Below are 95196 nucleotides of genomic sequence, written 5' to 3'. Positions count from 1 at the left end.
GCTAGTGAATGACACCGATGAAGTTATCCACATAATTCACAATCTGATCCACAAGACCCGCGCAGCAGCGGATACACCGCCGGAAACGAGTTCGCGAACAGCGGATCAGGCGCCCGGAAAGCTCTTTCCGTGTTCCCGGTCGGAAGGCCACGGCCACTCCGCTGCTCGCGCGGAGGTTTCCAAGAAGCTCCCCGGCCTTGCGCGGGGAACAAGCGATGCGAATGACCGATCCGAGACTCCCCTCCTGATCCATCCCGGAGCGGCCATTCGTCGCCGACCTCGGAACCTGCGAACGAACAAGTTCCGATATCTACTTGGACGCAGCGAAGACGCAATCGGTTCCATCAAAAGGGGGAACGCCGCAAAAATACAGAGTTACGAAGGATACAGTCGGTAGCCTGGAGCTATGACTGCAAGTAGGGGGTTACTCGACGGAATGGACACCGCAGGCATCAATACCGCGCTGTCGGAGGCCACATGCCTTGGCCTCGTCGTGGACGAAGCAGCTCATCAGCTGCGACTCGATCTCGAAGTGCTGACCATTCCCGAGCACGGGACAGCAGCCGAGGACTACCGCGTGCAGGTGACATTCACCGGCGTGAGCCGGATCGCCGCGTCATTACGATCCCAACACTGGGACGATGTCGAGCCCCAGGTCATGCCGCTGCGACTGGATCGCTTGGACGAGGCCGTGCGCAGCTTCGGCGGCGCTCGGCTACACGGCTGGGAATTCATCGATCTCGACGACAGCGGCTGGGCATTGTGGGGCGAACTGCTCAGCTTCGACGTCGAGATCGCCGATCACGAATCCGCGCACATTCTGGAGTTCTCCCAAGAGGAGGGCATCAATCCACGCGAACTGGACGTCCGAGTCTGGTTCGACAGCATCACCGTCCATGACCCGCAGGGCAAGCAGATCCCACTGACGGATTTCATCGCAGGCGGCACCCGCTGGTGGCAGGCACACGATGCGGGTGACCCGCAAGCGACCCGCCCAGGTATCGCTCCACCGCTGTAACGGCCGGTGCGCCGGAAACACTGCGACGACTGCGTATCCGATGGATCGCGTGACCGTGCCCGAAGTGGGTATCCGGCACGACGAGCGATTCGGCTCGGCCGGGCCGGACTTGCTCCACGGTGATCATGCCGGACTCGGGGCGGCCGGGACGCCCCGCTAGTTCGCCGTACCACGACATGATGTGATGCTTGTGATGCTATGGGTGCGTTTCCAGTAGTGCTGATGTCTGTGGTGTGGCAGCGCGATCCACCCGCTGTGCGCGGTTCGACCGGAATGCGTAGGCATCGGCCCGAGTTGGAATCGACTGGGTGTACGAATGATGGTTGGCTGTGCTCGGCACAATGAGCACAACCAGCCCGACATAGGAAGGGACATCGTGGCTGAGTACACGCTGCCAGATCTGGATTACGACTACAGCGCCCTGGAGCCCCATATCTCCGGGCAGATCAACGAGATTCATCATTCCAAGCACCACGCCGCGTACGTCGCCGGAGTGAACACGGCACTGGAGAAGCTCGCCGCGGCTCGCGAAGCCGGTGACCACGCGGCGATCTTCCTGAACGAGAAGAACCTGGCGTTCCACCTCGGCGGCCATGTCAATCACTCCATCTGGTGGAAGAACCTCTCCCCCAACGGCGGTGACAAGCCTGTCGGTGAACTGGCCGCGGCGATCGACGACCAGTTCGGCTCGTTCGACAAGTTCCGCGCCCAGTTCACCGCGGCGGCCAACGGCCTGCAAGGCTCCGGCTGGGCGGTGCTCGGCTACGACACTCTCGGCCAGAAACTGCTGACCTTCCAGCTCTACGATCAGCAGGCCAATGTCCCGCTCGGCATCATCCCGCTGCTGCAGGTCGATATGTGGGAGCATGCCTTCTACCTGCAGTACAAGAATGTCAAGGCGGACTACGTCACCGCGTTCTGGAACGTGGTCAACTGGGCCGATGTGCAGGATCGGTTCGCCAGGGCGGTTTCCCAGGGCAAGGGTCTCATCTTCGGCTGAGTCGGCTCGAAGACCCCGATCGGGTCCACGAACTCGCGTCGCATGATGGGAGTTCGCGGACCCGATCCGCGTCCGGTCTGCCACCCACCGTCCGATTAGCACTCTTTGGTACTTGTGTGCCAGGTGATTCTTGGTTCATATTCGGGAATCCACAGATCAAGAGGACGGGCAAAGCCGCCCCCGGTTCCATGACGGGAGGCAGAAATGCGCACGAACGAACCCATCGGCATCACGCCGTTCCACGCTCGCGGGTCACTACGAGGCTTTCTCATCTCCGGCCGCTGGCCGGACACCACCAAGGAATGGGCTCAAGTGCTCGTACTCGCGGTCCGCGTGGCCACCCTACCCGGCTTGCTGTCGACCTCGACAGTTTTCGGCGTACGCGAGGACCTACCCGATGATCCCGCGCCGGGCACGGTCGGCTTGGTACTGGCCGAAGGTCCGGTACTCGGCGATGAAGCCCTGGAGCCGGGGCGGTTCGCCGCACATGTACCTCCGGCTCTGCTGATGCTGCACCCCCCATCCGAAACCCGTCCGTCGCTGCCCGAGTGCGCGGGTGCTGCCTCCGGCTGCGTCTTACTGCCCGGGGTGCCACATCTAGGGCTGGAGCACCGCGCCGCCTGGGCCGAGGCGGAATCCGATGGCACAGTCACCTCGCTGGTGAGCCGGGTAGGCCTCGACCCGATCAGCGATCCCGACACCGCGATTCTGGCGATGCTGCTGGCCGCGTGAACGGGCACGCCTCCCGGGCTCGGACCGGTGCCCGCCGGGTTGGCGCCGACAGCCACAGCGCACTCGGTGTGCGCCTGGCGCAGATCCCGGCTCACCAGCCACTGCGTGCGTTTCTTAAATTTTCTTTGTGAAACACACACATTTTATATAGACGGTCCTCTAGTGTGTGCTTCCTATCACATTTGGGAAGCACATAGGAGTGACGCTATGCCCAGCACTACCGCCGCTCGCCGAGTCGGCACCGGGCTCACCAGCCTCGCCGCGACAGCAGCCGTCATTGTTCTCGCAGCGCCATCAGCACAAGCCACCGTCAAAAGCGTGACGATCTCCGGCAGCGACCACGTCGTCGGCACCAGCTACACCCTGGAAGCCACCGTCGGCGGCATATCGTTCGGCCTGCCCGTCACCTGGACCGCCAACGGCGTCAAAATCGGTGGCCCCAAGGTGCCCTGGCCGCCGGGCAAATCCACTCAGGAGTGGACCCCGGAGTCCCCCGGACAGCACATCATCACGGCTACGCAGGGCAGCAGCACCGAGTCGATCGTCGTCGACGTCACCAAGCCTGGCGGCAGCAGCGGAAGCGCGAATACCGGGAGCGCCGACGGAATCCTCGGCAATCTACTCGGCTGACCCTCCGAGAACCAGATCCCCTCCAACCGAAAGAAACCGTAGTCATGTCTGTGAAAAATGTGAAACACGATCGATCCACAAAAGTGCGCACTCGAGCCCTTCGCGCGGGCACCGGGCTCACCAGCTTCGCCGCCATAGCAGCCACCGTCGTGCTCGCAGCACCCTCGGCGCAGGCCAGTGTCTCGTCGGTATCGGTATCCGGGGTTCTCCACACCGTCGGCACCACCTACACCATCACTGCCAAGATCGGCGGCGTCTCCGGTCTCCTGCCCGTTGCCTTCAGCGACAACGGCAACAAGTTGGAAACCTCACCTGTACTTCCGAACCCGCTGACCGGAACAGCGAAGATCGAATGGACCCCGAGCAGCGCCGGTCAGCACGTCATCACCGCCACGCAGGGCTTCAGCACCAAATCGGTGGCCATCGATGTCCGTGAGAAATCACCCATCACCGGCAGCGCGAGCGGTGGCAGCTCGAATCTCGGCAGCGGCAGCGCCAGCGGCTCCGGGGAGTTCCTCGGCGGAGTGATAGCGGGCAGCAGCTGACCGCTGCCTGGCAGGTGCGCAGCGCGGCGGCTCGAATACCGCGTAGGCGTTCGGATTCCGGTGTTCGCTCAGGGCACCGGAATCGGCTCTATCAGCACCGCTGTGCTGCGAATCACCGACCCGGCACGTACTGCGCCACCCGGGTCGTGCCTGCGCTCGATGGCCTGATCACCACGCGGCTCGGATCGATCTCGCTCCGGTCGGCGATCCGGGCATCACGATTCCGGACGGCTGCCTGCCCGGGTGAGCACGAAACCTGTTCACCAGGTGCTGGACTCGTCCGCCCGCAGGCGCCCGCGGGCATGGTCGATCCACGTGGTGAACCCGGCAGCGAAATCGGCGGCGACAACGGGGCGGATGTCGATGTGTTCACTGGTCCGGTGTCGCAGATAACGGCCGTCGCCGGTCACGTCGACCCATTGCATGGAATACCACGGGGCAGGGCGCTCGAGAATGTGACCGACAAGCAAGCGGGCATTGCCCCCGCCATCGATGGGGCGGCGTGTCAACGCCTCGTACTGTTCACGCGGACTGCGCCGCGAGTAATGCTCCGGAGCACTCCGGGAGTTCAGATCACGCACCGCGAAGGTCGCCGCGGGCTGAGCACCCGCTGGGCAGGCAGGCAGCAGCCGAGCCAGACGTCGCGGTAGCTGCTCGGCCGGAAACAGCCTGCCGTGGACGGGGCCGTCGATATCGTCGACCGTGGACTGGGCCAGCGCCATGCCGTAGTCGGTGGTGCAGGCGCCGACCACACGGTACTCGCGTATGGCGCCACGATCGGTGGCCGTTGACCCGCCTCGGATTTCGATGCGGAGCTGCCCTTCAGTGAGCGTGTGGAAGGCCAACCGGATCAATTCCCGCTGCTCCTCGTCCAATGCGGCGAGCACCCGCGCCCGGTGCGCGTCGTAAGCGTCCCTGGTCTGGTATTTGCTCAGAAAACGCAGTGGACGGGGAAAACGATCTATTCCTTCGCTGTACCAGAGCGCGGCGAAAGCATCCGGTTCCCATACCCATTCAGTCATCGGTGGATGATGCTCCTCATTCGTTATGACTGCGGCGGATCGGCTGCAGGCGCGTCGGCGCCGATGATCCCGCCGGATACGGTTCGCGGTGTCTCGCCGAGCAACTCCTCGGTGTTCTCAGCGGTGATCAAGTAGTCCGGGATCTTGTGCGTATCGTCATCTTTGTCTTGGCCCCGGCCTGCGCCGGGAGCGCCCATCATGCCGGGCATACCGGCCCGGCCTGCCCCGGCGGCAGCCGAGCCCGCACCGGTAGCGGCAGGGGCGGTAGCGCCGGGTCGACCAGGGAAGCCGCTTCCCGGCCTCGGCGTCAGGGTTGACGCACCCGGTCCACCGAAGCCACTGCCACTACCCGCACCACTGCCACCGCCGAAACCACCTCCGCTGCCAGAAGCACCTCCACTACCGAAACCACCAGGCGATCCGACCGATGGCCGGTCCTGGGTGGCGGCAGCAGCGGGGGTCATGGCAGCAGCCGGGGTGGTTGACGGATCGGTGGGTGTCGAACTGCTCGCGGTGGTCTGCGGCGGAGCGTCCGGATCGCTCGAAGCACCGCGCTCCGGCGCAGGGCCTCCGGCGGTGGTCTGCTCATCGGGGGCCGCGACGGCAGGGGATTCGCTCGGTGTGCCCGCACCGCTGGTACCGCTGTCCGAACCGCCGGGGAAACCACCGCCGCCGAGGCCCCCAGTTCCGGTGCCGCCACCGCTGCGGCCGGTGTCGTCGGGGAAAGGGCCGTGTAGTGGGTCGGTGGGACTCACCGGAGCGGGGAGCACGGGAATCTCCTTGTCCGCAGCGGCGAACGGGGTGACATAGTGACTTTCCATCACCTGGCGGGCTTCTTCTTCCGCGTCGTCACGCTCGTCATCTTTCAAACCGAACCAGGTATCCAGCGAGGTCCAACTGAATCCCTTGACAACACCGGGCAGTTTGTCATTGGTCGTGGTAATCGCCTGCACCGTTTCGTACACCCGGTTGGACAGCGTCTCCAATTCGGAGGTCAATTCGATGGCACGCTGCGTGTAGCTGCCGATCGCCTCGCGCGAGGCCTCAGCAGCCGGACCGTCCCAGGCCGCGGCACTGGAGCGGCGAATGCGGGCGGCGAAATCTTCCACACCGTGCCGCCACTTCTGCGCGATCTGCCCGTATTGGTTGGCCGCTTCCAGCGCATTGTCGATGGGCCGCAGCGGGTTGAAGGCGGAATTGATCTGCGGATGCCGGAAGCCGTGCGGGGATTCCGGCTGTTGGATCTGCGGGTTCTCGAAGTCCATGGTTCACCTGCTGTGACTCGTGTCCGGTGCGGATCGCTACACCAGATCCTGCGGGGAGCTCGGTCCACCAGGGGTGCCAGGGGCGGGTGGCTCGGTCATGAGTTCGCCATAGCGAGCAGCGAATTCGGCGTCGGTGGCCTGGTAACGCTGCGCGATCAGGCGATGCAACTGCTGGAGGTCGTCGACAATGCGGTAATGCTGCTCGAGCACCGCGTGCACGCTGTTATCGGACCCAAGGGCCTTCTCCCTGAATCGGCGCACCAAGGTCTGCGCCGAGGTCAGCTCGGCGGTGTTCTCCCCCAAGCCCCATACCTCACGATTAGCGATATCCGTGGCTATCCCTTGAAGTTCTTGGATCAAAGTCTTGAACGACTCGCAGTCGCGTTCGATAGCGACGAACTCCTCGGCGTCCACCCGCACCGCCCCCGGTCCGGTCCCCCCGAAACGCACCGACAGCCGACCCTCCTGCGCCTCGGTGAGCAGATCCCGCAATGGCTTCTCATCGCTCATGCTGTATCCCTTCCAGTCTGAGCGAACCCCTGCGTGGCCATGCCACGCTGCCGTCTCCAGACCCGACTACTCATGCCGTATCCCCTCGCCCGAGTGCGAAGGACTCTCGCTCCGGTCATGCGTCATGTGGAATCAATGGGACCACCTTCTCCGCCAACCTCTGCGCCAGCACACACGTATCCATATGCCCGGTCTCCCGACGAGAGTCGGGATTGTCCAGGGAGAACTCCAGACTCCCGCCACGCATCTCGACATTCAACGTGCACGTCGAGCGGGGGTTGCTGCGGGTGGCGACATTGGTGGCAATCGCCTGCCGCCCGTCAATGACGTACTCATCCCGGATGGTGAGCTTGGGGTTCGCCCGCACCCGCTCAACCGTGAGATTGGTCGTCGTGATCCCGGCCGCATAGCTATCCGGTACGACCCACCGGCAGCCTCGCCACTTGATACCGCCACCGCCGTTGTAATCGGCGCTGTTAGGCAAACTGGCCACTCGCAGCCGTTCGGAATCCAGCACCGATTTCGGGATATCCGTACACGGATCGAACCCCGAGGGCGCCTGCTCCGCGAGCGCGGTCCCGCTCTCCACAGCATCCACCGACCCGGCATCACCCTCACTCGAGGTCCCGCATCCGGCTGCCAGTACCAACGCACTCGACACCGGTATCAGCGCTCGACTGCCCCGCACCGCACCCCTCCTCGACACTCGCTGTACGACCGCCGGGACCGCACGAAGCCCCCGCCCTTCAAAGGACCACCATAACGACTCGACCCCAACCGGACAATCGGGTCAGCCCAGCCCCCTGACAGCCGATGGGGGTTGCCGACTGTGCGATGAGGCCTTCCCACCTACCGGATATGGTTAGCCGAAACCCCTCCTGTGGATCACCAAAATTATTGTGCGCATTGCTATTTCGATTATCGACAAGTTGGCAGTGGCGGCTCGATGGAGTACAGTTGCCAGCAGCGAAGGGGAGTAGCCCCCAATCGCGTGGTCGACATACTGATCCAGCGCCTCATCCGGCCATGGGTCCGGCTGCGTGAACCGGCGTTCCGTCGGTGGGCGAGACCTTCGGCCTGGACAACCATTTCGTTGTCGGCCGGAGGCTACCCGTAGCTCCGACCGGCAGGCCGGAGACCCGGGAGCAGCCACCTGTGATCACCACCCTAGCGCTGAGTATCGGCATCGTCTTTCTCGCCGAGCTGGGCGATAAATCCCAGCTCATGGCACTGACATTCGCACTGCGTTACCGCTGGTGGGTGGTATTGGGCGGGATCGCGACCGCGACGGCCGCGGTACACATCATCTCGGTCGCCGTCGGACATTTTCTCGGCACGGCACTGCCTACCCACGCGATCGCAATCGTCGCCGCGATCACCTTCCTCGCCGTCGGCCTGTGGACCTTGCGGGAACATTTCGGCCCTACGGAGGAGCAACCGCGCCCGAAGACGCCGAGAACCGCGAGTGCGCCCTTCTTCGTTGTGCTGTCCGCGTTCCTGCTCGCCGAGCTCGGCGACCGGACTATGTTCGCGACCGCCGCACTCGCCACCGACTACCACTGGGCCGTGGTATGGCTCGGCTCGACCATCGGCATGGTCGCCGCCGACGCACTCGCCATCGCGGCGGGCATCCTGCTCGGCAAACATCTACCCGAGCACGCCATCGGTATCGGCTCGGCACTGCTTTTCCTCTATTTCGGCACGGCGACTCTGCTCGGTACCCTCACCCAAGCACTGACCGGACCGGTCGTCGCGGTGGTGGCCATCGCGGCACCGGCGACAGCCCTCTGCGCACTACTGATGCACCGGGCTTCCGAGCGCAAGCACCCCGCCTCCAGCGCGGGGCAGACTGCTACCGCGGCGCCGGTGCCGACCGGAGCAGGTCGGCCACCGGCGCAGATAGGTCGTTGATCCCCGCGACGAAGTGCGGCGACAACTCGATCGACGCATACCAGGCCCCTTCCGCGCAGACCCAAGCACCGAGCACCGGTTAGGGTGCCATTGACGAGAAGCCAATTGGCTGTCATCAACGAGAGGACCACCGTGGAGATTTCGGGTTCCGCCGCCATAGTCACCGGAGCGGCATCGGGCCTAGGCGCCGCCACCGCCAAACGTTTCGCCGAACTGGGCGCCACCGTCTTCGGGCTCGACGTACCGCAGTCGATCGAGCGGGCAGGCGACAGCGTTCCCGCAGGCATCACCCTCATTCCGGCCGATGTCACCAATGGTGACGAGGTCGGCGCGGCCATCGCGCAGATTTCCGAGTCCGGCACCCCGCTGCGGATCGTGGTCAACTGCGCAGGCGTCGGCTGGGCCGGCCGCATCCTGTCCAAGAACGGGCCGCACGATCTGGAACTGTTCCGCAAGGTCATCACGGTGAACCTGCTCGGCACTTTCAATGTCATGCGGCTGGCCGCCGACGCGATCGCCAAGACCGAAGCCCTTGACGAGTACGGCCAGCGCGGCGTCATCATCAACACCGCGTCGGTCGCCGCGTTCGAGGGCCAGGTCGGCCAGATCGCCTACTCGGCGTCCAAGGGTGGCGTGCACGGCATGACCGTTCCGGCCGCCCGCGACCTGGCTCAGTTCGGTATCAGGGTGAACACGATCGCCCCCGGCATCATCGATACCCCGATGCTCGCAGGTGTCACCGAGGAGTACCGCAAGGGACTCGAGGCCGGGGTTCCTTTCCCCTCTCGCTTGGGTCGCCCGGACGAGTACGCGCAACTGTCGCAGTACATCGTCGAACATGATTACCTCAATGGCGAGACCATCCGGATGGACGGTGCGCTGCGCATGGCCCCGCGGTAGTTCGGGCCGAGAAATCACGACTGTGTGGCTCCTTCCGCGGAAAGAGCCACACAGTCAGCGCTCACCTGAGCGGCTTGTGTCCGATACCGAGATACGCCGTGGTGGACAGCGGAGAGTGCGGCCGATATCTCTCGGTGAGGAACTCCCGCATCAGCGTGGCGCGTTCGGCCCATACCTCCGGACCCACGCTTTGCCGCATGAGCTCTAACGGCGCGCTGCTGCGCACCATGGTCTCCCAGAGCTCTTCCGGTTCCGCGAAACTGAGCGCGATCGAATGCCGCTGGATCGAAATGGCTTCGAAACCAGCGCCACGCATCTCGGATTCGAAAAGCTCCGGATTCTCCAGACTCAGGAAATTGGCCTGCGGCTCCTGGACACTCGGATCGGCCGCGGCCAAGGCATCGAACATCATCCGCATCAACGGCGAGTCCGCGACCGGTGCCCAGCTCGATACCACCGCGGTACCACCGGGCCGCAAGACCCGGAACAACTCCGCGAATCCTTTGGCCCGCTCCGGGAAGAACATCAGTCCGAACATCGAGAACCCGGCGTCGAACCGATCGGATTCGAACGGCAAGTTCTGTCCGTCCCCCACCTGTGCCCGGATATTGCTCAGCCCGGCGGCGACAGCGTCTTTCGCCAGTCGCGCGATCATCGGCTCGGAAAAATCGATGGCTTCGACCAGCGCGACATGCTCGGCGGCAAGCAAACTGAGGGTGCCTGGCCCCGCCGCGACATCCACGATCTGCGCCGTGGGCGCCAAGGAGACGAACTCGAGCGCACGAGCCGCGAACGGCTGCATGATCGCCGCCGCGAACTCGGCATAACCGTCGGCGACGAGATCCCACGGCTCGGCGACGGCAAGCGGATTTCTGGACATGTTCTAGCGATCCTTTCCGGCATCCATCGCACCGCGCCATACCGGGACACGTTTCCCAGCCCCATGAACAGCTACGCCTAGCAGCCACTGTAACCGTAGAACGACCGAAACCACGTCCGGCATACGCACCAACGACCGGAGGACATTCCCGAGAAGTCCTCCGGTCGCGGCAACTCACAACGTGCGCGTGAGCCGATCGGTGAGGATGTGGGCGAAATGCGCCGGATCCTTCAATTCGCCGCCCTCGGCGAGCACCGCGGTGCCGTAGAGCAGCTCAGCGGTTTCCGACAGCTCGGTCGCGGTACCGGCATCGGCCTCCTGCTTCTTCTCGGCGTAAGCGTCGCGCAGACCGGTGACCAGCGGATGGGTCGGATTGAGTTCCAGAATCCGCTTGCTCTCCGGCAACACCTGCCCCGAAGCCCGATACATCCGCTCCAGCATCGGCGTGAAGTCGAAGACATCGCCGACCAGACAGGCAGGGGAGGTGGTGAGCCGGTTGGTCAGGCGCACCTCCTTGACACTGCTCTCCAGTGCCTTGCCCAACCAGGCCAGTACCTCGGCGAAGTCCTTGTCCTGCTGCTCGCGCAGCGCCTCGGAGGCTTTCTTCTCCTCCTCGGTCTCCAGATCGACCTCGCCCTTGGCGATGGACTGGAACGGCTTGCCCTCGAATTCGGGCACCGACCCGACCCACATCTCATCGACCGGATCGGTCAGGATCAGCACTTCGCGTCCCTTGGCCTTGAACGCCTCCAGATGCGGGGAGCTCTCTACCTGCTGCCGGGACTCGCCGGTCATGTAGTAGATCTTGTCCTGCTCTTCCGGCATACGCTCCAGATACTGCGCGAGCGTGGTCGGTTCGGTCTCGGAATTCGTCGAGGCGAACGAGCAGACCTGCAGGATGGTGTCGCGGTTGTCGAAGTCCGAGAGCAGACCCTCCTTGAGGACCCGGCCGAATTCCTGCCAGAAGGTCTGGTACGCGGTCGAATCCGTCTTCTCTTCCGACTCCGCCTGCTCGGTCTCCGCCTGCGCGGTCAAGTGGGCGGCCTGCATATCCTTGACCGTAGACAGCACCTTCTTCACCAGGCGCTTGCGGATCAGCTGGATCTGCCGGTCCTGCTGCAGGATCTCCCTGGAGACATTGAGCGACAGGTCCTGCGCGTCCACCACGCCCTTGACGAAACGCAGATACTCCGGCATCAGCTCTTCGCAGTTGTCCATGATGAACACCCGCTTGACGTAGAGCTGCACACCGCGCTTGTGCTCACGGGCGAACAGATCGAACGGCGCGTGCGTGGGAATGAACAGCAGCGCCTGGTATTCGAACGTGCCCTCGGCCTTCAGCGGAATGATCTCCAGCGGATCGTCCCACCCATGGCTGACGTGCTTGTAGAACTCCTTGTACTCCTCATCGGAGACCTCGCTCTTCGGGCGGGTCCACAAGGCTTTCATGGAGTTGAGGGTCTGCTCCTCGAGGACTTCGGTCTCTTTCGCGTCCTCACCCTCACCCTCGGTGACCGTCCGCTCGACCTGCATACGGATCGGCCACGCGATGAAATCGGAGTACTTCTTGACGATCTCCCGCAGCTTCCACTCCAGGGTGTAGTCGAAGAGGTGATCTTCCTCGTCGACCGACTTGAGCTGGAGCGCGACCGAGGTGCCCTGCGGCGCCTCGTCGAGTTCTTCGATCGTGTAGGTGGAGCTGCCCGCGGCCGATTCCCATCTGGTACCGGTGGTCTCCCCCGCGCGGCGGGTGGTCAAGGTGACCTTATCGGCGACCATGAAGGTGGAGTAGAAACCGATGCCGAACTGACCGATCAGTTCGGCGGTGTCGATATCGCCCGCCGCGGCACTTTTGGCCTCGTTCAGCTTCTTGCGTAACTCGGCGGTACCGGATTTGGCGAGGGTGCCGATCAGTTCGACCACCTCGGCGCGCGACATACCGATGCCGTTGTCCCGGACGGTCAGGACCCGGTTGTCCTTGTCCACCTCCAGCTCGATGTGCAGATCGGAGGTGTCGACATGCAGATCCTTGTCCCGGAAGGACTCCAGCCGCAGTTTGTCCAGCGCGTCGGAGGAATTCGAGATCAGCTCACGGAGGAAGGTGTCCTTATTGGAGTAGACCGAATGGATCATCAGGTCGAGCAGCTGATGCGTCTCGGCCTGGAACTCGAGTTGTTCGACGTGCTCTGTCACGTCGCGATACTACGACGACAGAAATCGGTAAGACCAGGAACCTCTGCATCAGCGCGGGTCGTCATCCATTCGCGCAACACTTGGGTGGCCCTGACATCGTCCTCGTTGTACTCCAGTAACCGGGTGCGCTGCGTCATATCGGGAGCGTCCGCATAGCCGACCGCACGCCGATACCAGCTCATCGAGGCCTCACCGCTCGCCTCGGGGTCGCGCCAGGCGAATCCGGCGACCGGGGCGATCTTCTTCAGTCCTTTGCCGTTCGGGCAGATGAACTGATCGGAGACGGCCTGGAAGATGTCCACCCATTGCGGCCCGTCCACAAACGCGCGCACCTGCTCCACCGTCGGTACTCCTGGCCTGCCCGCGAACCGGCGTGCGGACTCGTACAGCCATTTGTCCTCGGCGGTGCGCGAATAGCAATAGGCGGCGAACGTCTTCCCCGCCGCGGCCGCCTCGGCGCGTACCGCCATCAGCCATGTCCAGAATTCACCGAAGGAACGCCCTTCGTCCTCGGTGGGGAGCGGATCCCAGGTCACGAAGGGACGGTACACACCCTGCAACAACGTCCCCCACAGATAGGCACCGTGTTCCTGGAAACTTTCCAGGTCGACATCCACTTCCACATCGGCCCGGCGCACTTGTACCTGCTCCACCCGGCGTACCAGCGGCGCACCGGCCAGCCATGCGCGCGCGGTGACCACGGCCTCGTCGAACGGGCCGTGCTGCCAGTCCTCCGGGTCGGGACCGGTCCAGGCCGCGAGCTCATCGATCGTCTCGATACCGTGCCCGCGCAGCACCTCGGCACGCGAGCCGGGCGCCACCACGCTGACATCGCGGTGTTCGACCAGCCAGCTCTCGCAACCCGCTACGTCGCTCCGGCGTGACCACCACGGACATTGCCTGCACTCGGGCACCTTGGACGGCACGGTCGGCAGCTCACCACGCACCACGGCGATCCGATCGGCATAGCGCTGGTCGTAGTCGGCCAGCAGCAGAGCCAGATCGTGCACAAGGATGCAGTCGAAGTCGTAGCCGATCACCCCCCCGGCCAGACTGGGACTGGCCAGACCATGACGCTGCAGCATCCGGTACAGATGCGCCAGACGCTGCTGGTCACGGGGCTGCTGGCGCAGTTTACGGCGCAGATCCGGTTGCGGATCCCAGCGATACGGGTCCGAAGTGGTCGGGTGGAAGTCGGCGGGCTCCGGCCTGCGCGGATCGGTCACTTTGTGGTTCACCACAATGACCGGGATATAGCCACCGCGATCGGTATCACGCAGCAGGATCTCCGCACCGCCACGCCTGCCGGTATCCGGTTCCTGTGGCAGCAGACCACCCCAGATATGGCGCGCACCCGCCTCGCACGCGCGCATCGTCGCCTCGGCCCGCGCGGTGGCGCGAAGCCCGGGATCGATCACCACCCAGGCATCCGGCGCGGCCGAGACCAGCGCGTCACGCACTCTGGCACGGTGCGCGGCCGCGGCATCCCTGCGCTGACGTATCCCCGCGTCCTCGGAAATACCCGCCAATGCTTCGGGATGCGCCGCCTCCAGACGCAGGCGATGGCGGCAGCCGATCAGCGCCCTGGCATCGATGAAAGCGGTCGGCACATCGACGGGCCGATCGATGGCCGCCCCGTTACGCTTGCGACCTTCCCGGTCACCGATGTCCGAATCCACGCTATGCAGTATGGGCCCTTACCCTGACAATCCCACCAATCGAGGACCACAAGACGGTGGCAGACCGCACTACCCGCCCCGCGGCCCGCAGCGACCCGATAGGGTATCGGCAAACCGTGTGACATGGGCAGACGGGCCTACTGGGCATCGCACTGCCACAAAACCAGCCTGACGGAGGGCCTTCGATGGGGTTGTTCACGAAGCGCAAGCGGCGACCGAACCGCAGGGCCGCGGCGAAAGCTCTCAAACACAAGGCCACGATCGAGGCCAAGCTCGCCGCGAAGAACGACCGCAAAGCCCGCCGCGCTGAGGCACGCACCCAGCGCAAGGTCGCCAAAGCACAGATCGCGACGCTCCAAGCGGAAGAGAAAGCCGCGCTGAAGGTCGCGGCCAAAGCCGAACGCGATCGGTTGAGCCCGAGTCAGGTCAAGAAATATCTCGGTGTGGTCCGCGTACTGATCCCGGTACTGGCCCCACTCGCCTACCGAGGTGCGACATTCCTGCGTGGCAGGCTCGACACTCATCGCGCCCAGCAGCTCGGCGTCAGCATCGACCAACTCGGCGATTTCACAGGGCACAGCGCCAAGCTCCAGGTCAGGATCGCGAATGCGGAAGCGGCATTGGCGAAGGTCGGCACGCAGGACGGCAGCACGCAGGGTGGAAAAGGAGAAGCGCAGAAGTTCGTCGCGGTGACCGAAGAACGCCTCGGCAGCCTGGCCGTCGCCCTTCGTACTGCTGATCAGATACCCGCCAACCGCCGTCGTGCCGTGCACACATCGATCTCCCATGAGCTGTCCGGGATCGAGGCCGATATCCTGGCTCGGCTCGGCGTGCGCTGACAACTACAGTTCGGTTCGGACAGAAGGCTTCAGCATGCACAGCTCGTTTTCCCTCGCCCTCGGCACGACGGTCGCCGATCCGGGATCACCCCTGCTCACTCGCGATACCACCGGGGTGCCCGGCCAAGGGGCGGCAGCGGTCGAACACTACGGCCGGATAGTCGCCGAGCGGGATCGCGGCAACGCGCCGGTCCCGCGAGCATCGCGGACCCGGCTGCTCACGCACCCGGCGCGACGGCACGAGGGATCGGCACACCGTGCCCGAACGAGCACCCTTCTGATCCGCCGCCTGCTCACCACCATCGCGGCGGGCCTGCTCTTGCTCGGAGCGGGTATCGCCACGGCGGGGGTCGCCTCCGCGCATTCCGCCGCCGTCGGCAGCGTCCCTGAGGACAACGCGACGCTGGAGACCGGCCCGGCGCGGGTCAGCATCACGTTCAACGAAGAACTGCAGCCCAATTTCCCCGCACTCACCGTGGTCGGCCCGGACAAAAACCTGTGGTCCAAGGGTGAACCGGTTGTCGAGGGCAAAACCGTCAGTGTCACCGTCGGTGAGCTGGGCCCGGTCGGCGAGTACACCATCGCCTACCGGGTGACCTCGGCCGATGGCCACCCGGTCAGCGGCAAACTGCACTTCACGCTCAACACCCCTGGTAACGGCACGCCAGGTCCCAGGCTGGACGCTAAGGGCGACGAGAGTTCGAACAGCTCGGATGGGGTTGCGCTGTGGGTGTTCGTCGGCGGAGCGATCGTGCTCTTCGGCGGTGGACTCGCGTTCGCGTTGTTCGGCGGCAGGAGCCGCAACCCCAAGCGGTGAATCCCGCGAGAAGCTGTCGCCGGCCCCAGGTACGACGAGCTACCCCTCGGGCATCGCCTGCGGCATTGCTGTCGGCTGCCGCGGCCGGGTTGGTCGGCGTAGCACTCGCCGGAGTTCTGGCCCTGCCCGGGCCACTGCCCACAGAAGCCGCGATCCGGGTACTCGCCGACGGCGCCGGGTCGACCACACTCGGATTGGCCGCGCTATCACGGGTGGTACCGCGATTACCCACGCCATGGCGCCTGCTCGCGGCGGTCGCCGGATTCTGGGCGGTCGCCGAGTTCGGCACGCTGATCTTCGAAGCGGCCCACGTGGTCGGTGTTCCGGTGACTGGACTCAGCGCGGGCGAGTTCGGTACCTATCTCGTCCATATCAGCGGTGGCCAGGTCGGAATCGCGATTTTGATCGGGGTGACAACGGTGGCCGGTGGTTCGGCGCTGGCCTTCCGGCGACCCGAATCCGCCTCGACCGACCTGGTACTGGTCTTCGCCGCGGTCGCACTGGCCTTGCGCCCGATCACCGGACATATGTCCCAACAGCTGTTCGGATCCGTACTCGCGGCGGTGCACGCACTGGCGGCGGCAGTCTGGTTCGGGTTACTGATCGCGCTGACTCTGGTGGTGCGGACCCGCGGTGAGTGGGCGGTCGCACTGCCACGGTATTCGGCAGTCGCATTGCCTTCGGTGGCCACGGTCGCGGTGACCGGACTACTGAACGGGCTGATCCGCCTCGACGGGATCGGTGCGCTCACCACCACCGGCTACGGCAGAATCCTGCTCGCCAAGATCGCGGTACTGCTCGGGTTACTCTGGCTCGGCTGGTGGTGGCGACGTACCTGGGTGCCGCGGGCGGCCGACCACAGAATGGATGCCGAAAGGTCACTGCGCCGTGCGGTTGTCGAGGTCGCGGTGATGGCGGTGGCTTTCGGGCTCGCCGCGACCCTGGCCGTCACCGCATGAGACGATGTGGCGCTGTCCCGGTTACTGTTCCGATATGACCGAAGTGAAAATCGTCGAGGATTGTGCCGCCTCGGCGGAGTCAGCATTCCTCTACGTGAACGACTACCAGAATCTGCCGAACTTCCTCCACGGCGTGCAGTCCTTCACCCCGGTGAGCGAACAGACCGAAGGCGTCGGCGCCACCTTCGATGGAAATATGAAGCTGGGCCCGGCTGCGCTGAAGTCCCGGCTCGAAGTGGTCCGGTGGGAGCAGAACTACGCCATCGGGGTGAGATCGATCAAGGGTTTCGAAATCGAATCCACTTTCCTTTTCCATGCCAAAGACGACACCTTGTGCACCATCGACGCGATCGTGGACTATCGGGTGCCAGGCGGCCTGGCGGGACGGGCCCTCGGCAGAACCATCGAGCCGTTCGTGAAGATCGCGGTGCAGCACACCACCCATAATCTGGTCACCCAGATCGCCGCTTTCCACGCCGCTCGCTCCTAGCGGAGATTTATCGCACAGGCATAGCCTGGAGGTATGAGAACCCCCACGATAAGGCAGCGGATCGCCTACGATCTGGGCCGCGAGCTCCCCGAGGAGCTGCACGAGTGGGTCATCCACGACCTCGTCGGACACGGGGCCATGGAGCGATATCTCGTTCGGTTTCTCGTTCCGGCTATCCCGTTCTTCGCCTTGGTGTTGTTGTTCCCTGGACCAATGCCACTGAAGATCGGTTTGGTCGTATTGATGGTCATTCCATTGATCATCTTCACGGTCTCGCTCAACTATGTCTGGCGCCGCTTCCGGCTGGTCCAGCACGGCTTGAATCCGGGACTGATCGACCACGGCAAGATCTCCGAACACGATAGAGACCTGTACGAACTGCGCTACGGGCATCGATAGCGGAGCCGATGACCCGGTCTCCACGCGTACTGTGCGGACGCACACGCGTGGAGAACATCGTGTCAGGCACTGTGCTGTTTCCTCAGGACCGGCCTGCCGGAGGGGGCCGAGGACGCGCTCGGCGATGAGCACGGCACAATGACCACAGTGACCGAATCGCAGAATGTAATCGCCACCGCCGACCTGGCCGATGAGATCGGCCCGGAGATCCGTAGCTGCGATACGCAGTTCCTTCAGTTCGGCCTGCGGGAAACGTTCTCCGGACGCATCACCACCATCCGCTGCTTCCAGGACAATCTGCTGGTGAAGCAGACGCTCGGTGAACAGGGCGACGGCAAGGTGCTTGTGGTCGATGGCGGTGCGAGTGTGCACACCGCGCTGGTCGGCGACATCATCGCCGGGCGCGGTGTCGAGAACGGCTGGGCAGGTGTCATCGTCAACGGCGCGGTCCGCGACTCGGCCATCCTGCGCACCCTCGATATCGGCATCAAGGCACTCGGCACCAACCCGCGCAAAAGCACACAGACCGGCAGCGGCGATCGTGATGTACCGGTCGAATTCGGCGGTATCACCTTCGTTCCCGGCGATATGCTCTACAGCGATCCAGACGGTATCGTCGTGCGCGCCGAAGACTGAACCGGTTCGGGAGCGCCTCGTTCACCCACACCGAAGTGCGCTACCGATGCCGACGCGCCCCGGTCGCTCGCGCATGATGCGCGCTCAGCCGGAAACCCTGACCTTGTGACCGGCGAGAACGACCACGTCACCGGGATGCAACTGCCGTCCCCGACGGAGTTCGACCTCGTCGTTCACCCGAACCAAGCCCGCGGCGATCACTGTCTTTGCTTCCGAACCGGATTCGATCAGGTTGGCCAGCTTCAGGAATTGCCCGAGCCGAATGACATCGTCATCGATCAACACATCGACTGGTTCTGACATGGGGTAATACTTACTACCTCAGCCGAACCCCCCCGAACACCGCCCTCAGATCTCAGCAATTCTACAGCTATTTCCGATGATCGCCGAGGACCGAGAACACCTGCGAACCCCGCTGGTCCACAGGACCCTCCCGCTGGCCACACCGCATCTGGTACAGGCATGGCAGAAGCGGCGCGGCCCGGTGAACACGCCGTGTTGTGGCGTGGCATGTTCGAGACAGCTGCGTACACACTGGTTTCGTGACGTCCGCGCAAGCCGAGCAGTACCTCGATACCGAACTCCCTGAGGGGAAGCCGATTCCGCCGGTACCGCACCGGGGGCATGGGCGACTGTCGGACGTACCGCATATCGCGGGATCGGCACTCGGTGTGTTCGCGGTGCTGTGCTTCCTGTGGAGCCTTTCACCAGGGCTACGTTTCGTAACCCAGATGCCACGCCACTACATCGACGACTATTACTTCGACGCACCGGATACCAATCTGATGTGGGCGCTGATCGTCGGCCTGCTGGCGGGCGCGATCGCAGGCCGCAAGCGAATCGCCTGGTCGCTGCTGCTCGTCTACCTCATGAGTTACACGGTGGCCAATGCAGTGGCCTTCGCAGGCCGAGGCGATATCCACGCGTTGGTGGCCATGGTGCTGCACCTCATGATGATCGGGGTACTCATCGCGGCATGGCCCGAGTTCTACACCAAGGTGCGCCGCGGTGCGGGCTGGAAGGCGCTCGGCCTCCTGCTCGGTGGCCTCACTTGCGGCACGCTCCTCGGCTGGGGGCTGGTGGAATTGTTCCCGGGCAGCCTGCCACCGGGAATACAGCGCCCCGGCTGGGCGGTCTACCGGGTGACCGCGGCGGTACTGGCGGACAATGAACATTTCGACGGGCAACCACCCGCGTTCGTCAACCTCCTGCTCGGCCTGTTCGGTGCGGTCGCCCTGCTGGCCGCGGTCATCGTTCTGCTGCGCTCACAGCATGCGGCGAACGCGATGACCGGAACCGACGAATCCGCGATCCGTGGACTGTTGGAGCACTCGGACGTAGCGGATTCACTCGGTTACTTCGCCACCCGTCGAGACAAAGCGGTGGTGTTCGCCCCGAGCGGCAAGGCCGCGGTGACCTATCGGGTCGAACTGGGCGTCTGTCTGGCCAGTGGCGATCCGATCGGCATCCGTGAAGCTTGGCCGCAAGCGATCGATACCTGGTTACGTCTGGCTGATCGATTCGGCTGGACCCCAGCAGTCATGGGTGCGAGCGAACTCGGTGCGACAGCGTATCGGCGCGCAGGCCTTTCCGCACTGCGCCTCGGTGACGAGGCGATCCTGGATACCAGGAACTTCTCGTTGACAGGGCCGGAACGGAAACCGGTGCGCCAGGCCGCGAATCGACTCCGCAAACTCGGTATCGGCGTCCGCATTCGCAGGCACCGGGATATTCCCGCCGGAGAGTTCGCCCAGATCGTCGCCCGTGCGGAAGCCTGGCGTGATACCGAGACCGAACGTGGATTCTCCATGGCGCTCGGCAGATTGGGCGATCCACTGGACGGCGACTGTTTGCTGGTCGAAGCAATCGACCAGCACGAGCAGGTGCTCGGCATGCTTTCGCTGGTTCCGTGGGGTCGCACCGGTGTCTCCCTGGAATTGATGCGACGTGATCCGCGGGGCCCGAACGGGGTGATGGAGCTACTGATCTCACAACTGGCACTGCGCTCCGAACAACACGGCATCACCAAGATGTCATTGAACTTCGCCGTCTTCCGCTCGGTATTCGAAGAGGGCGGCCGGATCGGGGCAGGCCCCGTACTACGGCTGTGGCGCGCTGTCCTGCTGTTCTTCTCCCGCTGGTGGCAGCTGGAGGCACTGTACCGCTCGAACGTCAAATATCAGCCGTACTGGGTACCCCGGTTCTTCCTTTTCGAAGAACGCAGGCAGCTGCCGCGAGTAGCGGTCGCCAGCGCGATGGCCGAAGGGTTCCTCCCTCGGTTCGGCGAGCGACCCGATACAGCGGCACACACCGGTGTGCGCACGTCGGTACCCAGGTCGGTGACCGGACTGCATACCGACGGCAGCCCGCCGGATAGCGTCGAATTCGGCGGTATACAACAACATCCGCGCAGGCCGGAACAGGTTCGGGTGCGCATGAACAAGCTTGCGCGCCTGACCGCTTCCGGTATCGATGCCTACCCGGTGGCCTATCCGCCGACGCACACCATCACCGAGGCACGGCATTCCCCACCCGGGACCACGGTGCGGATCTGCGGCAGGCTGTTACGTATCCGCGACTACGGCGGCGTGATCTTCGCGGTGATCCGGGACTGGACCGACGATATCCAGCTGATCATCGATCGCGAACGAGTCGGCTACCGGCGCAGTGCCGAATTCGGCGAGTTCTTCGACCTCGGCGACCTGATCGAGGTGAGCGGCCGGATAGGACACAGCAGACGTCATGAGTTGTCACTGCTCGCAGCGGATTGGCAGATCCTGGGCAAATGCCTGCATCCACTGCCGGACAAGTGGAAAGGGCTGTCCGATCCCGAAGCCAGGGTGCGGCAGCGCTATATCGACATGGCGGTCACCATCGATATCCGTGAGGTATTGGTCAAGCGCAGCGCCGTGGTGCGTTCACTACGGGACTCACTACAGGACTGGGGATACCTGGAGGTGGAGACCCCGATCCTGCAACAGGTACACGGTGGCGCCAACGCGACACCGTTCACTACCCACATCAATGCCTACGACCTCGACCTGTACCTGCGCATCGCACCAGAGCTGTATCTGAAACGGCTATGCGTCGGCGGCATGGAGAAAGTGTTCGAGATCGGACGCGTCTTCCGCAACGAAGGCGCCGACTTCAGCCATAACCCCGAGTTCACCATCCTCGAGGCGTACGCGGCGCATAGCGACTACGAGCGCATGATGCACACCTGCCGCCTGCTGATCCAGCACGCGGCGGTCGCGGCCAATGGCGCGATGGTGGTACTGCGCCCCCGCGGGGACGGCACGTTCGAGGAAGTGGATATCTCCGGCGAATGGCGGGTCCAGACGGTACACGGCGCGGTGTCCGAAGCGATCGGCACCGTGATCTCCCCTGCGACCACGGCCGAAGAACTGCGCGAGCTGTGCGATAAGGCCGACGTGCTCTATCAGCACAGCTGGGACGCCGGGCAGCTGGTACTGGAGCTATACGAGCACTTGGTCGAGACCAACACCACCGAGCCGACGTTCTACATCGACTTCCCCACCTCGGTATCCCCGCTGACGAGACAGCATCAGAGTATCCCCGGGGTCGCCGAACGCTGGGATCTGGTCGCGTGGGGCGTCGAACTCGGCACTGCCTACAGTGAGCTCACCGATCCGGTCGAACAACGACGCAGGCTCACCGAGCAATCATTGCTCGCGGCCAACGGCGATCCGGAAGCGATGGAGCTCGACGAGGACTTCCTCCAGGCGCTAGAGCACGCGATGCCGCCCACCGGCGGGCTCGGGATCGGTGTGGATCGGGTCGTCATGATGATCACCGGACGCGGCATTCGTGAGACGCTGCCGTTCCCGTTGGTGAAACCGCGCTGACCGACCTATCGCCGGTGAAAGGCTCTCCCTTCCGGCGAATCGGATGTCAATGACCGGATATGTGACTGGGTAGCACGCAGACGGTATCCAAACCGAGGACGCGATTCAGTCGGCCGAAGGCAAGCCAGGAGCCGATGCTCATGCTGAGTTCGACCACTTCGGCCTGACTGTAGTCGGCGAGCATCCGTGTCCAGAACTCATCGTCGAGGCCGTGGTGGTCGGTGGCATAACGCTCCGCGTATTCGGCGGCCAGCCTGGTGCGGTCGTCGAAGGCGTCGGTAGTGCGCCAATTGGTGACGGCATCGGCGAATTCGGGCTCGACCTTCTTCCCGTCACGCTCGGTGCGCCAGTCCTGGCAGAACAGGCAGGCGTTGATCTGGGCGATGCGCAGCCGAGCCGCCTCGAATTCGCGCAGACCCAATGTGCTGTGCGAGTAGACCGACAACGAGAAGTTGGCGGCGGCGGCGCCGATGCCTGGGACCATTTCGCCCCAGACGTAGCCGATCGGGTCTTTCCCCTCGGGGATATCGATGATCATCCTTGTTTCCTTCCGGGTTTGCCGACTGTAGGACGCAAGGGGTGTCCAGCGCCGTAGAGTCCGGTTTCCGCGACTATCAGCCGAATGATCGGCTCAGAGCTGATCGATATCGGTGAGGTCGACGTCTATATCGAACGGTACGGTCAGCTCGAGACGATCGTGGTAGATCCCGGTAAGTGCGTAGACTTTCGTCGCCGGATCCAACTCGTAGACGTAGACCACCGGGCGACCGTCCACGTTCTCGACCCGCCAGAAATGTGCGATCCCCGCGCGGGCATACAGCTGCGGTTTACGCTCCCGGTCCCGAGTACGCGATTCGGCGGACACCACCTCGACCGCCAATACGACATCGTCGGCCTGGTACGAGGTCAGTTCAGGACCGCCATCGCGTTCGGCGTGGATCACGACGAGATCCGGTTCCGGACGCTGGTCTCGCCCGAGGGTCACGGTCATTTCCCGCCGCACCCGCAGAGGCGATGGGGCAAGCCTACGCAGAGCTGATTCGAACAACGTAACGACCAGCATGTGGAACTGCGCTTGCGGGCCGACGAAGACAAGACTCCCGTCGATCAACTCGGTATGTGGAGGAAGGTCGGGCAGGCGATCGAGATCCTCGGCGACGAACCCGCCCGGCGGTGGTCGCAACCACTGCGGAAACGGCTCGACAGTCATGCTCGAAGTATGTCACCCACAACGGGCTCCACACCGGATCCGAATGAAACCGGTTACCGGAGATCAGGCAGAGTTAGGTGGGTGCAGTTGATCCTCGTTCGTCACGCTCAACCGATCCGGGAACTGAATCCAGCCGGGCCCGCCGATCCACAACTGGCCCCCATAGGAGTAGAGCAAGCCAGGCGGGTGGCGGCCGCACTCGATCATCACCGGATCGCCCGCGTGGTGAGTAGCCCGCAGCGCAGAGCGCGGGAAACAGCGGCGCCGACCGCCGTACAGCTTGGACTCGACGTCGAGATCGTCGACGACCTCGCCGAATACGATCGCGATCTGCCCGCCTATATCCCGATCGAGGACGCCGAGATGGAGTTACGGGATATCCACGGATTACGAGATCTCCCTGGATTACCGGATATTACAGAATTCCGGGATATCGCCGAGCGGATCAAATCCGGGCAGCTCCCGGTACAGATCGATGCGGAAGCCTTCATAAACAGGGTACGCAGCGCCGTGACCGGTATCGTCGCGGCCGCCGACCCTGCCGAAACCGTTATCGCGTTCGCACACGGTGGGGTGATCAACGTGCTGTTACAAGAGGTTCTCGGGCTGGAACGACCGTTGACCTTTCCCATCGATTACTGCTCTATCACCCGCATCCTGTTCTCCCGTACCGGTCGCCGCACGACTGCCACCGTGAACGAGAACGGACATGTGTGGGATCTGCTACCGCGCAATATCGCAGCGCGAACCTGACCACTCACAGTCGACTACCAGGGTGGTCGCAGCCACATCTCAGCGCCGGGAATTTGAATAGCACCAGTAAGCCTCACAGATCGGTTGCTTGTGCTCCGAGAAAGGAATTCCATGTCGCTCTCCACAATGACTGTGCCACTGCGGCGTCTCACCCGGATCGCCGTGGCGGGCACGCTGATCGCCATCCCCCTGACAGCTTTCGCCTCGACCGCCTCAGCCGAAACCCCATCCGCCGCGATCAACTCGATTCAGCCGGTATCCGCCCCCGGTCATGACCGCCCTGCCCTCCGACCGGAACCCGGCCCCCGCGGACCCGAACACGGTCCCCGCGTACCGGGGATGCCGCCACTGCTGCCACCGACCGGTTCGAGCTGACCCAGCCCTGCCGCACAAGAACCCGGAGGGCCACCGCCTGTAGGTGGATGGCCCTCCGGATTCGGCGATCACTCAGGCCATTCCCGCGATCCAGCTGTGCATCCAGGAGATAGCGGTGTGGCCACCGCCCACCGAATAGCTGCCGTAGACCGTATGCGCCTGTGACTTATAGAAGTTCTCGATGTCCTCGGCTCGCTGCTGGTTGGCCGAATCCGTCAGCTGGGCCTGTAGCGTCGGGATACCACCGTGCTCCATCAAGTCCCTGATGATACTTCCCGCCTCGAGCTGATAGCGCCATAGATTGGCGGGATTCGCATCCGATACCTGGGCGAGGAATCCGGCGAAACGCATGATGAAATCGTCGGTCTCGGTCGCGCAGTACAGGTCGTCGACCGCGCAGATGGTGCGCGTGCGATCACTGAGCCACCCGAAGCCGCCGACCCTTGGGCCACCCGCACCCGCACCAGGTGCGATCGGGCCGACCTGGATATCGGTAGGTGAACGCCGGGGATCGGAAATCAAGCCGACACCGGCGACACGATCGGGCGGTACCACGCCGAGACCGGTGCCGATCTCAGCGGCGAGATCTCCGGCAGCATCCGCGCCCTGGCTGTATCCGACGAGTGCGATCTTGGTCGCCCCGCACCGCCGCGCCATGTTCGCGATCAGGCCACGGGCGCTGTCGACGGCCTCTTTCTTCGATCGACCATAGACCTCGCCCTCCCACGGGAAAGCAGTCGCGGCATAGGTTACGTAATCGACCTGCGCGGAAGACGGTAGTCCTCGGGTGACACCCGACAGCATCCCCGGTTGCGGCGTCTTGTCATGCCCGGTCTCCCAGGTGCCCGGGATCGCCACCACATACAGGCTGGGGCATCCGGGGGCCGCGTGCGCCGCGCCACTACCGAGAACCGAACCGGAGGTCGCCACACCGGACATCACTGCCGCGGCCGCGCCGACAGCCGCGGCGACCTTCTTCCACTGCATCCTGCTCCACCCTTGCCCGTCGAACTTCCCACCGAATGCCGCGTCAATGCTGGACGGACCGGATGTCGCTCCGGTGCACGCCGGGTGAACGCTTATCGCCCAGTCGATAAGCCGACTCCCCACATATCCAAGATCAACAACACGCTGGGAAATCAGCATAGGACCACAATCGATACGACGCCATTCGAACTCACACTGTGTCGGATTCCGGCAATGGCCTATCCCGGTAATGCCCAACGACCGGCGCCTGCGGACGAGTTCGTCCGCAGGCGCCGGTCGTTGGGCTGAGTTAGAGAATCAGCGCTGGGCCACCGTGGTCGGGGTGACCGGAGCCGGAAGCGCGGTCTCACCCTCCAGATACTGGTCCACACCCGCGGCGGCGGCACGCCCCTCGGCAATCGCCCAGACGATGAGTGACTGCCCGCGGCCCATATCGCCCGCGACGAAGACACCGGGAACATTGGTCGCCCAGTTCTTATCGCGCTGCACGTTACCGCGCTGGTCGTAGCCGACACCGAGATCGGTGAGCAGACCCGGCTTCTCGGGACCGACAAAGCCCATGGCGAGCAACACGAGGTCGGCTTCCAGGGTGAAGTCGGTGCCTTCGACCTTCTCGAAACGGCCGTTGACCATCGTGACCTCATGGGCCTCCAGGCCGGTCACCTTGCCGTCCTCGCCGATGAAGCGCTCGGTGTTCACCGAGAACACCCGCTCGCCGCCCTCCTCATGCGCCGAGGAGACCCGGTACATCAACGGATAGGTCGGCCACGGAGTCGAGGTAGCCCGCTCCTCCGGCGGACGAGGCATGATCTCGAACTGGTGCACGCCGGCAGCGCCCTGCCGGTGCGAGGTGCCGAGGCAGTCGGCACCGGTATCGCCACCACCGATGATGACGACCTTCTTATCCTTCGCATGGAGGGGCGGCAGGCCGTCGGCGTCGGTGACATCATCACCGAGCTGCACCCGGTTGGCCCAGGGCAGGAACTCCATCGCCTGATGGATGCCGTCCAGATCACGACCGGGAATCGGCAGGTCACGCGCCTGCGTGGCGCCACCGGCGAGCACGATCGCATCGAACTGCTCACGCAACTGCTCGGCGGTGATATCGACACCCACATTCACGCCGGTCTTGAAGATGGTGCCCTCGGCCTCCATCTGCGCGAGCCTGCGGTCGATGAAGCGCTTCTCCATCTTGAATTCCGGGATGCCGTAGCGCAGCAGACCACCGATCCGGTCGGCCCGCTCGAACACGGTCACGGTGTGCCCGGCCCGGGTCAGCTGCTGTGCTGCGGCCAGACCGGCCGGACCGGAACCCACAACGGCGATCTTCTTACCGGTGATACGAGTCGGGTAGACCGGGGTCACCCAGCCCTCATCGAAGGCGTTCTCGATGAGCTCGACCTCGACCTGCTTGATCGTGACCGGATCCTGGTTGATACCGAGCACACAGGACGCCTCGCACGGTGCTGGACACAGCCGCCCGGTGAACTCGGGGAAGTTGTTGGTCGCGTGCAACCGGTCGATACCTTCGCGCCAGCGGTCCTTGTAGACCAGGTCGTTCCACTCGGGAATCAGATTTCCCAGCGGACAACCGTTGTGACAGAAAGGAATACCGCAGTCCATGCACCGGCTGGCCTGAGTCCGGAGGGTCTGGTGGGAGAAGTTCTCCTCGTAGACCTCTTTCCAGTCCATCAGACGCAGCGGTACCGGCCGCCGCTTGGGCAGTTCCCGTGCGGTGTGCTTCAGAAAACCCTGGGGGTCAGCCACGAGCGGCCTCCGTATTCTCGCCTCTCGAGATTCGACTCGGCTGCTGAACGCGTCGTGCGCCAGTCACCGCTTCTGTATTCTCGCCTCTCAACATCGGACTCGACTTCTGGACGCGTCGTACCTCAGCCACGGGCGGCCTCCATAATCGCCGCGTCCACGTCCTTGCCGCTCTTCTCAGCTTCTGAGATGGCGAGCAGCACCTTCTTGTATTCCCGTGGCATGACCTTGACGAAATGGTTCACCTGCTGCGACCAATCGCTCAGAATGCGATCGGCGATCGGGGAGCCCGTCTCGTCACGATGCTGGGTGATGATGTCGTGCAGCCAGGTGAAATCGTCACCGGAGAGCGGCTCGAGCGCATCCGCCTGCTCGGGATTGAGCTTCGAGGCGAAGGCGCCGCTCGGATCGAAGACGAATGCCATACCGCCGGACATGCCCGCACCGAAATTACGGCCGGTCTCCCCGAGGATGACCACACGACCGCCGGTCATGTACTCGCAGGCGTGGTCACCCACGCCCTCCACCACCGCGGTGGCACCGGAGTTGCGTACAGCGAACCGCTCACCGACCACACCGCTGAGGAACACCTGCCCGCTGGTGGCGCCGAACAGGATCACGTTGCCCGCGATGATGTTGCGCTCCGCGACGAATTCGGTGGGCGCGTTCAACGATGGACTCACGACCAGACGCCCGCCGGAAAGGCCCTTGCCGACATAGTCGTTCGCATCGCCCTGCACACGCAGTGTGATACCCGCTGGCACGAAGGCGCCGAAGCTGTTGCCCGCCGATCCGGTGAAGGTGATGTCGATGGTGTCGTCGGGCAAGCCCGCGCCGCCATAGAGCTTGGTTACCTCGTGGCCGAGCATGGTGCCGACGGTGCGGTTCACATTTGTGATCTTGGTTTCGAACTTCACCGCTCGGCCCCGCTCCAGCGCATCGCGACTCTGCGCGATCAGCTGCTGATCCAGTGCCTTGTCCAAGCCATGGTCCTGCACCTTGGTGCAGCGGCGGTCCTGGTACATGAACGCCGTCTCGACATCGTCGAGGATCGGCGACAGATCCAGCTTGGCAGCCTTCCAGTGCTGCTTGGCACGCGAGGTATCCAGCAAATCGACCCGGCCGACAGCCTCGTCCAGCGTGCGGAATCCCAGCTGCGCCAACAGCTCCCTGACCTCTTCGGCGATGTACAGGAAGAAGTTCTCCACGAATTCCGGACTGCCGGTGAAACGTTCCCGCAGTACCGGATTCTGCGTCGCGATACCGACCGGGCAGGTGTCGAGGTGGCAGACGCGCATCATGACACAGCCAGAGACCACCAGGGGCGCGGTGGCGAAGCCGTACTCCTCGGCGCCGAGCAGCGCGGCGATCATCACGTCCCGGCCGGTCTTCATCTGACCGTCGACCTGCACCACGATGCGATCGCGCAATCCGTTGAGCAGCAAGGTCTGCTGGGTCTCGGCCAAGCCGAGCTCCCAGGGACCGCCCGCGTGCTTGAGCGAGGTCAGCGGCGAGGCGCCGGTGCCACCATCGTGACCGGAGATCAGCACGACATCGGCGTGTGCCTTGGAGACACCCGCCGCGACGGTGCCGACACCAGGCTCGGCGACAAGTTTCACGTGAATCCGCGCCTGCGGGTTCGCGTTCTTCAGATCGTGGATCAGCTGCGCCAGATCCTCGATCGAGTAGATGTCGTGGTGTGGCGGCGGCGAAATCAGGCCGACACCCGGCGTGGAGTGCCGTACCTCGGCGACCCACGGATACACCTTGTGCGCCGGAAGCTGGCCGCCCTCACCGGGCTTGGCGCCCTGGGCCATCTTGATCTGGATATCGGTGCAGTTGGTCAGATAGTGCGCGGTCACACCGAACCGCCCCGACGCCACCTGCTTGATGGCGCTGCGCCGCCAGTCTCCGTTCTCCTCCGGTTCGAAACGCGCCGGAGATTCGCCGCCCTCACCGGAGTTCGACCGGCCACCGAGGCGGTTCATCGCGATGGCCAGCGTCTCGTGCGCTTCGGCCGAGATGGAGCCGTAGCTCATCGCCCCGGTCGAGAAACGTTTCACGATCTCCGTGGCCGGCTCGACCTCTTCGATCGGGATCGGGGTGCGCGCCTTGTCCTTGAACTTGAACAGACCGCGCAGCGAGGCGAGCCGTTCGGACTGGTCGTCGACCAGCTTGGTGTACTCCTTGAAGACCGAGTACTGCCCGGAGCGGGTGGCGTGCTGCAGTTTGAAGACGGTGTCCGGATTGAACAGGTGGTACTCGCCCTCGCGCCGCCACTGGTACTCACCGCCGACCTCGAGCTCACGATGCGCGCGCTCGTTGCGGTTCTCCAAGAAGGCGATGTGGTGGCGGGCGGCGACCTCGTCGGCGATCTCGTCCAGACCGATGCCGTCCAGATGTGAGCGCAGACCGGTGAAGTATTCGTCCACCAAGTCCTGCGACAGGCCGATCACCTGGAAGAGCTGGGCGCCGTTATAGGAAGCCAGGGTGGAGATGCCCATCTTGGACATCACCTTCAGCACGCCCTTGCCCGCGGCCTTGTTGTAGTTCGCGACCGCCTTGCGGTAATCGGCGGCCGGATCACCGGTGCTGCCCGGTATCTCGAGCGCGCCACGGTCGAGCATGTCCTCGATGGACTCGAAGGCCATATACGGGTTGATCGCGGCGGCGCCGAAGCCGACCAGAGTGGCCATGTGATGCACCTCGCGGGCGTCACCGGCCTCGACGACGAGGCCGACCATGGTGCGGGTGCGTTCGCGGACCAAGTGGTGGTGCACCGAGGAGGTCAGCAGCAGCGAAGGGATCGGCGCCAGTTTCTCGTTGGACTCCCGGTCGGACAACACGATGATCCGCGCTCCGCCGTCGATGGCGGCCGATACCTGGGTGTTGATCGCCACCAGCGCCTTGCGCAGGCCCTTGCCGCCCTCATGCACCGGGTACAGGCCGCGCACCACTACCGAGCGCAGCTCGGGATGCGAACCGTCGTCGTTGATGTGCACGAGCTTGGCCAGCTCGTCGTTGTCCAGGATCGGCTGTTCCAGCGCGATCTGCTTGCAGGACTCCGGTCCCGGATGCAGCAGATCGGCCTCCGGACCGATATTGCGTTTGAGGCTGGTGACCACTTCTTCCCGGATCGCATCCAGCGGCGGGTTGGTGACCTGCGCGAACAGCTGCGAGAAGTAGTCGAACAGCAGGCGTGAGCGGGCGGACAACACCGCGATGGGGGTGTCGGTGCCCATCGAGCCGAGCGCTTCGCCACCGGTCTTGGCCATCGGCGAGATCAGCAGCTCGAGCTCCTCGGTGGTGTATCCGAAGATCTGCTGACGGATCAGCACGCGGTCATGCGACATGTGCACATGCGGGCGATCGGGTAGATCGGCGAGACGGGAGACGCCGTCATCCAGCCACTGCTGGTACGGATGTTCGGCGGCGAGCTGGGATTTGATCTCCTCATCGCCGACGATGCGGCCCTGGGCGGTGTCGACCAGGAACATCCGGCCCGGCTGCAGGCGGGTCTTCTGGACCACCGTGGACGGGTCGATATCGAGCACGCCGACCTCGGAGGCCATCACGACCAAGCCGTCCTCGGTCACCCAGATGCGGCTGGGGCGCAGACCGTTCCGGTCGAGCACGGCGCCGACGACAGTGCCATCGGTGAAGCACACCGACGCCGGGCCGTCCCACGGCTCCATCAGCATCGAGTGGTACTCGTAGAAGGCCCGCGCCTGCGGGTCCATGTTCTCGTTGCGCTCCCACGCTTCGGGAATCATCATCAGCACGGCGTGCGGCAAACTGCGACCGCCCAGGTGCAACAGCTCGAGTACCTCGTCGAACCGGGCGGTATCGCTCGCCCCTGGGGTGCAGACGGGGAAAATCTTCTCCAGCCGGTTCTTGCCCGCGGAGTCGATACCGAAGATGTCACTGCGCAGCAGCGCCTCACGGGCGCGCATCCAGTTCTCGTTACCGGTGACGGTGTTGATCTCACCGTTGTGCGCCACCCGGCGGAACGGATGCGCCAGCGGCCACGAGGGGAAGGTGTTGGTGGAGAAGCGGGAATGCACGATGCCAAGTGCGCTCTCCACCCTGGAATCCTGCAGGTCCAGGTAGAACGCACGCAGCTGCGGCGTGGTGAACATGCCCTTGTAGACGAAGGTCTGTCCGGACAAACTCGGGAAGTAGACCGATTCCCTGCCGACCGCGCCCCTGCCCGCACCGGCCGAGCCGAGTTCGTGCTCGACCCGCTTGCGCACTACGTAGGCGCGACGCTCCAGATCCATGCCCGACAACGGCTCGGCGGCGTCCTTGGGCGAGGCGATGAAGATCTGCCGGAAACTCGGCATGGCGTCCCGCGACAGCGCACCGAGCGACGAGTCGTCGATCGGCACCTCGCGCCAGCCGAGGACCTCCAAGCCCTCTTCTTTGACGATCTTCTCCACGCCGTAGGCAGCGCGCGCGGCTTCCCGGCGAGCCTGCGGCAGGAAGGCGATACCGGAAGCGTAGGAGCCCTCCGGCGGCAACTCGAAATCCACGATGGCGCGGAAGAAGCGGTCGGGAATCTGGATCAGGACCCCCGCACCGTCTCCGCTGTTGGGCTCGGCGCCCGCGGCACCACGGTGCTCCAGATTCAACAAGGCCGTAATAGCCTTGTCGACGATGTCGCGGCTGCGTCGGCCGTGCATATCGACGACGAATGCGACGCCGCAAGCATCGTGCTCGTTCGCCGGGTCGTAGAGCCCGATGGGTCCAGGTGACCTGTGGCCAGGAAGTTGCGTCATGCCTCTGCCTTCAAGAAAGTCGGCCTCCGAAAAAACGGCCGAAGAAAACGGCCTTCGAGTGCCTCCGTACAAGACTGCGCCCGTACGTTCCGAAGCCAGCTGCGCTGATGGCCTTCGGCGTGCAGTCAGGTCTGCAGTTTTTCCACCCGCTTCTATGACGTAGTGGGCGCCCTTCGGTAACAGATCTCTAACACGATCCTTACCTCCGAACAGGTGCTCGCTCGCTACGCTGAGCACCGGCTAGGGCTGCCCGAGCGGGCGATGTCGCCGGACATTCTGTGTCCGACATAAGAGCAAACGATAAGTCAGGTCCAAGCCCCAACCAACTTAGGTTGTACTAATAACCATGTTTAGCTGGGCTTCTTCATTCGGTCCTCCACGTGTGCGCGCTGTCTAGTGTAAGGCAGCCAGTGCCATGGGATCGATCCCATGGCACTCGGTGCCAGCTCTGAAAACCAGCACGAGGAACCGGCCCGAAACCTCCACACAAGGTTCGGAACCCACTCTCACCTGCATCGAGAAGGGTTTCCCCCGCTCAGGCCCCGGCAAACCAGACGATTATGGTTAACTCGGCAACAGAGCCGATGAGACTTCTACTACAACGGTGTGACATGCCAGAGATGTGATCCGACCGTCCGGATTCTTTTTTGAACTATGGCACTCAGCACATATTCAGCAAACACTCAGGAAGTGGCACTGGACACACTTCCGATGCGAGTCCGCAGGAGGAGGGCCCGACTATGCGGGGCAGAGGGCGATCACCGCACGGACCAGCGCGACCCGATGCAGAGTGTCACCCCACCCCGCAGCGAACACGCTGAACACACTGCGCGCCAACTGTTCCACACAATCCGGTGCGATCAGCTCGGCCCTGCGGGCGCGGAGCTGGGCGAGGATCTCGATATTCACCCGGTCGATAACGGAACGAACGGACGCGAGATCAACAGCGTCGACCGGTGCCTCGGCACGGTCGAAACGCCACCGCAGCATCAACCCGAGCTGCACCGTCTTACTCGCCTCGATCTGGCTGAAGAAGATTTGCCGCACCCAGGTCTCCGGCAGGTCACTGCCGCTACCGAGACGCGCGACCGTGCCGTAGACCTCGGCCTCGCGGGCGGGGTCGGCGATGGCGGACCCGACACCGCGGTCACCGGTCGTCCACTTCGCCGCTGCCACCGCATCGGCGGTGTCCAGACGCTCGGCCATCAACGCGATCAGCGTGTACAGCGATCCTGGTGCCCGCACGGAGCTCGCGTCAGCTTGCCGCATGACCGATACCACCGAGAGAACCGCTACCGAGGTTCCACGCAAGTACGAACGTCCCGATACCACTCGCATCGGGACGTTTCGCACGGAAACCGATCACCGTGTCAGCCTAGGTGTGTTCACCACGGCGCTCGGAGCGACCTGGACATGACGCGACATAGAATGCTCTGTGAGTCTGAACACATCCGGGCGTCTCTGCTCGCAGGGTCCCCCGGCCGCCTGTCACGCTGTCACAACGAATCCGTGACAGTTTCATCGCGCCCGCGGGAAGCACTGTCGCCCCCCCGCGTAAAGCACCTGGGACGTAGAGGATGTGCCTTCCTATGACCGTCACCGGCTTGTTCACCTGGCTCGGCGGGGGCCGGAACAGCGCTATCACCGATCGCCACGAGCGTGCCGGTTACACCCTCACCGGCGCCGCCGTACTGCTGTTCGCGACGATCTCCGGTGTGGTCACCGCACTCGCCACGGCCTCGGCCGATACGTGGCCGCTCTGGGCAACGATGGCCGCTGGGCTGGTGGTCGCGATGCTGATCGGGGCACTCGCGCGGGCACTGGCCACACCGCCGCCGAGTGGAGAACCGGATCGGCTCGGACTGATCGCGCGCATCGCGGTCGCCGTACTGACCGGCGGATTACTCGCCGAACTCGCCGCAGTCGTGCTTTTCGGCGGGTCTATCGATCGCGTACTGGATGAGCAGGCGCAACGGTCGGTCGATTCGGCTCCGCGTGTTGTCGCGGCGCAAAACGAGCTGGATCGGGCGAAGAATGACCGAGCCGCACTCGAACAGCGGATTACCGAGGCACAAACGGATATCGACCGCGCACTGGTGATCGCGCGCTGTGAGTACAACCCGACACCTGAGTGCCCACAGACGAAGATCACTGGTGTACCCGGCCGTGGCCCAGAAGAACAGACAGCCAATGACATGCTCGATGACGCGCGCGGGCAGCTCGCCACAGCGCAGGAACGAGTAGCCGAGGCCGACCGCAGGATCATCGACGAGCAGAACACCCTCACCGCGGCGAAGACCGCCGCCTTCGACGATGCCGACCGCGGACTCGGTGCGCGGTGGCAGGCGATGAACGACTACACGCTGCGCACGGCATTGCCGCAGCGCTTCCTGGTATTCGTGGCCTTCGTTATGCTTGCCTTGCTGCCATTGATACTGCGCTGGTGGCGCGGGGAGACCTCATTCGATCGGCACAACGCGGCACATACCGTGCGCGACCGAGCCGAACTCGAAGCCGACGCGGCCATCGCGATCAAGCAGGCACACATACGCACCGAGACCGAAACCTTGCGCTCCGAACAGCAACTCACCTCCGCCCGCCTCGCCGCAGCGGCGGACACGGCTATCGACCGGGAGCGACAGCGCACCCGGATCATCGCAGCCATCGGAGGTATCGAGATCGGTATCACCGAACCGCCGCGCCGCCCCGAGCTCGCCGCCGAGGCCGACGACCGAAAGGACAGCGCCATGCCACATGAGATGACGCCGAACCTACCCGCTACCGCACCGGCAACTGTCCCCACACCGGCACCCGCGCCCACATCGTCCCAGCGCGGTGGTGGCCTCGAGCTGCCGCTGATCGGCACAGTACCGTTCACCGACACCGCGGCGCGCTTCATCCGGCCGCTGGTTCCCTCGTTCGTCGCCAATGCGATCGACACCGCGACACATCCACTGCGTACCGCGCGCCAGGCGTTCGAAGAAGTGGAGGAAGTCACCTTCACCCTGCGGCGCACCCGCAAAGTCACCGTCGACGGCTACGCCGAACACCCGCGGCAGACGAATGTCCAGGGGGGACATCAGCTCCAGCACGGCTCTCCCGAGACCGCACATGCCCGGCATATCGCGTCTACTATCGTCGATTCGGGCTATCCGGCCCCTCGGGTCTCTGACTACTCCGCACTCCCGCCGAACGGCACCGCCGACTACGCCCTGCCCACGCAGCCCCATAACGATGAACTGCCCGGCCGTCGGCGCCCCGAACTGCCCGAGGCCGATCGACGTGAGCTCCCGCCCGGCCGCTGAGCGCACCGCGCCAACCGAGCCGCTACCAGAAGGTGGTACATCACCTCCTGCGGCGCTAACGGTTACACTCACCCCGTGCTGCCAGCCGCCGAACCGGCCGGTGCAGTCGGGGCGGGAACAGGTCCGATACCAGTGTCTCCTGGACCGACGGTGCCGATCCGGCCACTGAGTTTCCGTGAATTGCTCGATATGCCATTCGCACTGATCCAAGCGAATATCCGTACCTTGGCCGGATTGAGTCTCAGCGGCCTGCTCACCGCCGAGGCCGTGATCATCGCGGTGACCGCGGGCGTCTCGGGGTTGACCAACGGCTCCGATGCCGGCACCGCCTTGGCGGCGGTCCTTTCGACCGCGGTCTGCGCGTGGTTGCTGCGATTCCTGGTCCGCGGAACCACCGTCGCACTCGGACTCGCCACAGTACGTGGCGCACCGATCAATTGGCGTACCGCACTGGACCAATGCGTCGCGACACTCGGTCCGTTACTGGTGTTCCATATGTGGTTCACCGTCATGGGTATCGGAGTGCTCGCCCTTGGCAGTCTGCTGATCGTGACCCTACTACCGGCCTGGTTCTGGCTCGGTCGGCTACGGGCGCGACGCTGGGTCGCTGTCCCATCGATAGTGACCGAGCAGACCTCATATCGCGAAGGCGTCGAGCGCTCGAAACTGCTTGTCACGGGTGCGGAGTGGCCGACAACGTGGCTATGGCTGGCCCAGCGCGCCCTGTTCGGGCTGCTCGCGGCTCCACTGCTGGCCATCCCGTGGTTCATCTCGGATCTCTCCGGTACCCATCGGTGGCCGGTGATCGCGTTGATCACCGCGGGCGTATTGCTGCTGACAACGTTCAGCGAAGTGGTCGAGTCATCCTCTCGAGTGGTGTGCTACATCGATCGACGATGCCGCAGAGAGGGTTTGGACATCGTCCGACCACAGGAGGCTCGATGAGGCACCATCGCGAAGCACTCCTCGAGCCGACGGGGCGCGGGAGCCCCCGCATTGCGCGGAAGGCTCGATGAGCACTCCACAATTACCGGAGCACGACCCGGATATCGCACTGCCCCACGCCCCTATACGGGTTACGCCGACCGAGAACATCCGCACCCCGAACGACGCGGTACCTGATATCCCCCGGCTCGGCACCGCCGCCGACCATCGATTCGCCGCCGAATCAGCTGCGCAAAGCTCGGATTTCGATAAAGCCCTGCAGGAACGCTTCCGTGCCGTACTGCGCGGGCTCGAACAACGCGGCATGCTGGAAGTCCGGCGCTCACGCACCGCACGGGAGACCGCCGAGGATGCGACCACCGCGCTGCCGCTGGAACGTGCCGCCGAACTACAGCCGGCCGCAGATAGTTTCGACGAGGTTGTCTATGGCGGGCGTCCAGCCACCGAAGACGACTATCGCAGGCTCGAATACGCCGACCAGTTCTCTGCCGACGCTCCACCGCCCGCGCCCGACCTCATCACGGTCGATACGGCGAAGCGAGCGTCACACCAGGGACGCAGACTGCCACCACTGCCGAAACTGTTGCGCAACCCCAAGTTCTGGGCAGCACTCTGCGCGGTGATCGCCACACTGGTGCTGATCTACTTCTCGCTGTATTCCTGCGCTACACCACAGCCGAATCCGCCCCACCTCCCACCACCGGATGTGCCCGACACTCCTGCGCCTGATCCACCCACCGTCCGGCCACGGGAAGACCCTGGCTTCGGGGCGGGTACGGACCCGCTGTGGGAACGCTTGCCCGCACCGGTCTTCTACGGCGGTATACAGTTCCTGATCGCCGCCGGGCTCCTCGTATGGTGGCGGGCCCGTCGGCGGGGGTCCCTGGTACGTGAGCCACGACCGGTCGACATCGCGGCGAATGAACTACTGGCCGGGCAGGCCGCACTGTATCGGCAAGCCAGGGATTACGACCATCTCGCAGGAAAGCTGCGAACAGCCACACTGCGCCGTATCCGCGCTCCACTCGGCCTCACCGCCGATACCCCACCGGACCTGATCGCCGCTGCGATCACCGCGCACACCGGTGCCGACCGAGCAGACGTCGCCGAGGCCCTGTTCGGCCCGGTACCCGACCCGGAAACACTGCGAGTCGTCGCCGCTCAAATGGAATGGATCGAATCGGAGGTCGGATGAGACATCCTCGACCCGGTATTGCCCGGCTGATGGCGCGCTGGCCCGCTCGCGAATTACAGGAGGTCGAATGACCAGCACCGATACCATCCCCATGGCCGAGGAAGCTGCTGCCGCGTTCCACGCCCTGCGCACCGAGATCGGCAAGGCGGTAGTCGGCAACGACAACGCGGTCATGTATCTGGTGCTTGCGCTGCTGTGCCGGGGGCACGTACTGCTGGAAGGTGTACCCGGCGTGGCCAAGACGCTGCTGGTACGGGCGCTGGCCGCGGCACTGGATCTGGAGCAGACCCGGGTGCAGTTCACCCCGGATCTGATGCCTGGCGATGTCACCGGTTCGCAGATCTACGACCCACACTCCGCGGAGTTCACCTTCCGGCACGGTCCGGTATTCACCAATCTGCTGCTGGCTGACGAGATCAACCGCACACCACCGAAGACCCAATCCGCACTCCTGGAATCGATGGAGGAGCGGCAGGTCTCTGTGGATGGGAAGCCGCGGCCGCTGCCGGATCCGTTCGTCGTGATCGCCACGCAGAATCCGATCGAACAGGAAGGCACCTACCCGCTACCGGAGGCGCAGCTGGACCGGTTCCTGTTCAAGGTCGATATCCATCTGCCCGGCCGGGATGACGAATTCCGCATCCTGCAACGTCACGCGGCCGGCTTCGATCCCCGTGATCTGACTGCCGCCGGGTTGCGTCCCGTAGCGGGTGCCGCGCACATCACCGCCGCCCGTGCCGCGATCACAACAGTGCTGATCAACCCGGAGGTGCTGGCCTACATCGTCGATGTGTGCCGGGCCACCCGCACCTCCCCCGCCGTACAACACGGCGCTTCGCCCCGAGGTGCGACCGCATTGCTCGGAGCCTCCCGCGCATTCGCCTGGCTCAACGGACGCGGATTCGTCACACCGGACGATGTGAAGGCCGTCGCGGTCGCCGTGCTACGGCATCGTATGCAATTGCGTCCTGAGGCCGAACTGGATGGTGTGACCGCCGAAGGCGTGCTGTCGGCACTGCTGCTTTCGGTTCCGGTTCCGGTGTAAAGCATGGTCGTCACCGGTCGGCTGGTCGCTGTAGCGGGAGCGGCGGCGCTGTTGGTCACTCTGGTTCTGCCCTCTGCGCTCGGGGTTATCGCGCTGACCTGTGCCATAGCAGCGGCGTTACTCATCGATCTCGGTGCGATGGGCCGGGCGAGGGACCTGACGCTGTCCCGGCAAGCACTTACCGTGGTGCGGCTAGGACGCACCACCGAGGTAGAGCTCAGCGCGGTGAACACCGGCGCAAGGACGCTACACGGAACGCTATGGGACGACTGGCCCGATAGCGCGGGTGCGCAAAACCGCGTACACCGGCTGAATCTCCCACCGGGTAGCCGGGCCGAGTTGCATACCACGCTCACCCCGGCCTATCGCGGCGATCGGATCGCGGGCCAGATCACTGTGCGGCTGATCGGACCGCTCGGACTGGCGGGAAGGCAGAGCAGATACAGCGTGCCCGCCCGGGTACGGGCGCTGCCCGCATTCCGCACCGAACGGCTGCTGCGATCGAAGGTCGGGCAACTACGGCAGCTCGACGGCCGCAATGTGACCAATCTGCGCGGGCAGGGTACCGAATTCGACTCGTTCCGTGAATACGTCGCAGGCGACGATGTGCGCGCCATCGACTGGCGTGCCACCGCCCGTACCACCGATGTCCTGGTGCGCACCTGGCGCCCGGAACGTAACCGGCACATGCTGATGCTGCTGGATACCGGCCGCGGTAGCGCGGGTCGTATCGGCGATGGCACCCGATTGGACGCGAGTATCGAAGCGGCGCTGCTGCTCGGCGGTCTGGCCGCCGCAGCAGGTGATTCGGTGAACCTGCTCGCTTTCGACCGCGAGCTCCGTACCGAGCTCCGCGGAGTCGGCGGAAAAGCCTTCCAGCTGAAGCTGATGCACACGCTGGCGGCGATCACCCCGGCACTCGTCGACACCGATAGTTCCGCCTTGGTTCGGGCGGCCATTCAGCGAACCACGCGCCGCAGCCTGGTGGTCTGGTTCACCAACCTCGACGGTGCCGCCGTGGAGGAGAATCTGCTGCCCGTGCTGCCCGCACTCGCCCGGCGCCATCGAGTACTGATCGTCTCGGTCACCGACGCCGAGGTCGCCACAGCCGCCGCCCGCCGCGGTGAACTCGACGACCTCTACGCCGCTGTCGCTGCCGAATCCGTGCTCGCTGAACGCGCTCTGGTTCAGGAATCCCTGCGCCGCAGTGGGATCAGGGTCGTCACCGCGTCCCAGGAACAGCTACCGGGAGCGTTGGCGGACGAATACCTGGAACTCAAACAGTCCGGCACCCTCTAGCATGCGGCCGGGCCGGACACCGCTTATCACTTTCTACACCGAACCACCCGGTACGGCTTGCCCTCTCGACAAAAATCTGAAAACGGACAAAAACGGACTACTGAATCCCTTGCCTCACAACGACTACCAGGGCATTAATGGAAGTAGCCGGGCCGACAGCCGTCGGGCACCCCCCGGTGACCAGTAATCATCACCGCAGTCAAAGGGTGCAACATCATGCCTACCATCACCGCCATCTTCCCGACCTCGGGTCCACCGTCCGGTGGGAACTTCGTCGTCATCACCGGCACCGATTTCGTCGGTCCGACCACAGTGCGCTTCGGCGGCACCGCGACCACGTTCGTCCAGGACAACCCCGCGCAGATCACCGCTCTCGCACCCCCCGGGTCGGGCACCGTGCTGGTCACCGTGACCAACTCCACCGGAGTCAGCAATGGGGTTCCCTATACCTACGGTGTGCCCGCGGTACCGACCTTGACCGGGCTCGTCCCGACCTCGGGTCCGGAAGCAGGCGGTACCGTCGTCGTGTTGACCGGAACAGGTCTCCTCGGCGCCACCGCGGTCACCTTCGGCGGGACGCCTGCGGCGGCGTTCACCGTGAACTCGGCCACCACGATCACTGCCACCGCTCCCCCTGGAGTCGGCGCGGTCGGGGTTACTGTGACCACCGCGGGCGGGACCAGTAATGCGTTGGCCTACACCTATATCCCCTTGGCGCCGACCCTGGTCTCGGTCACCCCCGCTACGGGCCCGGCGATAGGTGGCAATGCGGTGTCCATCATCGGCACCAACTTCACCGGCGCTACCTCTGTCACCTTCGGTGTCACACCGGCACTGGTGTTCGCCGTTGTCAACGACAGCCTGATCACCGCCACTGTTCCGCCAGGGGCAGGCACGGTCGGGGTTACTGTGACCACCGCGGGCGGGACCAGTAACCCGGTCCTCTACACCTACCTCCCGGCACCATCCGTCGTAGTGATCGGCCCGATCGGTGGTCCCATGGCCGGTGGCACCCCCGTGTTGATCTCCGGCAGCGGCTTCACCGGGGCTACCTCGGTCGCGTTCGGTGCTGCGCCGGCGGCATTCGTCGTCAACTCCGATAGCAGTATCAGCGCGGTCTCACCCCCCAACCCGCCCGGACCCGCAGTGGTCTCCGTCACTACTCCAGGAGGTGTCGGCGGCGGCCCCGTATTCACCTACGTGTAGCTACCACTGGTGCCAACGGGCGCGAGCCGGTGCGGCCGAAACCGCGCCGGTACCGCCCCCGATAGGCCCCGGCCGGTAACTGCGGTAACACCACAGGCGGTGACCGCGCGTCCTCTTGTCGAGGACACGCGGCCACCGCCGTAGTCATACCCGAGGCACAGAGCACCACCCCCAGCACCCACGACCTGCTCCGAACCACCGACACCACATATCACCGAGACCGCGAGCGGAGTCGCACGATCGATGATTACGTCATGGCAAGTGGCGGAACGGTGTTCAGCGATATCTGCGGCGGGAACACCGGGAACAACGGCGGCGGCAACACGCGGCGCTGTCGTTCGGCGATGACCGCGCCGAGAATCTGCAGCGGCGGATAATCGGTCGGCGGCGCGACCCTCAGCCTGCCACATACTTCGGCTACCAGGACAGCGCCGATGTGGTGCTGCGCGGCAGGGGTGAGCGTACTGAACCGCGTCAGATACCGCCGCACCGCCAACGCGAGATCCTCCGGCAACGCGGATAGATCGAGTCGCGCACTCCAGTCGGTCAGCCACGGTGGGGCGATCGCGAGCGCGGGCCGTGGCAACGGTCGTTGCGCGTGCACCACCACAGTGCCTGCGAGCACATCGCCGACCCGCCGGGCATTCGGGGAGCACATCGAGGTGAGCACCGCGATGGCGCCGAATCCACCGAGCATCCAGAAATCGACGATGGCGCCGGCCAGACCACGGGTGAGCGCGTGCTGGAAATTGATCGGGCCACCATCCTGGCGCACCACACACAGCCCGAGTATCAGCTTGCCCAACGTCCGCCCGCGCCAGACAGTCTCGCAGCAGACCGGGTAGCCGACCAGAACGGTCACCATGGCGAACAGCACTGCCGCTTCCAGCCACGCGGTATCCGCGGTCACAGCGGACAGCACCGTGACGATCCCTGACAGAAGGGCCGCGCCGAGCATGCATTGCATCACCACATCGATCAAAAACGCTGCGGCTCTGGTGGGGATACGAGCGATCGACAGCTCCAGGGCTACCGCTTCGCCGGTTGGGAACTCAGCCATCTCGATAGCATTCTTCCGAGCAACGGGAGGGAAAGGCAACCAGAATGGACGTGGATGCATATAGCGTGGCGCACCGCGAAGCGTGGGCCCGGCTCGACTACTTGTCCACACGCAGGAAACTGACCGGCCAGGAGGCCGATGAGCTCGTCCTGCGCTACCGGCGCACGTCCCAGCAACTGGCACGATTGCAGTCGCACAGTCCTGATCCGGAGCTGATCGCAGGGCTGAGTGCACTGCTTGCCCGCGCACGCGGACGCATACTCGGAACGCGTACCGGCACCTCGGCACAGCTCGGGCAGTTCTTCGGTCACCATTTCCCGGCGGCGCTCTACCTGGCGAGAATGTGGTGGGTCGGCGTGGCGACGGCGTTTCTGCTGACTTCGACGGGTTTGGCGATCTGGGTGGACCAGTTCGACTCGGCCCGTGGTGTTCTCGGCATCCCGGCCGACACCGCGTATCTCACCGCACCCGGAGGTGCGTTCGAAACCTACTACTCGGAACATCCCCAGGATGCGTTCGCCGCACAGGTGTGGACGAACAATGCCTGGGTGTCGGCGATTGCCTTGTTCACCGGCGTGCTGGTCCTGCCGGCTGTCTACCTACTGTTCATGAACGCGCTCAATTTCGGCGTCACCGCCGGGCTGATGGCTGATGCGGGACGGCTGGATTCGTTCTTCGGTTTCGTACTGCCCCACGGCACGCTGGAGCTGACCGCGGTATTCGTTGCCGGTGGTGTGGGGCTGCGGCTCGGCTGGACGCTGATCGATCCGGGTCGGCTCAGCCGAATGGACGCGGTGGCCCAGCAAGGACGGGCCGCGGCCACGGTGGCGCTCGGGTTGGTCGGAGTACTGCTCATATGTGGCTTGCTCGAAGGATTCGTGACCCCGAGCTCGCTGCCGACGCCGATCCGTATCGCGATCGGGTTCATCGCCGAGGCGTTGTTCCTGGCTTATGTCTTCGGGACAGGACGCCGCGCGGCACTGGAGAAGTTGCGCGGCAACGTTCCGGCACAGCACAGCTAACGTTCAGCACGGCGCGGCGGCCGGCGACTCGGACAGCGAGTAGCTAAGCCATATCGCGGATAGTTTCCGATACCCCCATTTGAGTTGCGCTGACCGCAGCGAGTCCCGCTCTAGCTGCGGTCAGCGTTACCCTTGACTCTACACAATCGTTACCCATACGCAACCCTCGGCAGCGGCCTCGAACGCACCAAGCAGCGCACCAGCAAACCCCGATACATTCCTCTTCGAATCCCGCACCAGCTAACGCATTGAACGATCGAGCGCCGTATTCCCCAGACGAATCACACCTGTCCGAAAAATCCCCGTCGGCGCCTCGAATCCGCCCCGAAAATGCGACAGGGGGTACAACACGATGCGATAACCATGCCGAGCGATATCGCCTGCTATAACTCACCCCGATGCACCCCTACCTGCATGTTCAGTCACAAAAGAGGACGGTTGCCAGTCATCGGCCCACAGAAAGCTACCACTGGTTTGTTTACAACCAAATAAACAGGATCTATACACGGATCAACTCGATAAAGACGGGGCAGTACCTCGTCGCAATTCCGATCGACCAACCGAGAAATAACTTCCCTCCCAGCCCTTACCGCACCCATCCGGCACCGAGGCCGCAATCGAACGCGAAAGTGTGATCTTCACCTCAATAGACCGACCGAACGGCCGAAACCCCATGAAACAGGCAGTACGTTTCCACGCCCGGCGGCAAGCATGCCGCCGGCCGACCGAGATGTCGTGTGGCGATCCGCAAGACTTCGATACCCGCCAGCGGAACCACGCACTTCGCGCAATAAATTCTCCCGTGATAGTTTTGTGACTTATATCACTCGATGGGGATGCTCATCCCAGGCCCTACTCAGCCGACGCGCAGAATCCCGGTGACCGTGCCTTGGAGGATCCGGCCACTGCGGGTAATCAGCGGCACGGTCTGCAGCGGATCGTGGACGATGGTGCCAGGCAGTGGCACGGACGCGGTGACCGCACCGGTGTCCGGATCCAGAACGGTGAATGCGTGGCCGTCGAAGAGTGTGGTCCGGTCGAGACCGACCCGAGTGACGGTATACAGCGCACCATCGGCGATGGAAAGCCGCGGCACAGCCGCACTACGCACAGTGTTCTGCCACACCGGCCTGCATACGGCGTCGACAACGTCGATCCGTGTCATCCCACCGGTGAACGGTGCGCTCGACGGCACCGCCGGTCCCGAGCCATCGGGCAACGCTGGATAAGGATAGCCATAGGTGCTCGCCACGAACACCGAGCGGCCGATCGCAATCGGCGAATTCTCGCTACCCCTACCACCGGCGGTGAGCACCGGAACCGCACACACCAATCGTCCGGTACCGGAATGGAATACCAGCACCTGTACTCGCTCGTCGGCGTTATCGACGATGACCACATAGTCGGCGCCGGTCTCCGGTCCGAAATAGGTCGGCGTCGAGCCCGTACCCCAGCTGAGCTGTCCCGGCTTACGTGCGGAACCACGGTCATAGGCTGCGCGCCAAAGAATCTCGGGAGTACCGGACGCTCCGGCGCGCAGCTCATACAACGCGTGGGTAGTCGCTACCGCGATCCGCCCGCTCGCAGCCGCCGAAATACTATTCGCCACCTGCTCTCCAGCAGGCAGAGTCACCGCGGTGATCCGCCTGGTCGGTGCGACGAACCCCACTGTTCCCCGGCCGGTCGCGAACCAGATATTGCCCGACCAATCCGGTACCAGCCCGGTCACATTGTCCCCGATGGGGATAACCGCACCGAGGTCTGCGAATTCCTCGCTGATCAGCCGCCAGTGCCCCGCCGAATCACGCTCGTGCCGCACCCGGAGCATGTGGTTTTCCCCATCCACCACCACCAGCCGATCATCGGCATCGAGGTAGGCGTACACCCCGCCGAGCAGACTTCCCTTGACCAACGGTAATACGGCCAATGGAGTCGGCAATGGCCCCGGGGCCGCGGGGTCGAGCAGATACACCGTCGGAATCCGGCCCACGATCGCGGTACACAGCGCGACTACGAGGTTGTCCGACCCTTCCAGGATCGTCGGGCATGCGGAACCCAGCGAATAAACGCCGAGTATCGTTGCGCGCGGCCCCGGCCCGGCGAGCGGGGTGGCATCCGAAGAGCCCGCGTCGCCGTGCATGGTCGCGGTGCCCGCGGGTCCCAGAAAAGGATTGGGCGGCGCGAGCGGCCCCCATGCTGTTGCCGAGGCGGGTACGTCCGGCAGCAGCGCCAGCACGCCAACCGCGAGGATGATCAGCACTCGGCGCATCGCGATCGTCTTTCATTCCTCTTGTCGCGACACCCGCCTGCTACATCAGCGTGCCGCCGTCGACCCGGATCTCGGTGCCGGTCATATAACGTCCTTCGTCCGAGGCCACCATGGCGACTACGCCTGCGATATCCTCCGGAGTGCCGAGCGCCCCTTGATTCAGCCACCCGGTCATCCGGGAGAACAGTTGTGGATCGAACCCTTCTGGCTGATCCAGAATAGATTTCGTGGTGATGCCGCTGGTAATGCCAGCGGGAACGATATTCACCGCGCGCAGCCCCTGTTTGGCGTACTCCAGTGCGATGGCGTGGGTGAAGGCGTTCACACCGCCCTTGGACGCCGCGTACGACGCGAGGTAGGGCGCCGCACTGACGGCCGCGGTCGAGGAAATGTTGACTACCACCCCGCGTCCGGTGTCCAGCAATGCGGGCAACGCGGCCTGGGTCATCAAGAAGGTGCCGGTGAGGTTCACCGCGATCACCTGGTTCCACACCTCGAGCGACATCTCGTGCGTCCGGGCCGGCCGCAGAATACCCGCCGCGTTCACCAGCACGTCCAAGCCGTCGAGGAACTCGAATGCCTGTTCGGTCAGTGCGCGCACCGATTCCTGGTCGGCGATATCCACCTCGATTGTTCGCAGTCTTCCTGCTTCCTCGCCGGCCTTCTCCGCGGTGGCCGCCAATCCCGCGCCGTCGATATCGGCCGCGACCAGCTGCGCCCCCTCGCCGAGCAGTCGCAGGGTGATGCCCTGACCTATGCCGGACCCCGCTCCAGTCACCATCACCCGGCGACCATCAAATCTGCGCATGCCAGAAATTAGAACACGTTATTATTATCCGTCAAGGTATTTTGCCTCCTCATTGCCGAAAAATCCGACCCTGACCTCGCTCTTATGCCAGGCACTTGCGTACCGCATCCCCTAGGCGAACGATTGATTGTGCGGCAGTCACGATCACAGGGTCTACCGTGACATGCCGTCGGCAGACCCTAATGCGTCGGCCTCCGCGAACTATGCGGGGTACCGTCCGGCATGAGGAGAGTTCGATGTTCATCCAAGTTATTCAAGGCAAGGTCGCCGCTCCCGCCCGGCTCCGTCAGCGCATGAATCAATGGGACCAGAAGCTACAACACGGAGCTTTCGGCTACTTGGGAACGACAAGCGGAATGTGCGACGACGGGACGATCATCTCGCTGACCCGATTCGAATCCGAGCAATCGGAACGCCTCAACAGCAAGCGCCCGGAACAAGCCGCCTGGTGGGCGGCGACCGAGAAATGTTTCGACGGCCCGCTCACGGTCATGGACTGCACCACGGTGACGGAGTGGATGGGGGGCAGCTGGTACAAAGCCGGATTCGTCCAGATCATCGAGGGTCACACCCGCGATGCGGTCCGGATGCGTGAATTACTGATGCAAACGGGTGAGCGCGTCCATGAGCTGCGCCCCGAAATTCTGAGCGGCACCTTGGCGATCTACGGCGACGACGGATTCGTGGAGGCGGTGTACTTCACCTCCGAAGCCGAAGCACGCGCGCATGAGAGGGCGAAGGTACCCGACGATCTGCGAGCACTGTTCGAGGAGGAGAGCAGGCTCATGGGCGAGGTCACCTACTTCGACTTGCGCAAACCGACCCTGCTGTCGCCGGGACGGAAGTAGACAATGACAGAAGTCAACGATTCGCCCGGCTCGCACTGGCGATCTTCCTTCCGGCACCCTTCTCCCTGGCAACAGATAGGGCATATATCGACCTTGCGATGATCCGTTGATACCTCGCGAGCCGGCGCCCGCGACAACTGCGATCGGATAGTTGCCGCGGGCTCGCTCGTGTCCGGATCACGACTCGGCAAGTCGCAGCGCCTGCTGAGCAGCCGTATTCAGCACCCTTGGCTTCCGCTGCTCTCGGCGATATAGTTGCTTGAAGTAACTAGTTGGAACATACAACTAATTTCTTCTATGAAATAGTTCCGCGGGCAAAAGATGAAGGGCCTATGGACAGCGACGCTGTGATCGACCTGATCGCCCAGCAATTGGTCCGGCTGAGCCGTATCCGCGAGCGCACCAACGCGAAGATCGCCGCCGCCTCCCACGGCGAGATCGAGGTTGCCGCGTACGGGATCATCTTCCGACTGCTCTGCGACGGGCCGATGCGCTCTGGAGCGCTGGCCGAAGCGCTGTACTCGGACGCTTCCACGATCAGCCGTCAAGTGGCGAGCCTGGTGAAGCGGGGTTTGATCGAACGGCGGGCCGACCCGGATGACGGCAGGGTCAGCGTCCTGGTTGTCACCGACTCGGGGCGGGAATTGGCCGGTCAGCTGCGTCGGCGCCGCAACGAGATGCTGGAGCGCATCCTCGCCGAATGGGACGCCGCGGACCGCGAGCAGTTCGCCACTCAGCTACGCCGATTCGTCGATGACTACGAGACGGCGCGGCCCGGCATCATCACCGCGTTCACCTCGAACCCGGACAGCCCTGCGACGGAGAAACATTCGTGACAACTACAAACTCCGCCGAAGCCGGATCGGACTCCGGCTTCACCCACCGCCAGATCCTGGTGATCATGAGCGGCCTGATGCTCGGCATGCTGTTGGCGGCGCTCGACCAGACCATTGTCTCGACCGCGATTCGTACCATCGCCGACGATCTGCACGGCTACTCCATGCAGGCCTGGGTGACCACTGCCTACCTGATCACTTCGACACTGAGCACGCCGCTGTACGGCAAACTCTCCGATATGTACGGCCGCAGGCCGTTCTACCTGGCTGCCATCTCGATCTTCGTGATCGGCTCATTGTTGTGCTCATTCGCCGGGTCGATGTACCAGCTGGCCGGCTTCCGGGCGCTGCAGGGCCTCGGCGCAGGTGGTCTGATGTCGCTGGCACTGACCATCATGGGCGATATCGTCAGCCCGCGAGAACGGGCGCGCTATCAGGGCTACTTCCTGGCAATGTTCGGGACCTCCAGCGTGATCGGCCCGGTACTCGGCGGCCTGTTCGCCGGTCAGGAAGCGCTGCTCGGTGTCACCGGCTGGCGCTGGGTGTTTCTGGTCAATGTGCCGCTCGGCATGATCGCGCTGTTCGTGGTGACTCGGGTGTTGCACCTGCCGAAGCGGTCCGCGCCTGGCCTTCGTATCGACTGGTGGGGGGTGCTGGCGCTGGTGGTCGGCCTGGTGCCGCTACTGGTGGTCGCCGAACAGGGCCGCGAATGGGGCTGGGGCAGTGCCTACTCGGTGTACTGTTACGCGATCGGCGCGGCGGGTGTGTCGGCTTTCATCGTGATCGAGGCCAAGCTGGGCGATGTCGCGCTGATCCCGCTGCGGATGTTCCGGAACACCACTTTCGCCTTAGGCGTGCTGATTTCCTTCGTTGTCGGCGCGGCCATGTTCGGCGGTATCAGCCTGCTGCCGCAGTACCTGCAGGTGGTGCGCGGGTCGAGTCCGACCATCGCGGGTCTGCAGATGCTGCCCATGGTGTTCGGCATGATGACCGCCTCGATGATCTCGGGCCAGGTCATCTCGCGTACCGGGCGCTACCGGATTTTCCCGCTGATCGGCGCCGTACTGCTGACGACCGGACTGTTCCTGTTGCACTACATTGATGCCGACAGCCGGCTGTGGCTGGTCATGATCTTCATGGCGATCCTCGGTCTCGGTCTCGGCAACCTCATGCAGCCACTGACCCTGGCAATACAGAACGCGATGCCGCCGAAGGACATGGGCGTGTCGACCGCGGCGGCCACCTTCTTCCGGCAGATAGGCGGCACTCTCGGCGTGGCAGTGTTCCTGTCCATCCTGTTCACCCAGCTGACGCCGAACATCAGCACCGAGCTGCGTACCGCGGCGACCCAGCCGGAATACCAGCAGGCAGTCCTAGATGGCCTGCGCTCGCCCAACCCTGCCGATGCGGCACTGTCACGGGGCCTGGTCGTACACGACACCTCGGCGGCGGCCGACGTGCTCGAGGACAGCTCGGTGATCCAGCAGCTGAACCCGACCCTGGCCCAACCGTTCAAGGTCGGCTTCGCTGAGTCGATGTCGACGGTATTCCTGTGGGCGGCAGGCATGACGGTGCTGGCGCTGGTATTGGTGCTGTTCTGGAAAGAGGTGCCGCTACGCAGCACAGGCGGCATCGAGGCGCACTCCGCGACACGGCGGGAACAACCGACGGTGAGCGAGCCGAGCTGACCGGGGGCGGGCGAGATCGCCTGACAATGAAAGGGACAGCACCGGGGTAGCGTTCCGCGGATTCTGCTCGTTGTCCCGGCGCAGGGGATGATTCAAGCGCGCAGCACGGTGACCGCCCGGCCCGCCGGTGTCCGCGCCTCCGCGAAGACGGTGCGCTCGGCGATCGGCACCGCGCCAGGACGGCGATCGAAGATCACCAAGGTGCCGGTGGCCGAGCCGAGCCGAGCCGGATACCCATCCAGCTGTTGCGGATCTGGCTGAGCAGTGACTCTTCCACAGCGGCGATATCGTTACCGAACGACTGCCCTATCTCACACGACACACACAGCGCCAGGTAATGCGCCTCGGCGGTGAGTTCGCGCGCCGACCCGAGCAGCGCTGTGGTCTTACCGCTCTGGCGCGGGGCATGGACGACGAAATAGAACCCGAACTCGAGGTACATCCTGGCGTCGGGCAGCCGCTCCTCGGCAGGCAACATGTAGTGCAGGTCCGGATAACACGGACCGGCCATGTTGAAGTACCTCACCACGACACCTCAACCAGGGTCGGCGCGCCGAAGGCCGGTTATCGCATCAGTGTCCTACCCGAATCGGCGGTCTATCCGACTCGATTCTTGTGGAACATGCCACGAACGCGGGCCACCGGTAAGATGGAAGCTCTTGCCGGTGGCCCGCGTTCGTTGTGGGCGAAGGGGGACTTGAACCCCCACGTCCCGAAGGACACTGGCACCTGAAGCCAGCGCGTCTGCCATTCCGCCACTCGCCCGAGCGACTGGGTGACAGTATCACGCCCTCGCGGCGAATACGAAATCGCCATTTCAAAGCCCTGACCGGAGGTGGGCGACCTGAGAGCTCCGGACCTTCGCCAAGAGTTACAGGTACGGACGATCGTGGATATCATGCAATGAACGTGGTCGATAAACGACACGCCATACACGCGTGCCGTTGTTACGAATCAGAAAAGAGACGCTCACCGAAGGGAGGCCGAGATGGGCATCGTTTCACGGTTCGAGCGTCGCCTACAGGGTGCTATCGGTGACGTGTTCGCCAGAGTGTTCGGCGGCAATGTCGTACCCCAAGAGGTAGAGGCAGCGTTGCAACGCGAGGCCGCCGATCGGGTCCATGACCTCGGCGGCGGCCATCTGCTGGCACCCAACAGTTATGTGATCACGATCAACTCATCGGATCACAAGCAGCTCGACGCCGACCACGACCTCACTACCCGCGCATTCGCCAAACATCTACAGGACTACATCCGAGAGCAAGGCTGGCAGACCTACGGCGAAGTACACGTGGCGTTCGAGGCATCACCTACGCTGCACACCGGACAATTCAGGGCGAGCGGCCGCGTCGATCCCGACATCGGCCATGGAGCCAACGCGGCTCATAGCCCCGAATCACCGCCACAACGACCCGCAAACCCGCAACCAGGAGCTGGCCCCATGACGCAGAACTCAGGCTACGATCCGAGCCGTGAGCCCGCGGAGTCCGATCCACGCAACCGCGGGTACGCTCCACCGCCCGCTGGTCGTGGCGGTCCACATAACGGCGCGTACCGCGACGATTACGGCCACGACGCATACGGTGCGGACCACCAGGCCCCGGATGCACAGCAGGGTTACGGCGACTATCAGAACGGCTACGACTACCCGCAAGGCGGCCAAGGATACGATCAGCCCGGCTACAGCGACCGAGGGTACGGACAGCCGGGATACGGCGATTCCGGCTACGGTAGGCAGGGCTACGGCGGCCAGGGATACGGACAGCCAGGATACGGCGGCCAAGGATACGGACAGCCAGGATACGGCGAGCGGGGCTATGGCGACCGAGGGTACGGACAACCAGGATACGGCGATTCCGGCTACGGCGATTCCGGCTACGGCAGGCAGGGCTACGGCCAGCCCGGATACAACGATCCTGGCTACGGTGACCAGGGCTATAACGACCCTGGCTACGCCGACCAGGACTACGCCGACCAGAACGGCTACGGCCAGGACGACCAGGGTGGCTATGGCCAGGCATACTCACAGCAACCGGGCTACGGCGCCCCACAGAGTTACGGCGGCCAAGGTTACGGCGCCGCACCGCAGGCAGGTTCCGGCTACTCGGCCACCCTTCAGCTCGACGATGGCAGCGGCCGGACTTATCAGCTGCGGGAAGGTAGCAACATCATCGGCCGCGGTCAGGACGCACACTTCCGGCTGCCCGACACCGGTGTCTCACGTAGGCACATCGAGGTGCGCTGGGATGGCCAGACTGCGATGTTGTCCGATCTCGGCTCTACCAATGGCACCCTTGTCAACGGTTCCCCGGTACAGGACTGGCAGCTCGCCGACGGCGATGTCATCCGGGCCGGGCACTCCGAGATCCTGATCCGTATCGTCTGATCCCGTAAGCTCGCGATGCAGGTCACACCACGGCTTTCGCAGGGTTTGTCGGTCGTATCGTGATCGGAGCCGACCGACAGCCCTATTATGCTGCCAACACACGCGCGGCACCGGGGCCGGCGAGGCCAACAGACTGGTGGGGTAAGCCGAACCGCACCTACGGCAGCGACATACACGGTCGAACAGGAGGTGGAGTGCCGTGCAGGGACTTATCCTGCAATTGACCCGTACGGGGTTCCTCCTGCTGTTGTGGTTGTTCGTGTGGGCTGTGCTGCGCACCCTGCGCAGCGACATCTACGCGGCATCCGGCATACGGATTCAGCCCAGGGCCACACGCGGGTCCGCGGTGTTGTCGTCCTTCAGCCGGGGCCAGAAGGGCGCCAGATTTCTTGTGGTGACTCAAGGTTCACTCGCCGGTACCCGTATCCCGCTCGGCACCCAACCGGTGCTGATCGGGCGCGCGGACGATTCAACGCTGGTCCTCGCCGACGATTACGCCTCTACCAGACATGCGCGGCTGTCTCCCCGTGGCGACGATTGGTACGTGGAAGACCTCGGCTCGACGAACGGCACCTACCTCGATCGCGCGAAGGTGACCACTGCCGTCCGGGTGCCACTCGGCACCCCCGTCCGCATCGGTAAAACAGTGATCGAGCTGCGATCGTGACACTTGTTCTCCGCTACGCAGCGCGCAGCGACCGTGGTCTCGTCCGGGACAACAACGAAGACTCCGTGTACGCGGGCGCGCGGCTGCTCGCACTCGCCGACGGTATGGGTGGCCATGCCGCCGGAGAAGTAGCGTCTCAGTTGATGATCGCCGCACTGGCCCATCTCGACGATGATGAACCCGGCGACGATCTACTCGGCAAACTCGACGCGGCCACCCGAGAGGGCAACGCCGCCATCGCCGATCAGGTCGAGGAAGAGCCCCAGCTCGACGGGATGGGCACCACACTCACCGCAATCCTGTTCGCAGGCAAGAAACTCGGCCTCGTACATATCGGCGATTCCCGTGCTTACCTGCTGCGTGGCGGTGAGCTGGCCCAGATCACCAGAGACGACACCTTCGTCCAGTCTTTGGTCGACGAGGGCAGAATCACTCCGGAGCAGGCGCACACGCATCCACAACGTTCGCTGATCATGCGCGCGCTCACCGGTAACGAGATCGAGCCGACGTTGATCATGCGTGAGGCGCGCGCCGGCGACCGCTACCTGCTGTGCTCCGATGGTCTCTCGGACGTGGTCAGCGACGAGACCATCACCAATACGATGCGCGAGGGCAGCACCGACGAATGCGCTGATCGGCTCATCGAACTCGCGCTGCGCAGCGGCGGTCCCGACAATGTGACCGTCGTCGTAGCCGATGTCATCGATCTGGACTACGGCCAGAGTCACCCGATTGTGGCCGGTGCGGCATCCGGCGTCGCCGAGGACACGCCGCCGCCGAATACGGCCGCGGGCCGCGCATCCGCGCTTCGTCCACCGCCCGCCGCACCGCGGCGCGCCACCATAACTCCCGAACCACCGGCCAAGAAATCCCACCGGTTACGGTGGATCGTGCTGCTGCTGGCGCTGATCATCGCGGTCGCCGCTGGGCTCCTCGTCGGCTACAAGACGATTCGTAGTAACTATTACGTCGGAGCCGATAACGGTTCAGTGGTGATCCTGCGCGGATTGCCCGGATCGATCCTCGGCTACTCGATCCATGACGTGAGCCTGGTTGGTTGCGTGACCAGCGCGGGCGAACTCACCCTGGCCGAACCCGGCACGGAACTGCCGCCCTCATGTAAGCCGCTGGAGGTCGCCGACCTGAAACAGACCGGTCGCGAACAAGTGGCCAAGGGATTGCCGCCGAGTTCGCTGGAGAAGGCCAAGGACTCGATGGCATATCTCGCCCAGCAAGAGCTGTTACCGCCGTGCTCGGTCAAGGAATCGGTACCACAACCCGAGGTGGTGGCACCGGCTGCCCCGACGACGCCGGTTCCAACGGATGCCGTGCCCGCGCCTGCTCCTGGCCAGGGTGAAGTCAATGGTTCCGAGATCGAAGCGCCGACACAGCCAGAACCCCCCGCATCTACCGCGCCACCACCGACCACATCGCAGAATCCCCAGATCGCCGGGGAGAACTGCCGGGTGACGGACTGATGTCCGCACCGTCCCCGCCGCCGGCTGGGGCTTTTCCCAGTCCGCCGGGCGGCTTTGCTCCCGCGCCACCGCCGAGTACCAGACGAAATGTCGAGCTGCTGCTGCTGGCCGCGGCAGCGGTGATCACCACCGTCGCGCTCTTTCTGGTCGAAGCCAGCCAGGAACAGTCGATCACCTGGGATATCGCTAAATACGGTCTGGCGTATCTGGCGTTGTTCGCAATCGCGCACGCGGCCGTACGCCGGTTCGCCCCATTCGCCGACCCGCTGTTGCTACCGATCGTGGCGGTGCTCAACGGACTCGGGCTCGTTCTGATCCATCGGCTCGACCTGGCCGATCAGGAGGAAGCCGCCTATAACTCGTGGGCGATTCCGTCTCCGGACGCCACTCAGCAGATCCTGTGGACCTCGCTGGGCATGATCGGTTTCATCGCTGTGCTGATCATCCTGCGTGACTACCGCACATTGGCTCGCTACAGCTACACCCTCGGTCTGATCGGCCTTGTCGCATTGACGATTCCGGCCATCTTGCCCAACAGGTTCTCCGAGACCAATGGCGCGAAGATCTGGATCCGGCTGCCCGGATTCAGCGTCCAACCGGGCGAATTCGCGAAGATCCTGCTGATCATCTTCTTCGCATCGGTGTTGGTCGCCAAGCGCGAGCTGTTCACCACAGCGGGCCGTCGAGTACTCGGCACAGAGCTGCCCCGCGGCCGCGATCTCGGCCCGATCCTGGCGGTCTGGGTCGTATGCATCGGCGTGCTGGTGTTCGAAAAGGATCTCGGCACCTCGCTGCTGATCTTCAGCACCGTATTGGTGATGCTCTACATCGCCACCGAACGGGTGGGCTGGCTGATCATCGGCGGTGCGCTGCTCGCGCTGGGGTTCTTCTTCGCCTACCAGATGTTCGGTCATGTCCGAGTCCGGGTATCGACCTGGTTGCATCCGTTCGACGACTACTACAACACCGGATACCAGATCGGACAATCACTGTTCGGCCTGGCTACCGGTGGTCTCGCGGGAACCGGCTTCGGCAATGGCAGGCCCGATCAGGTGCCCTTCGCCAAAACCGACTTCATCGTCACCACGATCGGCGAGGAACTCGGGCTGATCGGGCTCACCGCGGTCCTGGTTCTGTTCTTGGTGTTCATCGTCCGTGGCCTGCGTACCGCACTCGCGGTACGTGACAGTTTCGGCAAGCTGCTCGCGGCGGGCCTGTCGTTCACGCTCGCGATCCAGCTGTTCGTCGTGGTCGGCGGCGTCACCAAGTTGATTCCGCTCACCGGTCTGACCACACCGTTCATTTCCTACGGTGGATCCTCGCTGCTGGCCAACTACGCATTGCTCGCGGTACTGATCAAAATTTCCGACGCCGCCCGCGCGCCCGCGCCGGTGCGGAAGAAGGAACCTGCGCCGATCTCCGACGCGCAGACCGAACTACTGCGCCGCGATGCGACACGACCGGAAGCGGGTTCCGCGACATGAACACTCCACTGCGCCGAGTAGCGGTCGCCGTCATGGTGATGATCGCCGCACTGCTGGCGAATATCACGTACGTCCAGGTGTTCAAGGCCGATGACTACCGCAACGACCCACGCAACAATCGGGTGCTGCTGGATGAGTACTCCAGGCAACGCGGACAGATCTCGGCAGGCGGCACCGTGCTGGCCAGCTCTGTCGCGACCGATGACCGCTATAAGTATCTGCGCACCTACCCGACCGATCCCGAAGCGTACGCACCTGTTACAGGTTTCTATTCGATGCAATACGGCAGCACCGGATTGGAGGGAACCGAGGACGCCGTGCTCAACGGCTCGGACAGCCAACTGTTCGGCAGCCACCTCATCGATCTGATCTCCGGCAGGGATCCACGCGGCGGCAATGTGCTCACCACGCTCGATCCCATCATGCAGCAGATCGCCTATGAACAGATGACCAGCAAGGGATATACCGGCTCGGTCGTGGCGATCGAACCGAGCACCGGCAAGATTCTCACTATGGTGTCGACACCGAGTTACGACCCGAATCTGCTGTCCGGCCACGACGGCGCACGCGTCACCCAGTCATGGAAGACGCTGGACACCGATCCTCGCCAGCCGATGCTCAACCGCGCTATCTCGGCGACCTACCCACCCGGCTCCACGTTCAAGGTCGTGGTCACGGCCGCTGCGCTGGCCAATGGCATCGCCACACCCGACGACCAGTTCACCGCCGCACCGAACATCACCCTGCCCGGTACCACGACCACGCTGGAGAACTACGACGGTTCCACCTGCGGACCCGAGCCGACCGCTTCGCTCTACGAGGCGTTCCGGCGGTCGTGCAATACCGCGTTCGCCGAACTCGGCATCGAGGTGGGCGCCGCGAATCTCGAGGACGAAGCGGCCGCGTTCGGCATCGATGAACAGCAGTACATCCCGATGGAAGCGAAGAGTGGCACCGTCGGCACGATCCCCGATGATGCCGCGCTGGCCCAGAGCAGTATCGGGCAGCGCGATGTGGCGTTGACCCCGCTGGACAACGCGGTCATCGCGGCGACCATCGCCAACGGCGGTGTCCGGATGAAGCCGTACCTGGTAGATCAGCTGCAGGGCCCGGACTTGAGCGAACTTTCCAAGACCAAGCCGGTCTCTGTCGGGCAGGCCGTCAGTGCGGAGGTAGCGTCAACCCTGACCGACCTGATGATCGCGTCGGAGAACAACACCACTGGAGGCGGTCGGTCCCCTTATCAGATCGCTTCCAAAACCGGCACAGCGGAGCATGGAACCGATCCGCGTAACACGCCGCCACACGCGTGGTACATAGCGTTCGCTCCCGCGCAGAACCCGAAGATCGCCATCGCGGTGATCGTGGAGGACGGTGGGGACCGGGCGCTTGCCGCAACCGGCGGCTCGGTGGCCGCGCCAGTAGCGCGCGCGGTCCTCGACGCGGGTCTTCGAAGGGGCTGAACGATATGGATGGGCGAGTGAAGGTGCGGGTATCTCGATGCTGAACAACGGTGCCACGATCGCCGAGCGGTACCGGCTGCAGCGACTGATCGCGACCGGCGGCATGGGCCAGGTCTGGGAAGCCCTTGACACCAGGCTCGACCGCAGGGTCGCGGTCAAGGTGCTCAAGTCGGAGTTCTCGGCCGACCCGACGTTCCGGCAGCGGTTCCGCACCGAGGCGAAGACCACCGCACAGCTGAATCACCCCGGTATCGCCGGTATCTACGACTACGGCGAGACCACCGACCCACAGGGCAGTGAAACCGCCTATCTGGTTATGGAGCTGGTCCAAGGCGAACCGCTGAACGCTGTACTCAGCAGGCTCGGCAGGCTATCGGTGGCCCAGGGCCTGGACATGCTGGAGCAGACCGGGCGCGCGCTCGATGTGGCGCACCGCGTCGGCGTAGTGCATCGTGACGTGAAACCGGGCAATATCCTGGTCACACCAACCGGCCAAGTGAAGATCACCGACTTCGGCATCGCCAAGGCAGTGGATGCCTCCCCGGTGACCAAGACCGGCATGGTGATGGGCACCGCCCAGTACATCGCACCCGAACAAGCAGTCGGTGAAGACGCCACCGCGGCAAGCGACGTCTATTCGCTCGGTGTGGTCGGATACGAGGCGCTCGCCGGGCAACGCCCCTTCACCGGAGACGGTGCGATCACTGTGGCGATGAAGCATGTCCGCGACACCCCGCCCCCGATGCCATCGGATCTCCCCGGCAACGTACGTGAGCTGATCGAGATCACGATGGAGAAAGATCCGGCACGGCGCTACGCCCGCGGCGGTGAGTTCGCCGACGCGGTCGCCGCGGTGCGGGCAGGCCGCCGCCCACCGCCACCGCAAAGCGCCGGGCACGCCGCACCCCCGCTCAGCGCTTCTCGAGTAGCGCCACCGAGCCCTACCGCCGTAATACCCTCCACAGCAACAGACTTCGACGATGCCGCGACGAACTTCCGGACCCAGGTGGCCGGAGCGTCGCATCGTGCCGGTGCGGCCGAGACGCAAGCCACGATGCTGAACCAGAGCACAGGACATCAACCACCAGGAGACGGCGCCCGGTTCACCCCGACGCAGAAGTGGTTGGCCGGGCTCGGTGCCGGTACCGTGCTGCTCGCCGCGGCCGCGGTCTTCCTGGTGTTCGGCGGTGACCCCCAGCCGAGTTCGACACCGTCGCCGACGCCGACGGCCCCGGCCACCCAGTCGAGCCAGAAGCCTGCCCCATCGGTGGTCACTACGACCACCCCCCAGTTCGTACCACCACCCCCTCCTCCGCCGCCGGTTGAGACAACCATCCCGGCACCGACCAGCACTGAACCACCGGCAACCACCACGGCGCCGACAACAACGCCACTACCTACCACCACACCGTCGACGACCACGGCACCGACCACAACCCCTACGGCTACCACCACAGCACTGAGCACCACGAATCCCCCGCCGACCACCCGGTTGAACCGGACCCTTGTGCCCACTATCGACATGACACTCCCGGAGATTCCCAGCGCCAGAGGACTCTCGGTGACCGACAGCGCATCCAATACTTCTTCGCAAGGACAACCATGACAACCCCGAAGAACCTCTCCTCTCGCTACGAGCTGGGCGAGATCATCGGGTTCGGTGGCATGTCCGAGGTGCACAAGGCACGCGACCTGCGGTTGAGCCGAGACGTGGCGATCAAGGTGCTGCGCGCGGACTTGGCGCGCGATCCCACGTTCTACCTCCGGTTCAAACGTGAGGCGCAGAACGCCGCCGCGCTCAACCATCCGGCGATCGTCGCGGTGTACGACACCGGCGAGGCCGAGATGGACGGCGGCCCGCTGCCCTACATCGTGATGGAATACGTGGACGGCGACACGCTGCGCGATATCGTGCGCGGCAAGGGTCCGCTGCCGCCGCGGCGCGCGATGGAGATCATCGCCGATGTCTGTGCCGCGCTGGACTTCAGCCATAAAGCCGGAATCGTGCATCGCGATATGAAGCCGGCCAACATCATGCTCAACCGGGTCGGCGCGGTGAAGGTCATGGACTTCGGTATCGCCCGCGCGATTGCCGACAGCTCCAACCCGATGACACAGACCGCGGCGGTCATCGGCACCGCTCAGTATCTTTCGCCGGAACAGGCCCGTGGCGAAACAGTCGATGCCCGCTCGGACGTCTATTCCGTCGGCTGCGTGCTGTTCGAAATTCTCACCGGTGAGCCGCCGTTCACCGGTGATTCACCGATCGCCGTCGCCTACCAGCATGTCCGAGAGGATCCTCGGCTCCCCTCGCATGTCCACTCCGGGGTACCGCGCGAACTGGATTCGGTCGTACTCAAAGCGATGAGCAAGAATCCGGCCAACCGATACCAGAGTGCGGCCGAGATGCGTGCCGATCTGATCCGGGTTCTCGGTGGACAGAAGCCGAGCGCCCCGATGGTGCTGACCGATGAGGATCGCACCACCATCCTCGGTCCCACTCAGCATGATCCGCACAGCCACCACACCATCGAGCGGGACGACGATACCGCCGAGCAAGATCCGGCCGAGCCGAGCACTCCGAGTCGTATCGGGTACATCGCGCTCGGCGTTGTCGCGGCGATAGCCGTGGTGCTCGGCTTGTTCTGGGTACTGGTAGGCCCGGGAAGCGAACCAGAGCAAGTAGCCGTACCCGACCTGGCGAACAAGTCCTCCCAGCAGGCCCAGGAAACTCTGCAGGAGCTCGGATTCACCGTGTCGATCCAACAGCAGGCCGACAACAAGGTCGCGACCGGCAATGTGATCACCACGCGGCCACTTGGTGGTTCGCGCATCGATAAAGGCAGCACCGTCACCGTCCAGGTCTCCTCAGGACCAGCCCAGGTACAGGTGCCGAAACTCGATGGCCTGAACCAGCAGGAGGCCGAGCAGAAGCTCAACTCCATAGGACTGCAGATGGATCCGAACGCGGAGCGCAAACCATCCAGCACTCAGGACACCGATAAAGTGATCGGCACCAATCCCACGGCAGGCTCCCGAGTCGATGTGGGCCGAACCATTACGGTCATTATCGGTGCGGGTCCCGAGAAGGTGCGGGTCCCGAATGTGGTCGGCCAGTCGATCGATATCGCGCAACCGAATATCGAGGGAGCCAACTTCGAGGTTCAGATCCAGGAAGTCGACTCATCCCGGCCGAAGGGCGAAGTGCTCGGTACCAAACCGGCAGGTGGTTCGACAGCCGATAAGGGATCGACCGTGATCATTCAGGTCTCCGCGGGCAATCAGATCACCATGCCGGAGATCAGGGGGCTGACCCCCGCACAAGCGGTGGACAAGCTGCGACAGAACGGATGGAACGGCAGCACCTCACAGATCAGCCAATACACGGTGTTCGATCCGGGCAATGTGGGTCGCGTCGTTGCTCAGCAACCACAAGCGGGCTCTGCCGTCGACAAGAACGCCGATATCGCCATCACGATCGGTACGCTCACCTGACGCTCCGGAGTGTCTGCGCGGCACCGGACGAGATACCGATTCGATAGCAACCGAATCAGGCGAACCACTATCGGGCCGGTGCGGTCGGCGGGAGAATTTCCTTGCTCCCGATGAATGCGGGCCAACTGACTGATGACCAAGGAGGTAGCTCATGACTGTTGCCAAGGACATCATGAAGCCAGGAGCGCGGTGGATCCACAAGGATGAGACTGTCGCGGACGCCGCCCGCCTCATGGCTGAGCTCGACGTCGGATCCCTGATCGTCTCGGATGAGAACGAACGGATGTGCGGCATCGTCACCGACCGTGATGTCGTCGTCAAATGCATCGCCCGAGACAAGTCACCCGCTGATACGCCGGTCAAAGAGTTGTGCGAAGCGACGCCACGATGGGTCGACGCCAATGCCGACATCGAGATCGTCCTGGACGAAATGGAAACTCATCGCATCAAGCGCGTACCGGTGATCGAGAACAGTCAGCTGGTCGGCATGATCAGTGAAGCGGACCTGGCCAGACACCTCGACGACAACCAGCTCGGGGAATTCATGACCGCGGTCTACGGACGTCCCTAGATTTCGGACCGGTGCGGCGGCGGGTCAGCGACACCGCCGCTCGCATCCCAGACAGATCACTGCAGCGCCAATGCGGCGACCTCAGCCTCCAGCGACTGCACCAACCCTTCGGCAGGCCGTTGCCCGCACACCCCGAGCCAGTTCGCCAACATACGGTGCCCACCCTGAGTCAGCACTGATTCCGGATGGAATTGCACCCCGTGAATAGGCAGCGTGCGGTGCCGCACGGCCATCACGATCCCGCTCTCGGTGCGGCCGAGCACCTCGATCTCCTGTGGCAGAGTGTCCTCGAGCACAGTGAGCGAGTGATATCGCGTGGCCGTGAACGGGTCCGGCAAACCGGCCAGCACACCGGCACCGATATGGAACACCTCGCTCGTCTTGCCGTGCAACAACTCGGGAGCCCTGGTCACAGTAGCGCCGAATGCTTCACCGATCGCTTGATGGCCGAGGCATACCCCGAGTAGTGGGACGCCGTGCTCGGCACAGGCGTGCACCAGGGGGATACTGGCGCCCGCTCGCTCCGGGGTACCTGGACCGGGACTGATCAAGATACCGTCGAAGTCGTCCACAACCGCGCCGTCGGCCAGATTCGGATCATCGTTGCGCCAAACGACAGCATCGACACCCAGTTGCCCGAGATACTGCACCAGGTTGAAGACGAAGCTGTCGTAATTGTCGACGACCAGAACACGCATGGCATCGAGATTACGTCCCCGCACGGCGCCACGTCTCATCCATTACCAGTTGGGATAGCCTAGAGACACATCGGCGGGTGCCACAGCCTCGTCCGCAGCGGCGGGTCTGCTCGGCAGACAACTCGACATGAATCCGCCCGCCGGTACCCGACCTGTACGCCGAATACGAGGACGTCATGCCCAAGTCGAAGGTCCGTAAGAAGACCGACTACACGATCAATCCTGCCAGCCGGACCCCGGTGAAGGTGAAGGCCGGTCCGTCTCCGACATGGTACGTGGCCATCATGCTCGGATTCATGCTCGCGGGGCTGCTCTGGCTGCTCGTCTACTACCTGGCGGCCGAGCAGATCAGCTGGATGAACGATCTCAACGCGTGGAACTTCCTGATCGGCTTCGGACTCATGGTGATAGGCCTCATCATGACAATGCGGTGGCGTTGAGCCACCGGCACTACCGCGGATTACAGTTATGTCATTCATGCACACCTGTGGATGAATCTGTGGACAACTCGAAAAGCGATGAGGGAGTGTCTTGACTCCGAAGCCTCCGGATTCCGGCGCATGGGCCCGTGATGAACCCGGGATGGCGTGGACCACCCCGACCGCCGCACTCATCGCGGTCGCCGCAGGCGGCACCGTCCTCGCTGCCGCCGCGGTCTTCACCGCCGACGCTGCCAGTCGTCTACTCGTCGGGCTGGCAGCCATCGGCCTACTCGCTCTTGCCGGGCTCGGCTTCCGGCAGCGTCCGCGACTGTCCGCACTGTCCGGCACCCGACCGCGCTTAGTGGTCCGCACCCTGACCGGGGCAGACGAATACACCACTGATCGGATCACCCGTATCCGGATAGTGAGTTACCGCCGCTTCGGGCGCAAGGTGCCGACACTGGAGCTCGATGTCGAGCGCGATGGCGCGGAGCGGCTGCTGATCTTCGGTCGCTGGGATTTGGGCACCGCTCCCGAAGACGTGTACCACGATGTGGTCGAGACACTGTGCCTGCCAGAAGAAAAGACACGTTGACCGCGACCAGGGAAAGGCGAGCCAACCGGCACACCATCGGGTGTCGATATGCCGAACCGATGTTTCACGTGAAGCGAACTGTCCTGTCAGACAGCCAGAATCGCAGCACTCCCCGCTATCGCCGATAACGCCGCGATGGCAACGGCCGCCACGGCGACCCATCCGGTCAGCCGCGCGGCTTCCTGTGACTTCACCTGCAACCAGCCGGGCAAGAACAGGATGCCCAGCGCCGCGGCTGTACCCGCCGCCAGACCACCGAGGTGTCCCCAGAGCGAGATACCGGGCAGGGAGAAGCTGATGAATACGTTGATGCCGATGAGGATGAGCATCGAATTCGGATTCCGCCGCAACCGGATCAGAATGACCGTGATCGCACCGAACAGGCCGTATACCGCACCCGACGCCCCCGCCGTGGGGTTGTTCTGCGCGAACACCATGACGCCTGCCGCACCGCCGAGCAACGAAACCAGATACACCGCGAGGTAACGCAGCGGTCCGAGTACCAATTCGGCATCCCGGCCCACTATATACAGCGCGAACATGTTGAGCAGCAGATGAAGCGGACCGTAGTGCAAGAATCCGGAACCGAGTACTCGCCACCATTCACCTTGTGCTACCACGGGCGCGTACAGCACCCAGTCGAAGAACAGCGCAGAGTACTGATTCTCTGTCAGGCTGCCCGCCTGCGCCGCGGTGATCAGGTAGATCACCACGTTGATCACAATCAGCGCGTAGGTGATCAACGGCGCCGAAACCCGGCCTGCCGGTGCACCGGCGACTGTGCGCACCGGCCGGGCGCTTCGCTGATCCTGACGCAGGCAGTCGACACAATGCTGGCCGACCGCCGCGGGTCGCAGGCATTCCGCGCAGGACGGCCGCCCGCACCGGGTGCAGGCCAGGCCGGTCGGGCGATTCGGGTGGCGGACACACGTCGGGGCAGGCGGCTGAGGGTTCATAGTCTCATTCGGTCGTTCGGGTGGTGACCACTGGCTAGAGCACCCTGCCCATCGTGCCACGACCGCGGGCGAACCGGGGATACCGGCCGGGCCCTGCCGTGAGCTGGGCCTCCTGCATGAATCGCCGAGATATGCCAGAGTGGTCCAATGACTTCGGGGCGCCTGCGACTCTCTTCACGTAACCGGTTCCTTGCCGCGGCCACTGTCGCGCTGGTGGGTGGCGTGGTCTATCTGGTTCGCGCCCGACGACCACAACAGCAGGAGCCGGCCGCCGCGCCGCCGCGGATCGGCCACTCCCGCACTGTTTCCGCGTCGACCCCCTAGCGGGAGCCGACGCGGAACACGAGTGCTGATCCGAACAGCTCGGATCAGCGGCTGACCGTCTTCTTGTACTGACGCAGCGCCAGCGGCACGAACACCACCAAGATCACGACAACCCAGATCAATGAGGTCGCTACCGGATGCTGAAGCGACCAGGCATCCGGTGTCGGAGCCAATGGGCTGGTATTGCCGAACAGTTCCCGTGTCGCTTGGGCGAGCGCGGACACCGGATTCCACTCCGCGATCACGCGCAGGACCGTGGGCAGCCTGTCAATGGGCACAAAGGTGTTGGCGATGAAGGTGAGCGGGAAGATCACCATGAAGCTGGCATTGTTGAACACCTCCGGCGTCTGCACCAGCAGACCAACCACGGCCATGATCCACGACACCGCGTAGGCGAACAACAGCAACAGCACGTACGCCAGCACTACGTCCAGTAGCGAACCCCGGATCCACCAGCCGACGACCAAACCCGTCAGCGACATGACCGTCAGGCTGACCACATTGATCGCCACATCACTGATCGTGCGGCCTGCCAGTACCGCCGACGACGCCATCGGCAGCGAACGGAACCGGTCGATGATGCCCTTCTGCATATCTTCGGCCAGGCCCGCTCCGGTGAAGGTCGCACCGAACACCACGGTCTGGGCGAAGATGCCCGCGATAAGGAATTCCTCGCGATAGCCGCCCGGTACGTCGATGGCCGCGCCGATGACGTAGGCGAACAACAGCACGAACATGATCGGGGAAAGCGTGGAGAAGATCAGGACATCGGGAACCCGCCTGATCTTGATAACATTGCGTTTCGCGATGGTCAGACTATCGCCGACCACCATCGACAGTCGTTCGCCCAGCGAAGGTCGCGCCAGGACCGGGGCTGCCGTGGTCATCGAGCCGCTCCTTTCACAGTTTCCAATTCCTCGTTCTTCTCGTGCTCATCGCCATCGGCGGACAGCACCGCCTCATGGCCGGTAAGAGTAAGGAAGACGTCGTCGAGCGACGGACGCCGCAAGCCCACATCGTGAATCCGTACATCGTGCACCGCCAGCCTGCCGATCGCCTCGACCAGTGCCTGCGATCCATCGGCGACAGGAATGGTGATCCGGCGTAATCCCGGCTCCAGATGGAGTTCGCCATCGGCCAAGCTCTTCAGCGCGGCCTCGACCGTCGCCATGGCTTCCACTCGGTCGACGGTGAGCTCTATGCGGTCGCCACCGACCATGGCCTTGAGTTCGTCAGCGGTCCCCTCGGCGATGACCCTGCCGTGGTCGATGACCGCGATGGAATCGGCCAACCGGTCGGCCTCATCCATGTACTGCGTGGTCAGCAGCAGCGTCGTTCCGCCTGCGACAAGTTCCTCGATGACATCCCAGAGATCGAGGCGAGCACGAGGATCGAGACCCGTGGTCGGCTCATCGAGGAACAGCACGGGCGGATTCGCCACCAGTGCGCCCGCCAGGTCGAGACGACGACGCATACCGCCGGAGTATCCCTTGACCGGGCGGTCGGCGGCATCGGTGAGCCGGAAGCGGTCGAGCAATTCGCGCGCGCGTTCCTTACTTCGCTTTGTGCCCATGTGATAGAGACGGCCCACCATCTCCAAGTTCTCGAAGCCGGTGAGATATTCGTCGACCGCGGCGTACTGTCCCGACGCGCCGATACGTGAACGCAATATCCGGGGTTCACGTAGCACGTCGACTCCCGCGACTGTGGCCTGCCCGGCATCCGGCACCAGTAGCGTGGTGAGTACCCGGACGGTAGTGGTCTTGCCTGCGCCATTCGGTCCGAGCAGTGCGGTGACAGTCCCCTCCGGGACCGTAAGGTCGAGTCCATCGAGGGCTACCAGCCGGCCGTATCGCTTGACCAGCCCCTCGGCCACTATTGCGTCGGGCATGATTCTCCTGAGGTTGATGTTCGACATGCTGTTCGATGCGACGCCAAGACACCCGGACACGAGCCGGTCCTGAGCGGGCAGCCGGGTATCAGCACCCAGTATTGCCCCGGTCACCGACAAGTTCATCCGGTTTTTCGCCGGCAAGCGGTGACAACGGAGCCGAGCGGCGCCACGAGAAGGCCGCATCCCGGCCCGATCGGTGTAGACCGATACTCCGCTCGTGCCCGGCCGAGCACAGAGCGCGGAACCGAACGAATACCCTCGACCCGATCTCCCAGGTAAGCGACCACGAACACATGTTCGCATCGAGGTACGACAGATTCAGCCACCGCACCATGCGCCATACAGGCGTGACACGCGACACGATTGGTCCACACCCGCGCCGACACGCACGCTTCGGCATCGGCATCGGCTCGACCGTCGTGGCAACAGAACGCCAAGGTCATCGCCGTCGGCACAAGCTCGGATCCATAGTCCAGCGTGAGCAGGGAAAAGACTGTCCACCAATGCCTTTGGCAACCGACAGGCCATCGGACCACGGCATCAGGTCGGTCGATAGCGGTAGCTATCGACCGACCGGCGGACTGGACCACCCGAAAAAACTTGAAAAGTGGCCCTCGCCACGCACCCACAATTACGGATCATCGAGTAGCATCATTCAGGTCGGCCCCTCCCCCCCGGGCCGACCTTACGCGGGCCTCGGCTAACTCCCCCCCTTCGCCGAGGCCCGCTCCTAATTTCCGGGTCGGTCTCACGCACTATTCGCCGAGAGACCGTTCCGCATCCGGTCCGACGGCTCGCCATGCGGCGATGAGCCTTTGTCCACGCACTCGCCCCGCTATCTCCAACAGTGGCCGATCGCGCTCCCATCGGTGCTGTGTCGCCGGATCGGCCAGCTCCCACAGCGGACCGAATTCACCGAGCAGATCGCCGAAGAAGTCGAAGACCCCGCCGAGCGCGATATGCACCCCCGGCGAACCAGGCACAGTGATATCCAGGCCGCGCACAGCTGCTACCGCGGTCAGCAACCGTTGTCTGCTCGGCTTCGGCCAGTCCGATTCCCTGGCCACGCGCATCAGCCAACCCAGTGTGGCAGCGAGCACATGGATATCCTCGATCGTACGAAAAGGCTTGAGATAGTCCAGGTACCCATCGCCGGGCAACAACTGAACCGGGACATCGGTGAGTGATACCGAGGCATGCGGAACTTCTGGCGCGAACGCGGTGGCGGGATGCTCGGTCAGGCACACACCGGGTGCTTGCGCCTCGATCAAGCCCGCGCGGAGCTGATTTCGGCCTTCGGGCGAGGTACCGACACTGGCTATCACTATAAGCCGACGGGCGAAAGTACCCATGGTCACGAATGATTTCGTTCCATTCGACGACCAACCGCCTGCCCGTTCGGTGAACGTGGCACGGATCGCCGCTGGGTGGCCACCGCCTTCCTCCGTCGCACACATGGCGACCGGCTCGTCATCCGGCAGGTCGGGGATCAGCGTCCGCACCGCTTCTCGATAGCCGGAAAGAAACGCGAAACCGAGTCGGTCGGCGCCGAAGCCACCAGCGATCGCGATATCGACGGTCCGGTCGAATCGGTTCGCGACCACTCGATGTCGCGCCGATGCCGAAGCGATGTCATCGAGCGGCGTCGTCGCAATAGGCTCGGTCAACAAAAAGTCGAGCAGTGCATCCACTTCCTCACGGTAACCGAGTGACATCAGCCCGCGTAGCCCGAGCTGCGGCTCGGCTATGACACAAAAAGATCCGAACCGGCCCTGATCCGGCCGTCATGTTCGCTGTCCGGAGCAGCTGAGAAACACTCGGAACGCGTTTCAGCTATCTCCAGCGATCTGCTGGCAATCCTCAGGCTCCCGGTAGACGAATCACGCAGAACAAGCCTGTGCCACTGCGGTACCACACTTGTCCTGGAAGGAGCCCTTCGTGCCGGATCAGGAGGACAGTCGCAGAGCAGCACTCTTCAACGCGGAAGCCAGATTATCCTGGGTGCTCGCCGCACTCGCCGGCCTTCTCGGTGCGGCGGCGTTCATGCATACAGCAGGCTATTTCGTCACGTTCATGACCGGTAATACCGAACGAGCCGTACTCGGGCATTTCCACGATGAACCCCGGGTGGCCATAGCAGCCATCGAGTTGCTGGCGGCATTCCTTTCTGGTGTCGTAGTCGCCTCATGGTGCCGAAGACGCTATTGGTCCGGACACCCGCACGGACCGACCCTGCTCACTACCGCGTGCCTCGCGGTGGCCTCGGCTCTCGACATTCTGCTGTATCACGCGGCCTCGGAGCGGATCGCGTTCGTGCCGATCCTGTTCGTCGCGTTCGGGGTAGGAGCCCTCAACACATCGTTCGTCCAGAACGGAGAGGTATCAGTACCGCTGAGTTACGTTACCGGCACGGTGGTCAAACTCGGCCAGGGCATCGAACGTCACATCAGTGGTGGCGATTACGCCGATTGGCTCGGTTATTTTCTGCTCTACGCGTGCTTCGCGCTCGGTGCTTTGTTCGGCGGTCTGCTGAGCCTGCTGGTACCTGGCTGGGCCATGCTGATCACCGCCACTATCGTGTGCCTTATCGTCACCGGATATACCCACCTGCACTTGGACCGGCACGGCCCGCTGGTGCGATAAATGCCCTGTGTCGCAGGTCAGAACCGGCAGGCACCTGCAACCGGCATCGAGGAGATCAGCGATGTGGTCACACCGGTGCCATATGTCATCGCGTGGATGACCTTTCCGTCACCGATGTACAAAGCGGAGTGGCTACCGTTATAGAACGACACCATATCGCCCGGTTGCAGATCATCGAGCGATACCGGGGTACCCGCCGCCAACTGGGCATAGCTTGTGCGCGGCAGATCCACGCCTGCCTGCTGGTAGGACCACTGCACAAGACCCGAGCAATCGAAGGCATCGGGGCCGGTCGACCCGTAGTTGTAGGCAGTGCCGAGTTTGCTCTGCGCGGCTTCGATCGCGATCTCACCGGCGGTCTTCTCCGGTGTCACCATAGCGGGTGGGTTCAAAGGCCATGGAATGATTTCAGGATTCCCCATGAGGAAAGGGAATTCCATTCGCGAAAGATCACCGAGGTATGGAAGCTCGATTTCGGGAAGATCCACCGGAATCGGCAGATCGATCATCGGAAGGTCCATCGGAAGATCGATTACCGAAGCCGGACCCTGATTCGAGATCTCGGTGACCGGAACTTCGAAGGAAGCCGGCAGTATCTTTTCAGCGGGGATCGGAGAGTCCGCTACCTGAAGGATGGGATGATTCCGAAGCAATCCTTCGGGTATAGCAGGTAGTACGATCTCGTCAGGAACCTCGATTTTCCCCACCCCTGGGATGGTCACCGACTGTGCCGATGCGTTTCCGGCGTTGAGCAGGACCCCGACGAAGGCCGCAGCTCCCACGGCAAAAGCCCATAGAACAGCGTTCCGCATACAACAGAAATATCTACTGTCGCTCGTTGATGCCATGATACGGTCCTCCGATGCTTATATCGGCGGCCATGACGGGATTACATGACGCCATAACTCATGGCGTCCGTACCTCACCACGGCCTCGAATTGATTAGAAAACCATCACGGTACTTCATCCATACCAGCGGATCCCATCCGAGGATTCACCTTTCGATATCGAGCGCCCGAGGTAAAGTCCGACACACCGCAATAGGATAACGAAGTGGTAACTGCCGATATATTTCGGAGCACAGCAGTGCCACGTCGAAGCTCCGAATCCTGCCCGAAACGTCTCCCGGTGGTCCATCCGCAGCGGGGCGGGGCAGTAATTGAAGTCAGACAGTGATCTGCTCCTCGATCTGCTCCGCTATCGTCCGGAGCTTCGCCGCGAATTCGCGCGCCGCGACCGGGTCGTCGTTCGACCTCTTGACGACTCGCCGGGTCAACGCGGCGAGTCGTGATTCCATGGCGGTGAACATGTTCGAAGCCTGACCATCGGATGTATCCGGCAATTCTCCTCGCAGCCATGCCTGCAGCCGTTCCACCACCACGGCTTCGTCGAAATGGTCGGGCAGGAGTGCGACCGCTTGCCTCAGCCTGGCCGCGGTGACCTTCACCCCGGCACAGCCTGCCACAGTGGTATACACGGTGATCGCGGCTTCTTCCCCGTATTCGGCTGCTACCGGCAGCAATTCACGTACTTGCCCCTCGTTGACGGTAGGCGCTACCGGATGCAATCGAGCAGCGAGCGGCCACGCGCGAATGAGCTTGTGCGCGTACGACCGCTGCATGTCCCACCGCTGTTCCACATACTCGTCGAACGTCTCGTAGGTATCCCGGTACAGCCGTCCGTCCCGCACAATCTGCAGTGCCCGCCCGGCAGCCCAGAAGGCAATGCGCAGGGTGTCGATCGATGTCTCGCACACCGTCAACTGGGCCCGCTCCCGGTCGCTCAACAGCCCCTCCCCCACCTCAGGCACCGGCATGGCCAAGATCTGCTGGTCCGCGGCCGGAACCAGCGCCGTGGCAGCACCATCCACCACCATCCTGCCGATATGCTGTCTACGCCATTCCGCGTTACGTAACGGCGAAACCGGTGGCGTATGTTCGGCACCGTCCATCAGGGGATTACTGCTGCCGATCGAGTTCTTCCTACGTTGCGGAGGCATCAGGCCGGAACCTCCACCAATGCCCGGTAAGAACTCACTAATTCATCGCCCACCCGTCGATACTCCGCCAAATCTTCGAACGGATTCTCCGCACCTTCACCGACCTCCCCATCGGCGGCTTCCCTATACCATTTCCAGGCACTCAGATAGGATTCGAAAACCTCATATCCAGCACTCTCCAGATGCTCTCGTTGCGTCCGATACTCGGTCGAGATATTCCTACCGTTCTTGACGATTACCGGCACTTTGGTCAACAGGACCCGAACCCGGACTTCACGGCCGGCACCGACTACTGCCTCTTCTGCGGCCCGGAATGTACTCGGCACACGTTTGACTTCGGACGGACTCACACTGGTCAACAACACGAGTTCATTGCTCTCGGGAATGGCCGCTTTGAATATTTCGGCCGACTCACCACCGGCATCCACGATAATGACATCGAAATCGGCAGCTTTATCGGCGATGCAATCGTTGACGTGCCGGGAAGGGAAAGCAACCAACTCGAACGGCACTTCGATTTCCCCCTTGATCAGCCGCCGGTACCAGGAGTATCCGGTCTGACTGAGCGGGTCGGCATCGATTACCAGAACTCGTAATCCGTGCTCCGAAGCAAAATAGCTGGCCAAGAAGAATGCCGAGGTCGTCTTACCGACGCCGCCTTTCAGATTACCTAAAGTAACGACCAGCGGCTCGGGTAGATCGAGGGGCGCAACAGAGTTCGTCATGGACGGTCTCCCAGGGTGAGGAGTACGTTACTTTGCCGGCCAAGTCTGGCACGTCGACGAATTTCCGCTGATCACGACACGCTATTTCCGCAATAGCGACGGAACGGACTGCGTCCAATTGGACACAACAGGAATGGATGAACACCCCGGTCACCCTGTCCAACGGAGCAGTTCGAGCCGTACGCTTTCACCCTGCGTGCGCCCGCATGGCTCGAACTGCGTACCCACCATCGGGTCATGCACCCGTTGGATCACACGGAATCAGCGCGTGGTGACCTCATGCCACGTGCCGGCATCACCGCGCTGACGCAGCTTGGAGATGCCGAAAAGAACCAGAGCCGCAACACCGACCATGAATAAAATCCTCATGGCACTCACCCTACTGCTCTGGACGGCGATCAGCTCGGCAGCGCTCATCCCTGTGCTGTCGACGCAGCACTTCCTGTGTCCTTCCTTCGCCCCGCTACCACGAGATATCCGTTCCGCTCACGCATGCGAGCTGTCCGCGACCTCAATCAGCGCCACCGCGTGCGGTATTCGCCGTGAACCGGCGCTCCAGTTCAGCACCCTCGATGTCGAGATCCGGAACATAACGCCCGAACCAGCGCGAGTGATACCACATACGACTCCCGGCCAAGGCCATCACAGCAGGCACCAGAGTGAGCCGGACGACAAAAGCATCGAGCAAGACACCGATCGCCAGCGTAAAAGCCAAAGGTTTCACGACCGGATTGTCGACCCAGCTGAAGGCCACGAAGACCGAGAACATGATCAATGCCGCGGCACTCACTACCCGAGCGGAATGCGCCACCCCGTCTTGCACCGCTCCGATCGCATCGCCGGTACGGCTGTACTCCTCCTTGATCCTGGACACCACGAAGATCTGGTAGTCGCTGGAGAGCCCGAAGATGATCGCGAGAATCACGATCGGAAGGAAGCTCAGCGTCTGCGATTTGATCCCACCGAAAAATTCCACACCCCACCCCCACTGGAAGACAGCGACCTGGGCACCGAGTGCGGCGAAGACCGACAGGATGAACCCGACGATCGACGACAAGGGCACCAGTATCGTGCGGAAGGCGACCGTCAGAAGCAGCAACGCCAAACCGATCACGACCACGAGGAAGACCGGCAGCGCATCGGCCAACCGGTTGGAGGTATCGATGTTCGCCGCGGTACTACCGCCGATCAGATACCTGGCTCCGGTATCCGCTTCGATGGTGTCGCGGTCGTCGCGCAACCTGGTGACCAGCTCCGACGTCGCTGTTTCGTCCGGACCGGTCTTCGGGATGACCTGGATGAGCAGCAAGTCGTTACCGCTGCCCGCCGGCTGGACCGCCGCGACATCCGGTTCGGCTCGCAACCGATCCATTACCGTCTGCGCCGCACCAGGATCGGTTGCCCCGGACAGGTCGGTCACCACAAGCAGCGGCCCATTGAATCCAGGGCCGAATGAGTTACTGACCAAGTCATAAGCCTTGCGAGCCGTGCTCGACTCCGGTTGCGACGCTCCACTGGGCAACCCGAGATGAAGCCTGGTAGCCGGTATCGCCAAGACAACCAGCACTGCGATTCCGAGCACGAGCAGCGGCACCCGGAATCGCGTGACGAACCGGCCCCAGGAGTGGCCCACCGTACGTTCCGGTTCATAGGCCGCGATCCGTGCCACCTCCTCCGGGCGCCCAGGGTGCAGTGGCGGCGAGATAAAGCGTGCGACGGTGTCACCGGCGAATCCGAGGAGCGCGGGCAGCAGTGTGAGGGCGACCAGCATCGCCACCAACACCGCACCCGCCGCCGTCAACCCCATGACCGTCAAAAACGGGATACCCGCGACCGATAAGCCGCACAGCGCGATGATCACAGTCACCCCGGCGAACACCACCGAACTCCCCGCGGTACCGACCGCCAACGGTATCGACTGTTCCGCGGGCAACCCGACAACGATGTTGTGCCGATGCCGGGACAGAATGAACAGCGCGTAGTCGATCCCACACGACAGCCCCAGCATCAATGCCAGCGAGGTCGCCGCCGTGGGCACATCGACGAAGGCGGCCACCCCGAGGAGCCCGGTCAATCCGATAGCCACGCCGATCACCGCCGTCACGATGGGCAAGCCCGCCGCGACGACGGCTCCGAAAGTGATCATCAGGATGATGAAGGCCGCGATGATGCCGATCACCTCCGGCATTTCGGACACATCCGGGTTGAATCCGGGATATACCGCCCCGGAGAACTCCACCGTGAGACCCGCGTCCCTGGCCGGATCGGCAATGCGGTCGACCTGGTCCAAAGTATCGTCGGTGACCTCACCGGCAGGCACCGAGAACATCACGGTCCCCAATGCGACCTGCTGATCAGGTGAGATCGCTTTTGCCTCGAACGGGTCGACCACCATGGAAACCTGCGACAATCCCCGTAAACCGGTCATGACCTGCTCGACCTGCGCACTGGGCTGCTGATCGGTCACCTTGTTCATGCCGGGGGTATCGAATACCACTTGCATCTGCGCGCCGCTATACGCAGGCATCCGCTCCTTCAACAGCGAGACGGCATCCTGCGACTCGGTATTGGGGATGGTGAAGTTATCGGTGGTCTTGCCACCGGTGATCACAGAGAACCCGATCGCACAGGCAAGTAGCACCAGCCATACCGCCAGCACCTGCCAACGCCGACGCATAACCAAGTAACCAAGGGCGAACAGATATCGAGACATGCGGGTCCTCTCGTCGAGCAACCGGCGTCACATCGAACAACTGGATCGGCACCGCTGTCACCACGATAGATGTCCCTGCCGAGCGGCACAGCCTCATCGCCCGAATCCCGATCGCCAGATGCCTGTGCGACGTCGAAACCTGGAAGATCTCAAAACCTGGAAGCTCTCGATGTGGATGAGATCTCGGTACGCACCGACCACCAAGACAGGTATGACTAGAACACGTACCTGTTCGTGACAGTACACCCGCATACTGTCGTTTTGACCGTGCCCGCGGCAAGAAGGTAACGTTTCCTCGGCATCTTTACGCGTGGCCGTGACAAGCGGCGACGGGGCCTTAGCTCAATTGGCAGAGCACTGCCTTTGCAAGGCAGGGGTTAGGGGTTCGATTCCCCTAGGCTCCACAGCTGAATACGACAGTCGGTGCCACCGTTCACCAGCGGTGACACCGACTGATACCACGGACGCGATACCGCCCCCGAATCACTTCGCTCTCCACCGGGCATCTCCGGCATGAGACACCCACCCAGTCGGGCCGATGAACGCGCAATACGTACCCGTCACCGCAATATCGCGTTGCTACATGGATGCCATCATCCCCAGTAAGTCCCGAGTCGTCGTAGAATCGCGATCAGTTGGGCGATTCCGACTTGGTGCGGGTGAGTAACTCGGATAACTCGGAGCGATTCCGTCGAGTGCGTGGCACCGCTCGCCGTCCTGTGTAGTCGGCTGTTATGCCCAGGTCTGTCAACAAGATCGGTAGGTATTCAGCTATGCGAACTGATGGAGACGTGTGGGATATCGTCAGCAGCGTCGGACGCACCGCGTTGATAGTCGCGGCGTTCCGAGCGTTGGAGACAAATCTTCCCGACCCACTGATCCAAGACGATTACGCGGCACTGTTCGTCGAGGCCGCGGGCGAGCCACGCTACATCGAAGTGTTGGCCGACCCCACGCCGTTCACCGATACCCCGTTTCTTCCCGGATTCATGGGTTATCGGACGAGATTCTTCGATGAGTTCTTCCTCTCGGCCACAGCGAGCGGAGTGCGGCAGGCGGTGATCGTGGCTTCAGGGCTGGATGCGCGAGCGTATCGCCTCGACTGGCCTGCGGGAACCACCGTATTCGAGATCGACCAGCCGAAGGTGCTGGAGTTCAAACAACGGGTGCTCACCGAGCATCATGCGCAGCCGAAGGCGGATCGGCGAGTAGTCGCGGTGGACTTGCGCGACGACTGGCCCGCTGCCCTCCTCGCGGCAGGCTTCGATACCGGTCAACCCGCCGTATGGTCGGCAGAAGGGCTGCTGCCCTACCTTCCCGGCGCCGCGCAGGATGCTTTGTTCGAGCGGATCCATCAGCTCTCCGGATCCGGCAGCAGGCTCGGTGTGGAGAATTCTGTGACGAAAGCCGATTTCAATCGCATGATGGCTGTCACGTCGAAGTACTTCGATACGAACCCGTTCGACGATGTGGACCCGTCTGATCTGTTCTACGACGACGAGCGGGCAGATCCGATCCAATGGTTGACCGATAACGGCTGGTCGGTGCGAACCCACACACCTGTCGAATTGTCCACCGCCTACGGCCGGTCGGTCGCGGAGATTCCCGAAGAGCTCATCGAGCTATGGGGGCGCCCGCGATATCTGACCGCGGTGCGGTAGTCGGCATCGGTATCGGCGCACATGCGAAGGCTCGCTGATCGGTGAAACCTCAGTGCCTGCGAAATAGGACGTGGAGCACTTCGGGTCGCCGCTACTGTCGACAGCTATGACACCCCCGCTGCTACGTCTTGCTACCCGCGCCGATGAACCATTCCTCTTGGCAATGTTGTACGAGGCTTCGTATGCGGCTGAACAAGGCCTGACTTCGCCCGAAGCCCTCCGGAGCCGCCCAGACCTGTCCTGTTATATCGATGGCTGGGGCACTGGGGACGACTTCGGCATTATCGGCAGCACCGCGACCGCCCCGCAGGGCGCCACCTGGATCCGACTACTCACCAGCGAGAGACCCGGTTACGGCTACATCGACGACAACACCCCGGAACTCGTGATCGCCGTGGTACCAGACGCCCGCGGCACCGGGCTCGGCACCGCCCTACTGACTCGACTCATCGCCGACGTGCGATCCCGATACCCCGCCATCAGCCTCAGCGTCCGCCTCGAAAACCCCGCCCGCCGCCTCTACACCCGCCTCGGCTTCACCGATGTCGTCGGCTCCGAAATCACCAACAGAGCCGGAACCACCAGCATGGCAATGATTTTACGGTTCTAGAAACAGCGGAAACAGGAACTCGCGGGTTACAGAAAGAGCTACAGGAACCGTAGTCCAAGATAATGAATGCAGCCAGCGAACTGGCATCGAGGGAGTGGGCCTAGGAGGACTTGAACCTCCGACCTCTTCGTTATCAGCGAAGCGCTCTAACCGCCTGAGCTATAGGCCCGTGTGGCTCTCGGACCATGGTCCCTGAGCCGAGCACAAAGATTACCCGACACACAGCGTGTAGACCAAAACCGCAGGTAGAACACCTGATGTTCCGCTCGATAAGCACTGTGGTCCAGCAGCCGGGCAGGTCGGATGACTCTGAACTCATTGCCACCGAAACCGAGAACGGCTGGGTGTCCGCTGTCGGCAGCGGACACCCAGCCGTTCGGCGCGGTCTAGAGATCAGTCGGGGTCGGCCAGGGTGACCTGGATGCCTCCGACGAGATCGCAGCACTGGTTGTAGATGAAAGTGCCGACAGTGCCGAGCGCGGTGAACAGCACGACATTGATCAGGCCGATCACTCCCGCGTAGCCGAATACGGTACCGGCATCGATCAGCCCCACCGAGCCGGTTTCCTGGGACACCATATCGGTGAACGTGTTGTTCAACCGCTCCCATACACCCATGCCCTCTAGCACGATGTACAGCAGGCCGACCGCCATCATCCATACGAAGAACATCGCGATGCTGATCACCAACGAGATCTTCAGAGTCGACCACGGATCGATGCGGCGAATCTGCACAGTGGCCCGCAACGGTTCACCGGACCCGGCCGCGGCGACCGAGACCGGCATAGCGGGCGAGGCGGCCGGTGCCTGCTGGGTGGCCGTGCGCTCGGTCGGTGGGAGCGGGTGGCGGATCTCGGACAGGTCTGGCATGTCCTTGACCAGCTCCGGCCGCGCGATGCTCCGCGTCGGCCCGTCGATGCCGACGGACTTCACCATCGCCGCTTCTTTGCGTGCCGCCTTGGCCGCCAGGTCCGCGGTGGTACGCGCGTTGGACACGCCGCCGCCGAGCCCCCCGGACGAGTTCGGGCGGCCGGTGACCGGAGCCTGGCCGGGACGGTACAGATTGGACTGCGGCTCCCGCTGGGGAAGCTGCGACCACCCGTCCTGATACGGAGATTGCCTTGCGCTATCGGTACTACCCTTGGCCTGCTTATCCGTATCCGGGGACGGGGTCTGCTCGGCCTTGGAGTTCATTCGCACCGTTTTCTGGTCGAACTCTTCCCGCTCGCCCGCACCGGACGGCTTATCAGGTGTGCCCTGCTTCGCCGCAGCACCCGCCTGCTGATCACGGACCTCATGCGGTTGCTCGGTCTCCGGCTGATCAGCAGGCCGGGACGCACCCGAGGACCCATGGGGGGCGCTCGGCCTGCCACCGGAATGACCGGACTCGGCTGCGGCGTTCGGCCGTGGAATCGGCCGTGGCGGGATCGGTGACGGTGCGATCCGCTCGGTCACACCGTTCGTCTGGTGCCGCTCGTCACTCGGCTGATTCGGAGTGGTCAATGGGAATCCTCAGATCCGTTCGTTGCCGCCGATGTCGGGTTACTGCTAGGAGGAACCGGAATCGCTGTCACCGGCGACTTGATCAAGATCAGGCTCGTCGGCATTACGCGCGATCGCAAGCAACGTATCGCCATCCGCGAGGTTCATCAATCGCACGCCCTTGGTTTGCCGTCCAGCTTTACGAACCTGCTTCGCCGCCGTCCGGATGACACCGCCTCCAGAGGTGATCGCATACAGCTCATCATCATCGTCGACGATGAGCGCCCCGACCAGAGTGCCACGTTTCACGTCGAACTGGATGGTCAATACGCCTTTACCGCCGCGCCCCTGGGCTGTGTACTCCTCGATCGCGGTACGTTTCGCATAGCCACCGGAGGTCGCGACCAGCAGATACGTACCGTCACGAACCACATTGAGCGACAACAGTTCATCGCTGTCGTTGAACCGCATGCCCTGCACGCCGGAGGTCGCCCGCCCCATCGGACGCAACGCCTCATCGGTGGCCGAGAAGCGAATCGACTGGCCGAGTGCCGATACCAGCAGCAGATCATCGTCGGACGAGCAGAGCACCGCGCCGACCAACTCGTCCTCATCGCGCAAGTTCACCGCGACGATACCGCCGCTGCGGTTGGAATCGAAGTCCGACAGCTTCGACTTCTTCACCAGGCCGTTCTTGGTGGCGAGCACCAGGTACGGGGCATCCTCATAGGACCTGATCCGGATGATCTGCGCGATCTTCTCATCCGGTTGGAAAGCCAGCAGATTGGCCACATGCTGCCCGCGTGCGGTGCGATTGGCCTCGGGCAGTTCATAAGCCTTGGCACGGTAGACCCGGCCCTTGTTCGTGAAGAACAGCAGCCAATCGTGTGTGGATGTGATGAAGAAATGCTTGACGATGTCGTCCTGCTTGAGACCCGCGCCCTGCACACCCTTGCCGCCGCGTTTCTGACTGCGGTAGAGGTCGGTCCTTGTGCGCTTGGCGTAACCGGTCTCGGTGATCGTGACGACCACGTCCTCCCTGGCGATCAGATCCTCGTCGGCCACATCTCCATCGGCCGCGATGATCTTGGTGCGCCGCTCGTCGCCGTACTTGTCGACGATCTCGCGCAGTTCGTCGCGGACGATCGCGCGCTGCCGCTCCGGCTTCGCCAAAATATCCTTGAGATCGGCGATTTCGAGCTCGATCTTGGCCAGCTCGTCGACGATCTTCTGCCGCTCCAACGCCGAAAGGCGCCGCAGCTGCATATCCAAGATCGCGGTCGCCTGGATCTCATCGATATCGAGCAACTGCATGAGCCCGGTGCGTGCGGTCTCGGTATTGGCCGAACGGCGGATCAACGCGATGACCTCGTCCAGCGCGTCCAACGCCTTGACCAGACCGCGCAGGATATGTGCCCGTTCCTCGGCCTTACGCAGCAGGTACTTGGTCCGGCGCACGATCACATCGAGCTGATGATTGACGTAGTGGCGGATTATCTGGTCCAGCCGCAAGGTGCGTGGCACCCCGTCGACGATGGAAAGCATGTTCGCGCCGAAGCTGGTCTGCAGCTGGGTGTGCTTGTAGAGATTGTTCAGCACCACCTTGGCCACGGCATCACGCTTGACGGTGACCACAATGCGCAGACCGGCGCGGTCGGAGGACTCGTCGTGGATATCGGAGATCCCCGCGATCTTGCCGTCGCGCACCTGCTCCGCGATCGAGGAGATCAAGTTGTCCGGGTTGACCTGATAGGGCAGCTCGGTGATGACGAGCGTGGTACGGCCCTTGTTGTCCTCCTCGATCTCGACCACACCACGCATCCGGATGGCGCCACGGCCGGTGGCATAGGCGTCCTGGATGCCCTGGCTGCCGACGATCAGGCCGTTGGTCGGGAAGTCCGGGCCTTTGATCCGCTCCATGCACGCGGTGAGGGTGGCTTCCTCGTCGGCATCGTGATTGTCCAGCGCCCAATAGATCGCCTCGGCGACCTCGTTGAGATTATGCGGCGGCATATTGGTCGCCATACCGACCGCGATCCCGCCCGAACCGTTGATCAGCAAGTTCGGCACCCGGGACGGCAGAACCACCGGTTCCTTCGAGCGACCGTCGTAGTTCGGCACGAAATCGACCGTGTCGTGGTCGATCTCGCGCAGCATCTCCATCGCGAGGGGGGTCAGACGGCACTCGGTGTACCGCATGGCGGCCGGGCCGTCGTTGCCGCGCGAGCCGAAGTTGCCCTGCGGGTCGATCAGCGGGTAGCGCAACGACCACGGCTGCGCCATACGCACCAGAGTGTCGTAGATCGCCACGTCGCCATGGGGATGGTAGTTACCCATGGTCTCGGCGACCGGGCGCGCGGATTTCACATAACCGCGGTCGGGCCGATACCCGTTGTCGTACATGGCGTAGAGGATGCGCCGGTGCACCGGCTTCAGGCCGTCGCGCACATCGGGCAGCGCACGGCCGACGATCACGCTCATCGCGTAATCGATATAGCTGTTCTGCATCTCCTGCTGGATGTCGACCGGTTCGATGCGTTCACCGTCGGTCGGGGGCAGGGTGGTGTCGGTCATGAGGTCTCCTGTTTCCTGCGGGTGTTCCCGCACCCCGTCGGCGTCATAAGCGCTTCGCGATGATGTCTCACGCCGCCTCCTGTGGGGAAAATCCGTGCTGATCGTGGGTTCGCCTGCCGTACACGCGGACTCACAGATCGAGGAAGCGAACATCCTTCGCGTTGCGGGTGATGAAGCTGCGGCGCGCCTCGACGTCTTCGCCCATCAGAACACTGAACAGCTCGTCGGCGGCGGCCGCGTCGTCCAATGTCACTTGACGCAATAGCCGCACCGACGGGTCCATGGTGGTTTCCCACAGCTCCTTGGGGTTCATCTCGCCAAGACCCTTGTAGCGCTGCACACCGTCGTCCTTGTTGATCTTCTTACCCGCAGCGAGGCCCGCCTCCAACAGACCGTCGCGCTCCCGGTCGGAGTAGGCGAATTCCGGATCGCTGCGCTGCCACTTGAGCTTGTACAGCGGCGGTTGCGCCAGATACACGTGGCCGTGCTCGACCAGCGGGCGCATGAACCGGAACAGCAGCGTGAGCAGCAACGTCGAGATGTGCTGGCCGTCGACATCGGCGTCGGCCATCAGCACGATCTTGTGATACCGCAGCTTGCTGAGGTCGAACTCGTCGTGGATACCGGTGCCGAATGCGGTGATGATCGACTGGACCTCATTATTCTTGAGAACCCTGTCGATCCGCGCCTTCTCGACGTTGATGATCTTGCCGCGGATGGGCAGGATCGCCTGATACATCGAGTCGCGGCCGGACTTGGCCGAACCGCCCGCCGAGTCGCCCTCGACGATGTAGATCTCGGACTTGTGCGGATCTTTGGACCGGCAGTCGGCCAGTTTGCCTGGCAGGCCACCCAGGTCGGTGGCGGACTTACGGCGCACCAGTTCACGCGCCTTACGCGCGGCGAGGCGAGCCTGCGCCGAGGACACCGCCTTGTTCACAATGGTCTTCGCATCGGCCGGATTGGCCTCGAACCAGTGCGTGAGGTGCTCGTTGCAGGTGCGCTGCACGAATGATTTCACCTCGGTGTTACCGAGTTTGGTCTTGGTCTGACCTTCGAACTGCGGCTCGCCGACCTTGACGCTCACGATGGCAGCCAACCCTTCGCGGATATCGTCACCGGTGAGGTTGCCGTCCTTCTCCTTGAGGAGCTTCTTGTCCTTCGCGTAGCGGTTGACCACCGTGGTCAAGGCCGCGCGGAACCCCTCTTCATGTGTGCCGCCCTCATGGGTATTGATGGTGTTGGCGAAGGTGTGCACCGACTCGGAGTAGCCCGAGTTCCACTGCATCGCGACCTCGAGCTCATGACCGGTGCCCTTACCGGTGAACCCGACGACCGAGTTGTGGATCGACTGTTTGGTCCGGTTGATATGACGGACGAAGTCCTCCAGACCACCCGGGTAGTGGTAGGTCCTGGTCTTCACCTTCTGCTCAGCGGGAGCACCGTCCTGCTCCGCGTGCTTGGGCGCCTCGGCGGTTTCGCTCACCACCTCGTCGGTGACGTCGGAATCGGTGACCCGCTCATCGGTGAGCTTGATGGTCAGTCCCTTGTTCAGAAACGCCATCTCTTGCAGCCTGCGCGCCACCGTCTCGAAGTTGTAGGTGGTGGTCTCGAAAATCTCCGGGTCCGCCCAGAAGCGGATGGTGGTACCGCTCTTCTTGGTCGGTTCCCCCTGAACCAGCTTCCCCGGAGTGGCGTCTTTGTAGGTCTGGCTCCAGTGATAGCCGTCCCGGTCGATCTCCGCCTCCAGGCGGCTGGACAACGCGTTGACCACCGAGATGCCGACGCCGTGCAAACCACCGGATACCGCGTAGGAATCCGAGTCGAATTTGCCGCCCGCGTGCAGCTGGGTCATGACCACTTCGATGGTGGGGACTCCCTGGGCGTGCAGCGCCACCGGGATCCCTCGGCCGTCGTCGACCACTTCGACACCGCCATCGGCCAAGAGCGTGACCTCGACCTTGGTCGCGTATCCGGCCATCGCCTCATCGACAGAGTTGTCGACAACTTCCCAGATCAGGTGGTGCAGACCACGCTCACCGGTGGAACCGATGTACATACCCGGGCGCTTGCGGACCGCCTCGAGCCCCTCGAGAACCGTAATGGAGGAGGCACCGTAGTCCTGCTTCCCGGTTGCCCTGGTCGAACCCGATGCGTTGGAGTCGTTGGCAGCCACTGGTCGGTAGCTCTCCTTACTTGCTGATCCCGGCATACGCGATCGGACAGCGCACGTGAGAGGCCCTGATCATGTCTGCTCGAGAATGAGGGTCCGCGCGGACTGTGCGAACGCGCCGAAGGTATCGCCGCTAGTTACGTCACCATCCTACTGGTACCCCCAACTTACGATGCACCTATGACACCCCTGACGGCTCCGTGAATGCGAGAAATCGGACTCCTATGACTCGGTTGCGCCTTTCGCTGTTTTTAATCCATCAGGCGTGGGCTGAGCGAGGCATTCGACGGAGCGGGGCATGACAGTGGTCGATTCCGGTTATCCATAGGTATCCCGCGGTCCGCGACCCTTGATATGCCGCTCACCCTTGCGCCAGCTCGGCGCGGCGGGCCCGGAGATCTTCAGGGATGTCACCACACCGTGACCGACGGCGGTATGGATCTTCGCCAGGATCTGGCTCTGCAGCATCCGCAGCTGGGTGGCCCACGCGGTCGATTCGGCAGCGATACTCAACACACCATTGGTCAGCGTGACCGGTGTGGCGTGCGCCGCGATGTCCTCCCCCACAACACCGGCCCAGCGGCCGAACACCATGCCCTCGGCTACTTTGCTCGACCAGCCACGACTCTTGGCGATAGAACCGGCCAATGCGGACAACAGTTGGGGATCGCGATCGTCCGGGCGAGCGCCGGACCATCCAGCGCGCCTACGAACACCGGCCCGCGGCCTGCGTTGCGGCGAGGAACGACCTTGCCCGACAGCCTTGCCACTGGCTCGTGCCGCGGCGCGCGCCTCCTCCAATGCTCGGCGAGCCAGATCGATCCCGCGAAGTTCGACATCCGGTCCCGCGGATTCGGCGGATGCCGGCCCCAGGGGCTGCTCCTGCGCCACCCCTCTCCTTTCACACACGCTCGTTTTCCCCAGTTCGATCATGTTATCCCCAGGGTTTGCCACAAGTTGTCATATCAGCGGAACTCCGTCCGGAGAATTCTGATACGAGCAGTAAATACTGCTTCCAGCAAGCTTATTTAGCCAGAAGAACATACGAAATATTCATTTGCCATAGTGTTGCTATGGTCATTTCTCCTGGATGCCCGCAGCCAGCCGGTCGAGTTTTCCACAGGTTGTGAGGACACTGCGTTCAGCTATTGAGCGCACCAGCGGAGTTCCCGACGAATGGCCACTGTAGTGGACCGGTACGGAGCACGGAGGACACACAGATCGCATCCGACTGCTAGCGGTACGGGTATGAGTCGGTATCGCGCACCTCACGGATACTACGGTGCCGACATCACTATGACGTCCTGGATGTGGGCGGACCGGTGCCGTAACCACGGAGGGTTTCCGGCGCGGCATCCGAACTCTCGGCGAGGAGGAACGAGAGACCACCATCGGGCCCGCTGGTGGTCTCGACACGAAGCGGTGCGGCGGCGAGTTCGCCGGGCACGTCTTCGGGTACAGCGGCAGTGATCAGCACCTGCTCCGCCCCTGCTGCGACGGCGGCAAGGGCAGCGCGGCGCCTGCGGTCGAGTTCGGCGAAGACGTCGTCGAGGAGCAGCACCGGTTCGGTGCCGGTGGCACGCAACAGTTCGAATGCGGCCAGCCGAAGAGCCAGCGCGAACGACCACGACTCACCATGACTGGCGAACCCCTTCGCCGGCGAGTTCCCGAGTACCAGCTCCAACTCGTCACGGTGTGGGCCGACCAGACATACCCCGCGCTCCAGTTCCTTCGGTCGCGCCGCGGCAAGCTCGCGCAGCATAATCGCCTCGAGTGTTTCGGTATCGTCCGGGCGTGGTGGTCTGGCCGGATCAAGTAATTCCGGCGGCAGCGCGGTACTGCGATAGGCGATCGAGGCAGGGCGCGATTCCGGGGCCAGTGCGGCGTAGGACTGGGCGAGATGTGGAGCCAGCTCGTGTACCAAGCGCAGTCGTTGTGTCAGCAGCACAGCGGCATGTGTGGCTAGATGTCCGTCCCACACATCGAGGGTGCTCAGATCCGCTCTGGACCGAGATTGTCTACCAGCGGTCTTCAACAGCGCCGAACGCTGGCGCAGGACCCGGTCATAATCGCTGCGGACCGCTGCCAACCTGGGTAACCGGGCTGTGCACAACTCGTCGAGGAAACGGCGGCGCTCCCCGGGGTCGCCACGCACCAACGCGAGATCCTCCGGCGCGAACAGCACGGTTCGAATAATGCCGAGGATTTCTCTCGGCCGACGAACCGGCGAACGATTGATCTGTGCTCGGTTGGCGCTGGCCTGGTTCAGCTCGACATCAACGCGTAGCTCACGCCCGGTGTTGACTACTGTGGCGCCGATTCGGGCGCGCTCGGTTCCGGTCCGGATCAGCGGAGCTTCCGTGGCAACGCGATGCGAACCGAGGGTGGCCAGATAGCCGATGGCTTCCAGCAGATTGGTCTTACCGTTCCCATTTGATCCCAAGAAGACAGTTCGGCCTGGGGATAATTCCAGTTCCGCATGCTCCCAGGAACGGAAGTCGCGCAGCGACAGCGCCCGGATGAACATCCGCTATCGTGCCTCTACCTGGACCGAAGCGCCCTTTTCCGCTGGTGGGCACACGCTTGCTACGAATACCGAGGATCGCGATGCCCACCGCACTTCTGTGGAACACCTGTGGATAGAGTGCACGGCTCGTTGACGTGCGACCGTATTTCCCGGCCGCACAACCGATTCGCTACCGGGACAACCAATTCTCCCGACCGGATCGGACAGTACGGATCCACCCGGTACCCGACCACGCACAGCAGGTCAGCCCGGGAGCCGAACCGGCATCAACAGATAGATGTATGGGCTGGACAGCGCTGCGAATGCCCCGGAGTCGAGCATCTGGGGCTCTTCCTCGGTAGCGGGCAACAGCACCGCGGGCCTGCTCGGCGTGGTGAAACCGAAAGTGACCCGGTCGGAATGCAGAGCGGACAGGCCGTCGAGGAGATAGCCAGGATTGAACGCGATCGTGAGCGCCTCACCGCGGAAATCGGCCTCCAGCCATTCCTCGGCACGTCCAGCGTCATCACCGCCCGCGGACAGCAGTAAGCCGTCCGAGGAGAACTCCAGCCGCACTTGGGCGCCCCGTTCGGCGACCAGAGCCACACGTTTGATGGCGTCGGTCAGTGCTGCGACAGCAAGCGTGGCGATCGACGTATGTTCCTTGGGGAGCAACTGGCGGAACTTGGGGAATTCCGCGTCGAGCAGGCGAGTGGTGGTCCGGCGTCCCGCGTTGACGATGCCGAGCAGCCCATCCGATCCCGTGCCGGTCCCCAGCGACAACTGGACGGGAGCATCGGAAGGACCGAGCGTCTTGGCGGCCTCCGACAGCGTCCTGGCCGGGATGAGCACCGAAGTCTCGATGTCCGCGAGCGTGGGCCGCCACTCGATGTGCCGTACCGCGAGTCGGAACCGGTCGGTCGCCGCGAGGACTACCTGCGCGCCCTCGATCTCCACCCGGATACCGGTGAGCATCGGCAACGTATCGTCGCGGCCCGCGGCGACAGCGACCTGTCCCACCGCCTCCGCGAAGACATCCGGACTCAGCTCACCGGTCTGCTGTGGTACTTCTGGCAACTGGGGATAGTCCTCGACCGGCATGGTCGGCAAGGAGAATTTCGCGCTACCGCAGGTGATCAGTACCCGGGTGCCGTCGACAGAGACATCGACAGGCTTATTGGACAACGCCTTGGTGATATCGGCCAGCAGGCGCCCGGAAACGAGCACCCGTCCCGGCCCTGCGACTTCCGCCGCGACTCGGACCTGCGCGGAAACCTCGTAGTCGAAGCCGGAGACGGTGAGACCGCTTTCATCGGCGACCAAGAGCACGCCACCGAGTACCGGAACCGGCGGGCGCGAAGGAAGACTGCGGGCGACCCAGGCGACGGATTCGGCGAAATCCTCTCGGGCGACCCGAAACTTCATGCTTTCAAGCTCCATCGCCCGATCTGTCCTCTCCCGTTCCGTGATCTGTTGTCGGCTCGTCAGTGCCGGTTCTCGAAAGGGTCCTACGGAATCGGCTGCCTCCGCAGTTTGGCACACACAACTGACATCAAACCGTACTCGTGGCTGTGCTGTGCGCCTAGCCCGACCCTCCGGCGATACCCATGAGCGTGCTGTCGGGTGCCGGAGGAGAGCAGCCGATCCGCAGGCCCACTGTGGCACTGCTCGATCGGCATCCGAAGCTAGCAGGTACCGCGGCGCTGTCTCTGCCTTTCGGAAGAGCTACTCGGAAGTTCCTCAGTTCCTCGAAGCTTGCTCTTCCGAAACCGGGCGATGCTCATCGCTCGGAGCGAGATCGACTTTCCACACACTCTGTTTTGAAGAGAGATCTTCAATGAAAAGAACTGAAGTAGTAGTAGGTGCTGTGGATTCTGTGGACTACAGCGGAATCTGCTGGTCAGCAGGCACGGTGCCGTGGGGATGACCGGGGGGTGTCTCGAGGATGAACAGGGGACGCCTGTGGAGGTGCCACGGTTGTCCCCGTTTCATCCTCGAGGACTCCTCGAGTTGTTCCACCAGATACCCCTCAGTTGTCCCCACTGTGCGCGAAATCGTGGACAACTCGAGGAGTCCTCGAGGACTCCACAAGGACTCCTCGAGGACTCCACAAGACCAGATTCGGACACTCTGCTGGTCAACAGGTGTGCACAACCACCGCGGAGGAAGCCTGGGGAAACTGTTGAATTCGACCTGTGCATGGACAGGTGGGGATGCTTTCGCTCGTCTGTGCACAGATCAGTGGACAATCCGGTGGATTCCTCGAGGAGTCCACAAGAATTCCTCGAGGAATCCACAAGCTGAAAAAAGCACCGCCCCAGGTCAGGGGCGGTGCTCGTCTGGGTATAGCGCTCAGCGGGAGCGCTGTTTGATTCGGGCTGTGAGTTCTTGTACCTGGTCGTAGACGCGGCGGCGCTCGGTCATCTCCTTGCGCACCTTCTTCTCCGCGTACATCACTGTGGTGTGATCGCGACCGAATGCCTGACCGATCTTCGGCAGCGATAGATCGGTCAGCTCACGACACAGATACATGGCTATCTGCCTGGCCTGGGCCAACGGCCGTGCCTTGCCAGGACCTGTGAGTTCTTCGAGGGTGGTGTTGAAGTACTCCGCGGTGACGGCCATGATGGTCGCCGCGTTGATCTCCAGCGTCGCGGTATCCGGCATCAGATCGCGTAGCACGACCTCGGCCAGTGACAAATCCAGCGGCTGACCGTTCAATGAAGCGAACGCGGTCACCCGGATCAACGCGCCCTCCAGTTCGCGGATGTTCCGTTCGACCCGGCTGGCGATCAACTCCAGCACGTCGTGCGGTACATCGAGCCGGTCCATCCGCGCCTTTTTGCGCAGGATAGCGATCCGTGTCTCCAGCTCGGGCGGTTGAACGTCGGTGATCAATCCCCATTCGAACCGCGTGCGTAGCCGCTCCTCCAGGGTGGCCAATTGCTTCGGCGGACGATCGGAGGAGACCACGATCTGCTTGTTCGCGTTATGCAAGGTGTTGAAGGTGTGGAAGAACTCTTCCTGGATGCCTTCTTTGCCTTCGATGAACTGGATGTCGTCGACCAGCAGGATGTCTGTTTCGCGGTAGCGACGTTTGAACGCGACCTTCCTGTCATCGCGCAGGCTGTTGATGAAGTCGTTGGTGAACTCTTCGGTCGAGACGTACTTGACCCGCATCCCAGGGAAGAGGCGCTGTGCGTAATGGCCTGCCGCGTGCAACAGGTGGGTCTTGCCGAGGCCGGAAGCACCCCAGACGAACAGGGGATTGTAGGCGCGCGCGGGGGCTTCGGCGATAGCGACCGCCGCGGCGTGCGCGAAACGGTTGGACGCGCCGATGACGAAGGTCTCGAACGTGTACTTCGCGTTCAGGCTGGCCGAGGTGGAGGGTGCCTGCGGCTCCGGAGAATTGGTGAAGTAGGTGGGCCAGGAGTTGCGGACGTTCACCACGGGTTCGTCGGCATGATCGTCCCTGGAGTGCTCCCGGACCGGTTCGGGAGCCGGGCGCGGTTCTTCCTGAGCGGCTTCACGCACCGCGGTACGGACCGGACCACGCATCGTGTCGGGTTCGGGTTCGGGTTCGGGATTGAACAGGGACTCCTGCCCCGGTGGGATAGCCGAGTCCCGGCGCGGTGGGAGTCCGTGTTCGCGCCGCGGTGCGGAGTCGGGGACAGGCGCGCCGGACGGTTCAGCGGCGTTGGTGTACTCGCCATGCGCGGAGTACTCATGACCGTACTCCGGCCTGCGGTAATTCTCCGGTGGTGCGAACCCTTGCCCGTATCCGGCTTCGGAATAGTCCGGCTCGGAGTATCCGGGTTCGGAGTAGTCCGGGCCGTCACCGTACGACGAGCCATGAGTGAAGCCGGTGGGTTGTGCGTAGCGGGGTGCCGGGTAGGCGTCGCGGCCGGGAAAATCGTCGCCGGGGTAGGTGGCCGCACCCCGGCCCTGATCTCGTGTGCGCTCATGCCTACTGGTCATCCGGGCATGTTTGGGAGTGGTATTCGGCCGGTCGGTAGTCGGTGTGGTCGGCGCGGCGATGCGGACGCCGAGTCCCTCTACCTGGGGGCCGAGCCGCCGGGAAAGTGAGCGGAGGATGGGTTCACGCAGATCACGTTCGATGGCTTCCTGTGCCAGCGACGATGGCACCGAGAGCAGGGCGAATCCTTGCGCGACCGTCAATGGCTTGACCAGTTTCAACCATGCCTGTTGCGCTCGGGTCACCGGGGGGATGGCACCGTCCGGCGACCCGGTGGTCAACTCGGTGACCACATCGGGCCACACCGTGGCCAATACGTTTTGCTCGTCCTCCATGCGGTTTCCTCCCCGGAAGTGTGTCGATAGGAGCGACGGCCGGGGCACGAGGAGACGATGAGGTGCGACCATATGCGGGTCGGTCCCGTTATCCTGCGTACATCCGTAACCGGTTCGGCCGCTGCCCAGATCCCCCTCCGGGCGGCGACGTGGCACCGTCGGCCCTACGAATATGCCACTCCAGGGGTCTTTCCACACAATTATCCACAGATGTGGAGAACAGCCAGGGACGGTGGAGTGCGCGTACGTGATACAGCGAACCGCTTCGACCTGCGATTCTATAGCAATCTTCTAGCTACACGGTGTAGTGATGAGGGTGTGCCGCGGCTCGGGGTGTGGACGAACTCACGGCTACGACTACGGCGGTTGTGGCCGTGAAATCCTGGAAGTCTGGTTGTTCGGCTATTCGGGGCTGGGACGGCCGACCCGGTGGTTCGGCGTGGCGAGCAGGGTGAATTTGACCAGTCCTGAGCTGGTCAGTACCCTCGTACAGTCACCCCTTGGTGCGGTGGCGGTCTTGTGCTGACCGCGTTTGGGTCGTAATCGACCCGCTGTGCGCCAGGACCGACGCGTGCCGATGATGACCAGGCCTGGGATTCATCGCGCACTACACGTATCACCAACAAGCTTCGGGCGCTATCGGGCGCCCAACCTACTCGAGGAGTGTTGACCGTGGCCAAGGGCAAGCGGACGTTCCAGCCGAACAACCGTCGTCGGGCGCGGGTTCACGGTTTCCGCCTTCGGATGCGGACCCGTGCGGGCCGCGCCATCGTCTCGGCGCGTCGCCGTAAGGGCCGCGCTTCCCTCACTGCATGATCTCCGTCTTCGGACGCTCGGGTGTTGCCTGAGCCGTATCGGTTGCATCATCGTGCCGACTTCTCCCGCACGGTGCGCCGTGGCCAGCGAATCGGGAGGCGTGATCTGGTCGTGCACGTGCTCGTGCGCGAGTATGACGGAGTCGTGGGTACAAACGGACGAAACCAGCGGATCCCCCAGGATGCGCTGGTTCACACCGGCGGGCCGCGCTTCGGGTTGATCGTCAGTAAGGCGGTGGGCAACGCGGTGATCAGACATCGCGTCGCTCGCCGCCTGCGCCATATCTGCGCCCAGACGGTCACCGAGCTGCCACCGGAAGCCGATATCGTGATCCGGGCATTACCCGGCGCGGCAGCGGCGTCCTCGGATGATTTGTCACACCAGCTACACCGCGCCCTGAGGAAACTCGCCATTACAGCGGCCCAGCGAACGGGGGCCCCGTCATGAGCGGTCAGGCCAGGAGGCGGCCGCAGCGCATGAGCATGTCCGCGACAATCACCAAGCTGCCCGCTAACGCACTGATCTTTGTGATCGAGTTGTATCGGACCTACGTCTCCCCTACTCGTATGCCAGTGTGCCGATTCACCCCGACGTGTAGCGAGTACGCGGTCACCGCACTACGTACCAGAGGCCTGCTCGTCGGGCTCGTACTGGCGGTCGTGCGTTTGGCCAAATGCGCGCCCTGGCACCCTGGGGGGTGGGACCCCGTCCCGGAGCGGAAGCGGCGAGTACCGAGCACCGAGCCGGCGGACGAGGCAGCTACCGACGCGGTGTCACAGGAACCGAGCCACCCGGACCGCGATCGGAGCCGAACGCTTGGAAGGGATCGCCGTACGTGGTGATCGGCGACACGAACGACGGGAGTGCATAGAGCCGTGCTCGACTTCATCTACTATCCGGTGTCCTGGATCCTTTGGTTCTGGCACCGGATCTTCGGGTTCGCGTTCGGCGCGGACAATGGTCTCACCTGGGCACTGGCCGTGGTGTTCCTGGTGTTCACGCTGCGTTTGGTGCTCTACAAGCCGTTCGTCAAACAGGTGCGCACCACCAAACAGATGCAGGAACTGCAGCCACAGATCAAGGAACTGCAGAAGAAGTACAAGAACGACCGCCAGAAGATGGCGCTCGAGATGCAGAAGCTGCAGAAGGAAAACGGCTTCAATCCGCTGATGGGTTGCCTGCCGATTCTCGCCCAGGTGCCGGTTTTCCTCGGGTTGTTCCATGTGCTGCGTTCGTTCAACCGGACCGGCCATGGATTCGGCCAGCTGGGTTTGACACCGGAGCAGAACGCAAGCCTCCCGAACTATGTCTTCAGCGCCGCCGACGTACAGTCCTTCCTGAGTGCCCGTATCTTCGGCGCCCCGATCTCGGCGTTCATCACCACCCCGACCCAAGAGTTGCAGGCATTCGCCGATTTCGGTGGTCTGCCGAGCCGGATGAGTATCGCGCTCGTCGCGATCCCTCTGATGGTTATTGCCGGCTTGGCGACTCACTTCAACGCGCGTGCTTCGGTCGCCCGCCAGTCACCGGAAGCCGCGGCCAATCCGCAGGCCGCGTTGATGAACAAGCTCGCGTTGTGGGTATTCCCGCTCGGTGTGCTCGTCGGTGGTCCGTTCTTGCCGATCGCCATCCTGCTGTACTGGGTCGCCAACAATATCTGGACTTACGGACAGCAACACTTGGTCTTCGGCCGTATGGAGAAGGAAGAAGAAGCCAAGAAACAGGCGAAGCTGGAGCAGCGTGCGCAGAATGCGCCGAAGCCCGGTGCCAAGCCGGTGAATGTGAAGAAGAAGCCAGCGGCTACGGCTTCGCCGGATGAGGACACTGCGGCGTCGACGAACGGTACCGCCAAGCCGGCGAACGGTACCGCCAAGCCGACGCAGCAGACGACGGGTCAACGCCGTTCGGGCGGCCAGAAGCGTCCAGGTAACCGAGGCAGAGCGAATCAGAAGCGTAGGCGCTGATCACACGTTCGATGGGCCAACCGGTCCGGCTCGATGGCTGAGTACACCCTTTGATCGCGAATACCGCCGGTATGGAGTGTCCGGCGCGCGCGATGAGCAGATGAAGGAAATCACATGACTGTTGAGACCGACGGAGGGGACGCCACAGTGGCGACCACAATGGTGAATGCCGATACCGACGCCGGTGATGTCGGGAACGATGTCGAGGAAGCCCTCATCGAAGAAGGCGAGATCGCCGGCGACTATCTCGAGCAGTTGCTCGACGTACTCGATTTCGATGGTGACATCGATCTCGATGTGGAAGGTGACCGTGCTGTAGTGAGCATCGACGGCGGTCGCGATCTGACGAAGCTCGTGGGTCGTAACGGCGAGGTGCTCGACGCATTGCAGGAGCTGACTCGCCTGGCTGTGCAGCAGGCGACCGGTGTGCGAAGCCGGCTGATGCTGGATGTAGCGGGTTGGCGGGCCAAGCGGAGGTCGGAGCTGAGCGAATTGGGTACGGCGGCGGCGCAGCGGGTGCTGGAGTCCGGTGCGCAGGAATCATTGGCGCCGATGACCCCATTCGAACGCAAGATTGTGCATGATGCGGTAGCTGCTGTGGATGGTGTCACCAGCGAGAGCGAAGGCGTTGAACCGAATCGTTATGTCATAGTCGTTCCCGCCTGAGGATATTTCCAAGCGGCCAGTATGTTTCGTGACCCGGATAGCTGATGGTTGGATAGGGGCCTCTGGTCTATGACCAGAGGCCCTTCTCGTCCATAGCCCGGCTGTGCGCTCCCTGGTCGACTCGAGTTCGGAAGGATGTTTCACGTGGAACGAGATCTCGGCGGCACCGCCGCGGTGCCCACGGAACCACCCGTGGCGGCTACTGTTTTCGGCAGCCGACTCGATCTCGCGCAGCGATATTGTATGGCGCTCGCGACTGCGGGAGTGGAGCGCGGACTGATCGGTCCACGTGAGGTGCCCCGACTCTGGGATCGTCATATCCTCAACTGTGCGGTGCTTGCCGAGTTGATTGCTGAGGGTGCGTCCGTAGTCGATATCGGCAGCGGCGCCGGGCTGCCCGGAATCCCGCTTGCGATCGCACGGCCGGACCTCCGAGTCACCTTGGTCGAACCACTGCTGCGCCGCACTATTTTTCTGAGTGAGTTCCTCGAATCAATCGGATTGGATGTGACCGTTGTGCGCGGTCGTGCGGAACAGTCGGGCGTGATAAAGGAGGCCGGCGGGGCTGATGTGGTTACCTCCCGCGCGGTAGCCCCGCTCGAGAAGCTCGCGCAGTGGTCGATTCCCCTCCTCCGTGACCACGGGCATATGCTCGCGCTCAAGGGCGCCAGCGCTAAGGAGGAACTCCAGCGCGATGAGGCGGCGCTGGCGAAGATCGGTGCTGGAAACGTGCTTGTGCTCGAGTGTGGTGTCGGGCTGGTTTCCACCCCGACGATGGTGATCAGTGCCGAGCGACTCCCCCGTGCTGAGCGAACCTCACGGCGGCGTACCGAGCGCGGCTCGAAAGCGGCTCGCTCTGCTCCGGCAGAGCGTAAGCAAGCCAGGCACGCGGACCGGAAGCGCACTTGACGTCCTCTCCCGCATGAGGGCAGGAGATTTCGGTCTGCTGCGGCCAGGCCGTACTCCCAGTGGGTTCCTGCTTCATCATCGGTTGCTCGATCGAAGTCGAGGCTGACGCCAGTTCCACAGGTGTTGAGCTCTCGGCCCGTCCGGCCGCGAGGATGTTGACTGCCGCATTGTGATCGCGGTTGTAGATCGTTCCGCACGTGTGCGTCCATTCCGAACGTGTAACGGTTTCTTGCCGCCCGACGCGTCGCACACTGAGCACATCTGTGTGGAGGGGAACCAGCGGTTCACCCTGTGGAAGGTCTGCCCGTATCGCTGGGCTTTCTCTCTCCACCATGTGGGTGAACGTGCCCCCCCGGCATCGTGAATCGACTTCGCCCTGCGGGTGCGGACGAGTCCTTTCACACACAAGTCCTCCATGAACACCGCATGGTTGTCGCGGATGATCCGTTGCGGTTGATTTCGCTGCTGTTGCTCGCAGCCCGGCCGAGGTACTTGGGGAGTCAAGGGCGAGATCCGTGTGTTGGAGTCCGGTGCCGGAACGGTTTTCATCTCAGTAGTCGCGCAATCGTGTAGTGGCATCGTTCGGATCTTGTATGTTGCGGTGGCTCGGTCCGCGCCTGCCGTCCGCTCAGTGGCATTCGGTCGGCACTTTCGCTTCAGGAACCGAGTGTTGCGAAGTCAAGAGACGCAGAGGTGTTCACCGCTGAGTGCGGCGTTGCGATACATTTCCGCCAGTGCTGTGCGTGCCTCGCCTAAGAGGCAAACGGTTGGTACGCGGCGGATCGCATGTCATATTCGCCACCGCATTGTTCGCCTCGACGGTAGTTCGATCTGTACCTGGATACGCATCGAGTTCGGTCGACGCCTAGAGGTGAGGTCCGGTCGTGGATGGCTGTCAGCTCATTGACTCATGCTCTTGTGCATGGTGTGTTCATACCCGGCTGCCCATGATTCACGTGAAACATCATGATGGAGTCGACCTGTCGGCCTCGACATAACGGAAGCTCTACGGTGGAGCCGTTGTATCGAGGATCCCGTTCTGCTATGGGATCGAGGGGTCCTGTCGTAGTCGTGCGGGTTCTACTGCCGTGAACCAACGTATGTCTTCGGGTCCACTCCTGGTGTACCACGCCGCATCCTTGGTATTGCTCCGTAATGCTGTCACCGATGCCGGCGTCCATCTACGCGGCCGGTACGCGGATCCTTGGTTACCGCATTTCGTGTGCTGGTCACGATTGACCTGATTACAGGTACCCGATACGCACTTCTGTGCGGGTGTGCGGGTGTGCGGGTGTGCGGGTGTGCGGGTGTGCGGGTGTGCGGGTGT

The 95196-nt window shown here is 63.4% G+C and carries 81 protein-coding genes and 3 tRNA genes; 47 read left to right on the top strand and 37 right to left on the bottom strand.

The window, feature by feature from the left end; all coding sequences use genetic code 11:
- Positions 1–406 precede the first annotated feature (406 nt).
- From ACL02S_RS20570 to ACL02S_RS20550, 5 genes are all read left to right on the top strand, one after another.
- Positions 407–1018: a hypothetical protein gene (locus tag ACL02S_RS20570; protein WP_412804094.1), complete on the top strand. Its 612-nt coding sequence runs from the start codon at positions 407–409 to the stop codon at positions 1016–1018.
- Between the two features lie 376 nt (positions 1019–1394).
- Positions 1395–2018 carry a superoxide dismutase gene (locus ACL02S_RS20565; RefSeq protein WP_412804093.1) on the top strand — a complete coding sequence of 208 codons (624 nt, stop codon included), beginning with the start codon at positions 1395–1397 and terminating at the stop codon, positions 2016–2018.
- Positions 2019–2222: 204 nt separating this feature from the next.
- Positions 2223–2750: a peptidase gene (locus tag ACL02S_RS20560; RefSeq protein ID WP_412804092.1), complete on the top strand. Its 528-nt coding sequence runs from the start codon at positions 2223–2225 to the stop codon at positions 2748–2750.
- Between the two features lie 207 nt (positions 2751–2957).
- Entirely contained in the window at positions 2958–3380 is a 423-nt protein-coding gene (locus ACL02S_RS20555; RefSeq protein WP_412804091.1) for a hypothetical protein, read from the top strand.
- Between the two features lie 83 nt (positions 3381–3463).
- On the top strand, positions 3464–3925 hold the full coding sequence (locus ACL02S_RS20550) for a hypothetical protein (protein ID WP_412804090.1): 462 nt from the start codon (positions 3464–3466) through the stop codon (positions 3923–3925).
- A 260-nt stretch (positions 3926–4185) separates the two neighbouring features.
- Here ACL02S_RS20550 and ACL02S_RS20545 read toward each other — a convergent pair whose 3' ends face one another.
- The 4 genes from ACL02S_RS20545 to ACL02S_RS20530 all read right to left on the bottom strand — a co-directional run bounded on the left by ACL02S_RS20545 (position 4186) and on the right by ACL02S_RS20530 (position 7410).
- Positions 4186–4947, bottom strand: coding sequence for an ESX secretion-associated protein EspG (locus ACL02S_RS20545; protein ID WP_412804089.1), 762 nt, complete (start codon positions 4945–4947; stop codon positions 4186–4188).
- Between the two features lie 23 nt (positions 4948–4970).
- Entirely contained in the window at positions 4971–6212 is a 1242-nt protein-coding gene (locus tag ACL02S_RS20540) for a hypothetical protein (RefSeq protein WP_412804088.1), read from the bottom strand.
- 36 nt (positions 6213–6248) lie between these two features.
- Positions 6249–6722 carry a hypothetical protein gene (locus tag ACL02S_RS20535; protein WP_412804087.1) on the bottom strand — a complete coding sequence of 158 codons (474 nt, stop codon included), beginning with the start codon at positions 6720–6722 and terminating at the stop codon, positions 6249–6251.
- A gap of 115 nt (positions 6723–6837) precedes the next feature.
- Complete coding sequence (locus tag ACL02S_RS20530; protein ID WP_412804086.1) at positions 6838–7410, bottom strand: DUF3558 domain-containing protein; 573 nt, start codon at positions 7408–7410, stop codon at positions 6838–6840.
- A gap of 467 nt (positions 7411–7877) precedes the next feature.
- On the opposite strand from ACL02S_RS20530, the gene ACL02S_RS20525 reads away from it, so the two are divergent.
- Both ACL02S_RS20525 and ACL02S_RS20520 read left to right on the top strand, forming a co-directional pair.
- Positions 7878–8633: a TMEM165/GDT1 family protein gene (locus ACL02S_RS20525; protein ID WP_412804099.1), complete on the top strand. Its 756-nt coding sequence runs from the start codon at positions 7878–7880 to the stop codon at positions 8631–8633.
- 132 nt (positions 8634–8765) lie between these two features.
- Positions 8766–9533, top strand: coding sequence for an SDR family NAD(P)-dependent oxidoreductase (locus ACL02S_RS20520; RefSeq protein ID WP_412804085.1), 768 nt, complete (start codon positions 8766–8768; stop codon positions 9531–9533).
- A gap of 61 nt (positions 9534–9594) precedes the next feature.
- Here the strand turns inward: ACL02S_RS20520 and ACL02S_RS20515 are convergent, their stop codons facing one another.
- The 3 genes from ACL02S_RS20515 to ACL02S_RS20505 all read right to left on the bottom strand — a co-directional run bounded on the left by ACL02S_RS20515 (position 9595) and on the right by ACL02S_RS20505 (position 14234).
- Complete coding sequence (locus ACL02S_RS20515) at positions 9595–10413, bottom strand: class I SAM-dependent methyltransferase (protein ID WP_412804084.1); 819 nt, start codon at positions 10411–10413, stop codon at positions 9595–9597.
- Between the two features lie 174 nt (positions 10414–10587).
- Positions 10588–12606 carry a molecular chaperone HtpG gene (htpG, locus tag ACL02S_RS20510; RefSeq protein WP_412804083.1) on the bottom strand — a complete coding sequence of 673 codons (2019 nt, stop codon included), beginning with the start codon at positions 12604–12606 and terminating at the stop codon, positions 10588–10590.
- Entirely contained in the window at positions 12603–14234 is a 1632-nt protein-coding gene (locus ACL02S_RS20505) for a TM0106 family RecB-like putative nuclease (protein WP_412804098.1), read from the bottom strand. Before ACL02S_RS20505 ends, htpG begins: the two co-directional genes overlap by 4 nt.
- Before the next feature lie 236 nt (positions 14235–14470).
- On the opposite strand from ACL02S_RS20505, the gene ACL02S_RS20500 reads away from it, so the two are divergent.
- From ACL02S_RS20500 to rraA, 6 genes are all read left to right on the top strand, one after another.
- Positions 14471–15124, top strand: a complete 654-nt coding sequence (locus ACL02S_RS20500) for a DUF6474 family protein (RefSeq protein WP_412804082.1) — start codon at positions 14471–14473, stop codon at positions 15122–15124.
- Between the two features lie 280 nt (positions 15125–15404).
- Positions 15405–15941 carry a copper resistance CopC family protein gene (locus tag ACL02S_RS20495; protein ID WP_412804097.1) on the top strand — a complete coding sequence of 179 codons (537 nt, stop codon included), beginning with the start codon at positions 15405–15407 and terminating at the stop codon, positions 15939–15941.
- 65 nt (positions 15942–16006) lie between these two features.
- Complete coding sequence (locus tag ACL02S_RS20490) at positions 16007–16900, top strand: CopD family protein (RefSeq protein WP_412804081.1); 894 nt, start codon at positions 16007–16009, stop codon at positions 16898–16900.
- Positions 16901–16934: 34 nt separating this feature from the next.
- A complete protein-coding gene (locus tag ACL02S_RS20485) occupies positions 16935–17390 on the top strand; it encodes an SRPBCC family protein (protein WP_412804080.1) in 456 nt (151 codons plus the stop codon).
- A 33-nt stretch (positions 17391–17423) separates the two neighbouring features.
- On the top strand, positions 17424–17789 hold the full coding sequence (locus ACL02S_RS20480; protein ID WP_412804079.1) for a DUF5313 family protein: 366 nt from the start codon (positions 17424–17426) through the stop codon (positions 17787–17789).
- A 138-nt stretch (positions 17790–17927) separates the two neighbouring features.
- Positions 17928–18425, top strand: a complete 498-nt coding sequence (rraA, locus tag ACL02S_RS20475) for a ribonuclease E activity regulator RraA (protein ID WP_412804078.1) — start codon at positions 17928–17930, stop codon at positions 18423–18425.
- An 84-nt stretch (positions 18426–18509) separates the two neighbouring features.
- Here the strand turns inward: rraA and ACL02S_RS20470 are convergent, their stop codons facing one another.
- Positions 18510–18728, bottom strand: coding sequence for an RNA-binding S4 domain-containing protein (locus tag ACL02S_RS20470; RefSeq protein WP_412804077.1), 219 nt, complete (start codon positions 18726–18728; stop codon positions 18510–18512).
- A 239-nt stretch (positions 18729–18967) separates the two neighbouring features.
- On the opposite strand from ACL02S_RS20470, the gene lysX reads away from it, so the two are divergent.
- Entirely contained in the window at positions 18968–22291 is a 3324-nt protein-coding gene (gene lysX / locus ACL02S_RS20465; protein WP_412804076.1) for a bifunctional lysylphosphatidylglycerol synthetase/lysine--tRNA ligase LysX, read from the top strand.
- A gap of 46 nt (positions 22292–22337) precedes the next feature.
- Here the strand turns inward: lysX and ACL02S_RS20460 are convergent, their stop codons facing one another.
- Together ACL02S_RS20460 and ACL02S_RS20455 are read right to left on the bottom strand one after the other, a co-directional pair.
- The gene (locus ACL02S_RS20460) at positions 22338–22829 is read right to left on the bottom strand and encodes a carboxymuconolactone decarboxylase family protein (protein WP_412804075.1); all 492 of its coding nucleotides are present in this window, start codon (positions 22827–22829) and stop codon (positions 22338–22340) included.
- A gap of 93 nt (positions 22830–22922) precedes the next feature.
- Complete coding sequence (locus tag ACL02S_RS20455) at positions 22923–23501, bottom strand: Uma2 family endonuclease (protein WP_412804074.1); 579 nt, start codon at positions 23499–23501, stop codon at positions 22923–22925.
- Between the two features lie 81 nt (positions 23502–23582).
- On the opposite strand from ACL02S_RS20455, the gene ACL02S_RS20450 reads away from it, so the two are divergent.
- Both ACL02S_RS20450 and ACL02S_RS20445 read left to right on the top strand, forming a co-directional pair.
- Positions 23583–24254 (top strand): histidine phosphatase family protein, encoded by a 672-nt coding sequence (locus ACL02S_RS20450; RefSeq protein WP_412804073.1) that lies wholly within the window; start codon positions 23583–23585, stop codon positions 24252–24254.
- A gap of 111 nt (positions 24255–24365) precedes the next feature.
- A complete protein-coding gene (locus ACL02S_RS20445; RefSeq protein WP_412804072.1) occupies positions 24366–24629 on the top strand; it encodes a hypothetical protein in 264 nt (87 codons plus the stop codon).
- A gap of 72 nt (positions 24630–24701) precedes the next feature.
- On the opposite strand, the gene ACL02S_RS20440 is transcribed toward ACL02S_RS20445, so the two are convergent.
- From ACL02S_RS20440 to ACL02S_RS20425, 4 genes are all read right to left on the bottom strand, one after another.
- Positions 24702–25616: a cutinase family protein gene (locus tag ACL02S_RS20440; protein WP_412804071.1), complete on the bottom strand. Its 915-nt coding sequence runs from the start codon at positions 25614–25616 to the stop codon at positions 24702–24704.
- A gap of 297 nt (positions 25617–25913) precedes the next feature.
- The gene (locus ACL02S_RS20435; RefSeq protein ID WP_412804070.1) at positions 25914–27383 is read right to left on the bottom strand and encodes a glutamate synthase subunit beta; all 1470 of its coding nucleotides are present in this window, start codon (positions 27381–27383) and stop codon (positions 25914–25916) included.
- Positions 27384–27505: 122 nt separating this feature from the next.
- On the bottom strand, positions 27506–32158 hold the full coding sequence (gene gltB, locus ACL02S_RS20430; protein ID WP_412804069.1) for a glutamate synthase large subunit: 4653 nt from the start codon (positions 32156–32158) through the stop codon (positions 27506–27508).
- Positions 32159–32896: 738 nt separating this feature from the next.
- Entirely contained in the window at positions 32897–33427 is a 531-nt protein-coding gene (locus ACL02S_RS20425; protein WP_412804068.1) for a chorismate mutase, read from the bottom strand.
- Positions 33428–33747: 320 nt separating this feature from the next.
- On the opposite strand from ACL02S_RS20425, the gene ACL02S_RS20420 reads away from it, so the two are divergent.
- The 6 genes from ACL02S_RS20420 to ACL02S_RS20395 all read left to right on the top strand — a co-directional run bounded on the left by ACL02S_RS20420 (position 33748) and on the right by ACL02S_RS20395 (position 41153).
- Positions 33748–35463: a DUF4407 domain-containing protein gene (locus tag ACL02S_RS20420; protein ID WP_412804067.1), complete on the top strand. Its 1716-nt coding sequence runs from the start codon at positions 33748–33750 to the stop codon at positions 35461–35463.
- Between the two features lie 75 nt (positions 35464–35538).
- The gene (locus ACL02S_RS20415) at positions 35539–36408 is read left to right on the top strand and encodes a hypothetical protein (protein WP_412804066.1); all 870 of its coding nucleotides are present in this window, start codon (positions 35539–35541) and stop codon (positions 36406–36408) included.
- A gap of 67 nt (positions 36409–36475) precedes the next feature.
- The gene (locus ACL02S_RS20410) at positions 36476–37603 is read left to right on the top strand and encodes a DUF4129 domain-containing protein (RefSeq protein WP_412804065.1); all 1128 of its coding nucleotides are present in this window, start codon (positions 36476–36478) and stop codon (positions 37601–37603) included.
- Between the two features lie 67 nt (positions 37604–37670).
- Positions 37671–38648 (top strand): AAA family ATPase, encoded by a 978-nt coding sequence (locus ACL02S_RS20405; protein WP_412804064.1) that lies wholly within the window; start codon positions 37671–37673, stop codon positions 38646–38648.
- 3 nt (positions 38649–38651) lie between these two features.
- Positions 38652–39947 (top strand): DUF58 domain-containing protein, encoded by a 1296-nt coding sequence (locus tag ACL02S_RS20400; RefSeq protein WP_412804063.1) that lies wholly within the window; start codon positions 38652–38654, stop codon positions 39945–39947.
- A gap of 216 nt (positions 39948–40163) precedes the next feature.
- Positions 40164–41153 (top strand): IPT/TIG domain-containing protein, encoded by a 990-nt coding sequence (locus ACL02S_RS20395; RefSeq protein ID WP_412804062.1) that lies wholly within the window; start codon positions 40164–40166, stop codon positions 41151–41153.
- A 247-nt stretch (positions 41154–41400) separates the two neighbouring features.
- Here the strand turns inward: ACL02S_RS20395 and ACL02S_RS20390 are convergent, their stop codons facing one another.
- The gene (locus ACL02S_RS20390) at positions 41401–42213 is read right to left on the bottom strand and encodes an RDD family protein (protein WP_412804061.1); all 813 of its coding nucleotides are present in this window, start codon (positions 42211–42213) and stop codon (positions 41401–41403) included.
- A 44-nt stretch (positions 42214–42257) separates the two neighbouring features.
- Here ACL02S_RS20390 and ACL02S_RS20385 point away from each other — a divergent pair, with 44 nt between their 5' ends.
- Entirely contained in the window at positions 42258–43235 is a 978-nt protein-coding gene (locus ACL02S_RS20385) for a stage II sporulation protein M (protein WP_412804060.1), read from the top strand.
- Positions 43236–44091: 856 nt separating this feature from the next.
- On the opposite strand, the gene ACL02S_RS20380 is transcribed toward ACL02S_RS20385, so the two are convergent.
- Together ACL02S_RS20380 and ACL02S_RS20375 are read right to left on the bottom strand one after the other, a co-directional pair.
- Positions 44092–45504 (bottom strand): hypothetical protein, encoded by a 1413-nt coding sequence (locus ACL02S_RS20380; RefSeq protein WP_412804059.1) that lies wholly within the window; start codon positions 45502–45504, stop codon positions 44092–44094.
- A 40-nt stretch (positions 45505–45544) separates the two neighbouring features.
- Positions 45545–46312 carry an SDR family NAD(P)-dependent oxidoreductase gene (locus ACL02S_RS20375; RefSeq protein ID WP_412804058.1) on the bottom strand — a complete coding sequence of 256 codons (768 nt, stop codon included), beginning with the start codon at positions 46310–46312 and terminating at the stop codon, positions 45545–45547.
- 236 nt (positions 46313–46548) lie between these two features.
- On the opposite strand from ACL02S_RS20375, the gene ACL02S_RS20370 reads away from it, so the two are divergent.
- From ACL02S_RS20370 to ACL02S_RS20360, 3 genes are all read left to right on the top strand, one after another.
- Positions 46549–47160 carry a hypothetical protein gene (locus ACL02S_RS20370; RefSeq protein WP_412804057.1) on the top strand — a complete coding sequence of 204 codons (612 nt, stop codon included), beginning with the start codon at positions 46549–46551 and terminating at the stop codon, positions 47158–47160.
- 332 nt (positions 47161–47492) lie between these two features.
- Complete coding sequence (locus ACL02S_RS20365) at positions 47493–47996, top strand: MarR family winged helix-turn-helix transcriptional regulator (protein WP_412804056.1); 504 nt, start codon at positions 47493–47495, stop codon at positions 47994–47996.
- Entirely contained in the window at positions 47993–49684 is a 1692-nt protein-coding gene (locus ACL02S_RS20360) for an MDR family MFS transporter (RefSeq protein WP_412804055.1), read from the top strand. Before ACL02S_RS20365 ends, ACL02S_RS20360 begins: the two co-directional genes overlap by 4 nt.
- Positions 49685–49877: 193 nt before the next feature.
- Here ACL02S_RS20360 and ACL02S_RS20355 read toward each other — a convergent pair whose 3' ends face one another.
- The gene (locus ACL02S_RS20355; RefSeq protein WP_412804054.1) at positions 49878–50210 is read right to left on the bottom strand and encodes a hypothetical protein; all 333 of its coding nucleotides are present in this window, start codon (positions 50208–50210) and stop codon (positions 49878–49880) included.
- Between the two features lie 156 nt (positions 50211–50366).
- Positions 50367–50449, bottom strand: a tRNA-Leu gene (locus ACL02S_RS20350).
- Between the two features lie 223 nt (positions 50450–50672).
- Here ACL02S_RS20350 and ACL02S_RS20345 point away from each other — a divergent pair.
- The 8 genes from ACL02S_RS20345 (at position 50673) to ACL02S_RS20310 (ending at position 61228) form a co-directional block, all read left to right on the top strand.
- Complete coding sequence (locus ACL02S_RS20345) at positions 50673–52070, top strand: FHA domain-containing protein (protein WP_412804053.1); 1398 nt, start codon at positions 50673–50675, stop codon at positions 52068–52070.
- Positions 52071–52269: 199 nt separating this feature from the next.
- Complete coding sequence (locus ACL02S_RS20340; protein WP_412804052.1) at positions 52270–52737, top strand: FHA domain-containing protein FhaB/FipA; 468 nt, start codon at positions 52270–52272, stop codon at positions 52735–52737.
- Positions 52734–54215 (top strand): PP2C family protein-serine/threonine phosphatase, encoded by a 1482-nt coding sequence (locus ACL02S_RS20335; protein WP_412804051.1) that lies wholly within the window; start codon positions 52734–52736, stop codon positions 54213–54215. Before ACL02S_RS20340 ends, ACL02S_RS20335 begins: the two co-directional genes overlap by 4 nt.
- Complete coding sequence (locus tag ACL02S_RS20330) at positions 54215–55699, top strand: FtsW/RodA/SpoVE family cell cycle protein (protein WP_412804050.1); 1485 nt, start codon at positions 54215–54217, stop codon at positions 55697–55699. The genes ACL02S_RS20335 and ACL02S_RS20330 overlap by 1 nt, the downstream gene beginning before the upstream one ends.
- Complete coding sequence (locus ACL02S_RS20325; RefSeq protein WP_412804049.1) at positions 55696–57162, top strand: peptidoglycan D,D-transpeptidase FtsI family protein; 1467 nt, start codon at positions 55696–55698, stop codon at positions 57160–57162. Before ACL02S_RS20330 ends, ACL02S_RS20325 begins: the two co-directional genes overlap by 4 nt.
- Positions 57163–57199: 37 nt before the next feature.
- Positions 57200–58768, top strand: a complete 1569-nt coding sequence (locus ACL02S_RS20320) for a serine/threonine-protein kinase (RefSeq protein WP_412804048.1) — start codon at positions 57200–57202, stop codon at positions 58766–58768.
- Entirely contained in the window at positions 58765–60657 is a 1893-nt protein-coding gene (gene pknB, locus ACL02S_RS20315) for a Stk1 family PASTA domain-containing Ser/Thr kinase (RefSeq protein ID WP_412804047.1), read from the top strand. The genes ACL02S_RS20320 and pknB overlap by 4 nt, the downstream gene beginning before the upstream one ends.
- Positions 60658–60808: 151 nt before the next feature.
- On the top strand, positions 60809–61228 hold the full coding sequence (locus ACL02S_RS20310; RefSeq protein WP_412804046.1) for a CBS domain-containing protein: 420 nt from the start codon (positions 60809–60811) through the stop codon (positions 61226–61228).
- 56 nt (positions 61229–61284) lie between these two features.
- Here the strand turns inward: ACL02S_RS20310 and ACL02S_RS20305 are convergent, their stop codons facing one another.
- Entirely contained in the window at positions 61285–61926 is a 642-nt protein-coding gene (locus ACL02S_RS20305; RefSeq protein WP_412804045.1) for an aminodeoxychorismate/anthranilate synthase component II, read from the bottom strand.
- A 176-nt stretch (positions 61927–62102) separates the two neighbouring features.
- Between ACL02S_RS20305 and crgA the strand changes: the two genes are divergently transcribed.
- Both crgA and ACL02S_RS20295 read left to right on the top strand, forming a co-directional pair.
- Positions 62103–62366: a cell division protein CrgA gene (crgA, locus tag ACL02S_RS20300; protein ID WP_412804044.1), complete on the top strand. Its 264-nt coding sequence runs from the start codon at positions 62103–62105 to the stop codon at positions 62364–62366.
- Between the two features lie 142 nt (positions 62367–62508).
- A complete protein-coding gene (locus tag ACL02S_RS20295) occupies positions 62509–62943 on the top strand; it encodes a PH domain-containing protein (RefSeq protein ID WP_412804096.1) in 435 nt (144 codons plus the stop codon).
- An 86-nt stretch (positions 62944–63029) separates the two neighbouring features.
- Here the strand turns inward: ACL02S_RS20295 and ACL02S_RS20290 are convergent, their stop codons facing one another.
- The gene (locus ACL02S_RS20290) at positions 63030–63899 is read right to left on the bottom strand and encodes a rhomboid family intramembrane serine protease (RefSeq protein ID WP_412804043.1); all 870 of its coding nucleotides are present in this window, start codon (positions 63897–63899) and stop codon (positions 63030–63032) included.
- A gap of 147 nt (positions 63900–64046) precedes the next feature.
- Here ACL02S_RS20290 and ACL02S_RS20285 point away from each other — a divergent pair, with 147 nt between their 5' ends.
- Positions 64047–64223, top strand: a complete 177-nt coding sequence (locus tag ACL02S_RS20285) for a hypothetical protein (RefSeq protein WP_412804042.1) — start codon at positions 64047–64049, stop codon at positions 64221–64223.
- Positions 64224–64267: 44 nt separating this feature from the next.
- Here the strand turns inward: ACL02S_RS20285 and ACL02S_RS20280 are convergent, their stop codons facing one another.
- The 3 genes from ACL02S_RS20280 to ACL02S_RS20270 form a co-directional block, all read right to left on the bottom strand.
- Complete coding sequence (locus ACL02S_RS20280; protein WP_412804041.1) at positions 64268–65110, bottom strand: ABC transporter permease; 843 nt, start codon at positions 65108–65110, stop codon at positions 64268–64270.
- Entirely contained in the window at positions 65107–66114 is a 1008-nt protein-coding gene (locus ACL02S_RS20275) for an ATP-binding cassette domain-containing protein (RefSeq protein WP_412804040.1), read from the bottom strand. Before ACL02S_RS20275 ends, ACL02S_RS20280 begins: the two co-directional genes overlap by 4 nt.
- 758 nt (positions 66115–66872) lie before the next feature.
- Positions 66873–67808, bottom strand: a complete 936-nt coding sequence (locus tag ACL02S_RS20270) for an acyl-CoA dehydrogenase family protein (protein WP_412804039.1) — start codon at positions 67806–67808, stop codon at positions 66873–66875.
- A gap of 247 nt (positions 67809–68055) precedes the next feature.
- Between ACL02S_RS20270 and ACL02S_RS20265 the strand changes: the two genes are divergently transcribed.
- Positions 68056–68760 (top strand): YoaK family protein, encoded by a 705-nt coding sequence (locus ACL02S_RS20265; RefSeq protein ID WP_412804038.1) that lies wholly within the window; start codon positions 68056–68058, stop codon positions 68758–68760.
- A gap of 17 nt (positions 68761–68777) precedes the next feature.
- Here ACL02S_RS20265 and ACL02S_RS20260 read toward each other — a convergent pair whose 3' ends face one another.
- From ACL02S_RS20260 to ACL02S_RS20245, 4 genes are all read right to left on the bottom strand, one after another.
- On the bottom strand, positions 68778–69281 hold the full coding sequence (locus tag ACL02S_RS20260; protein WP_412804037.1) for a C40 family peptidase: 504 nt from the start codon (positions 69279–69281) through the stop codon (positions 68778–68780).
- Between the two features lie 644 nt (positions 69282–69925).
- Complete coding sequence (locus ACL02S_RS20255) at positions 69926–70759, bottom strand: hypothetical protein (protein ID WP_412804036.1); 834 nt, start codon at positions 70757–70759, stop codon at positions 69926–69928.
- Positions 70759–71484, bottom strand: a complete 726-nt coding sequence (locus ACL02S_RS20250; RefSeq protein WP_412804035.1) for a ParA family protein — start codon at positions 71482–71484, stop codon at positions 70759–70761. The genes ACL02S_RS20255 and ACL02S_RS20250 overlap by 1 nt, the downstream gene beginning before the upstream one ends.
- 511 nt (positions 71485–71995) lie before the next feature.
- Complete coding sequence (locus ACL02S_RS20245; RefSeq protein WP_412804034.1) at positions 71996–74197, bottom strand: MMPL family transporter; 2202 nt, start codon at positions 74195–74197, stop codon at positions 71996–71998.
- Between the two features lie 331 nt (positions 74198–74528).
- On the opposite strand from ACL02S_RS20245, the gene ACL02S_RS20240 reads away from it, so the two are divergent.
- The 3 genes from ACL02S_RS20240 (at position 74529) to ACL02S_RS20230 (ending at position 76468) form a co-directional block, all read left to right on the top strand.
- Positions 74529–74601 (top strand) — tRNA-Ala (locus ACL02S_RS20240).
- 369 nt (positions 74602–74970) lie between these two features.
- Entirely contained in the window at positions 74971–75858 is an 888-nt protein-coding gene (locus tag ACL02S_RS20235) for a class I SAM-dependent methyltransferase (protein ID WP_412804033.1), read from the top strand.
- A 106-nt stretch (positions 75859–75964) separates the two neighbouring features.
- The gene (locus ACL02S_RS20230; protein ID WP_412804032.1) at positions 75965–76468 is read left to right on the top strand and encodes a GNAT family N-acetyltransferase; all 504 of its coding nucleotides are present in this window, start codon (positions 75965–75967) and stop codon (positions 76466–76468) included.
- Positions 76469–76563: 95 nt separating this feature from the next.
- Here ACL02S_RS20230 and ACL02S_RS20225 read toward each other — a convergent pair.
- The 8 genes from ACL02S_RS20225 to dnaA all read right to left on the bottom strand — a co-directional run bounded on the left by ACL02S_RS20225 (position 76564) and on the right by dnaA (position 89514).
- Positions 76564–76637, bottom strand: a tRNA-Ile gene (locus ACL02S_RS20225).
- Between the two features lie 224 nt (positions 76638–76861).
- Entirely contained in the window at positions 76862–77971 is a 1110-nt protein-coding gene (locus tag ACL02S_RS20220) for a DUF3566 domain-containing protein (RefSeq protein WP_412804031.1), read from the bottom strand.
- Between the two features lie 45 nt (positions 77972–78016).
- The gene (gene gyrA, locus ACL02S_RS20215; protein WP_412804030.1) at positions 78017–80524 is read right to left on the bottom strand and encodes a DNA gyrase subunit A; all 2508 of its coding nucleotides are present in this window, start codon (positions 80522–80524) and stop codon (positions 78017–78019) included.
- 130 nt (positions 80525–80654) lie between these two features.
- Positions 80655–82700 carry a DNA topoisomerase (ATP-hydrolyzing) subunit B gene (gene gyrB, locus ACL02S_RS20210; RefSeq protein ID WP_412804029.1) on the bottom strand — a complete coding sequence of 682 codons (2046 nt, stop codon included), beginning with the start codon at positions 82698–82700 and terminating at the stop codon, positions 80655–80657.
- A 315-nt stretch (positions 82701–83015) separates the two neighbouring features.
- On the bottom strand, positions 83016–83588 hold the full coding sequence (locus ACL02S_RS20205; RefSeq protein ID WP_412804028.1) for a DUF721 family protein: 573 nt from the start codon (positions 83586–83588) through the stop codon (positions 83016–83018).
- A gap of 403 nt (positions 83589–83991) precedes the next feature.
- The gene (recF, locus tag ACL02S_RS20200; RefSeq protein WP_412804027.1) at positions 83992–85224 is read right to left on the bottom strand and encodes a DNA replication/repair protein RecF; all 1233 of its coding nucleotides are present in this window, start codon (positions 85222–85224) and stop codon (positions 83992–83994) included.
- Positions 85225–85467: 243 nt separating this feature from the next.
- A complete protein-coding gene (gene dnaN, locus ACL02S_RS20195; RefSeq protein WP_412804026.1) occupies positions 85468–86643 on the bottom strand; it encodes a DNA polymerase III subunit beta in 1176 nt (391 codons plus the stop codon).
- 912 nt (positions 86644–87555) lie between these two features.
- Positions 87556–89514: a chromosomal replication initiator protein DnaA gene (dnaA, locus tag ACL02S_RS20190; protein ID WP_412804025.1), complete on the bottom strand. Its 1959-nt coding sequence runs from the start codon at positions 89512–89514 to the stop codon at positions 87556–87558.
- Positions 89515–90186: 672 nt separating this feature from the next.
- Between dnaA and rpmH the strand changes: the two genes are divergently transcribed.
- The 6 genes from rpmH (at position 90187) to rsmG (ending at position 93869) form a co-directional block, all read left to right on the top strand.
- Positions 90187–90330 (top strand): 50S ribosomal protein L34, encoded by a 144-nt coding sequence (rpmH, locus tag ACL02S_RS20185; protein ID WP_006550910.1) that lies wholly within the window; start codon positions 90187–90189, stop codon positions 90328–90330.
- A 21-nt stretch (positions 90331–90351) separates the two neighbouring features.
- Entirely contained in the window at positions 90352–90777 is a 426-nt protein-coding gene (rnpA, locus tag ACL02S_RS20180; RefSeq protein WP_412804024.1) for a ribonuclease P protein component, read from the top strand.
- Complete coding sequence (gene yidD, locus ACL02S_RS20175; RefSeq protein WP_412804023.1) at positions 90774–91172, top strand: membrane protein insertion efficiency factor YidD; 399 nt, start codon at positions 90774–90776, stop codon at positions 91170–91172. Before rnpA ends, yidD begins: the two co-directional genes overlap by 4 nt.
- A gap of 33 nt (positions 91173–91205) precedes the next feature.
- On the top strand, positions 91206–92294 hold the full coding sequence (gene yidC / locus ACL02S_RS20170; RefSeq protein WP_412804022.1) for a membrane protein insertase YidC: 1089 nt from the start codon (positions 91206–91208) through the stop codon (positions 92292–92294).
- Positions 92295–92453: 159 nt separating this feature from the next.
- Positions 92454–92960, top strand: a complete 507-nt coding sequence (locus ACL02S_RS20165) for a Jag family protein (protein WP_412804095.1) — start codon at positions 92454–92456, stop codon at positions 92958–92960.
- Positions 92961–93095: 135 nt separating this feature from the next.
- The gene (rsmG, locus tag ACL02S_RS20160; protein ID WP_412804021.1) at positions 93096–93869 is read left to right on the top strand and encodes a 16S rRNA (guanine(527)-N(7))-methyltransferase RsmG; all 774 of its coding nucleotides are present in this window, start codon (positions 93096–93098) and stop codon (positions 93867–93869) included.
- Positions 93870–93944: 75 nt separating this feature from the next.
- Here the strand turns inward: rsmG and ACL02S_RS24415 are convergent, their stop codons facing one another.
- Entirely contained in the window at positions 93945–94286 is a 342-nt protein-coding gene (locus tag ACL02S_RS24415; protein WP_503129069.1) for a zinc ribbon domain-containing protein, read from the bottom strand.
- Between the last annotated feature and the right edge of the window lie 910 nt (positions 94287–95196).

It is taken from the genome of Nocardia spongicola (assembly GCF_047200775.1).
GTDB lineage: Bacteria > Actinomycetota > Actinomycetes > Mycobacteriales > Mycobacteriaceae > Nocardia.
This window is presented reverse-complemented; position numbering and strand designations above follow the sequence as displayed.

What these genes read in the sequence shown, in the direction of transcription:
- ACL02S_RS20325 (WP_412804049.1), top strand. Translation starts at nt 55,696, where the DNA reads ATGAACACTCCACTGCGCCGAGTAGCGGTCGCCGTCATGGTGATGATC.
- ACL02S_RS20400 (WP_412804063.1), top strand. Translation starts at nt 38,652, where the DNA reads ATGGTCGTCACCGGTCGGCTGGTCGCTGTAGCGGGAGCGGCGGCGCTG.
- ACL02S_RS20255 (WP_412804036.1), bottom strand. Translation starts at nt 70,759, where the DNA reads ATGCCTCCGCAACGTAGGAAGAACTCGATCGGCAGCAGTAATCCCCTG.
- rraA (WP_412804078.1), top strand. Translation starts at nt 17,928, where the DNA reads ATGACCACAGTGACCGAATCGCAGAATGTAATCGCCACCGCCGACCTG.
- gltB (WP_412804069.1), bottom strand. Translation starts at nt 32,158, where the DNA reads ATGACGCAACTTCCTGGCCACAGGTCACCTGGACCCATCGGGCTCTAC.
- ACL02S_RS20250 (WP_412804035.1), bottom strand. Translation starts at nt 71,484, where the DNA reads ATGACGAACTCTGTTGCGCCCCTCGATCTACCCGAGCCGCTGGTCGTT.
- ACL02S_RS20500 (WP_412804082.1), top strand. Translation starts at nt 14,471, where the DNA reads ATGGGGTTGTTCACGAAGCGCAAGCGGCGACCGAACCGCAGGGCCGCG.
- ACL02S_RS20330 (WP_412804050.1), top strand. Translation starts at nt 54,215, where the DNA reads ATGTCCGCACCGTCCCCGCCGCCGGCTGGGGCTTTTCCCAGTCCGCCG.
- crgA (WP_412804044.1), top strand. Translation starts at nt 62,103, where the DNA reads ATGCCCAAGTCGAAGGTCCGTAAGAAGACCGACTACACGATCAATCCT.
- ACL02S_RS20295 (WP_412804096.1), top strand. Translation starts at nt 62,509, where the DNA reads ATGGCGTGGACCACCCCGACCGCCGCACTCATCGCGGTCGCCGCAGGC.
- ACL02S_RS20410 (WP_412804065.1), top strand. Translation starts at nt 36,476, where the DNA reads ATGAGCACTCCACAATTACCGGAGCACGACCCGGATATCGCACTGCCC.
- ACL02S_RS20305 (WP_412804045.1), bottom strand. Translation starts at nt 61,926, where the DNA reads ATGCGTGTTCTGGTCGTCGACAATTACGACAGCTTCGTCTTCAACCTG.
- ACL02S_RS20540 (WP_412804088.1), bottom strand. Translation starts at nt 6,212, where the DNA reads ATGGACTTCGAGAACCCGCAGATCCAACAGCCGGAATCCCCGCACGGC.
- ACL02S_RS20365 (WP_412804056.1), top strand. Translation starts at nt 47,493, where the DNA reads ATGGACAGCGACGCTGTGATCGACCTGATCGCCCAGCAATTGGTCCGG.
- ACL02S_RS20310 (WP_412804046.1), top strand. Translation starts at nt 60,809, where the DNA reads ATGACTGTTGCCAAGGACATCATGAAGCCAGGAGCGCGGTGGATCCAC.
- rsmG (WP_412804021.1), top strand. Translation starts at nt 93,096, where the DNA reads ATGTTTCACGTGGAACGAGATCTCGGCGGCACCGCCGCGGTGCCCACG.
- recF (WP_412804027.1), bottom strand. Translation starts at nt 85,224, where the DNA reads ATGTTCATCCGGGCGCTGTCGCTGCGCGACTTCCGTTCCTGGGAGCAT.
- ACL02S_RS20420 (WP_412804067.1), top strand. Translation starts at nt 33,748, where the DNA reads ATGACCGTCACCGGCTTGTTCACCTGGCTCGGCGGGGGCCGGAACAGC.
- ACL02S_RS20275 (WP_412804040.1), bottom strand. Translation starts at nt 66,114, where the DNA reads ATGCCCGACGCAATAGTGGCCGAGGGGCTGGTCAAGCGATACGGCCGG.
- ACL02S_RS20445 (WP_412804072.1), top strand. Translation starts at nt 24,366, where the DNA reads ATGTCGCTCTCCACAATGACTGTGCCACTGCGGCGTCTCACCCGGATC.
- ACL02S_RS20455 (WP_412804074.1), bottom strand. Translation starts at nt 23,501, where the DNA reads ATGACTGTCGAGCCGTTTCCGCAGTGGTTGCGACCACCGCCGGGCGGG.
- ACL02S_RS20285 (WP_412804042.1), top strand. Translation starts at nt 64,047, where the DNA reads ATGACTTCGGGGCGCCTGCGACTCTCTTCACGTAACCGGTTCCTTGCC.
- ACL02S_RS20470 (WP_412804077.1), bottom strand. Translation starts at nt 18,728, where the DNA reads ATGTCAGAACCAGTCGATGTGTTGATCGATGACGATGTCATTCGGCTC.
- ACL02S_RS20440 (WP_412804071.1), bottom strand. Translation starts at nt 25,616, where the DNA reads ATGCAGTGGAAGAAGGTCGCCGCGGCTGTCGGCGCGGCCGCGGCAGTG.
- ACL02S_RS20260 (WP_412804037.1), bottom strand. Translation starts at nt 69,281, where the DNA reads ATGGACCTTCCGATGATCGATCTGCCGATTCCGGTGGATCTTCCCGAA.
- ACL02S_RS20480 (WP_412804079.1), top strand. Translation starts at nt 17,424, where the DNA reads ATGAGAACCCCCACGATAAGGCAGCGGATCGCCTACGATCTGGGCCGC.
- ACL02S_RS20485 (WP_412804080.1), top strand. Translation starts at nt 16,935, where the DNA reads ATGACCGAAGTGAAAATCGTCGAGGATTGTGCCGCCTCGGCGGAGTCA.
- pknB (WP_412804047.1), top strand. Translation starts at nt 58,765, where the DNA reads ATGACAACCCCGAAGAACCTCTCCTCTCGCTACGAGCTGGGCGAGATC.
- ACL02S_RS20320 (WP_412804048.1), top strand. Translation starts at nt 57,200, where the DNA reads ATGCTGAACAACGGTGCCACGATCGCCGAGCGGTACCGGCTGCAGCGA.
- ACL02S_RS20245 (WP_412804034.1), bottom strand. Translation starts at nt 74,197, where the DNA reads ATGTCTCGATATCTGTTCGCCCTTGGTTACTTGGTTATGCGTCGGCGT.
- ACL02S_RS20535 (WP_412804087.1), bottom strand. Translation starts at nt 6,722, where the DNA reads ATGAGCGATGAGAAGCCATTGCGGGATCTGCTCACCGAGGCGCAGGAG.
- ACL02S_RS20375 (WP_412804058.1), bottom strand. Translation starts at nt 46,312, where the DNA reads ATGCGCAGATTTGATGGTCGCCGGGTGATGGTGACTGGAGCGGGGTCC.
- ACL02S_RS20555 (WP_412804091.1), top strand. Translation starts at nt 2,958, where the DNA reads ATGCCCAGCACTACCGCCGCTCGCCGAGTCGGCACCGGGCTCACCAGC.
- ACL02S_RS20425 (WP_412804068.1), bottom strand. Translation starts at nt 33,427, where the DNA reads ATGCGGCAAGCTGACGCGAGCTCCGTGCGGGCACCAGGATCGCTGTAC.
- ACL02S_RS20345 (WP_412804053.1), top strand. Translation starts at nt 50,673, where the DNA reads ATGGGCATCGTTTCACGGTTCGAGCGTCGCCTACAGGGTGCTATCGGT.
- yidD (WP_412804023.1), top strand. Translation starts at nt 90,774, where the DNA reads ATGAGCGGTCAGGCCAGGAGGCGGCCGCAGCGCATGAGCATGTCCGCG.
- ACL02S_RS20385 (WP_412804060.1), top strand. Translation starts at nt 42,258, where the DNA reads ATGGACGTGGATGCATATAGCGTGGCGCACCGCGAAGCGTGGGCCCGG.
- ACL02S_RS20235 (WP_412804033.1), top strand. Translation starts at nt 74,971, where the DNA reads ATGCGAACTGATGGAGACGTGTGGGATATCGTCAGCAGCGTCGGACGC.
- ACL02S_RS20290 (WP_412804043.1), bottom strand. Translation starts at nt 63,899, where the DNA reads ATGAACCCTCAGCCGCCTGCCCCGACGTGTGTCCGCCACCCGAATCGC.
- ACL02S_RS20515 (WP_412804084.1), bottom strand. Translation starts at nt 10,413, where the DNA reads ATGTCCAGAAATCCGCTTGCCGTCGCCGAGCCGTGGGATCTCGTCGCC.
- ACL02S_RS24415 (WP_503129069.1), bottom strand. Translation starts at nt 94,286, where the DNA reads ATGGAGGACTTGTGTGTGAAAGGACTCGTCCGCACCCGCAGGGCGAAG.
- ACL02S_RS20405 (WP_412804064.1), top strand. Translation starts at nt 37,671, where the DNA reads ATGACCAGCACCGATACCATCCCCATGGCCGAGGAAGCTGCTGCCGCG.
- ACL02S_RS20390 (WP_412804061.1), bottom strand. Translation starts at nt 42,213, where the DNA reads ATGGCTGAGTTCCCAACCGGCGAAGCGGTAGCCCTGGAGCTGTCGATC.
- ACL02S_RS20230 (WP_412804032.1), top strand. Translation starts at nt 75,965, where the DNA reads ATGACACCCCCGCTGCTACGTCTTGCTACCCGCGCCGATGAACCATTC.
- ACL02S_RS20380 (WP_412804059.1), bottom strand. Translation starts at nt 45,504, where the DNA reads ATGCGCCGAGTGCTGATCATCCTCGCGGTTGGCGTGCTGGCGCTGCTG.
- ACL02S_RS20570 (WP_412804094.1), top strand. Translation starts at nt 407, where the DNA reads ATGACTGCAAGTAGGGGGTTACTCGACGGAATGGACACCGCAGGCATC.
- ACL02S_RS20460 (WP_412804075.1), bottom strand. Translation starts at nt 22,829, where the DNA reads ATGATCATCGATATCCCCGAGGGGAAAGACCCGATCGGCTACGTCTGG.
- ACL02S_RS20395 (WP_412804062.1), top strand. Translation starts at nt 40,164, where the DNA reads ATGCCTACCATCACCGCCATCTTCCCGACCTCGGGTCCACCGTCCGGT.
- ACL02S_RS20280 (WP_412804041.1), bottom strand. Translation starts at nt 65,110, where the DNA reads ATGACCACGGCAGCCCCGGTCCTGGCGCGACCTTCGCTGGGCGAACGA.
- ACL02S_RS20560 (WP_412804092.1), top strand. Translation starts at nt 2,223, where the DNA reads ATGCGCACGAACGAACCCATCGGCATCACGCCGTTCCACGCTCGCGGG.
- ACL02S_RS20370 (WP_412804057.1), top strand. Translation starts at nt 46,549, where the DNA reads ATGTTCATCCAAGTTATTCAAGGCAAGGTCGCCGCTCCCGCCCGGCTC.
- dnaN (WP_412804026.1), bottom strand. Translation starts at nt 86,643, where the DNA reads ATGGAGCTTGAAAGCATGAAGTTTCGGGTCGCCCGAGAGGATTTCGCC.
- dnaA (WP_412804025.1), bottom strand. Translation starts at nt 89,514, where the DNA reads ATGGAGGACGAGCAAAACGTATTGGCCACGGTGTGGCCCGATGTGGTC.
- ACL02S_RS20165 (WP_412804095.1), top strand. Translation starts at nt 92,454, where the DNA reads ATGGTGAATGCCGATACCGACGCCGGTGATGTCGGGAACGATGTCGAG.
- ACL02S_RS20545 (WP_412804089.1), bottom strand. Translation starts at nt 4,947, where the DNA reads ATGACTGAATGGGTATGGGAACCGGATGCTTTCGCCGCGCTCTGGTAC.
- gyrA (WP_412804030.1), bottom strand. Translation starts at nt 80,524, where the DNA reads ATGACCGACACCACCCTGCCCCCGACCGACGGTGAACGCATCGAACCG.